Raw genomic sequence first — 115,343 nt, 5'->3', positions numbered from 1 at the left:
CCGCTTCGGGGCCATCTCCCCAGGCTCTGCCCGGGGCCACGGTCGTGATCGACGGTCACACGGTGTGGCAGTCCCACGGTCCGAAGGACACTACCGAGCGGCGAATACGGCGACGATCACGTACGCGTACAGGAGTGCGCCGCCGAGAGTCACTAGGTGGCCGACCGTCGTCAGAAGCGGTCTGTGACCGGCAAGGCCGATGAGCTGAACGACCAGGCCACCCGCGAGACTGGCGATCGAGACGAGTGCGGTACGGTCCGACGCCCCCGGCAGCGCTCCGACGGCCGGTGGATAGAACTGATACGCGAGCCCGACGATCGTGAGTCCGAGGAATCCGAGCCCGTTCAGTCGGAGGTGTGCCAGCACGAGTTCCGGTGACTGCTGCTCGAGCGCGAACCACAGTCCGAGTGCGACTCCACCGACACCGCTCGCTGCGCCGGCGAGGACGGCAGTGAAGCCCACACGTCGACGCTCCGACCGGACGAAGAGGAGGGCGACCCCGAGGGCGAACCCGGTGACTGCGATCGCTTCGACGAGCGCGCCGAGCCGGAACCGGGGCCCGATCCCGAGGTGGGCGGCGAGGACGGCCGGGCCGAGTGCCCCTGCAGGGAGGACCACCACGACGAGCGTCCACGGCAGGGACGCGACGAAAAACCGCGGGAGGAGTCGAAATCCAAGCGCGAAGATTAGGACGCCGGCCGTGCCCGCCGCCAGCAGGTGTGTCACTCGAGGGAGAGTGCCGTCGAAAAGCACCGGCAGTGCCGTGTAGACGGCGAGGGTTTCGTACGTTCCCACGGCGAGATAGCCAAGCGCCACCGGAACGAAGCCGTTCGCCACGCGGTCGATCGGCTGGCGCTCGGCGTTCGTCTCGCCCGTTGCGGTCTCGCGACCCGTTAGATTGCCCCGCACCGTCCAGAGGAGCGTCCCGAGAAACACGCCAACGCCGAGGCTCCACAGGCTGGCGCCGGCCGATCCGAGCCACGGTGGGCCGACCTCAAGCGACGTTCCGACGAGTCCAGCCGTGCCGGCGACAGTGAATGGGAACTGCACCGCTGGCGCGCGTGCGAACGCGAGTTGCCGATCGAAATACGTCGGCACGAGCGAGTACGCTTTCCCGAACACCATGTGCAGGACGAACCCGTAGACGCCGAGCACGACTTCGGCGTGTCTCGGGATCTCGGCGACAGTTCCCACCTGCCAGGCGATCAGAAACAGGACGCTGGCGAGGACGTAGCGTCGAGCCCATCGGGAGACTATTGCTGTGGTCATTCGGCCGAATCGCTTCGGTGTCTTCCGCCGTTTACGGCCACGTTCTTGTGTGTACCGATGGAGTCGTACTGTGGTGGGGCTGGCCGTCGGTCGTGGCTACTCTGCACCTGGATCGAACGTATTCTCGCGAATCCCCGTCCGAACGGGGTCGTGTTCCTCGTCCGTCGGTGGCGGCGCGGTCACGAGTAACGCTTCCATCCGCTCGTCGTCGGCTCGTATCCCGCGTTTAGTTCCGGCATCGATAACGACCACGTCACCCGGGTTCACGTCGTGTTCGTCGTCGCCGTCACGAACCACAGCGGACCCCGACTGAACCGCCATGGTGACGTCGCTCGCCGGTGCGTGGACCGGAATGAACTGTCCGGGCTCAAAGTAGCCAAGGACGACCTTCATTCGCGGACTTTCGAAGATCGTGCGAGCGGAGAACCGCTGCTCGTCGTACGCGCGTTCAGACTCGAAATCGGTGGCTACCATTATCGTCCCTCCTGGTCGTGACCGGCTGCGGAGCCGCCGTTTCGCTTCGGTCTCCGATCCTGACCGGGCGTGGACGAGTTCGTTTCCGTTCGATGCGTTCCGTGACGCGCGCCAGTCGGTTCGGGGGACGTGGCGAGACGTGTGTCACTCGAAAACGCTGGCAAGGACACTGCTGAACAGTCAGACATACGTCTGTGTTCTGGACAGCACGGTGTAGCTGTCGTCCCGAACACGTTCGTCTCGTCGTCGGGCGCTCCCGTGAGAGGGGGACGCTATCGAATTCCCAACACGCCGTCCGTGGCTGGACGGACCACGCCGTGTTCGTCACCAACTACTCGAGTGTCGACTACGAACTGATCGACATCGTCGAGGTCGGCGACCGCTCGAGCGACTTCCAGACAGCTACGACAGCAGAACGATCCCTGCACGTCGGTCGCCGTCACGGCAGCTGTCGGCGTCGGCAATCCATACAACGTACACTCGTCGGCCATATGCGAATCAGTGGCGTTACGGAGCGCCGATCGACGTGTGATACGTCGTCGGTGGTGCGAGCCGGAGCGGTGCGACGACAGCCGTGGCGAGGGACATCCGTCGTCTCACCCGGTTAGACTCGCGCGTGGCGGCGCACGGTCGAGAGCGACGCGATCGCTCCTCGAACACCCTCGATTCGACACCGAACTCGGGGATGGTCTCGAGACGATCCATGCCTGTGAATGGCAGGCCTAGCAGCAAAACGCTGGTGTGTATTGTACGTCCGCGGTTACGACGTCGGAGGTCGGGTCGACAAAAGTCGAATGAGCGGATCAGTCGTCGTCGCTGACCGGCTCGACGACCTCACGGTCGCCGAAGACCCGATCGGCGATGACGTGGCTGCTGGTCTCCTCGGCGGTCGCCTTGCGCTGGAAGAGCAGCTTCACCGCGACGTCCCAGGCGAAGACGACTGCACCCAGGATCAACAGCGTGTCGCCGGGCATGCGCAGCCAGAACAGCGTCTGGATCAGCCCGCCGCTGTAGAACTCGAGGCTCCGCGAGGCGGCGTAGCCCTGCGTGAAGCCGACCTCGAGCTGGAGGAAGCCGATCGGCAGCAGCGACAGGAAGATCATCAGCGCCAGCCCGACGTTACAGAGCCAGAACGACCAGCGCAGCCGACGGCTGGTCCAGCGCTCGGGGCGAGTCGTCACGCGAAGGATGTAGACGGCCATCCCCATCGCGAGCAGGCCGAACGCGCCGAACATCGCGCCATGGGCGTGTGCGACCGTGAGGTAGGTCCCGGTCTCGTAGTAGCTGATCAGCGGGAGATTGATGAAGAAGCCGGTCACGCCGGCCCCGAAGAAGTTCCAGACGCTCGAGGCGACGATGAAGTAGAAGGCCATCCGGTAGGGGAAGTCCGTCCCGGCGGTATCCATGGCGCGGTACTGGCCCAGCGCCTCGTAGAGGATAAAGAGCAGCGGAATGAACTCGATGGTCGAGAAGACACTCCCGATAGGGAGCCAGACCTCTGGGAGACCGGCCCACCAGTAGTGGTGGGAGACGCCGATGATGCCGCTGCCCATGACGAGCGCAGCCTGGAAGATGACCGCTTTCTCGGCGGACTTCTTCGAGAGCAAGTTCATCGACACCAGCGTCAGGGCGATGACGACGAGAATGAAGAACTCGAAGACGCCCTCGACCCACATGTGGACGACCCACCAGCGCCAGAACTCCGTCACGACGATGTTCGTCCGGGGGGTGTAGAGAAACCCGGCCATGAACAGCAGGCCGATCGAACCGCCAGCGTAGACGATCATGTGGGCCAGCCCGTAGCGTGGCTCGCGGTCGAGCAGCGGCTTGAACCCGCGGGCCACGAGCGCGGTCCAGCCGAGGAAGCCGACCAGTAGACCCAGCTGCCAGACGCGGCCGATCTCGAGGTACTCGAGGCCTTCGTTGCCGAGCAGCCACCAGAGCTGGCCGTCGAAGACGTTGTTGGTGCCGAGCCAGATGCCGGCCAGGCCGCCGACGGCGACGACGAGCAGGGCGCCGATCAGACCCTTGACGTACAGTGCCTGCTTGCGCGTCTCGTGGCCCGTCAGCAGCGGTGCGAGGAAGAGCCCGGCGCCGAGCCACATCGTGGCGATCCAGAGGATGCCGAGGTCGACGTGCCAGGTCCGGACGATCGACCAGGGCAGCCACTGGAGGATGTCGAACCCGATCGCCTCGCTGAGGCCGAAGAACCCGTCGCGCTCGACGTAGTAGTGGGCGAGCAGGCCGCCCAGCAGCGCCTGGGCGACGAACAGCAGTGCGCCGATGAGGACGAAGCGGGTGCTCAACAGCTGACTCGGAGTCAACTCGATCTCCCTGGGATGGGGGATCGAGACGCCGGTGGCGTCAGGCTCAGGGAGTTCGATGCTCTGGTAGAGCCAAATCGCCACCCCGGCACCGCCGACCAGCAAGACCATCGCGATGACGCTCCAGGTCATCACCGGACCGCCCGCACCGTTGCCTGCGGCGGGCGAGTACGGCCAGTCGTTGGTGAACGACGCCTCGGAGTTCGGGCGATCGGTGTGGGAGATCCACGCGGTCCACAGTGCGAAGTCTGCGAACGCCTCGGCCTCCTCGGCGCTCGGCACCTGACCCTCGGGGATGCCACGCTCGCGGTCACCCTCGTGGTAGCGCTCGACGTAGTCCGCACGGACCTGCTCATGGGCGTAGACCTCCGCCGCAGAGTACTCGACCTGCGAGCCGTACTCGCTCGACTGCAGTTCCTGTCGGACCTGCTCGTCGACCCCGGCCTGCACCGAGGCGTTCAGCGCCGAATAGTTCGCGTCGTGGCGCTCCTGCGCGTAGTACTCGCGCATGTACTCGGTTTTCAACTCGAGCGTGTTCGCGGTGTAGTCGGTGTCGTAGTAACTCCCGCGCCCGAGTATCGAGCCCTGATTCATCAGTCCGTTCTCCTGGAAGATCGCTTTCCCGTCCTGGACGTCCTCGTTCGTCGCGACCGTCTCGCCGTCAGGCCCGACGATCGTGTCGGGGATATCGGGCGAGTTCTCGTAGGAGAGCCACGCCCCACCGCCCATGACGATGAGGTTCACGACGAAAATCGTCGCGAGGAACGTCGCCAGTTGCTTTCTGGTTACCTGCATCACAATCGGCACTCGAGCCTAACCCCCCCTCAAATAGCCGGCAGTTCCTGCAGGCTGGAAGAGGGGGCGAACGTGTTCGCGATAACGAACAGGGGCGGAGGCGGCGTACCACCGTCTCAATCGGCAGCCGTGATGAACCCGGACTGGTCCTCGCGGCCGCTGCTACTGTCGGATAACACTTAGTGCAATGTCGGTCGTGACAGCTGCCGATAGACGAGTCCGAGCGATCGGTCGACACGTTGAATCGGTCCGACAGTACGAAGACCGCTCTCGAGCAGGATGACGTCCGTAATTCGATTCTGTCCGAGCTCTGCCGCGAACATGTCCGGGACCACGCATAGCGTCCCACGTCCTGTACCCTCACTCATGGCCGGATTCCCCTCGCCGTTCGGTGGTGACAGCGACGACGGTGGCCTCTTCGACGACGACGGAGCGTTCGTCCCCGAGCACATCCCCGAACCGGGACCGTTCCTGGAAGACCACCGCGTGCTCAAGGGCGACGATCACGTCGCCTTCCACGCGATCACGCGGGAACTCTTCGAGGAGCGAAAGGTGTACGATATGACGTTCAACTACAACCTCGCGCGGCTCAACCTCGATACGCGACACCCGGACGCAGGCTATCGCTACGCCGAGGAGGCCGACGATCCGTCGGTACTCCGGGCCGAGTTCACGCCGACGACGCCGTTCTGTCCACAGACCCACACGCTCACGATCGGTTCGTTTCGCGCGTGGAACGGACTTGCCGACCGTCACGAATACGACCTCGTCCGTGTCCGTGCCGCATCGTCACACCACCAAAGCGAAGAGATCAACGCACAACTCGAGGACCTCGAGGAGACGTATCTTGAGACGGGCTCGGTGAACCACGAATCGGTGGACGACGTCGGCTCGAGTCCGATGGCACGCGCCATACAACGCGAGGGAACGGACCGCGGCGATTCGGAAACGTCGTTCTGACGGCTATCGCGGCCCATCACAGCAACGACCGCTTGCAGGACGGTCGCTGAACTGGACGGCGCCCAGTAGGTGGGGATGACTGGTAGGCGCAGTCGCGAGCCCGGTCGTCACAGCTCGCGGAATATGTTCGGGAGTATGTGGACGGTGACGGCGACGAGAGTGAGTATATGGGCGCAATACCGGGCAACGTCGACGCTGATCAGAGTCCGCCGATGACGATCCCGCTTCGACACTTCCTCGTCGGACTCGGCTTTCTCCTCTTCGGGGCAGTCGTCGGGACGTTGAGCGCGCTTGGCACCCTCTCGGGCCAGCCGATCCTCACACACGTTCACCTGTTGCTCGCGGGCTGGGTCTGTGTGACCATCATGGGGGCGATGACCCAGTTCGTGCCGGTCTGGTCCGGCGTCTCGTTACACTCGAGGCGTCTCGCGAGCACACAGCTGTGGCTCGTCACGGGTGGGCTCGTCGTGTTCGCCGGGACCCTTCTGGCAGGTGCGTACCAGTGGCTCCCCGTTGGCGGCGGGTTGATGCTGATCGGCTTCTGGGCGTTCGTCTACAACATCGGCCGGACCCTCGATGCCGCCCGGCCGTGGGACATAACGGAGCGTCACTTCGCGCTTGCGCTCGCGTTCTTCGTGTCGCTAACCGTGCTGGGCGTGACGCTGGCGATCGCCTATACCCGTCCCCTGTTCATCGACTTGCCCGTCACGCATGGGTCCGTTCGGCTGGCCCACGCGACGCTCGCGATCTACGGGGCAGTTCTCACGACGGTCTTCGGGGCGCTGTACCAGCTGGCGACGATGTTCACGCAGTCGAAGCTCCACGGGATCGACGAGCCACTCCGACGGATCGAAGAGTACGGCTTCCCGATCGGTGTGCTCGCACTGGCGAGTGGACGGCTGTTCGTCCACGACCTGCTCGCGCGAATCGGCGGCGTCCTGATCGTTGTGAGTGTCCTCGCGATCAGCATCATCCTTGCCCGCCGGCTCCTCGAGGCACAGGTACCGTGGACTCCGATGTTGAGCCGGTACGCGGTCGTCGCCGCGACGATGGCCGCGTGGGCGCTCTGGACCGCCACGTTCTGGGTTCGCGCTCCCCTCGAGTCGACGATGCTGTTCGGTGCGCCGGGAGCGGTCCATCTGCTGACTCTTGGCGTGATCGGCTTCGTCGTTCTCGGGACCCTCTATCACGTCGTCCCGTTCATCGTCTGGGTCCACCGATACAGTGACCGCCTCGGATTGGAAGCCGTCCCGATGATCGACGACCTCTATGATGACCGACTGGCTACAGTCGACTTCGCGCTCCTGACTGTTGGCCTCTGTCTGCTCGTCGTCGCTGATCTGATCGAGTTTCCGACGGCGATGTCCGTTGCGGGCGGACTGGCAGTGACCGCCGGTTCGGCCGTCTTTCTCGCGAACATGGTGCTCGTCATCCGGAGACACAGCCCGCAGACGCTCCCTGGGATCCTGTTCGACCGATTCGCGAGCGAGCACGACGACGCTCGAGCACAGTCCACTGTCGAGCCATGAGACGAACTCCCGTCAGTCAGTGCCAGTCCGCAACCCCATTCGCGGTCGCGCCGACAACGCTGCGGGCTCTGCGGGCGTTCTGCTCACCACGACCGTAGTGCAAGTGTCAGTAGTGCCCTGAAAGGCACCGCGAAGCAGTGAACCGCCTCGGGGTCAAGCCCCGAGGCACTCGGCCTGCTCCGCCTGTAGATTTGGACTGTCCTGCCCTCAACAGCTCTTCCACCGTCCGGAAGGTGAAACGATATCTATCGGATGCTGTGACCACCCCGACCGTAACCTACCCTCTCGCTCGAGTGTGTCAAGTTTCTAATAGCCAGAGGTGGCTGACTGATCCACGGGAGCTTCGAGATCGGACGGAAGACTCCGTCTTCCGTACTGAGCGAATCGGCCATTCACGATATCGTCGGTGCAAAGCGCCGACTGCTCGAGGATCGGAGATCCCTCGCTGTCCGCGAAGCCGTCGGTTCCGCTTGATACTAAGTGATGGACTCTCGAATTACTGGTCCCGAAACGGGACACCTATTGCACCTATTGGGACTATTCTAGCTACTGTAGCTATTCACCCTTCGTACCCTGCGTACGTCATGAGGTCGGCGAAGACCTCGGTATCCATCGCGTCGCGGTAGACGATACCGTTGACCATTCCGCCGGGATATGACTCCCTGTTCATCGCGTGGTTGACCTTGTGGCAGTGCATGAGGTAGATACCGGGATCGGCATCGGCTTCGAACTCGACGGTGTGGCGTTCCGCGGGCGCGATGTTCGTAACGTCCTGTTCGTACTGCGCCGCGTCGGGGACCTGCCCGCCGTCTTTCTCGACGAGACGGAAGCGGTGGTTGTGCGTGTGCATCGGGTGAGACATGTACCCCGCGTTGACCATGTGGAGGCGGACGGTGTCGCCGTGATCGACGATGATCGGCGAACCTTCCTCGGGGTGGAGCGTCCGCGGGAGACTCTTGCCGTTGATCGTGAACACGTCAGGGTTGCGGTTCCGTGGGCTGTAGTCGACGTCTTCGCCGGCGAACTGGCGATTCAGTCGCGAGTCCCAGTCTTTCAGCGTGAAGAAGTACTCCTTGTCCGCGGGCTCGTATCCCTTCGGATCGACACGGAAGATTCCGTACATCCCCATATCGATGTGCCGATGAGTCTGGTAGTGACAGTGGTAGAGGTGCGTCCCCGGGACGTTCGCCGGGATCGTGTACGTATGTGTTTCACCGGGATTGACCGTGACACCGGTCGTCGTCGGCACGCCGTCGTTTTCCCACGTTTTCTTCGCGCCGTGGAAGTGCAACGTGTGCGGATGATCGTTACCTGTGTTGTCGAGCGTCACCTCGATGTCGTTCCCCTCCGTCGTCCGAAGGATCGGGCCCGGAACACTCGGCGTCCCGTCGTCGGCTTTGAACGCCCAGACCCGTGGCAGTTCGATCGGACCGCCCATCGAATCCATCGGATGGACGGCGTGTTTAGCCGTGACCGACTGCAGCGTGACGCTGCCGCCCTGCTCGTCGACCTGGACGACGTCCGGAGAGTTCGTCCACGGAAGCTTAGCGTTCGACGACGCCGGTTCTTCGGACGACTCCGCGGATGCGGGGTCCTGCTGGGCCCCCTGTCCCGTACAGCCAGCCAAACCAGTCACTGCTGCGATGCTGCCAGTTGCAGCAACGAATTCGCGTCGCGATATCCCCAAACCAGGTGCGCCGATACGATCACTCATGACAGCTGGATCTATGAAATGTCGACGTATAACGGGTCAAAACCGTTCTTGAGTGCCGAGAACGACTGGGAACATGTTCTCCCCGACTATTTAAAGGATCCATGCACCATTTCGAATGGTGGTCGCGATAGACACACCGCTCGAGAGAACGAACGACTCATCCGAGAAATCGATCGTACTATTTCACCAGATCAGTGTCAGAAGAGAGAGAGAACATCTACGGATTGAGGTGTTCGACGAACCATTCGATTGCAGCCGTGCTCGCCTCATCGAAGCCCTCAGTGTAGGCGTCGAAGTGGCCGCCGTCAAGGGTGACGATGCTTTTCGGTTCACGGGCCTGTTCGTACGTCTCGAACGCTGCGTCCTTCACTGCCAGATGATCTCCTTCAGCAATGACCATCCGAAGCGGAACGGGGCTGATCTCCTCGACGTGGTCTTTTGGCGCGTACTCACTCATCAGTTCGATCGTTCTGAGAGTGACTTCGTTCTCCCAGTTCGGTGCGCGCTCCGCTTCGGTCTCGGTAAACCACTCGTATGAATCCTGTGTGGGAAGCGCGGCGTCGCCAAGTAACTCCTCGGAGACGACCGGGAGATACATCGGATCCTCGCCCCGAAACCGAGCGCGACGGTCCTCGTTGATTTGCTCCCGCAACTCTCCGATTAGATCTGCGCGGACGAGCCGTCGAAGGTTGTACAGGCCATCTGTCAGCGGAACTTGCGAGACGACACAGTCGACGCGGTTATCCCACGCACCGACGGTCAATACGTGCCCGCCGCTGTAACTCGTTCCCCAGACGCCGATCCGCTCGGAATCGACTTCCTCGCGTGTTTCTGCGTACGTGATGGCGTGTCGATAATCCCGTACCTGCTGGTAGGGGTCGATCTCGTAGCGGGGTTCACCGTCGCTTTCGCCGAAGTTTCGATTGTCGAAGACGACCGATCCGAGGCCGGCCTCGGCGAACGCTTCAGCGAACTTGTCGAGGTACATCTCTTTGACTGCGGAGAAGCCGTGTGCCATCACGACTGTCGGAACCGGCTCGTCCGCGTCGTCGGGAGTATACAGCCAACCGCGTAACGTGTCTCCTTCTGCTTCGAATTCGATGTTCTCGCGCATTGCTGCTAGTCAATCGATAACATATGTCTTAGTTGTTGGGAGAGATTTCAACGATCAGAGACGGTACGCTACTGCGAAGTGTAAATGGTACGTATCGCGCATCGCTGTAACCGGACTCATTACGGTATTAGATACCACATTTAGTATATTCACACTATATTTTTATTTATGGGTAATGGGGATGTATGTGAGGCAGCGACGTGGACTCGAGTGAGACTCTGCTGGTAACGTCGAGTCACGAGACCCCGCTAGAGGAGGAGATTCGTAGGAAAGGGCCAACAGGCCTCTCGAGTTTCAACGTATGTCTCAAAACAAACCCATGCCAGAATACGATTTCACCAACAAGGTCGCATTCGTGACCGGTGCCGCACGCGGGCAAGGGCGATCACACGCGAAAATGTACGCCGAGCACGGTGCCGATGTTGTTCTCATCGACGTCTGTGATAGTATGGAGTCGATACCGTACAATCTCGGTACTCGCGACGAACTCGATGCGGTCGTCGACGAAGTCGAAGAGCACGGTCAAGACGCGCTTGCTATCGAATGCGACGTCTCCAACGAAGCGCATGTCGAGGATGCAGTTACGCAGGCGATCGAGGAGTTCGGAAAAATCGATTTCCTCGCGAACAACGCCGGCATCTTCACCCTCTCCGAAGCAGTGGAAATGAGCGAAGCGGAGTGGGACAGGGTTCTCGATACGAATCTCAAGGGAGTCTGGTTGTGCTCAAAACACGTCGCTAAACACATGATCGACCGCGGTGACGGTGGCAAAATAATCAGTACGTCCTCTGGATACGGTCTCGTCGGTGGTTTACTGGAGGGTCACTACACTGCGGCTAAACATGGCGTGAACGGATTGACGAAGACATTGGCGCTGGAGTTGGCTGAGTACGATATCAACGTCAACGCCGTCGCTCCGACAGGCGTCGATACGCCGATGATGGAAGAGTTCGTCGAGGTGTACGGCGACGAGATTCTTGACGAGGTCGTAGAACTCACTGGTCCCTGGAATATCTTCGGGGGCGGTATGATCGAGTCACATCACATCAGCGAGGCCTATATGTGGCTCTCGAGTGATGCCTCCCGGTACGTGACGGGAATCACATTGCCGGTCGATGCCGGTCTTAGTGCAAAGTGATCTTCTGCTCAGTCTCTACACTGTCTTCTTTTCTATCATTCGTTCGGAAGAGTATGTTTCGATGCCGCTCTCCGAGACTGTTCGCCGAGTCTTCACAAGGCTGCCGGTAGCCAAATTGCCATCGTTCGGAGTCCCCAAAGACGGATACGGATCGCTCGGTCGTCGACCTGTCTCCAGTTTCCGACGACGGCACCCCATCGGTGAAGATCGCAATGGAGAAATGGACACGGCGGTCGAAGCTGCCAGCACCACACCGATCGCGGACGACCTCCCGTAGGTAGGGTGGGATCGCGCTCGAGAAACGAGTCCAAAGAACCAGCCGGCAGAACGTCGTGTTCTCGTTGCTGGTGCTCGTGGCACTGATTTTTCCGCATCTCGCTTTCTATCAGATATCGTTTTGGTACCCCGTCTGCATTCCAATCGGAGAATGGGATTTAGGAGAACCTAAAATATATTTTGTTTTTGGAAAGACTTTATTGCCTCTGGCTCCAAGAGAGCGTATGAGTCTTGCAGAGAACCTCGCGCTCGTATTCATCGCTGGACTCGTCACTGCGCTCGCGACTGGAATCGGGGCGCTCCCGTTTTTCTTCGTCGACGAGTTTAGCGACCGCTGGAACGTGGGACTGTGGGGCACTGCGTCGGGGATCATGCTGACGGTGTCGGTGTTCGGTCTCGTCGATGAAGGACTCGCCTACGCTTCGGGTGAGATCCCGACGCTGATGGTCGGCGGACTATTCGCTGGCGTGTTGCTGGTAGAAGTCTCCGACAGAGTGTTAGACGTCGTCGATTTCGCCGGAGACCGCGACGGTGGTGAGAGGCCGGTCCAGACCGACGGTGCGGGCCACGACCACGACGAGGTCGCACTCGAGGCACGAGCGTTCGCGGAGGGCGACCTGAAGAAGCTCGTGCTCATCCTCGGTATCCTCACGGTCCACAGCTTCCCGGAGGGTGTGGCGGTCGGCGTCTCGTTCGCCGAACTGGGACTGGACGGTGGCCTCGCGATCCTGGGCTTTTCGGTCCCGCTACTGGCGGTGTTCATGACCGTCGCGATTTCGATCCACAACATCCCCGAGGGGACCGCCATCGCCATTCCGATGCGGGCGATGGGGCTGTCGAACTGGCGGATGGTCGGCGCAGCAGTCTTCTCGAGTCTTCCCCAGCCCATCGGCGCGGTCATCGCGTTCGTGTTCGTCTCCTGGGCAGAGTCGTTCCTCCCGTTCGGCTACGGGTTCGCCGCCGGTGCGATGGTTTACCTGGTCCTCACCGAGTTCATCCCCGAGGCGCTCGAAACCGGGACAGACCTGCCGAGTCACGGCTACCGCGAGCTAGCGGCCGGGCTCGCTATCGGCGTGACCGCGATGCTGCCGATACTTCTAGTGTAAAACAACGGTAAAACGGGGTTCGACGAACAGCCGATACTCTGGTGCTGAACGAGCGCGTTGCATCTCCCCACTGACAGCGAGGAAGCTCGAGATAGCCGGCATCGATAGTTGCCGACTCGGAAAGGATCGATCGTGGATCCACGCGAACGATTGTCTCGAACATGTGGACACCCCTCTCCTACCTGTTCACTCCTGTAGTCATTTGTTCGTTGCAGATAGTGGCTTCGCACACTGCTACGATTGAACTATAAGGTTTTCTGATACTGCACATGATGTGGACAATTATCATGGTTTCCAATAACAATTGCCCATGGGACAAGATAGTCCACAAACAGAGTCGAACGACTCGGCAGCAGATTCCACAGAACGCGTTACGACAACAAAGCGGACGTTCCTTCAGGGAACGGGCGTCACACTGGGTGCCAGCATGGTCCCGGTCGGGGCCAGTAGCGCGTTCGAGAAGTCGTCGATCGCGACTGACTCCACTGCCGTCGCAGAATCGAACGGCGGAATGATCTCGAGCGTCCACCCGCGGGCGACGGAAGCCGGCGTAGAAATCCTCGAGAGCGGAGGGAACGCGATCGACGCGGCAGTCGCCGTCCAGTTCGCGCTCAACGTCGTTCAGCCCCACTCGTTGGGGATCGGTGGTGGTGGGTTCATGCTCGTCTATAGCGCCGACGAGGACGAGATCATCGCGATCGACAACCGGGAGCGAGCGCCTCTCGGAGCGCGACCCGATATGTTTCTGGATAACCAGGGTGAGGAGGTCCCATTCCTGGCGCGCCACACGAACGGCAAGGCGGTCGGCGTCCCCGGGACGCTGAAGACTGCCGACGTAGCCGTCAAACGGTTCGGCCGGACGGAGCTCAGCGAACTCATCCAGCCGGCTATCGAGTTGGCCGCACCGGACGGACGAACGGTTACCGTCGACGAGTTCCTGGCGAGTTCCATCGCGGACAACGTCGAAGACGGAGCACTCACTCCAACTGCCCGAGAAGTGTTCGCCCCAAGTGGCGAACCCCTCGAGGAGGGAGACGAACTCGTCCAGCCGGACCTCGCCGACACCCTCCGTATCATTCGCGACGACGGCATCGGCCCGTTCTATAAGGGAGAGATCGCGAAAGATATCGCCGAGACAGTCCAGGGTGCAGCATGCTACCGAAAGACAGGCGGGAGCATGACCGTCGACGACCTCGGCCGATACAACGTCAATATCACCAGGCCCACCTACGAGACCTATGACGGAGTTATCGACTGGTCGACCGTGCGCGTGCGACACCGAATAACATAGAAATCGCAGCTAAAAGTAATAATTCTGCTAAGTGGAACTGGACAGTGCCCCATAGGCATATGTAACGAGCTGATGTAGTCTGACGAAGATCATGCCAGAGACATCTGACGGACTGTTTCACCGGTCGACCGACCTCGATGCGGAGTCACCGACGCTGGTCGAAGGGTTGCCGGGTCACGGTCTCGTTGCGTCGATCGCCGTCGACCAGATCACCGACCAGCTCGGACTCGAAGAGTACGGGTCGATCCGATCCGATGCCTTTCCGCCCGTTGCATCGTTCATGAGCGGGATGATTCAGGATACGGTACGCGTCTATGGCGGAACGGACCCGGATATCATGACGCTGCAGAGTGATGTCCCGATCCCGGAAGACGCGTTCACCGATCTGAGTCAGTGTGTGCTGGAGGAACTGGCAGACGACTTCAGCCGGGCGATTTTCCTTGCTGGTGCGCCAGCCCAGTCCGAGGATCAGCAGGGCGATGTCGTCGGCGTCGCGACGACCGAGGCAGTGAAGACGGACCTCGAGGACGCCGGGATCGAGCTAGCAGCAGACTCCGGTGCCGTAGGTGGCGTGACCGGTGCACTCGTCAATGCCTGTTATCAGGCAGATGTGCCGGCAGCATTGCTACTTGTCCGCGCGGACCCGCATCTCCCGGATCCGGCTGCGGCACGATCCGTGATCGAGACGGCGCTTGAACCGCTCGTCGAATTCGATATTGATACCACCGAGCTTCGTGAGCAGGCGGAAGAGATTCAGCGCCAGAAACAGCAGGTCGCACAGCAGTTACAGCAGAGACAGGACCAACAGGACGAGCCCGTCCGGGGGATGTTCCGCTAGGGGTCGCTTTTGAGGTCTGTCTGGCCTTCCATAGCAACCATCATGGGTATCGTTAGCGTCTGACAAAGAGTTTTATACGCTACTATCAAATTGTGTTCTCGTTCCCATGAACTCCTGTAAGTATTGCGGCGAGCCAGCGTCAATAGTTGACACGCCTGCTGCACATCCATGTATCGACTCGGACGAACTACCTGAGGTTATCTACGAATGTCGGGTAGGGCACATATGGACGCCGTCCCGGCATAAAGTAGGATAACGATCCCTGACATTGCGACAACGAGCAGCCGTCAGTGCTACAGTTCACTCGACGATAACGATCTGTGGCACACTCAGTTACCAATTCTAGAATAGCCAATTTTGAATTAGCCTATTCTGAATTTGCTTATTTGACAAGGTTATGATGGTATCTGAACAAAGAGTTCAAACGACTTTGTTTGGACGCCCCTCCCTGCCCTATACTCTGACAAGATGTTCATCGATGTCGGCTGATGGTGGTACAAGGAGCACGAAGTCGACGTTGTCGGGTTGATCAACTCCGGACCGATGGTGGTCGGCGAGTGTAAATTCACGACGTCACCCCTCGACTACAGCGCGCTCGCATCGCTCGAAGAACATGCCGACGAGATTCGGTGGTCGTCGAGCGGTGAGACCGTCACTCGAGAATACGCGCTCTTCTCCCGAAACGGGTTCACGCGATCGGTTCGCGAGGCTGCTGCCGACCGGGATGACCTTCAGTCGTTCTCCCTCGATCAGATCGTTTCCGGCGCCTGAACACAACTCGGCTGAAGTACACGGCGATGTTTGTTTACAGCCACGACGTCGTCACGGCCATGAATTGTTTGATATATGTGTAGAAGATAAGACTATATTTGTTAGTATATAATAACACCAAAATTGTCAAATAGTGTCTGCCTTATGTTATGTTAAATAGTCATCTATAGTTTCCCCAGGAGCTAGTCGACTATCCAAAACAGAGGTCACAGAACACATCTACAGACAAAACTATTACGTTGCAGTGGATATATACATCTCCGAATCGGTAAAACAATACTGGTTGTACGCTGTGCAACTTAATCTAAACGGGCACTGCCATATACTTCCGATATTATGGGAAATTGGGGGTATTTCGAAACATATAGTGGGTAATAGTGGCAGAAACGCCATAGTTTATAAATAGTACATCAGCATCTACTATCACCACCATCTCATATTCAGATACAAGTGACAGGGTAATCGGTATAGCTCTAAAATGGTATTTCAAAGTATATAATCGCGAACCCCACAGATCACGTACTATTTGAGCGGACGAAACGAGGATGCAGATCGAACTCAGATCCGTCGTTCTTCGATCGTCCCCGCGTCAGACGAAATTGAATTCTTCGCCGATGACGTCCTCGGTTCCGTTCCGGTACACGTGTTCCGCAATGGCGACATCGATCGATCCGAGTCCGATCGGCGTGAAGACGACGCGATCGTCTCCCTGTATCCGTCCATCGTATCCTCCATCGATCACGTCTCCGATCGTCGCATCGACATCGGATCGTGTCAACTCGTTCCGGTCGACCAGATCCGACAGCGCACCCCGCTGGAAACACTGCTCGACGTGGTCTACGATGACGTGATCGGCATCGAGGATCGTACGATCGGATAGTTCTTGATACGTTCCCAACGCGATGATCAGTTCCGAACCGTCGAGCGCGTCGTCACTCAACACGGGCGTTTTCGAGTTCGTGACGGTCAATATCGCATCACTCTGGGCCGTCGCCGCCGGTGTGTCACACACGACGATCTCGGCGTCGGTCCGTGGATCGAGGCTCGTAGCGAGCGACCGAGAAGCCGTGTCGTCGATATCGTACAAATAGAACGTGTCTACGTCCAGAAGTTCGTCGATCACCTGAAGCTGGAATCGGGCCTGATATCCCGCACCGAGAACGCCGATCTCTGCAGGCCGGGACGGTCGGAGATGTTGTAACCCGACAACCGACTGGATCGCCGTCCGAACTCCCGTTATGTACATTCCCTCCAATATGGATTTGAACCGCCCCTCTTCCAGATCGAAAAGGAGGATCAACGAACTGATCGGCGTCCCCGTTTCGAGATCCCAGTTCGCGACGGCCCACTTCACACCCGCGACGTCCAACCAGTCCACGTACGCAGGCATGTCGATCGCGAAGGCGTTCAGATCCGGCCACTCGCCATCGTCGCCCATGTGCATTCCCAGCTTCGGTGGGTTCACTACTCTGCCCTGGGCGAGTTCGCGATACGTTTGTTCCGCTAACTCGAGTGCGTGATCGAAGTCTAGACGTCGTTGGACGTCACCTTCTGAAAACAGCTTCGTAGACATTGGTCGTAGGTACCAAATGTCTGATGGGCTATTCAATAATGGTTTCGACTTGGCGGCCGATCGACGATCGCGTTAACCCGCGTTGTCCGCGTTACGGATCCGACCTGTAGATGACTTTCTCGTGTGTGTAAAACTCGTGGGCTCGTTGTCCCATTTCTTTGTGCGTTTCCGACGACGATGCTTTCATCCCGCCGAAGGGCATCTGGATCTGCGATCCAGTAGTGGTCCCGTTTACTTTGACGACACCGGCTTCGACCTGTCGGGTGAATGCACGTGACGACGTCATGTCGCTGGTGAAGATGCTGGCGGACAGCCCGTACGTGACGTCGTTGGCGACCTCGACGGCCTCGTCGAAATCGGCGACCTCGATGATGCCGAGCACCGGGCCGAAGACCTCCTCCTGTGCGATGCGCATGTCGGACTCGACGCCGGTGAAGACCGTCGGCTCGATGAAGTAGCCCGTCTCCATGTCCTCCGGCCGACCGCCGCCCGTGAGCAGCGTCGCACCCTCCTCTTTCGCGATTTCGATGTACTCGAGGTTGGTTTCGTTCTCCGCTGCCGAGACGGCTGGGCCCATATCCGGATCGTTCATCCCCGGGCCGATCGAGAGCGCGTTCGCGCGTTCGACGACGGCGTCGGTCAGTTCGGCGGCGACGTCCTCGTGGACGATGAGTCGACTGGTCGCAGTACAGGCCTGCCCAGTTCCACCACAGGAGCCGCCGATGGCGGCCTCGGCCGCGGCCTCAAGGTCTGCATCCGGGAGCACCACCAGGGGGTTCTTGCCGCCCATTTCGGTCTGAATCGGGATGCCACGATCCGCCACTGTCTTCTGGATGTGCCGTCCGGTACCAGTCGAACCAGTAAAGGAGACGCCGTCGACAGCTTCGTGAGTCGTGAGGTGATCGCCCACGGTCGACCCGGAGCCGACGACGAGGTTGACGACACCATCCGGAACGCCAGCATCCGCCAGGAGTTCGACCAGCCGCTTTGCGATCATCGGCGTTTCGGACGAGGGTTTGAGGACGACGGTATTGCCAGTCGCGAGCGCCGTCGCGAGTTTCCAACTCGGCGTCGCGATAGGGAAGTTCCACGGGGAGATGAGCGTCACGACGCCGAGGGGCTCCCGGATCGTGTACGTGAACGTGTCCGGATCGTTAGAGGGAACGGTGTCACCGGTCGCATTGCGAGCGTCGTTCGCGAAGAATCGGAAGATCTCCGCGGCCCGTGACACCTCCCCGCGACTCGAGGAGATCGGCTTTCCTTCCTCTCGAGTGAGCGTCTCGGCGAGCGAGTCGAGTTGTGCTTCGATCCGATCCGCAGCGTCGTACAGGATCGCCTCGCGGTCAGCAGGCGCCATCGCTGCCCATTGATCACTGGCTGCTTCAGCGGCGTCGACTGCAGCTCTCGCTTGCTCCTGGTCCGCGCCGGGGAACGAGACGATCGGCTCGTCCGGTTCAGCGGGGTTTCGGACCGTTATTTCGTCGTTGCTTTCGCCCTCGATCCAACTACCGTCGATGTACTGATACGTAGTGTCTCTCATGGATATCGCTAACCTGGCGCGTGTGACCGGATTCGACCGTGTGAGTGAGAACCGGGGTCTCCCGAAGTGAACTCACTCGCACTGTACGGCGACAGGTCCACGGTCTATGCCGGCATCATGAACGGATAACATCGATCGTCTCATAAAGCCGTCGGTCGGGATAGCGTGTCAACCATCGCGTGAAGGACACGAGCAAGTGAGGAGACGTCGAACGATGCTCGAATGCACACCTTCGCCTACTTGTCGAGCTCGTTCAGGCCGAATCCTGCGCCTTCCTCAGATCCCTCGAACGGAGGCGCGAGGATGCCGTTACTGAACTCGAAGACGTCACGCCACATCTCCCGCTCGACTTCGACGCCGTTCTGCAGCAACGTATCGATTCGATCCGTGATCGTGTTCGGATCGAACACCTGGGTGAACGCCGTCTCTCGGTCACGGACGAACCCCTCCACGACGTTCCCGACCTCGTCGGACTGGGCCGGATGTGACGGATCGATACAGACGACGAGGAGCCCTGGCTGATCGACCTGGCCGTCTCCTGTAGGTTCCGTCGCCTGCCGGACGAGTCGATCGAGCAACCGTGCGTCGGCGGTGGAGTGGCGCTCGTCCTCCGCGGGGTTCACGAACATCGCCTGCGTGAGCGGAGTCTGCCGACGTCCGTGGGCTCCGGCGTCGATCACCTCCAGGATACGGTCGTAGCTCACTGATGGAGACTCTATCTCCGTCTCAGCGATCAGCGGGAGTGGTTGCATGGGCGTGCCCAGCACCGTCCTCGCGTTCCCGCTACCGTCGGCGTACAGCACCGCGGAAACGTACCCCCGCTCCGCTGCGTGGTAGGCGGCATGACCGAGCGTGGGGAGGCTGTCATCGTCTTCTTCCGTCGTCACGTGCGTGACTCCAATGCCGTGTTCGCTGGCCTGCGCACAGCTCAGATCGAGCGCCGGGGTGCTCGAGACCACGACCGGCTGGCTCTCGCCGTCGAGAAGGGACGTCATGGAGTCGCGTTCCCGCAGGCTCATCGTCGTCGGGTCGATATCCTCGAGTTCGTCTAAGAGCGTATGGAGGGTCGTGAGACCCGATCCCTTATAGGATTCTGCCCACCAGATAGACTTCGCGTTCGCCTTGGCGTTCGCTTCGGAGCAGCCCGCAGCCCAGAAGCACCGCTGGGAGAGCCGGTGAACCTCCCTGACACTCAAAATCATTCGTCTCCCCTCCATTGGTCGGCTCGTTCGGGCCGTGATGGATACGTCCAGTACGGCGCCTCCTCGCCGTCTAGCTCCGAGACCAGCGGGGCTCCCTGGAAGAACGTGCCCCGTACCCAGCCCATGGACTTGGGATGGGTCTTCGAGATGCCCCAGAACGATTTGAGAAGGGAGATGAAATACAACGGGACGAAATCCCCGTCCAGCGGATTGCCCCGGACCTCCGCGTAGGGAAGGCCGTGCAAGCTCTGTATCCGCTCGACGATCGACCGGTGTTCAGGATAGGAAAACAGGAACTCCGCGACGGTGTCCGTCGGCGACCACTCCTGGAGGTCACGCTCGAGCCCCTGGACCTGACGGGCGATGTCGACGGGAAGTTCGTACTCCTCGGCGTCGTGTTCGCCCCGGATCCCGATCCGTGGCTCCTCGTTGTCCACCGATCGGTACCAGAAGCGCCGCTGAGCGCCTGGCTCGCCGAAGTCGATGTCGAGCGCCCACTGGTAGCTCGAGTCGATGTACGACTGGAGGGTGGCGATCCGCATCTCGGGGACGAGGTCCGTCTTCTCGGAGGTGATCAACGCCGACTCGAGGCCGCGAGATGCGTCCGGGTAGACGTCGAGCAGCAACGAGTGGAGCACTTCCTGCGTTTCCGCTTCCAACTCGCGTTCGGCCCAAGTACACAGCCGCTTCCACAGGGTCGTTCCGTCGCTCTCGAGCGTCTCGACCGTTCGTTCGATCCGATCCAGGCCCTCGGCGATCCTATCTTTCGACATGAAGTACTCGTTCGTCTCACTGTTGTCCTCGGAGAACCACTGCTTTGCCCTCGCGAGGACCTCGGTGAACCGCTCGAGGTCGGCGTCGGTGGCTTCGTTCCCCTTTGCCCGGGCCAGGGCGACCTCTCTGGCTCGAAGCCACGCGTTGATCTGCCGTGGGTGGTTCACCACGTACATGATACAGCCGACCCCGGAGGAGTTGCCCGTCCCGAGATAGCGTTTGATATCGTCGTCCAGAGAGACGGCCTCGGAACTCCGGGCGGCCGCCATCTCTTCGGCCAGGTCGTATCCGAAGACCCGCAGCATGTAGACGGCGAGCATCTGCGGCAAATACGGCGCTTTCAGCGGGTGGTCGTCGTCCATCGCCGAGAACATCTTGGTGGCGTTGTGACCGTTCCCGTAGTAGCCGGACGACCGCATCAGGTACCCTCCCTCGGACAGAAAGTCGATGTCGGGCTGGTGACCAGCGGCGAGCGAATCGACGACGTGATCGAAGAAGCGCGAACTGCGGTTCGCTCGCACCCAGATCAGGACCTCGGGACCGGCACGGCCCTCGATCACCTTCGGGAGTTCCTCGTACTGAGCCTCCATGAACGCCGGGCTCACCTCCCCTTCACAGAGGAACGCCCACATGTCCCACTCCTGGGCGATGATCCGATCAGTATTCTCGTCGTCGCTCGAGGTTCTCGAAAAAACGCCAAAGGAGAACCGGCGCGACGGCGTTTCGATAGCGTACACGAAGCGGCCGACGCCTTCCTCGTCGATGTCGACACGCTCCAGACGCACGTCCCACCCCTCGTCTACCATTCGATCGATCAATAAACGCGCAAAACTCAACCGCGTCTGTTTGAGCGCGCCCAGTCGCTCGGGACGCATCAAATTCGCCGGATCGCGCAGCGAATCCGGTGTACACGAGTGTTTCCCTTGCATGGAATCTATCACGAACTGTGTTGAGGGTTTTCGGGTTAATATCTTTCGTCTATCGGTGTTTCCTGGGAAATCGATTCCGTCCAGTTGGTGAGCGATCGGGGGACTGTCGCGAGCGGTGTCATCCAATGGGACGGACGTCAGTCGTCGTCGGTTACGTTCTTCGTGGTCACGATCTCATCCGTCTCCTGTCGTTCGGGATGGCGGAACCACGTGGCGCCGTCTTGGAATAGACTGCTCCCGTGTTCCTTACCGAGTTGCCGAGCGAAGAGGAGCATGGCGACGAGACAGACTACCGCGAACGGCGCGCCGGTGATGATGACCGACGATCGGAGCGCTTCGGCGCCGCCGAGGACGACGAGAATCGAAGCGATGATTCCCTGGAGCACACCCCAGAACAGCCGGTTGAGCCTGGATGGATCGGCCTTTCCGCCGGTCGTGAGCATCGCGACCGCGAGCGTCGACGAGTCGGCTGACGTTGCGAAAAACGTCACGACGAGGGTGAAAAAGACCACTGTCCAGAGTTCACCGAGCGGTAGCGAACCGAAGAGCACGTAGCCGGAGACGCCATCGCCGTACTGTTCGATCGCACCGAGGATGTCGACGACGCCGAGATGCTGGAGCCAGACCGACGCGCCACCGACCACGGAGAACCACACGACCGAGACGGTCGTCATGGCGATAAACGCCGTGAAGACGACCTCCCTGATCGTTCGTCCCTTGGAGATACGTGCCAGGAACAGTCCGACGAACGGTGCCCAGGCGATCCACCACGACCAGTAAAACACCGTCCAGAACGACGTCCAGGTGGCACCTCCCTCCGTTCCGGCTCCGGAGAACAGGCTCATCCGGAAGAAATTATCCGCGTACGTCCCGACGGACATCGCTCCGGTATTCAGGACTGCGAGGGTCGGGCCCAGGACCAGCGCGACACCGAGGAGCAGTCCCATCATGCCGAGGTTGAAATCGGACAGTCGCCGAATGCCTCGGTCAACCCCGAGCAGCAGCGAAGTGACGAAGATCACAGTAATCCCGGCGACCGCCAGCACCGTCTCAGCATCGCCGAAGCCGATCCCGGTCTGGAACTCGACCCCGGTCAACAGCTGCGTCGCGATAAACCCCAGTCCGGTCGCGATACCACCGAGGGTGGCGATCACGGCCAGCGTGTCGATTGTCTTCCCGACGACACCGTCGAGTCCGTCCTCCCCCAGGACCGGATACAGTATCGTCGATGTCCGGAACGGTGCACCCTCCCTGTAACAGTAGTACGCGATGGGAATCCCGATCGCGAGATAGCCCGCCCACGCGCTGATCCCGTAATGGAAGATCGAGTACGCGATCGCCGGGACGATGGCTTCCTGGGTCCCTCCCTCGATACCGCCGAAGAGCGCAGGTGGGTTCGAATAGTGGAGCAACGACTCGACTGGGCCGAAAAAGACGATTCCGGCCGAGAGTCCGGCTGACCAGAACATCGCGAAGTACGAGAAGTAGCTGTACTCGGGGTCGCCGTCGCCGAGTTTGATGCTCCCGTACTTGCTGAACATCAGCCAGAGCCCGATGAGGACGATAATGAACACCGAGTAGAGGTACAGCCAGGCGAGCCCCTCGCCGAAGATGACGAAGGCCGAGTTGATCTGTTCTTGGACCCATTCCGTCCGTACCGCCGCCATGACGATAAACACCAGCGTCACTCCTGCTCCGACGATGAATGGGATCGGGTCGATCTCTTCAACGAACCGTCTTACCGCTCCTTTGCCTTCCATTGACATACCGGATTATAGTTCATGGCTTATGGCCCACACATATATATTTTACCCATCCGTGTTCGGGTACGCCGAGAAACCGAGAGACATCTCTCCACTGATGAAGTTATCGGAATACACGTGAGAGTACGTATCCCGAGCTCTCCCCAGATCTTATTCGACGCCGGTTGATTCCCTTCTTTCCGGCAGAAGGCATCGGGCGAGCACGATGTCGTCCACCGCTATCGCACAATCGACAGGGATCAGAGGTAGCTGTCCTCAGACGAGATATCGTGCGTCAACGGCGATGCTATCGTTGCAAGCGGCATGATTACCGGGTCGAATCAGCGATTACGAAAAGTGACCGACGGCCGACTTAGGCCGCCGCGACGATGTCGATTTCGACCTTGATGTCGCCCGCCAGATTGTCAACCTCGACAGCACACCGCGCTGGGAACGGTTCGCCGACGTACTCCCCGTAGACCTCGTTGACGGCGCCTAAGTCGTCGATGTCGGTGACGTAGACGGTCGCTTTTACGATCTCTTCGCAGCTCGAATCCGCGGCCGAAAGGATCGCCTCGATGTTCTCGAAGATCTGTTCAGTCTGTTCGCCGGGGTCATGACTGACCACTTCCCCGGTTTCCGGGTCCCGCGGCGACTGTGCAAGGTAGATCGAGTTGCCATGTTTCGTAGCCTGTCCGATCGGAAGCCCGTCGAATGACGGCGCCGCATCTGTTTCTATATGCTCCATGGTGGCACAGATTCAGTTCTCCTAAAAAAGCATTACTATCCATTATGCGGCGGTGGCCAGAGAAGGGGCGGAAAGTTCGGCTCGGACAGAAGAAGCAGGTACTCGTTCCGGCGATTCCGCCACCGACGATAACGGGATCTACCTAGACAGGGAGTTCGGTTCGCATAACCGGTCGGTGGGATACTCGAACTAACCGTTCGGGCCTCGATCCGAGCAAACAGCAACAGACCGTTTCGATCGCGCGACAGTCGCACTACCAGCCGCGGCTGTTCAGGAATACGTCATCTCGAGCCCGATCGTATCCGACGCCTCGAGAAGGAGACTCGGATACACGTCGTACAGGACATCGTCCGTCATCCTGTTTCGCGGGCCCGCGATCCCGACGGCGCCGCACACACTGCCGCCGTGCATGATCGGACTGGCGACCGCTCGAAGGTTCTCGATCGTTTCGCCGTCGTTGACGGCGTACCCCTGGTCCCTGATAAGCGCGAGTTCTTCGTACAGGTCTTCGCGGTCGGTGATCGTGTTCTCCGTGCGCTCTGGCAACCCGTAACTGTCGATAATACTCTCAATTCGCTCCTCCGGGAGGTGCGCGAGAATCGCTTTGCCCGCGGCGATGTCGTGCATCGACGTGCGTTTCCCAACTCTCCCACGGCTTTGCACCGCGTTTTCCCCTTCACTGTTCAGCAGATAGACGGCCTGTCCGTGTTCCTCGACGATGATCCACGCAACCTCCCCAGTCTCCGCCGCAATCTCCTCGGCGACCGGTTTCGACGCCTGGGTGAGGGGCTCCCGGAGTTGTGCCTCTATCCCGAGCTCGAGGAACTTCAAACTCGGTTCGTAGGCGTCTCCCTTCTTGTCCACGTATCCGTGTTTTGCCATCGTCGAGAGATATGCGTGCACAGTGCTCCGTGCGAGATCCACCTCGTCGGTTATTTCGGACACCGTCCCTCCTTCGAGCCGTCGCATGACATCGATCAGTTCGAACACGTTGTCGGCCGTTTTCACGGACCGTTCCGGATCAGAGCGGATTCCCATAGGAAGTGTATACGACTACCACAGTAAAAGCACTTGGGTTACAGCCTCCTCTGAATATAGATCAATAAACTCTAGTTCGGTATTTGCATAACAATAGTATTTATTACACTTTACAGAGATACGGTATCAGCTGGCATAGTCCTGGCGATCCCGTGCAGACCTAGCAGATATACCTCCCTTCGGAATGACGTCGCTCAGTCGAGCATGTTCGTGGCCTTGCTTTACAAAACTATATCTGTAATCCAAGCCTGGAATATTATCACTCAATCTAATCTATTCCAGCCATCCTTTACAGATCTATGTATGTAACTTCGGTTTGGAACGGAACTGCTCTGTCGAACGTTCCGGACGAAGAGTATCGTTTTATTCGCTAATTTCGATTCGGTATTTGCATATCCCGGGTAGCGAAGTAGCAACCGCTCTTTCACGACGGTACGAATTCGGACCGTTACGGCAGTCGGTCTACCGGCGGTCCGTGACGCGTTCCCAGAAATCGATGAAGTTCTCGCCCAAGATGCCCTCGACTTCCGACGTCGTGAACCGTTCCTCGAGCGCGCGCCGAACGGCCGGCCAATCCTCGTAGGTCACGAAGTCGTCGATACCGGCTGCAATCGTCCGGCGTTCGACTTTTTCTCGATCGAACCCGAGTTCGATGATGTGTTGCTTGTAGTACTCCAGTAACACGTCCGGGAACAGGCTGTCCGCCGGGAAGAAATCGGTTCCGATGCCAACGTTCTCGACGCCGAGGATCGAGGCCGCGTGGACGACGTGATCGACGAAGACATCCAGATCGGGCCGCTCGCCGGCCGGAGCGATGAACCACGGCAGACCGACGATACCCATGTAACCATCTACCGCCGCCAGCGCTTCGATCTCTTCGTCGGATTTCCCCCGGTAGTGATCGAACACGGTCTGACAGCCGGCGTGTGTGACCGCGACCGGGTCTTCGGAGTACTCGATCGTGTCGAGCGTCGTCCGTTTCCCGCAGTGAGAGAGATCGACGATTCCACCCAGCCGATTGATCCGATCGACGACGTCCCTCCCGAACGTCGAGAGCCCTCCGTCGGACGGATCGTTACAGCCGGTCGCGAGTAGGTTCTGGCGGTTGTACGTTAGCTGGAAGATCCGGACACCCTCGTTGTACAACACGTCAACCTCGTCGACGGAGCCGTCGATAGCCGCGCCGACGTTTTGCGTGTTCAGGACGATTCCGACGTCGCCGTCTTCCGGCACGCGTCGTGCCTCGCGGGGAGACGTCACCTTCTGGAGCCAGTCTGCGGCCTCGAACCGTGCCTGCCAGCGAGAGAGGTCACGTCGTTGACCGACCCGTTCGGAAAGAGACGAATCGTGGACCCACGGCGTGACGCTAAGCAGATTCACGCCCGCGGTCTCGTAGATATCCTTTACGGTATCCCGAAACTCCGGATCGCGCTCGAACCGTCTCACCTCGCGATCCCAGATCGCTTCCCAGCACTCGTCTCTGCGCTTCCCGTCGGCGACCATTTCTTCAATCGCACGATTCAGCTCGTCGCTTCCTCCGTAGGCCCTGACGACTTGCGCCCACGGGGCAGAAGCTGCGTAATCGAAGACAGGTTGATCGTTGGACACACTTCGGGACAAGCAACGGCGAGTATTAATATTTTGCCTCGTCAGGGCGCTAGACAGGGTTCGATTTCGGCTCCTCGCTCACCCGACCGACAGGCAGAAACCGAGACACAGCAGTCGATCCTTCTGGATATTCCCACCGAGTACAAGATCGCAAGCGTTCGGATCAGCCACGCCGGTAGCCGATCCATACGAACGATTGACTGACTTCGACTTACGGAGTGTCTTCGGATACCCGTGAGACCGGCGTTTCCTCGTCGGGCACGGTAGCGAGATCGAGCCGGCGAAGGAGCGCAGCGGTCGGTCGACCCTGCTGGTCCCAGTCGCGGATGGCGTAGTAGCGATCGAGTAACACGTCGAACGCGTCGGGATCGATAGCGTTGCCGTCTTTCGGGCCGCCCTCGATCGGCTCGGTCAGCGTCGTCGGCAGTTCGTCGTCCTCACGCGTGAACCCCTCGCGGACGTTGAACAGCCGGACCAGCGTCCAGATCCGCTCGCCGGCCAGTGCCAGGTCATCGGCCTCGAGGTCGTAGCCGACAGCGGTGAGCCACTCCACGACAGTGTCCGGCCGCAGAACCTCCTCGAGGAAGTCGTCGGCGATGAGACTCCACAGGACTGCCCGACGGTTCTGCTCGGCGACGACGGAGCGCACTCGCTCGTGAACGCTCCGGTGGTCGCCCGAGACGGTCTCGAGTTCGACCGGACGAGCGCGGCGATGGCAGGCTCCCCGGTCGCTGGTGGCGTATGCCAGTGCCATGGTTTCGGCGCTACGCGGGTCGTACGACGACAGTTCCATGCCCTTCACAGTCGGAATCAGGTCGTCGCCGCCGAACCGCTGGGCCGCGCCCGCGACGCCCCCGGCGAGTGCGTCGCCGAGCGGGGTCGATCGGGTGGCGATCTCTTCGATAAGCGTCCGTACGGCTTCCTCGTCACCGAACTCGAGGTCACGATGGATCAGCCCCTCCTGACTCGCCCGGACCGCCCAGGCGACCGCGTTGCCCACCGTAATGACGTCCATCCCGAGTCGATCACAGATCGTTCCAAGCGTTGCGACGGCGTTCCAGTCGTCGATACCGAGTCCAGCCCCGAGGACGATCGGTGTTGCCCCGCGGGGGACGCTCTCGCCCTCGTCGCTGTCGACGCAAAATCCACCGGGAACGGGATCATCGGGACGTTCCCGACCGGTTGCCGCTTCACGGACTCGTTCGATACCGATCTCGTCAGCGCCTTCGAAGCGGCCCGCTTGCCAGCCGTGGGTCGGTAACGCTCCAACCTCGTTCGCAAAGTCGACGGTTTCTACCGTCTCACTGGCGGCGAGCCAGCGGCCGACGTCGCTGTCGGCAAAGGCTTCCTCGCTCCGTCGTCGGAGGTCGGCCAGCTTCCCGCGTTCGGGTTCCGGCTCCGATCCGTAGACAACGACGGCCTTGAGCTTCTTCGCGCCCATTACGGTTCCTGCCCCACCCCTGCCGGCGTGGTGATCGCCGCCGTCGGAGGCGATCGTCGCGTACTGGACGCCGGCTTCTCCGGCGGGACCCACACAGGCGACGGCGGCGTCGGGAAACTGCTCGCACGTTTCCCTGGCGTCGAGTCCCCAGAGATCAGGGGCGGGCTCGAGGGTCGCCTCGCCCCCGTCGATCGAGAGCACGACCGGCTGGTCGGCCTCGCCGGTCACCAGCACGCCCATCTGGTTATCCAGAGACCCGGCTAGCAGAGCGGGAAACGTACCGCCAGCGTAGGAGTCGAGAAACGTGCCCGTCAGCGGAGACTTCGTGATAGCTGCGTACCGCTGGTCACCGGGCGTGTACCCGGTGAGCGGACCCACCACGAACAGCAGGATGTTCGCCGGTGAGTGCGGATCCGTCCCCGACTCTAACTTCTCGTAGAGATAGCGAGCACCGATTCCCTTTCCCCCGACATATCGCTCGAGCCATTGTTCGGGTATCTCCTCGCTCGTCACGCGTTCTGCAGCGAGATCGACACGAAGTATTTCGTCCGCGATGGGCATCGTAGGAATATGGTTGTTATCTGGGTTAAAACTCCCGGTGGTAAAGCCGGCGGTGTTTCGTTGTGCGTGAAAGGAGAATCGATTGTTGTGGGGGCGAGAGCAGACACTACGCCAGCCGATGGAGTGTAATATTCGACCCCTCCTCTGCTGTATTGTCTCTTTCATATACTGTTTAAAAACTCGAGAAGTTCGGTACCAAACGCAGTCGAAAGGTCGCTCATAATTGGATCCACAAATTCGATCTCCAGCCGACAGTTGACGTAATTTCGGCTCCATTGCAGTCAGCAAAACCGTGATTCAACATGTTGATTACCGCTATTGGCTGTACGTCGCTGTTGGCTCACAAAGGAACAAAACTCCCCACATACGGCCGCATTCGACGACTACAACATTTTGGCAGAACGGATTCTCCAGACACTCACTGAGAAATAGGATCTCGATTCTGTGTGTTTCTCATTAATCGAATAACACAGTGTCAGACCGCACTCCGTCGGTACGGGCTCCGATCTCGAGGCGAGAACCACGGAAATTGGAATGCTGATGAACACATTTCTCGCGAACTCAGACAACGTATCCCTTCGTTCTCGAACTGTTGTCGCCATACAAAACCGTCGACAACTGAATCGTCACTTCACACCTCTATGATCTGTTACGATGTTAGAACTGAGTACAATCAGACATGATCACAGACAGTAGCCTGTCTCTCGAGCCGTGGCGTCTCACCAACGTAACTGAAATCGCATATTTCACTCTCGCTACTCGAGCCGGTCTCAGTTCCGTCCTCAAACTACGAACCGATCTTTCACTATCTGTGAGCAGCGAGCGAATCCGCCCACCGAAAGTCCGACGACTATGGTCAGCACAACGAATTTTTTATTGGAGGCTGTGATATTCCCCGAGCTATCAAATATACTAAAGTTGCCTGCCGGCGTAAGACGATATCGAGATATGTTCCGATTGACGTCACATCGATCACGGCAACTGATACAACTAGGGTTACTGGGTATCGCCGCTCTCCTCACAGGAATGCGCATCGTTGAATACGAGTCAAGTCCCTGGGGATTGGTTCTAGCATTCGCTGTCGTGACAGCTCTCATCTTCGGTCCAATCACGTGGAGTATCCGTGATCGAATTTCCAAAGAGCAGCGAAGACGCCTCAGTTACGTTGCAACCGGTGTCGTTCTGCTTTGTGTTCCTCTCGTCATCGGACTTGGGCTCATTATTGGAGGCCTTTTACTCTTCATTGACGCCGGTGTATTCGGCAGTATCATCGGCTTTGCAGTCACGTTGTTCGTCGAGCGGGCCGGTCTCCCTGAACGGTTTCGCGGTGCGACTCAATGAACACAAATGAGTTAGCCTTTCATCAACCGCGACGCGATCCGGTTGGTTCCCGCTGTCTGCTGTAGCTCGGCTTTTTGGATCCAATTCATGAGGCTCAGGAATACCGATCCAGTAACCGCCAAAGCATGGTTGCAGAGCTACGCATACTGCTGGAATTATCTGATGTGAAAATAGCTTATACTCCACGAGACGTTTTTGCGGCCTGCAAAGCGGTTCTTGGACGAGCGATCAGTACCGATTATCGACGATACTATCACCTGGCTTTAATTTCTCGACGAGTTCGACCGTATCAGGTGTGATTAGCAGTCGGTCGCCGAGTTCGCTTGTCAGGTCGTCCTCGTCAGCGGCACCTTCACAGACGATGGTCAGATGGTCGGTGGATCCATTCTGATCGACTTCGATGCGGTACTCGCCTGTCAGACCGTCGAACGCTGCGAGTACCGTCTCGATGCTCTCGGGGTAGACCTTCACCCCTTTGACCTTGAGTCGTTCGTCGGTGCGGCCGATGACGCCGTCGGGCATGACGACCGCATCACCGCGCTGTTCGAGTTCGGCGAGATCGCCCGTCCGATAGCGGATCAGTGGCAGTCCCTCTTTTTTGACATGGGTGACGACGACTTCACCGCGTTCTCCCTCGCCGAGAACCTCGCCCGTGTCTGGGTCGATTATCTCGACGATGGCATAGTCATCGACGACGTGGAGTCCGTCTTCGGCGTCCGTTTCGGCAGCGACAGGCATGATGTGACGGGTTCCGAAGTAATCGGTCGCCGTCGAGGCATCGAGTGCTTCTTTGACTGCTGCTCGCCGGCCGGGAACGGACGTGAAGGGTTCGCCAGCCCCCACAAACGTGTCGACCTGACCACCTGCGTCACCGATCTTCAGCGCGAAGCTCGGATTGCCGATGAGCGCGTCGACATCGTACTCCGTGATGACGTCTGCGGCCTGCTCGGAGTCGCCAGGACCGAGCGGGAATACCTCTGCGCCGAGGTCCTCTAACGCCCGGTGAATAACGTATCCGGTCCCGAACAACTGGTAGCCGAACGTATTGACCACGCGGTCGCCGGATTCGATCCCGACCCGTTCGAACACGTCGGCGTTGACAGACGCTTGATGTTCGAGGTCCTCACGGGTGTCGAACACGGGTGCCAGTCCCTCGCCCATCGGCGAAAACGTCACCATGGCCGACTCCTCGTACAGGGAGCCAGTCGGTGGTTCTTCCTCGAGGTCAGCTTCCAGCGCTGGTCCCGTCGTGAACGGGAGTTCCCTGAACGCCTCCCACGAGTCGATCGCTGTCGGATCGACATCGGCCTCCGCCAGCCGTGTCTCATAGAAATCGAAGCCTGTGGCGCGTGCTAACTGCTGTTGAACGGCGTGCAACGTGGCGGAATCATACATCACAAGAGATTACGGGAACTCGATATATAAATCCAATCGTTAGTTAAATATTGGTGACATAGTGTGGGAAGAACCATCACACTGACGCACTACTATCAGTCAGTTCCGGCGCACTCGCGACCCGTCCTGAGTGCGCCGGGAAATCGTTACAGCAGACCGTATCAGTAGGCGAAGGGCCAGTTCCGCAGGTAGTCTTTTATCTGGCCCAGTGCTGCGAGGATTCCTTTCGGCTCGACGGCCAGCACCACGATGATGATGACGCCGAAGAACACCGGCTCGAGCGACGTCGCGTTAGATGCGACCGACTGCAGGAACCCCTGGAGGAACTCCTGCAGTGTCGTCACGACACCAACGCCGAGCATCGCACCCCAGACGCGGCCGAGCCCGCCAAACAGTAACATCACGTAATGCTGAAGCGTCAGGTCCAGCGTGAAATAGCCTGGGCTAATGAAGCCGATGTAGTAGCCGAACAGTCCCCCGGCCACGCCGACCATGAAACCGCCGAGCGCGAACGCCAGTAGCTTGTTCCGAAAGACGTTGATTCCGAGGACACCGGCGGACAGGTCGTTGTCGTGGATTGCCCGGAATACCTTCCCAGTCCCACTCCGGCTGAGGTTGAGTGAAACCATCGCGAACAGTAACATGAGCACTAGCGACATGAAGTACAGTTCCATATCGGTACCCGTGATGGTGAGCCATTGCCCGACGAGTCCGACTTCGAACGGCATCGTCTGCTGGGTGCCACCGTGGAGCCACTCTAGTTGGCCGTTGTTGAAGAACCACTCGGAGATGAACTGCAGTGCGAGCGTGGAGATCGCGATGTAGAACCCCTTCACGCGGAACGACGGGATGCCAAACAGCACGGCTACAGAACCGGCGAGCAGACCACCGACGACCATCGCCGGCAGTAACCCGATCTGGATGCCGAACAGGCCATCGGCCAGAATCTGACTCGTCGTGTAGGCACCGATGGCCATGAACGCTCCTTGGGCGAGAACGATCTCACCTGCGTAACCCAGGATGACGTTCAGGCCGAGGACCGCGATAGTGAAGATGTATATCTGCGTGATCGTCGATATCAGCCCGCCGTGTAACGCGAACGGGAGGATAAACGGAATCGGGAGGCCGAGCACCAGGGCGATCCGCTGGGTCCGCCAGCGGAACAGTCCCATTCGGCTCTCGTAGCTAGTGAAGTACTCACCGCAGGGCATGGATGCCTCCCTTACCCCGTGATGTGTTGCAGTACTGTGCGTGTGTCGGGACGTAGTGTGTCGTTGTCATTGGTCTCGCCGTCATTGTTAGATCCGCTCGATACGTTCCGTTCCGAACAGTCCGTGTGGCTTGATCAGGATAACCACCAGCAGGAAGATCATCGGAAGGATCTCGCCAGCGCCGGGACCGATAATATCGGTCACGTAGAAGGCACCGTACTCCTGGAGGAGGCCAACAACGAGTGCACCCAGGAACGCACCAGGGATGCTGTCGAGTCCGCCGAAGACCACCGCAGCGAAGATGATGATGCCAACTGCCTCGATGGTAAAGCCTGCGCCACCGCTGGCCATCGCCAGCAGAATACCACCGATCGCAGTGATGACGATCGACAGCGCCCACGAGATGATGATGGTCCGCTCGATGGAGACGCCAAGCACCATCGCCGCTTGCTCGTCGGCTGCTGCGGCTCGCAGGATCGAACCGGTCACCGTGTACCGGAAGAACAGCATCAGCGAGATGACGACCGCCAGCGACAGGATGACGCCGAGCGTGAACGAAGCACCGATCGACGCTCCGAGCGGGAGCTGGACACTCCATCCCGGCTTGAGCGCGGCCGGGTACGACCGGAAGTTCGGGCCGACCAGGAACCGCAACAGGCCACTGAAGATCCCACCGAGCGCGAGCGTCACGATGATAACCGACAGCACGGGTTCGCCGATGAAGTGGCGGAAGATCACGCGTTCGAGCACGAGTCCGAGCACGAACCCGAGGATGATAGTAGCCAGTATCGCGACGGTGGCCGGTAAGTTCAGGCCCAGAATCGATGGTGTCGCGAAGATCACGACACCGTAGGCACCGATGAGTGCCAACTGCCCCTGTGCGAAGTTGAGCACGCCAGTGACCTTGTAGATGAGCGAAAAGCCCATCGCCACGAGCGAGTACAACGCGCCGAGGCCGATTCCAGCCACCGTGATGCTGAAGATGGTGCTGACGTCAACCATCGAGCTGCCCTCCGTCGACCGTGCCAGCAACCGGTTGGTCGACGTCGATGACACGCATCTCACCGTGCTCGCGCGATTCTTTCCCATTCTGGTAGGTGATTGTAAGGTCCATTTCAACGGTCTCTTGTTCCGCGAAGATTCCATCGAGGAGCTGATCGTAGCGTTCGGTGACCACTTCGCGACGGATCTTTCCAGTTCGAGTGAGTTCGCCGTCGTCGGCGTCGAACTCCTTGAAGAGGTTGACGAAACTCGTGATCTCGACGTCGTCGAGCCGTTCATTCGTCTCTTCGACGACGCCCCGAATGAGTTCCAGTACCTCAGGTTTTTGCGTCAGGTCGCGGTAACCAGTGTACTGAATATCACGCTGATCTGCCCACTCTGCGACGTTGTCGTAGCGGATGTTGATAATCGCCGACAGTGACTCTCGTCCGTCGCCGACGACCAGCACCTCCTTGATGTAAGGGTTGAACTTCAGCTTCGTCTCGACGCTGATAGGTGCGATTGGCGTGCCATCCGAGAGTTCCAGCACGTCGTCCATCCGATCGAACACCTTGACGTGACCGTCTTCGGTAAGCGCACCGAAGTCGTCGGTGTGGAGCCATCCGTCCTCAAGGGCGCTCTCGGTTTTTTCGGGCTGGTTGTAGTAGCCGCTCGTCGCGACAGGGCCGCGAACGACGAGTTCCCCGCTCGTCGTGATACCGACCTCGACGTTCGGGAACACTTCTCCCACCGTGTCGATGTCGATGTCGCCGTCACGGTGCATCGTCACGAACCCGCACACCTCGGACTGGCCCCAGATCTGTTTCAGCGGGACGCCCAGTGCATGGTAGTACTGGAAGTGGTCTTCGCCGAGTGGGCCACCACCGGTGTACACGTTCTTCGCACGCTTGAGACCGATCTTGTCGAGGATCGGTCTGTAGGCCGCCCAGTAGGACAGCCAGTGCAGCACCTTCAGCGACATCGGCGGTTCCTCGCCGCTTTTGTCACCGCTTATGTACTCGGCGTACCGGTCGCCAACACTCATCGCCTTGTCGTACACCCAGCGTTTCAGTCGGCTGGTGTTCTCGATTTTGGCCTTGATGTCGGCGACCCATCCTTCGTAGGAGTGCGGCGACGAGAAGATGATCTCGGGGCCGATCTCCCGGAGGTCCTCCGACTCTGTAGCCGGCTCTTCCGGGAAGTTAGCAGTCCAACCGCCGACGAACGCCGCGGCGATCAGGATCATCTGCTCACCGACCCACGCCATCGGGAGATACGAGAAGTAATCGCTTTCTTTCGGGAGCGGATCGATCTCGATAGCCGCCTTCGCGAGGTTGAGGAAGTTGAAGTGGCTGAGTTTGACGCGTTTCGGCATCCCGGTCGTCCCGCTGGTCGGCGACAGCATCGCCAGCAGCTGCGGGTCGATATTCGAGATCCGATCGGCCAGGTAGCTGTCGGTCACGTCTCCGGTGTCCAGCCGTTCTCGGCCGCGGGATTCGATCTCGTCATAAGAGACGATCTCGACGTCTTCCTCGTCACCGTAGCGGAACATCCCTCGCTCGTCGCGGTAGACGATCGTCTCGAGCGACTCGGCCATATCCGTCACCTTGAGCAGCTTGTCGACCATCTCCTGGTCTTCGGCGTAGGCGACCGTCGGCTCAATGAGGTCAAGCTGCTTGCCGATGTCCTCGGGAAGCATCTCCTCGTAGTTCGGCGCGGCAATGCCACCGAGCGACTGTGCAGCCATCCACGACCACAGCTGGTGTGGGCGGTTGTACCCGATGGTGAACAGGACGTCTTCCTCGCCAAACCCGATGTCATCCAGTCCGAGTGCAAACCACTTCACTCGGTCGTAGTACTCTTCCCAGGTGAACTCCTGCCAGACACCGTACTGTTTCCAGCGCAGGGCGATGTCGGTACCGTGTTTCTCGACGTGATCGAGCAGGATCTCCGGCAGTGCCTTGTCGTCGACGATCTCGACGTCGTCGCCGTTGGGTGCGGTGATGATCCGGTCGATCGAAAGTTCGCCTGCGTCCGAATCCACATCCGTGTCCGTGTCAAATTTCGTTTCCTTGGCCGTCATGATCAGTCAACCCCCGTGTAGACGCGACGGACCTCGGGATCTTCCACGACTGCAGCAGGCGGTCCACGCGCGAGGAGGCCGCCCTTCTGGAGAACAATCATCCGGTCGGAAACGTCCGTCACGACTTCCAGGTCGTGTTCGATCATCACAATGGTGAGTCCCTCCTCCTCATACAGGTCGGTGATGTAGCGGATCATGTCATACTTCTCGTCAAAAGTCAGTCCACTCATCGCTTCGTCGAGGAGGAGCACGTCCGGCTCGAGCGCGAGCGACCGTGCGAGATCGACGCGACGGCGGATCCCCAACGGGAGTCCGGAGATCTTGCTGTGACGGTGTTCCCAGAGTTCGAGGTAGTCGAGAATTTCCTCGACACGACGCATGTTCTGGGCTTCTATCTTTCGGCCGGAGCCGTAGAACGTGAGCGCCTGCAATATGTTCGGCTGTTGCTTGACGGCTCTGACCGTCATGACGTTCTCGAGGACGTCCTCGCTCTCGAACAGTTCTAGTCCCTGGAAGGTACGGCCCAGCCCACGGCGGGCACGCTTGTAGGATTTCAGTGCAGTGACGTCCTGCCCGTTGAGGTAGACCTTCCCACCTGGATCCGGGTCGTAGAACCCGTTGAGGATGTTCAGCAACGTCGTCTTCCCTGCACCGTTCGGGCCGACGATAGAGATCCACTCCCCTTCGTCGATCCCGATCGAAACGTCGTCGACGGCAGTCACGGCACCGAACGTTTTGGTCACGTCGTTGCAACCCAGGACAGCCTGTTCGGGTGGTACTTTCGGTCCACCTCGGAGGTCGAGGTTCGGTTCGGTTGTCGTTGTTGTTTCGCTACTCATAGTCTCGAATCAGGTCCACCGCTTGCGCATCTTGTAGTGTTTGATGTCCGTGTACCGGCCTTCGTCGCGGCTGGTTCCGAGGTAGAACTCCTTGATCTCCTCGCGGTTCATCAGTGTCTCGGCCGGATCCTGCAGTTCGACCTGTCCGTTTTCCAGAACATAGCCGTAATCTGCGATCTCGAGCGTGCGTTTGGCGTTCTGGTCGGCTACGATCATGGTGATATCCTCCTTTCTATTGATCTCGACCAGCGTCTCGAAGATGTCCTGGACCAGCTTCGGTGCCAGCCCGAGCGACGGCTCGTCAAGCAACAACAGCTTCGGACGGTGGATCAGCGCACGGGCGATAACGAGCATCTGCTGTTCGCCGCCACTGGTGTATCCCGCCTTGAGATCGAGGATGTCCTCCAGCTGGGGGAAGTACTCGAAGGCGAGTTCGTAGTCCTCCTCGCTGTAAGACAGGCGTCGCCCGCCCCGATACAGCCCACACCGGAGATTCTCCTCTACCGTGAGGTCCTCGAACGATCGCCGCCCCTCGAGGATGTGGGTCACCCCTTCGCTCACCATTCGGTTGGTGTCGGCGTTGGTCACGTCGTTGCCCTCGTAGCGGACGGTGCCGCGTGTAACCTCCCCGCGTTCGGTCAGCCCGATACCCGAAATCATCTTCAGGATGGTGCTCTTGCCTGCACCGTTGGGGCCGAGCAGTGCCACGATGTCGCCTTCGTTGGCCTCCATCGAAACGCCCTGGACAGCCAGGAAGTGACGGTCGTACACGATTTCGACGTTATCGAGTTCGACGACGGGAGGCGATGAGGTAGTATCGCCGGCAGTCATGTTAGAGTCCGACCCATTCGTCTTTGCGCGGGAGTTCGATCGTCGAATCGTACTCGAAGGACCCGTCGCTCACCTCGTAAATACGACCATTCATCGTCGGACGGCGGTCATCTTCGGCGTAGGTGAACGGTTCCGCCAGTCCGCGAGCGTTCCAGTCGCTCACCTGGAACAGTCCCTCCCGGACGTCTGCTCCGCTGCTCATGTCACCGATTTCTTGGGCGTTCTTGAGCCCCTTCAAGGCGAGGAGCGCGTGGATAACGCCACGGACGTAGTTGAGGTTCGCCACGGACGGATCGTCCATCGACCGCCCCTCGCGCTCGAATGACTCTTCGATGATCGTCTTCCCTGGCACGTCGCTGTCCATGATCTCGTTGAACACCTTGAATCCGGACGCGTAGCGGACACCCTCGAACAGTTCAGGCGACTCCTGTGCACGCAATTCGTCGACCGTGTAGGTGAGACCCATCACGTTGACTTCGGGATACACTTCCTGTCGGTCAGCCAGCAGCACCTGCATCGGTGCCGCCGTGTTCTGGTGGATGAGGTAGTCGACGTTGCGGTTTCTTGCCTTCCGCAGCTGGGTCTTCGCAGAGTTGGCCGTCAGCGAGAGGTTGATGTTTTCGCCGAGATCCAGATCCAGTGATTCCGCGTACTGGCGGCCGCCTTCGACGGGAGATTTTCCAAACGCCGTGTTCGAGAAGATGAACGCCACCTTCGCACCGGGGTCGTTCTGCTCGATCCACTTGAGATGGGCACGGGCCTGGCTGGTGTAGTCGAGGTTGCCGAAGAAGTTGAACGGCGTCTCCTCTTTGACCAGCTTTGCCGAGTAGGAGGCCGAAATGTACACGATCCGGTCACGAGCAACCGAAGGTGACAGCGCTTCCGTGTCAGCCGTTCCCCAGCCGATGATGATCGGTGGTTTCGTTCCGCTCGTGTACTCGTCGTACGCACTCTTTGCCGTGGGCACGTCGTACGCGTAGTCCTGCCACGGGTGATCGATCTCCGTGTCTAGCTCGTCGTTCTCGTTGATCCACTTGATCGCGTCACGGGATCCGATTCCGGACGGCTTCCCGACGTCAGACGTCGCCCCACTCATGTCGTAAATGCCGGGAACCGACACGTCACCGCTGCCGTCACCGCTACCGAGACAACCAGCGAGCGACATCGTCGCTACGCCTGCTGCAGCACCACCGACTCCTTTGAGCACTGTTCGCCGTTGACACGCATCCGTCTCAAATGATGGGTTCTGGCTTGTCATGACTTAACACAACAAAGCGAGATGTACACTAGTACTATATATGTTTCGGACATTCATATTGTTCTCATACCCCATATACGGAATAATACCACAGACGGGATGCGCAAAATTGATTTCTCCGGAAGTTATATAAAACCAAAATGTTAGTATAGGGCATAGATGGGGCACGCACTCCCAACTCTGTAGTTCTAGGCCAGGCATTCGTTCAGACGGCCATCGTCAGAGTCGCATAATCATCAACGTATTAACCAGTATCCGATACAATAATATAGCATAGCTATAATCTTTGCTGCATGTTCACGGTTGTAGTCGGGATTGACACAGATACTGATCGTGCAGTTTCACAGGCGAAGACAGTCGCGCAAATTCCCTGCGCAACGTCAGAGGTCACAGCGATACTTCTTCACGACTTCGGCGAGAACCCCCAAGGTGGGACAGTCGAGCAGGTCGGGGCAATCAGGCGGGCTCGAGAGGTCCTCGAGGACGCCGCCGTCGACGTCGAACTCGAGGGGACCAGCGGCGATCCAGCCACTGCGATCGTTCGCGCGGCCGACAGACACGATGCAGACCGTATCGTACTCGCGGGTCGAAAACGGACACCGACAGGAAAGGTCCTATTCGGGAGCGTCACGCAGGCGGTGATTCTGAACGCGACCCGTCCCGTTCTCGTTTGTAGCACCGACGACGCAGACTAACTTTCTTTTTCGGCACGACGATCCCGTCCAGGAAAGCTGTGCATCCAGCTGACGTGCTATCGACTGAGCTCGTATCCGCTCTTGCGGTCCCACGCGTCCACTGTTCCCTCGGCTTTCAGATCTTGCTTTCTGATCTTCCCCGATGGGCTCCGTGGGAACTCGTCGCGAATCTCGATGTATCGTGGGACTTTGAGATAGGGAAGCTGTCGTTCACATCGTCTACAGATATCTATCGGTGTGATGTCGGCATCCTCCTCGGGGACCACGAATGCCTTGATCTCTTCACTACCGCCCTCGTTGGTTACACCGACGACACTCGACTGTCGAACTCCGGGTTGTGCATCGATCACGCTCTCGATCTCGAGCGACGAGATACGGCCGTCGATCCGGCCACGGTAGATCGAGTTGTCTCTGTTCGCGACGAAGTGAAGGTACCCGTCCTCGTCTTTGTAGCCGATTCCACCGGTGTGGAGCCACTGATTCCGAAAGGCCTCCGTGGTGGCCTCAGGTTGCCCGTAGTAGCCTTGCATCATCGTGTGCGGTTCCGTCGGACGAACGACGATTTCCCCCGTCTCGCCCGGTGGAACGGGCCAGTCGTCCCCGTCGACGATCTCGAGTTCGACGTATGAGGCTTCTTTGCCGACGCTTCCGAGCCGTCGGTCGTCCGGACGGTTGTACGTGGCAATGGTCGCGGGTGTGACGCCATACCCCTCGAGGATAGTGATGTCGAACCGCTCCTCGAGTGTTCGAAACATCGCTTCGTCCGTCGTGAATCCAAAGCTGTGACCGATGGCCATCTCTGCTGGCGTCTCACTGTTGGTCGGTCGCTCATCCTGATTGTGAAGCACCGATAACATCCTGCTGAGATACAAAAATACGGTAGCGTCGTACGACTCGATCTGATCCCAGAACTGCGATGGATCGAACTGCCCGGCGAGGATGAACACTGCATCGGCCAGTAACGTCCCGATGATGCCGATCTGAAACGTGAAGATACTGTACAGCGGGAGGGTTGTGAATATACGGTCGTCCTCGGTGAAATCGAACAGGTTCTCGCACGCCTCCCACCCGGTGTTGATATACGAGTAGTGGGGAAGCACGACCCCCTTCGGCCGTTCGGTCGCGTTCCGCTGGACGTAGATCACCGCAACTGGATCCGACGGTTCGACGGTCGTCGATGGTGTGGACGTCGAGTCACCCTCGAGAAGCGTGCTGAACGCCCGATACGGGTGGTCGGTAGCAGTCTCGTCGACGAGATACTCCCTCGTGATGTTCGGAACCGAAGCAGTGACCGATTCGTACTCTGGGCGCGTTTTCGCGTCGATGAAAATCGTGGTTGCATCGGACTGGCTGAGAGCGTACGCCAGTGTTTCGTCCCTGAAACGCGTATCGATCGGGGCCGCGACGGCTCCGATCTTCGCGAGTGCAAAGAAGAGAGAGATGTATTCGGGGCAGTTGTACATGAATAGACAGACGACATCTCCCTTTTCGATCCCCTGTGCGCGGAGGTTGTTGGCGATCGCATTGGCGTTGCGATCGAGTTCTGCGTACGAAACGGCTCGGTTTTGACAGTGAAGGAGGATCTCGTCTTCGTTCCTGGCTGCCTTCATCTCGACTGCGCTCTTGACTGTCCGGAGCGTCTCCGGTGGTGCGGTCGCATCCATCGTTACTTGACCCCCCGCTCGAGCGACTTCGTGATATCGCTCACGGCGTGTTTCAACAGCGATGGAATGTCTTTCTCGAGGTTTTCGCCGCCGAAATCGTGTGTATATCCGAATACACCGATCGCGTTTGTTCCACCGTACGGATCCTCGAACGCCACGCCCGCTGATTGCACTCCCAGTGCTGTTTCTCCGTCACTCACTGCATATCCCTGATCGCGAATCGTGTCTAGCTCCTGCATGAGTGTTGCAGCGTCCGTGGTCGTCTTCGTTGTGTAAATCGGCAAGCCGTGATAGTCGATGACCGTCCGGACGTAGTCCCTAGGAAGTTTGGCGAGTATCGCTTTTCCTGGCGCGTGCGTGTGAAGGTACGATCGCTTTCCGATGCTCCCATAGGTATTAGAGTCCTCGTTGGGAATCGCTTTATCGACGAAAAATCCACGACCGAACTCCTCTACAATCCACCACGTCGACTGTCCAGTCTCCTTGGCAACCGTTGAAAGAGACTGTTGGACGATATCAGCGACGAATAGACTATTCCTGGCTGCCATTCCATGCGTGAGAAACCGGAGACCCAGTCGGTAGGTTCTGTCCCGTTTCACTACGTATCCCAGTGACTCGAGCGTTCCCAGGTAGTTGTGGACTGTACTCTTGGCGATATCGAGGTGGTCGGCCACTTCGTTCAACGTAATACCTCCGAACTCCTGGATCAGGTGAATGATCTCGAAGGCGGTCTGAACAGATTGAACCTGTCTCGGTGACGAGTTTGATATCATGCCTCATGCAACAAACGGGATCAAGTTATAGTTATCGACAATCGTGAACGCCGCTCCACTCTGTACACCGGCGACCAGAGACGTAGTTCACGTAACGTGGGCTCAGAAGGGGTCGGATCTCCGATCGATATTACGTTTCCACAACTACTGGACGACCAGAGACGGAAGACAAGAGCAGACCGTGATAATTCCTCCTTTCGTGAATAACAATCTGTGCTATTTCAGTGTGGAGAGCAACTATTGTATACATCACCGGCAACAGTCTACATAGTCAGGAGGATAATCAAGAACGTATTGTTCACGATACGTGGGCCACCACTATCACCGAACTGATTTTAACTTCAGTCTTCGCTAGAATTGCTGAATTCCGGAGGCGAACACGGGCCCCGTCAGAAGTTAATACAGGTAGTGATGACGATTTCGTTTGCATGAGTGCGATTCTCGAACATCGTTGTGTTCAGCTCGGATCTGCTCCCGGTCCGGTAACGCTTCGATTTCCTCAACTGTGGTTTTTCACTCCTGCTGAAGTTGTCCACGCTCGTACTGGGTTCACGGATTCGTTCGTACGCTTCCAGCAGATTATCCTGTAAACCTTCGGTTTGTGTGACTGCGAGTTCTTTGATTCTGTCTCGATAATCCTCTATAAGGTACCCGGGCTATATCGACCTCCGGCCAAATTTCTTTTCGATAGTTTCGGTCTGGTCGGCAAATCCCCCTACACCAACATTACAAATATAGGTATGTAATGGGAATGGGTTATGCGACGAATTTGTCGTGAGGAAGAGTTCCACGTGCGCCATGGTGAACACGTCATTCGAGAGTACGCGACCGGATCGCGTGCAAAACAAGAGCGGTTACAGGAAGGGATCAATCGCTGGTGGCCTCGTGGCATGATGTTCTTCGGGCTCTCGGATCAACAAAGCGAGAAAACCCGTCGAATGGTCGAGTTGGGGATTAAACCCAAAACGAACGACGAACTTCGACAGGAGTACCTTGCTGACTACGTTGCGAAGATTCGGGAACTCGGCTTGGAAATACCCGATGAGAAGATCGAATACGACGACGAAGCCGACCAGTAGCAGTACACGGAACCCGACTGGGAAGAGTTCAAGATGATTACCACAGAAGGAGGACCAGCAATTCCCGAGCGACTCGATCGTAGACAGGAAGCGTTCGACGACACCGCCTGGGTTCGCGATGCCTTAGCTGCACACCATGGGCAGGCGTCCTCGAGTAGGCTCACGAACGATCCTGGTCTGACAGCCGGTGACTGATAGGAGGGCAAGAAGATATGGATAAACACAACGATACGACCAAAACGGAAAACCGACTCGAGCCGTACGAAGTATTCGTTCAGTGGGAGCGAGGTAAGGCCCACGAACATGCAGAAGTGGTGTCTGCATCAGATCATGATATGGCATTGACTCTCGCAAAACGGAATATCGACATCCGGAGTGAACCGGTCAGTGTCTGGGTCGTTCCGCGTCGGGAGATCACTACCACTCAGGACGATACCGAATTGACGCCCAGTACTGATCGGGCGTATCGCAATGTGGGTTGGTATGCACAAAACACTGCTGGAGGGTCACACTAACAATGTCACTCGACGAACTCACCACTGCAAATCGCACAGCCGTACTCGAGTTCCTGCTTGCACTCGCCGACGATGACTTCGTTGCGGGACACCGCTACACGGACTGGACTGCAGTTGGACCGACGCTGGAGGAGGACAACGCTATCTCTAGTATGGCTCAAGACGAGCTCGGTCACGCCAGAATCTGGTACGACCTGATTTCACAGCACCATGAGGGCAACATAGACGACCTCGCTTTCAACAGACCTGCGGAGGAACGTCGAAATTCGGTGTTGCTCGAGGTAGAACACGAAGACTTCGCGTACGCGATCGCCCACAACTATCTGTACGGTACTGCCGAGAAACGCTTGCTTGAGACTCTGTTGGACGGCAAGGTCGATGCAGTAGCCGATCGCGCCGAGCAGATCCTCGACGAAGAGCCCTATCACCGGGAGCACGCCGAGTCGTGGCTCGATCGACTCGTCGCAACCGAAGAGGGTCGCGACCGGCTCGAATCCGCCTTTCGAGATGCGCTCCCGCGGGCAGCAGACTTGTTCACGTTCGATGATGAACGAGTCACACAGCTGATGAAAGCTGGAGTGTTCACCAAGGATCCGGTCATCCTGGATCAGGAGTGGAACGCGGAAGTTTGCGAGCGAATAGCGGACCTCCCACTTGGAATTACCGTCGACGAGGCCGATGAGTTGTTGTCTCAACCCCCTGAGCGAAATGGTCGTGCTGGTGAACATACGGATCACTTGACGTCGATGATCGACGAAATGCACGCCGACAACCTCGCAGGCGAACATCCCATCTCCCAAACTCTCCGAACATGATCTCAATGTCAGCACCAAAAGATCCTGCAACACAAATTGCGGCTGCTGATCCGGTCGAACAAGCAGTCTGGAAAGCATTGCGCACGGTCGAAGATCCCGAACTCCCAGTCAGTATTGTTGACCTGGGGCTGGTCTATGCTGTCTCCGTCGAAGACGGGGAAGCGGTGATCGACATTATATTGACGTACTCCGGTTGCCCAGCATGCGATCTCATCGTAATGGACGCTGAGAAAGCGGTTCAGGCGGTGTCAGAGGTCGAAACAGTGACCGTCGATATAGTCCATTCGCCACCGTGGTCGTTCGAACGCGTTACAGACCGTGGCCGCCATCGTCTCAACCAACATGGTCTGACAGTGCCTGATGGCGAGGCCCTGCGTGACCCAGAGTGCCACTGATTATCATGACAGACGTTTCGACATCACTGAACGAGAACAGGCTCTCCGACGGAGGCGCCAGCACATCACAGGAAGACATCGCCTGTCCGTTCTGTGGATCGACTAATACCCACGTTGAGCAAAAGAGAGGACCTGCACTGTGTCGGACTATTCATTACTGTGACGCTTGCCAACAACCCTTCGAGGAATTTAGCTAACTCTCTCAGCCGACGGAAAAGTCGATCTCATCGCCCAACTCGGCTCGCAAGTCTTGTTGTACGTGATATTGTTGCCCCCGGTGTAGGTCACCGCCGTCGTATGGTAGTCTCGGAGTTAGTCGACAGCCCGCTTCTTATACTTGATCCAGGGTTTGGCCGGCGGTGTTCAGATAAGGATTGAAAGGTGAGGCGGAGCGTTTTCCGAGTGCTCTATGCCCGAAAACGCCCGCCTCAACGGTTGTTTAGACGAGATCAACTTAGACTTTGTCGAACGAGAAGCGACACCGCGATTGCTGATGAAGCTGAGTATTCAGCTCCATCTTGCTGGGCTCTCACTTTCGAATACTGTCTCTATTCTTGAGATATTCGGTGTCGAACGTGCTCGATCAACTGTTCAGAACTGGATTCACAAGGCCAATCTACAGCCCGAGGAGGGCCAAAGTCCGGATCACGTCGCGGTTGACGAGACAGTGATCCGACTTAATGACGAGCAGTATTGGCTGTACGCTGCGGTCGACCCTGAGACGAACGAATTACTCCATACAAAGCTGGAACCAACGACAACGAAGGTTCTCGCCCATTCGTTTCTGACTGAAATATCCGAGAAACACGACGTCAATGACGTCCCGAGAACTGCTGGCAGTTCTCGTGGGCACGCAAGACGCAGAGGCGTCTTGCGAACGCCGTGTTTCTCGTCGATGGATCGTACTCATTGCAAGATGCGTGTCAGAGCCACGGCTTCGATTTCAGATACGAGAAACATGGAAATCGGAATACTGTCGAACGTGTCTTTCGAGAGATAAAGCGTAGAACTATCTGTTTCTCAAACTGTTTTAGCAACGCCGAAGCAGAAACCGCCGACGACTGGCTTAGATCGTTCAGCTTCGCATGGAATCAGCTTATCTGAACACTACCGCGCATCCTAACAACTGAAATGATTCACACTAATTACACAGTCCATGGTTCTCGCTCACGGTGCTCGCTCTGAACCTGACCGGAGACTACAAGAGAGCGCGGATGGTGATAGAAGAGAATTACCGTTGGAGAGGCAGATAGAAATGGTCTATGATACGTTGTAATTCCCATGTGAATGCTTCCGTCGCGAACCGTTCTATTCTACTTCAGGAGCGTGTCATACAATCAAGTCTTCCCGAGCGTCGCTTTGTGAACTGTGCTGAGTCACGGCGGTTGGAATGAATGCTATAGTAACCGTTAGAACTTTTTGCTCACCGATTGTAGTCGCTTCCAGTAGATCATCTCGACAAGACCTCTGTCGAGGAGTTGCAAGATACCCTTGACAATGTGGAGGGAAAGAAGCCGACACGACGACTCTTAGCGACAATAGCGTAAAAAACGGCGTTAGGCAGACGGGACTAGCTGAGTGGTACGACGTTCAGCGACGAAAGATCTATATCTGGCTCACGCGACTCGACACTGACGAGTCGCTTGAGCAGGCTGTTACTGATACTCACCAATCTGAGAGAAGACGAAAGACCTCAGAAATAGAGAAAAATTCAAAGAAACAGTCCTCAAATCTCCCAAAGAAGTTGGCTTTGATACGCCGGCGTGGACGCCGGCGCTTGTCCAGCAGTATCTTGACGAGACGTACGATGCCGAATACTCAATCCCGAGCTGTCGGCAGTTGCTCAAAGAAGCGGGATTGAGCTATCAAAAACCTCGCCGGACAGCCGCTGAATCTGATGCTAACAGGCAAGAAACGTTCTGTAAAAAGTTCAAAAAAGCGGCGGGGAATAGACATCACAGTAGTCTGTATTGATCAAATCAAGAAATCCATACAATTCGAGCTGCGTGCCGCGTGGTTTCCCCGCGGCACGCGGCCATCCATCGAGTTATCCGGACAACGTGACTGGACATCTCTACTAGGCGCGATCACCGTCCTCGGTGATCGCTTTTTTTCTCGATTTGAAGAGTATGTTACTGCCGATCACGCAAAACATTTCATTCTCGCATTATGTGAAGAGTTCGAAGGTGATCTAATTATTGCCCTCGATGAAGCACCGTATTTTCGGGCGTCGACCGTCACGGACCTATAGTAGCACTGAAAGTCAATATACACTTGATCGCACGAGGGCAGTGCGATCAGTATATAAATAGTTTCAGTTGTTACTATAGCAGCTCGTGACGACCTCGCCTTCGTGAGATTGCTAGCGTATTTACCTGAACTAAATCCGATCAAAAAGTGCTGGAGACAACTCCAATCAGCGCTTAGCAACCGGTTCTTTGACTCACTTTCTGAACTCACGACTGCAATCGATACCGATCTTGATCAACACACTATACCAAAAGTGAGTGATTACTTTTAATCTTCACTATAGCGAACGATTATCCATTCGTCACAATCCGCCTACTGCCTACCTCATCCGGTATTTTTCATTCCAGCTGCGATCCCTTTGACCGTCAATCGGAGCGTCCGTTCTTCGATATCCGTTCGGTGATTCTGATCGAGCAGGTGTACCTGCAGCATGTTCAGGGGATCGACGTACGGGTTCCGCCGCTCTAAGTTCTCGCCGAGCCAGTCACGGGTATGCAGGCGCTCGCGCTGGCCGATCTCGGTGATCAGGTCCGTCGCTCGCTCGTACTCGTCGGTCACGCGCGGGAAGAACCGTTCGCGCAGATCCGGCTCCGCGAGGTCGGCGTAGCGCTCGGCGATCTCGAGTTCGGTCCGCGACAGCGAGAGCGCGGCGTTGTCGAGCGTCGTCCGGAAGAACGGCCACTCCTCGTACATCGTCTGGAGGGTCTCTATCGACCCGCCGTCCTCGAGGTAGGCTTCGATGCCGGTAGCGATCGCGTACCAGCCCGGGAGGATACACCGTGATTGAGTCCACGAGAACACCCACGGGATCGCCCGCAGATCCTCAACAGTGCGCTCGCCCGACCGGGAGGCCGGCCGCGATCCCAGATCGAGGTTCTCGATGACGGGGATCGGCGTCGCCTGCTCGAAGTACTGGACGAACCCGTCGCTCTCGAGGAGGTCGCGGTACTCCTTGCGGGCGGCGTCGGCCATCGTCTCCATGGCCGCGAGCCACTCCTCGCGGACCTCCTCTTCGGGCTGGTCGAGTGCTTGCTTGCGCGCCCGGAGCTGGGCGTTGAGCATCTGTTCGATGTTGCGCTCGGCGATGCGCGGGTTAGCGTACTTCTCGGCGATGGCTTCACCCTGTTCGGTGAACTTGACCTGGCCCGTGACCGTCGAGTTCGGCAGCGCGAGCAGCGCCTCGTTCATCGGTCCGCCGCCCCGCGAGATCGAGCCGCCGCGGCCGTGGAACAGCCGCATCGTCACGTCGTGGTCGTCACAGATCTCCCCCAGCCGGCGCTGGTTTTTATACAGCGACCAGTTCGCCGCCAGAAACCCGTTCTCCTTGTTCGAGTCCGAGTACCCCAGCATGATCTCCTGGGTCCGCCCACGAGCCTCGAGCGCCTGGGCGTAGGCCTCGTTTTCGAACAGCGTGCCCATGATCCGCCGGGCTCCCGAGAGGGCGTACTCGGTCTCGAGTAGCGGAACGATGTCGATTCCCGAATGTTCGGGCAGGGAAATAACGCCGGCCTGGTCGGCCAAAAAGAGTACTTCGAGGACGTGGCTGGGTTCCTCGGTCATCGAGATGCAGTAGGTGTCGATGGCGTTGACCCCGTACTCGGTCTGCCAGTCGGCGAGACTGTCGAACAGCTCGAGGACGCGCGCCGAGTCGTCCGAGAGGTCGGCGGTCTCGCTCAGATCGATCACCGGTTCGTCTTGTAAGACGGCGTCGGTCAGGAACTCGACGCGCTCGTCCTCCGAGAGGGCGCGGTAGTCGATCCCCTCGTGCTCGAGAGTCTCGGCGATGGCGTCGGTGTGTTTCTGCTGGTGGTCGCGCAGGTCGAGACTCGCCAGTGAGAAGCCGAACGTGGCGACCTGCCGGCGGATCGGATCGACGTGAGCGTCGGCGACGCTGTCGGCGTCGTTGGTCCGCAGGCTTTCGGCGATGACTCTGAGATCGTCGCGGAGGTCGGCGGCGTTCTCGTAGCCGCCCGGCCGAACGTCGCCGACGCGGCGGAGCCGCTCGCGCATGAGTTTGAGTTTCTGCCGGTAGGGTTCGTCGGGGTAGCGTTCCTCGGCCGTGCGAGCGCTGCCGGGCAGGCGCTCACGGTCACGCTCGAGGGAGGCCTGAAATTCGGAGCCGGCGTCGATCCGGCTCCCGTCCTGACTCAACACGCCCGACAGGCGTTTGAGCTGGTCCTGGTAGCGATCGAGGATCACCGAGCGCTGGCGCTCGAGGGTGTTCGCGGTGACCTCGGGGGTGACGTAGGGGTTGCCGTCGCGGTCGCTCCCTGCCCACGAGCGGAACTCGAAGAGTTTCGGAATCTCGAGGTCGTTGGGAACTTCCGCGTCGATCGCCTCGTCGAGTTCGTCGTAAATCTCACCGACGACGTCGAACAGCGTGTTCTCGAGGTACCACTGGACGTTGCGGGCCTCGTCTTCGGGCTCGGGCTGGCGGTTGCGCACCTGGGGCGTCTGCCAGAGGCTCGTCACCTCGGCATCGATGTCCTGCCAGACCTGGCGCTTCTCTTTGTCCGTCAACAGTCGTTCATCTAAGGTTTCGAGCGACGTCGAGATCTCGCGGAGTTTGGACTTGACGGTCTTGCGCCGAGCCTCGGTCGGATGGGCAGTGAAAGTCGGCTCGATCAAGACGTCGTCGAGGATCTGTCGGACGGTCTCGACGTCGGCCTCGCCGAGTTCTTCGGCCGCGGTCTCGAGACTGTCTTCGAGCGTGCCCTCCTGGGATTCCGTTCGGATGGTCCGGATCCGCTCTTGTTCTTCTGCCAGATTGATCAGCTCGAAATACGTCGCAAACGCCCGAGCAACGATCTGCTGATTATGTGGCGATAGCCCTTCGAGTTCCGCCACGAGCGGCTCGCGGGAGTCGAGTTCGCCGGAGCGATACTCGATTGCAGCCCGTCGGCCCGACTCGACCGTCTCGAACGCACTGCTTGAGGTCTGCTCCTGGAGGATGTCCCCCAGTAGCGTCCCGAGTTCGCGGACGTCTTGACTGATGCCTCTATTATGAAGTCCCATATTCTCAGAATGTGAGTTTGACGTTAAAGGTCTTCTGCAGACGTATTGCGCTTCATCGGGAACCTCATTGTAAACGGGGGTGCTCTTTTATTCCCAAGTCAGTGACCGCGATCGGACACCTCTCGGCCAGACACATCGTAACAGTTTTGTTACTATTCAAAATCAGAACGTCGTCGAATTTGTCTTTCGAGAAATAACGCACCAAACTATTGATTTTCAAACTGTTTCAGTAACACCAAAGAAGCAACAGCCCGCGAGTGGCTCATATTGTTTAATTCCGTACGGAAATAGCTTCTCTGAACAGATGGTAGTTAGCAGGTCAATTTTTATGTCCAACATTGGACATGGTTTTAAATACCCGTAATATTACGGGTTAATAGCCATTATTGCTGAATGAGGACAGTGCTCGTATGAGTAGCAGCCTCAAGGAGCCAGCGTCCGACCAAACGACTCACCACCTCCATCATGAGTGGGACGGAGAAGTGTTGATAAGCGATCAGATCGTGGAAGAGATCGCCGAGTGCGAAAACGAAGATCCGGGAGCACTGCCGCCCCTGAGCAAAAGCATCAACCCTGCGGCACTCGATACGGCGTTTGAATCGCACGACGACGATGCAACTATGGCGGGATGCATAACGTTTTCTTACTATGGCTACACTGTGCTCGTTCAGAGTACCGGACAGGTACTGATCAAAAAGAGCTAATCAGTATACTGTGGCATAAATTGTGCCCAAATCGACAGGAAATGGACTCTGGAAGATTGGGTACTACGTGGGAACAACGAGAGTGGTGTCGGAGGAGGTGATTGAACGGTATATGGAGGAGACGGAACATTAGATCGAATGTCGGGCTTCACCCCCCCAGCCCCGGTGGGTCGAGAAACTCGTCCTCGCAGATTGTTTGGACCAGCAGAGTGTCAGTCTTTGCGCTGTGACTCCTCGTGGGAACCTGGCCTGGGCGATCTTTTCTCCTTCGCAGATCTTTCGAATATCGGCGCGAGTTTCCGAAATTCGACGCTTATGGCGACGATAGCGAGCATCGCGATCACGACGAACGGAAGTCCCGAAAGAATCGCTAACGATCGCAGTGCCGGGACCCCTCCTCCAACGATGAGTAGCGACGCAAGAATGCCCATCAGTGTTCCCCAGATGATGCGGTTAAGGCTAGACGGAGATTCTTTCCCACCGGTGGTTAACATCCCAAGTGCAAGTGTCGAGGAATCTGCAGACGTGAGAAAGAACGTGATGATAAGAATCGGGAACAGACCCACCAGTAGCGGTCCCAGGGGCAGTGCATTAAATAACGGAAACCCGGAGATGGCGACGCCGTGTGTTGAAATCTCTTCAAGCAGGTTGACGCGGCCAGAGCTTTGGAGCCAGATAGCTGTACCACCCATCGTGTAGAACCAGGGAAGCGTCCCCGCTGTTGCCCCGAAGATGGTTGCGGCAGCCACTTCGCGTACGGTTCGCCCGCGAGAGATACGCGCAACGAACAGGCCGCCGAACGGTGCCCACGAGAACACCCACGCCCAGTAGAACACAGTCCAGGAGCCGATCCATCCGTCGTTCTCTCCCATTCCGGTGTACAGACTCATCTGGAAGAAGTCATCAATATACCCTCCTGTCGCTTGTACTCCCAAATTTATTATAAAGTTGGTCGGGCCTACAAGAAACGTGAGCACCCCCAGAATTAAAAATAAGATGACATTAAACAGCGATAATCGTCGGATCCCCCGTTCGACGCCCAAGACTGCCGAGAGCGTAAAAACGATTGTTAACCCGGAGATGAGTAGGATCGTTTCTGTATTTCCAAATGTTATTCCGGTGGTGTATTGAACGCCGGTTAGGAGTTGGCTCCCGACGAATCCCAGTGTCGTCGTTATACCACCGATAGTGACGAGCACCGCGAGGATAGCAAGTAGTTTTCCCCAGACGTTGTCGAGTCCGTCAGTGCCGACGAACGGCACGAGAAGCGTCGAGATCCGCAACGGCGCCTCGTGCCTGTACGAGAAGAACGCGATCGGGATCCCAATTATAGTATAGGGTATTAAATAGTAAATTCCCCAATGAAAGAGCGTGTATTGGACCGCTCCTGTCGCCGCTGCAGACATCTGCGACTCCGCATCGATCATTGGCGGGACGGCGTCGTAGTGGAACAGTGCCTCCGCCGGCCCCCAGAACACGATGCCCGCCGCGATGCCCGCCGAGAACATCATCGCGAAGAACTCAAAGAGTGTGAACTCCGGGTCCTCTGCCGGCTTTCCCAGCGTAATGTCTCCCCATTTCCCGAACAGCAGGAAGAGGGCAAACAGTAGCATGAGAAACATGGTGACGACGTAGATCCACGTGTAGTTAGATCTAATATGATCTGTAATAGCAAGAACCGCTCCTACCGACGATTGAGGATACGTGAGAAAAATCACTATAGCTGTGAGTGATAGGACAAACCCCGAGACAAAAACTGTCGTGTCGACCTCATCAACGAATCTCGATACGCTCGATTTCCCGTGTCTGCTGCTATCTTCCGATCTCATATTCAACTCATTTATGAAAATTATCGTGTGTCTCGAGCTAGATGGTCCGAGTAGAGGGCTCTAGCGAGGTGCGGTTAGAGGCGGGTCTGCATTCCAGGCGTCGCGAACAACGTCAGTGATCTTTGAATTCGGGGTGTTCTCACGGATAGAGATCGTGGAACTCGTGTTGCTTTCACGAATAGAGATTTTTCCACGCTCGTCGACAGTTATTCGATGATCCGAGTGGACGAACTCCAGGGAAACAGGGGAGGGATCGTCTCGCTCGCTAGCATAGTCTCCAAGTATACTGAGGACTTTTGGATCAATACTCTCGTAGAGCGGAGCGATCTCTGTGGGTCGAGTGTTTTTGATTGCGGCGAGAGCCTTGGCGAGCATGACTGTGAGAGAGTGATCGGCCTCGAAGTCGTGATGACAGGTGAATTCTCCCGACGATTCTTCGAGTGCGCTACTCTCGCTGGACGGACGGATAAAAGAGGGGGTCGAGGAACTGGTCTCGTCTCGGCTCAGAACTATTTTTCCCGTACTGTCGACGTTTATCCGGTACCCCTCGTGGGAGAACGCGAGGGTCACCGGCGGTGATCCGTTGCTCACGTCTGCACACGTTGAGAACGAATTGAGCAGTTTCGGTTCGATACTATCGTACATCGGATCAATATCGATCGGGGAGCGGTTTTCGGCGCTCGCTATCGCATTGACGACCGATACCAACAGCTCTTCTTCGCTATCAAAATCGTGATAGAATGTGCTAAAACCATGATAGAATGCGTTTTTCAACTCTCTCAGGTTTATCATTACATGGTTCGGAAAACGTCTGAGGGTAAAATGATTTTGTATGTTTCCCAACAATTAGTATTTGTTAATTTATAATATAGCATGGAATAAATGCCAAGGTATGAAACTAAGTATTCCAAAATATGCGTTGTAACTCGGTGTTACGAGTCTTCTGGGGCGTTCGCATGTGAGAACATCGATGGAGAAGCTAGCGATAGTGTTGATAAGCGGTAATATTCCTATTGAGGATGGCCCATAGAAAATGGTTGGTTGTTTGACTAATCGAGTGACGCCGAGATTCACTATCTCGAGAGATCCAGTCCCGGCTACAACAGCGCCGATAGAGACCGAAAATAAGACTGCCTGACCTGGATAGTTCGTGGTGAAGTTACAGTTCGGACAACAAGCGACATCGCACGATATCGTAGTCAGACACTCGTGAGACAGCCAGCGATCGACCGGTGTGGTGCGTCTGCTGTGATAAGCGCATGGTACCAGTAAGCGAGAGCTCCGCGCCTGATATTTCGGCGGATCGTTCTGCGTGGTACAAATATCGCCGTTGCGCGCCGAGACATCCGCTATCACGCTCATTGCCTACGTTATCTGCTGTCATCCGTGGTCGGGTTCGCCTGTGACCTGTTTTCGTCGCGTGACATCCGGTGTCAATCACTGAGTTACGTGACGCAGGAATACATCACTGCAGGTGATTCCCGCCGGTGGACAGATCTGCCGATATAATAAACGCCCGATATATTCCACACATAAGTTCACACGCGACAATTGTGAGAGAGGGAGTCACGTATGAAAATACGGAATGCCGTAGAACGCTTTGCCGAGGAACTAGATGCGGGTGTGTTCAGCATTGGCTTCGGCGTATCGCTGATAGCGATCGTCGTGTTCTTCCTCAATCCTGAGACGTCCGCCGAAAAGATGGGCGCAGTCAACGAGTACCTCTGGTCGGAGTTCATGTGGGTATACGTGTTCTCGATGTTTCTCATGGTCGTGTTCTCCCTGTGGCTGATGTTCGGTCCGTGGGGCGAGATCAAGCTCGGTGGTCCGGACGAGTCGCCCGAGTTCAGCACCCCCGCGTTCTTCGCGATGATGTTCTCGGCAGGCATCGCGGCGGGCATCGTGTTCTGGGGGCCGGCGGAGGCGCTGTTCCACTACGACGCCGTCCCGCCAATGATCGGTGCGGAGTCACAGACTCAGTCGGCAGCGATCGGCGCTATTCAGTACACACTATTCCACTGGGGGATCTCGTACTGGGTTCCCTTCCTGATCGTCGCGATTCCGATCGCTTTTTTCGCGTACCGGCGAGATGCGCCGATGCGTATCTCGACGCTGCTAGCTCCCTTTCTCGGCGTCGATAACTTGGACCGTCCCATCGCCAAAGTCATCGATATTCTGGCGGTGTTCGCAACTATCGGCGGTATCGCGACGACGTTGGGGTTCGTCGGAAGCCAGTTCCTGACCGGTCTGCAGTACAATTACGGCGTCACTCTCGGCGATGGCGGTACCATCGTCGTCATTACGGGGATGACACTGGCGTTTACTGTCTCGGTCGTCTTGGGCGTCAAGCGTGGCATCCGGAAAGTTTCGATGTTCAATATGTACGGGTTCGTTCTGCTGTGTCTAGCCACGTTTGTGCTGGGACCGACGACCTACATCATGAACACCGGCCTGCAAGCCATCGGCGAGTACGCCAACAGCTTTCTCCAGATGAGCCTGTACACGAACGCTTCGGGATCCGGCGAATGGGTCGGCAACTGGACCGTGTTCTACTGGGCATGGGTGTTCTCGTGGGCGCCGTTCGGCGGCCTGTTCGTCGCGCGCATCTCTCGTGGACGAACTATCCGGCAGGTGACCGCGACGGCGCTAGTCGGTGCGACCGTCGCTACCATCCCGTGGTTCCTGACGATGGGTGGGACGGCAATCCACTTCGAGCGGACCGGTGCTGCGCCAATGCTCGCCGCCGTTTCGGAACACGGCGTCGCCGTCTCCGGGTTTCCGCTGTTCACTAACCTGCCGCTGGGGTCGCTGTTGTCGCTCGGCTTCATGCTGCTCGTGATTACGTTCTTCGTGACCTCCGCCGACTCTTCGACGCTAGCTCTGGGAATGCTCACGACTGGTGGCAAAGAACACCCCTCAACGATCAATCGCGTGCTCTGGGGCGGCTTGATGGGGGGTCTCGCATCGCTGCTCATCGTCGGCGGCGGCATCGACGCGCTCCGCTCCTCTGCTATCATCACCGGCGGACCGTTTGCCGTCATCGGCGTCCTGGCTATCGTCGGGATGTGTCTGGAGTTCCAGCGTACCTGCCCAGTCTTGCAAACGAACACCGGCGATCAGTCCCCTGCGACCGACGAACAGTCGCCGCCCGTGTTTGCGACGAACGCGGACGACGACGACTGACTCCCCCCTGCGCTGGCCGATCTTGATTCTTTCCTCCGCGGAGATCACCTCTCAGGCTCTGCTCGCGGCGCTCCCTCGAATCCTATCTGCGACCTCCGACCTCGTGAGCCAACCGGTGGCCTGTTGTGAGGGTCGGTTACCGACGAGCTCCGACGAGTCCAATCGCTCCAGCAGTTCTCGCGTCTCGCTACGCTCGAGGCGTAACCCCCGGACTTCGTACAGCGTCATCGCGGACTCGACGGTGTCAAGCAGGTATTCGACCGCCGTGCCCTCCGGACGCCCTCGTCCCTTACATTTACGCGCCGCGCTCGACACGTTCGTCCGCGCTGGTCGACGTCTGCTTGTCATCGACACAGTCTACCGATGGGTGTCCGGACAGTGAAACCGTGATCTACAATCCGTCGTCCCCTCGACTCGTCACTGCCGTCGGCGATACTGCTTCTGCTCCGACTGTCGCTATCGAACCGGCGGGACACCGCTGTCGATAGGAGCGTGTCGTTCTCCGCTCGAGTCCGCGTTGCCGGGACGCGTCAGTTTCACTCTTTCTGTACGTATTCTGACCCGTGGTGTTTGAACACCTGCGAGAATACATCCAACGAGTCACCTGTTCCGCTTCTCGTGGTGAGACTCCCGTCGAGACGACATACGGGCCGCTCGTGCACAGTGCACGCGTTCAACTGTCCGTATGGATAGGGGGACCGGCACACTGGTTCCAGGCAGTAGCACTAACATTTTAGCCCCCACACCCGCTCTATCCACACTGTACTTCGGGGACGGTGAGCTCCCCGGTGGAGGAAAGACGCAAGATGAGCCAACCAACAGTCGTTACCGATAGGGAGTCGTTTCTCGCGACTGCCGAGGCTGCACCGCCCGAAGCGAGAGTACCGATCGAGGTCCGCGTCACCGTTTCGGATCCATTCGCGGCGTATCGACGCGCTCGCGATGGCTCCAATGGGTTCTACTTGGAGACGACCGGCGGACAGTCGGGCTGGGGGTACTTCGGCGTCGCTCCGGTCGAGCGGATTCAGGTTCCTCACGACACCGTCTCGGAGGGTGAAGAAAGCCCGTCGATAGCCGCGATCGATACTGTGCTCGATCGTGAACAGCTAGTCCGCGGAGAGTGTTCGGTCCCGTATCCGTGCGGCGCGTTCGGGTGGCTGTCCTACGATGTCGCCCGCGAGCTGGAGTCCCTCCCGGACACCACCGCCAACGATCGAAAGCTACCGCGGCTGCAACTTGGCGTGTTCGACCGCGTGGCCGCCTGGAGAGACCCTCGCGACGACGGACCGGTCACAGTACACGTTACGGCGTGTCCTGTCGTCGGCGACGATCCGGCCTCCGCATACGAATCGGGCCTCGAGGACGCGATCGACCTCGCACGGGCGACGACAGAGGGGACAGAACGACAGTGCGCTCCGCCCACGACGGCGGGGCAGGCTACATTCGAAAGTGAGTGTGGCAGAGAGGCGTTCGCGGATCGCGTCCGCGCCATCAAACGGTACGTCCGCGATGGGGAGACGTTTCAGGCGAACGTCTCTCACAGGCTGGTCGCGCCCGCCGCCGTTCACCCGGTCGACGTGTTCAGCGCCGTCCGGCAGGTGAACCCGGCTCCGTATTCGGGGTTACTGGAGTTCCCCGGGATCGATCTGGTGAGCGCCAGCCCCGAACTCTTGCTTGACGTTCGTGGCGACGAGCTCGTGACGGAACCGATCGCGGGAACTCGCCCTCGAGGGGCGACGACCGAGGAGGATCGGACTCTCGAAGCGGACCTCCGGGACGACGCGAAGGAGCGAGCCGAACACGCGATGCTCGTCGATCTGGAGCGCAACGATCTAGGCAAGGTGTGCAAGTACGGATCGGTTGCGGTCGACGAGTATAGACGAGTGGACCGTTACTCGGAAGTTATGCATCTCGTCTCCGTCGTCCGTGGCCGGCGGCGAGACGACGCGACGCTCGCCGACGCGGTTTCGGCGGTGTTCCCGGGCGGGACGATAACCGGGGCACCCAAACCCCGGACGATGGAGATCATCGACGACGTCGAAGCAACCCGACGGGGGCCCTATACGGGCAGTATTGGCATTTTCGGGTTCGACGACCGAGCGACGCTCAACATTATCATTCGAACGCTTGTGCGCCACCACGACGAGTACTCGCTCCGCGTCGGCGCGGGGATCGTTCACGATTCCGATCCCGCTCACGAGTACGCTGAAACGTTGGACAAGGCCCGCGCGCTCGTTACCGCTGTCGACGACGCGCTCGGTGACCAGGCGTCGTTCGCTGTCGAAACAACACCCGACATGATGGGGGAACGCTGATGATCCTGATCATCGACAACTACGACTCTTTCGTCTACAATCTCGTCCAGTACGTCGGCGAGCTCACCCCCGTCGAAGTCCGCAGAAACGACGAAATCGATGTCGAGGGGATCCGATCGCTCGATCCGGACGGGATCGTCGTCTCGCCAGGGCCGGGAAAACCCGAGGATGCGGGCATTTCCGTTGACGTGTTCGCCGAAACTGACTACCCTGCGCTGGGAGTGTGCCTGGGACACCAGGCGCTGTGTGCCGCTCACGACGTTTCAGTTGGCCACGCCCCCGAAGTGATACACGGGAAGCCGTCCGAGGTGCGCCACGACGGCGCTGGACTGTACACTGGCATCCCCGACCCGTTCGAAGTGGGACGATACCACTCGCTTGCCGTCGAACAAGAGTCGTTGCCGTCTCACCTCGTCGAGACGGCCTGGACGGACGATGACCGCGAGATCCTGATGGGCGTCCGGCACGCGGACCGACCGCACGTCGGCGTCCAGTTTCATCCCGAGAGTATCCTCACCGACGCGGGCAAGCGGATCATCGAGAACTTCTGCTCGATGGCTGCCCGATAACCGGTCTTTTCCAGGGAATCTCGTTCGGCACGACGCTTACACTCGAGAACGAATCGCCGACTACCCCGAGATTTTCACAGTGATATCACTGTTATTCTATCACTCTTCTAGAACGGCCGCGGGTCCACTATCAACAGAAAGTGTACGCCCGATACAGGCTGGTCATCTGGACCTCCGATCAACGAGTTTCTTCCCGTGTTGACGGTTGTCGATCCGTCGCCGGATACTGGATCAGAGTGATCCGTGTTCCGAAACACGGTGTTACGGACAACCGGTGAGTTCGAGGATCGGTCGAACGGTAATATCCAGACTATTGCCAGCACGCACCTGGTTCACAGGCTGTTTCATCGCTACGGCTGAGGATGAGGGAGGGTCGAGTTACTGAGGCCCATGTTAGTCCGTGGCTGAGGACAGAGCTACGCGATCCGGGACAGTCCGAGGTCGGGGACGACCGTTGGAAGGATCCAGATCCCTCATCCTGTGTAGGGCACCCGGGTCAGGCGCCATGTCAATCGTTTCCGTATCACTTAAAATATCTTCACGTGTATAGTTACGGGAGTTTATACAATCTTGCCAGCAGCAGTGCGCACCCCGCCCCGCTTTTCCCACAAACGGAGGTGTAGAATCCGGTCGTCCCCGCCACCCGTAAATTAATTACTTCTACCGGATGACCCTGCAACCGCTGACGCTGCGAGTAAAGGCTCAGCGCCTACCGCCAGCCGTGGGAACGTTACGGTCACTTCAGAGTGACACTCAAAGGTAAACCAATGACAGAAATCATCGATGGAAACGAGATTGCGGATCGAATCAAGACAGAATTAGAAGTGTGCGTCGAAACACTCGCCGATCACGGCGTCACGCCCGGTCTCGCGACGGTGCTGATGAGCGACGACAGCGCGAGTGAGACGTACGTGAATATGAAACAGCGGGCGTGCGAGGAGATCGGGATCGAAGGCCGTCACCACGAACTCGATCCCGAGACGTCGTCGGACACGCTAGAAGGCCGGATAGAGGCGTTGAACGAAAACCCGGCCGTACACGGTATTCTCGTCCAGATGCCAGTCCCAGACCACGTTGACGAGCAAACCATCCTCGAGCGGATCGATCCGATGAAGGACGTCGACGGGTTTCATCCGGAGAACGTCGGCAAACTCGTCACGGGCGATCCCCGACTTAAGCCGTGTACTCCACACGGTATCCAACGGCTGCTCGCCGAAACAGGAGTGGGGACAACAGGAAAAGACGTCGTGGTCGTTGGCAGGTCCAACATCGTAGGGAAACCGATGATGAACCTTCTCGTCCAGAAGGACGATCTAGGTAACGCGACGGTGACTACCTGTCACTCCCGAACGGATAACCTCGCAGAAAAAACGAGAAACGCGGACATCGTTATCGCTGCCGCTGGTGTCCCAGAACTGATCGACGGATCAATGCTGTCGGAAGACACCGTTGTCATCGACGTGGGCGTCAACCGCGTCGACGCTGCCGACGGGGAGGGATACGAGCTCGTCGGTGATGTCGAGTTCGAAAGCGCTGTGGAGCAAGCCAATGCCATCACGCCGGTGCCTGGCGGCGTGGGCCCGCTGACGATCGCGATGTTGCTATACAACACCGTCAAGGCGGCCAGCCTGCAGGAGAACGTCGACGTAGATCTTCCCTGACCACCAGCGGCTCGCGCTTCCTGGAATCGTCATATAAACATCATTTTGTGGACATTATATAAAATATATGACCTATAGTGGAGTTCTCTGCCGATAAGCTGTAACTCAGTGGCTTCAGCCGATTTTGACTTAAATGACCGTTGCACTTATAAGAGAATCCACCGGATTGGGACGTGTCATATGAGCACAGACAGCGTTCCGTCACGAGCAGATACTGTCGTCATCGGTGCGGGTGCCGTCGGTTGTAGCGTCGCATATCACTTGACTGAACTCGGGGCGGAGAACGTCGTCGTTCTCGATCAGGGACCGCTTCCGGTGACCGGCGGCTCCTCGACACATGCTCCGGGGATCATGTTCCAGACGTCACCGTCGAAAATCCAGACGAAGACGGCTCACTACACGAGCCGACTCCTGAAAGACGCCGGCGTATACACGGAAGTCGGCGGGATCGAAGTCGCACGATCGGAAGCCCGTATGGACTTCCTCGAGCGCCGTGTCGAGTGGGCGACATCCTACGGGCTCCCCGATCCGCAACTCCTCGAGCCCGAGGAAGTCACGGAGCATCTGCCGCTCGTCGACGAGGACGAGATACTCGGCGGGTACTACTCGCCGACGGACGGCCAGGTGGCCAGTACTGACGCTCTCCAGTGGTACATCCAGGAGTCGGCGGCCGACTTCTACGGTAACACCGAGGTGACGGACATCGAGACGGCCGGCGGCGAAGTGACGGCAGTCGAGACGGACCGGGGGCGCATCGAGTGCGAGCGATGCGTCCTCGCGACGAACAACTGGGCGTATCAGACCGGGCAGATGGTCGATCTCGAGCTCCCGATCGCGCCCGTCGAACACCAGTATGTCGTCACCGAACCGCTGGCAGAACTCCAGGGGAACAACTCGTCGCTCGGTGACGCGACGGCAGGTCTCGAGGTTCCTGGGGACCGAAACATCACCGAGTTCATGGCCCAGCCACCGGACCGGCCGGTCGGCCGCGACCAGGATAATTCGCTGTACTTCCGCACTCACGGCGACGGGTACGGACTTGGGTCCTACAACCACGAACCCCTCGTTGTCGACCCTGACGAGATGGGGAAAAACACCGACGAGAGTCAGGCGTCGGTTCACAGTTTCACCGAGAAACACTGGACGAAGGCGACCCATCCGAACCGGGACAAGTCACCGCAGCAGGCATTCGACGAGCTCCTTCCCGCCACGCAGGACCAGGAGTTCCAGGTTACCGAGAACGGGATCTTCGTCTACACGCCTGACGGGATGCCCGTCATCGGTGAGACACCCGAGATCGACGGCCTGTGGACCGGGCTGGCGATCTGGTGGACGCACTCGGGTGGATACGGCCGGATTCTCGCGGAGTGGATGGAAAACGGCGTCCCTCGCCTGCCGTCCGGACCAGTCGACACCAGCGGTATCCACGTCGCGCGGTTCGCACCTCACGCGGGCAACAAGGACTACTTCATGGATCGCGGGGGGAAGCGGTACGAGCAGGTGTACAGCATCGTCGAACCTCGCTGGCAACCAGACGAGCATCGGGGGCTGCGCGAGAGTCCCTTCCACCCACAGCAGGCGGAACTCGGCGCCGAGTTCTTCCAGAGCGGCGGGTGGGAAACCGCGCAGTGGTACGAGTACAACGAGGACCTCGTCGAGGAGTACGAGGAGCAACTCCCGGAGCAAGACGGATGGCAGGGGATTAATCGATCGCCGATCGAGGGAGCCGAGCACCTCCACACCCGTGAGAACGTCTCGATGTACGATATGACGTCGTTCAGTTCGATCATGGTGGAGGGCGACGACGCCGGCGAGTTCCTCCAGGAAGTCTGTAGCAACGACATGGAGATCAGTGTCGGGCGGGTTCGCTACACCACGTTGCTAAACGAGGGCGGCAACGTGATCGCGGACCTAACTGTGGCCCGCCTCGATGACGACGAGTACATGGTGACCACCGGCGGCGGCAACTCGCCGGGGATCCACGGCTCCTGGCTCCAGAAGCACGCCCCGGAGACCGTCTCCGTCACCATCGAGGAGTCGGCGAAGTGCACCGTCGGACTGTGGGGGCCGAAGTCGCGGCTGCTGCTCCAGCGAGTCACCGATGCCGACGTCTCTAACGATAGCTTCCCGTACTTCGGCTGTCAGCGCATGTACGTCGGCGACGTGCCGGTCATCGCACTCCGGGTGTCGTACGTGGGCGAACTCGGCTGGGAACTGTGGGCTCCCTCGGAGTACGGTCGAAAGCTCTGGGACACTCTGTGGGAAGCCGGACAGGATCTCGACGTCAGGCCGATCGGCGACGGAGCGCTCGAGTCAATGCGGCTCGAGAAAGGCTTCCGCCTGTGGGGGACTGACATCGATACGGACGTCAACCCGCTCGAGGCCGGCCTGCCCTTCGCCGTCGACCTCGACACCGAGTTCATCGGGAAAGAGGCGCTCGCCGAGGCCAAAGCAGAGGGCCTCGACAGCCAGGTCGCCTGTCTAACGCTGGACGATTCGACCGACGTGATGCTCGGCGGTCGGCCGGTGCTCGCGGACGGTGAGGTTCTCGGATACGTGCAGGCAGGCGACTTCGGCTACTCGGTCCAGGAGTCGATCGCCTACACGTACCTGCCCAGCGAGTACGCCGAGGCCGGTACTTCGGTCCAGATCCAGTGCGAGGGCGAAACGTACGACGCGACGGTCCGCGACGAACCGCTGTTCGATCCCGGACGCGACAAGATCATCCGGTGACCGAACGACGCCGATAGAATCTACAATATGAGCGAGTCACGCGAACTAGAGGTACGATACGAGGACATTCGCCGGGCACACGACCGGTTGGACGACGACACGGTCGTCAAGCGCACGCCGGTCGAACGGAGCACGTCGCTCGGCGAGATGGTTGGCGGCGAGGTGTACCTGAAGATGGAGCACCTCCAGTGGACTGGGTCGTTCAAGACGAGAGGCGCCTACAACAAGATCTCTCAGTCCGTCGAGGAAGGCGTCGAGGAGTTCATCGCTGCCAGCGCCGGGAACCACGCGCAGGGTGTGGCGCTGGCGGCGACAGAGTGTGGCGCGGAGTCGACCATCGTCATGCCGAAGACTGCCCCACAAGCCAAGATAGACGCGACCCGCGGCTACGGTGGGACAGTCGAACTCGTCGGCCAGGACTTTCAGGATGCCATGTCGTACGCCCAGTCCGAGGCTGAAGACGGTGACGCGGAGTTCGTCCACGCGTACGACGATCCGCACATCGTCGCCGGGCAAGGGACACTCGGAATCGAGATGTACGAGGACTGCTCTGACCTGGACACCGTCGTCGTCCCGATCGGCGGTGGTGGACTCATCAGCGGGATCGCGACTGCCTTCGATCACCTTTCGCCCGACACGCGGATCGTCGGCGTACAGGCAGAGGGAGCGTCGACGGTCCACGAGAGCCTCGACAAGGGGATGCCGGTCACGCTCGACGAGGTCGACACGATCGCCGACGGAATCGCAACCGGCGGCATCTCGGACCTGACGCTCGATCTCATCGACTCACACGTCGACGAGATCGTGACCGTCTCCGACACGGAGATCGCAAAAGCGGTCTTGCTACTGCTCGAGCGCGCCAAGCAGGTCGTTGAAGGCGCTGCAGCGGCGTCTGTCGCGGCAGTTCTGAGCCCTGAGCTCGACGTTCGGGGCGAGACTGTTATGCCGCTGCTCGGCGGCGGGAACCTCGACATGACAATGCTCCAGACAGTCCTTATCCACGCGCTTACCGACCGAAAACAGATCCTCCGGTTGCGCGTGCGGATCAACGACGCCCCAGGCAAGATGGCAGAGCTCTCCGGAATTATCGCGAACCACGGCGCAAACATTCACGACGTCCGCCACGATCGGGCGGTGGAGGATCTCAGCGTTGGCGATTCCTACCTCGTCTTCCGGATCGAGACGAGCGGCGCCGAACACGCCGAGTCGATCATCCGAGCGATCGAATCCGAGGGATACACGGTCGAGGACGTCAATCAAAAGTAGAAACTAAAATTACATATAGTGGAAGTATCGCCGCGAAACGGTGACTCCATCTTCGTAATTTATTGGCAGAATATGTTCGGTATCAAGTACTCCCCGGGGGTTTATACGCCACTACGAAATCTTAGGGAATGGGTAACACCGATGCTATCACGAAACAAGGGTGCCGCGCAAGCGGAAAGACCACGAGTCAAGAACGCACGAGAGAACAGCGTCGCAAGGTCGGTCGGATTCGTACCGACACGTACAGCGCGTAACCGAGGCAAACGTTGGTGACTGTATATGGTCGATTCTGAGCCAAACGGTCGATTCGCTCGATTCACGGACGAACTCGACGTTCCCGTGTTTCTCGTCGGGTTCCTCACAGCGTTGGTAGCAGTCGTCGTGTTCGCGCTGATGCCAGACACAGCCGGCAACGCTATCAACAGTGTGAACTCGGTCCTGTGGCAAAACGTCGGCTGGATGTACATCCTCGCGATGTTCTTCGTCGTCGTGTTCGCGTTGTTTCTGGTGTTCGGCCCGTGGGGGAACATCAAACTTGGCAAGCCAGACGAGGAGCCACAGCACAGTTTCCTGTCGTACTTTGCGATGCTGTACTCAGCTGGGATCGCGGCAGGGATCGTCTTCTGGGGGCCGGCAGAGGCGATCTTCCACTACGATACAGTCCCGCCGCTCATCGGCGCCGAGTCACAGACGGCCGACGCAGCGGTCGGTGCTGTTCAGTACACGTTCCTCCACTGGGGTATTTCTGCGTGGGCTGCGTACGCTATCATGTCGCTTCCCATAGCGTTCTACGCGTACCGGCACGACGCGCCCATGCGGACCTCGACTGTACTCGCCCCGTTCCTCGGCGTCGACAATCTGGACAACGTCTGGGCGAAACTGGTCGACATCCTCGCGGTGTTCGCAACCCTTGGCGGTATCGCGACGACGCTGGGATTCGTCGGGAGCCAGTTCCTGACCGGCATCGAGTACACCACCGGGATATCAGTCGGTGACGCCGGGACGGTGCTGACGATCACCGGCCTGACAATCGCGTTTACGCTGTCTGTGACGTTGGGTATCAAGAAGGGGATCCGTCGAGTGTCCCAGTTCAACCTGGGACTGTTCATGATCGTCATGATTCTCACATTCGTGCTGGGGCCGTCGGTGTACATCATGACGGTCACGACGGAAGCGCTCGGGCAGTACGTCAACCAGTTCGTCGCGATGAGTTTCTTCATGAACGCGGGCAACGGCGCGAGCTGGGTTGGGAGTTGGACCATCTTCTACTGGGCCTGGTGGTTCTCCTGGACGCCGTTCGTCGGCCTGTTCATCGCCCGCGTTTCGCGCGGTCGTACGATCCGGCAGGTCGTCTCCACCGGCGTCCTGGCGTCGACGGCGATAACAATTCCGTGGTTCGGAATTATGGGAAGTACCGCGATCAAGTTCCAATCGACCAACGCGGCGGATATCCTGAGCGTCATCTCCGAGTACGGCGTCGCCGGCTCCGGATACCCACTATTCGAGGCACTTCCCCTCGGTGGCGTACTGAACCTCTTGTTCTTGCTGTTGATCACGACGTTCTTCGTCACGTCGGCGGACTCTTCGACGCTGGCGCTGGGGATGCTCACGACCGGCGGTGAACTCAACCCGTCGACGATCAACCGCGTGATCTGGGGGGCCTTGGTCGGGTCGCTAGCGTCCCTGCTAATGGTTGTCGGCGGTGTCGATGCGCTCCAAGCGTCGGCGATCATCACCGGAGGTCCGTTCGCCGTCATCGCTGTCCTCGCAGTGTTGGCGATCAGCTACCCCTGTCGGGAAATCTGTCCGTTGTTCTTCGACGGAGATCGATCGAATAGCGTGTCGAGCTCGTCCGCGACACTCGACGCTCCAGAGGAGATGTCAGTCGAAGGGACGGACGACGACTGATCGCTGTTCGACGGCCGTGCTCGGCTTCGAGCGGTCGAAGCAGGATCCACGGGGGAACTACCTGACGAGGAGAGCGGTCGCGTCGAGAGGCACGATCGGCTAGGATCGAGAATAGACCGTCCAATCGCAGTACAAGGAACGCGTCAATGCAGTCGACGTAGCCCTGGCTCTTCTGCGACTGCTCGCCGCACAGTGACCTATCCTCGCTGACGTTGCATCGGCTCACCGTACTTCTCTGGCGACATCTAGGGACACGCTATCCCTGGACTACACAGCGGCAGACAGCGTCTCGCAGTTCGGTGAGAGCGTCCATAGCTCGAAGCGGCGGCCCCGTTCGAGCCATCAAGTGCACGCTGTGCCCTCGAACGCAGTCTGCAGTCACAGAGCGTCGGTGGACCATGTCCGGTCCCTTACGAAAAATAGACCGCGACGGCGTTACCGCTCAAACCCGCCTGAAAAAGGGTCATGCATACTTGATCGTCTGCGGATCGATTCTCTACCTGCTACCCGTAGATCGGGAACTCTTGGCAAAGGTGTTCGACCGTCGAAGCGGCCCGGTCGTGAACCTCTTCATCCTCAGGATTGTCGAGTACATCCACGATGAGGTCGGCAACGGTTTCCATCTCCTTTTCACCGAATCCACGGGTCGTGAGCGCCGGCGTGCCGACGCGGATCCCACTGGTAACCATCGGCGACCGTGTTTCACCGGGCACGGTGTTCTTGTTGACGATGATGCCGACGTCGGACAGTAGCTCTTCGGCCTCCTTTCCCGTGATATCGGGGTGGGAGTCACGGAGGTCCACGAGCATCAGGTGCTTGTCCGTTCCACCACTCACCAGCGAGAGTCCGCGGTCGTCGAACGTGTCGGCGAGCGTATTCGCGTTAGCTACGGTCTGCACAGCGTAGGACTGGAACTCATCGGTGCTCGCTTCTGCGAACCCTGCGGCCTTGCCGGCCACGCTATGCATCAGCGGCCCTCCTTGCGCGCCGGGGAACACTGCGGAGTTGACGTCGTCCGCGAACTCCTCGTCACACATGATGATGCCGCCGCGGCCGGCGCGGATCGTCTTGTGCGTGCTCCCAGTGACGAACTCCGCATGTTCGACTGGCGACTCGTGGACGCCGGCAGCGACCAGCCCCGTCACGTGAGCGATGTCCGCGAGATGGTACGCGTCGACCGTGTCCGCGATATCGCCGATGCGTTCGTACTTGAATTCGCGGGGATACGCCGAGGAGCCACTAACGATGAGATCCGGGTCGAACTCGCGCGCATGGCTCTCGAGTTCGTCGTAATCGATGTACCCCGTCTCGGGGTCGACCTCGTACTGTTCGACGTCGTAGAGCTGTCCCGAGAAGTTGACGTTGTGGCCGTGCGAGAGGTGTCCGCCGTGCGACAGCGACAGCGACAGTATCTTGTCGCCCGGTTCGAGCACGGAGAAGTACACGCCCATGTTGGCCTGCGTGCCGCTGTGGGGTTGCACGTTGGCGTGGTCGACCCCGAACAGCTCCGTCGCACGTTCGATAGCGAGTTCCTCGACGGTGTCGACGTGTTGGCAGCCGCCGTAGTATCTCCCACCGGGGTATCCCTCGGCGTACTTGTTCGTGAGGACGCTCCCCTGTGCTTCGAGCACAGCTTTCGAGACGTGATTCTCGGAGGCGATCATCCCCAGTGTCGATTCCTGTCGCTCACGCTCGAGGTCGATGGCCTCGGCCGTATTCGGATCTATCTGCTCGAGTGATTGTTTGAACGCCATATCTAGACGTCGATTATGGACGGTAAGTATCTTGCGTGCAGCGGGTATTCAACCTCAAGAAATAATATATCTGATGTTATATGGTGGTGAACCCGCGCACTACCTGCCTTTAAGGTACAGGAGCGGATATCGATGTCTATGAAGCGCGCAATCAGTACCGACGATGCTCCGGCAGCCGTGGGCGCGTACAGTCAGGCAACTACGAACGGTGAACTGCTTTTCACCGCAGGTCAGCTCCCGCTTACAACCGACGGCGAACTCCTCGACAATGCGCCGGTCGATGAACAGACTCAGCAATGTCTCGAAAACGTCAGCGCGATTCTCCAGTCGGAAGGGGGATCGATGGACGACATCCTCAAGACGACCGTGTTCCTCGATGATATCGACGACTTCGACGCGTTCAACCAAGCGTACAGCGAGTTCTTCGACGAAGAGCCGCCTGCCAGAAGCGCCGTCGAAGTTGGCCGCGTTCCCAAAGGTGCCGCAGTCGAAATCGAGGCTCTCGCGGTAATCGAGTAGTCGCAGTCGGTCGTTGCCCGGTTTTACCGATACGCCTTTTCCATCCGGTGTAATATAGTCGACCATGTGTCAATACTGTAGCTATCGGTACCACGACGGCTGGACGCAGTTATTACAGTACGACGACGTGTACCAGAACACCATCAGTACAGAGTCGGAGGCGACGTACGGGTTCCACGAATCGTGGGACGAACTTCGAGAGGAAGTCGGCTACGGCGCGTCCTGATGGGGTCAACTCGGTTGAAGTTTTGGCAGGCGGGACTCGCACTCGCTCCGAGAGATTCTTCCCGATGTTCGCGGTGGTGGCGGTCGTCACGGATACGGACTACTGTAAGTCATTTCCGGCGCGACTGCGACCCGTCCTGCGGGTGCGCCGGTAAATCGGTACAGCAGACCGTATGACAACCAGACGCCGGACGATCTCGCGGGACTTGCGATCGGGTTCGTCGTAGCGGTTGCTCATACTGCCGGACAGAACGACGCGAAGATCGGTCGCTCTGCTGCGGTCGCCGCCGGTGGAGATGGCCGCGAATTCGCGACCGACTTCGTATCGACTTCTGGGCGCACGCGACAATCTACGTGGTCGGTTCGGTCGCCGGCGCTGTCGCTGGTGCCATCGCCTCCGAGAAACCCGTTCTAACTCCCTCCCAGACGCGGGACAAGACCGTACAGGGAAGCCCGTCGAACGAACCGGCAGACTGATTCTCAGTGGCACAGTCAGCGAGAGGGTCGCTGGCCAGCGTTCGGTTGTCCCCTCGAGCAGGCCCAGGTCGAGATGACCGCGCCGATCAGTCGTCGCTGGCCGCGGTTCTGCTGCCGCTCTCGACTCCGGCGTCGGGTGCCTGCAGCACGTCCGGATCGGCGTCCGATCCGAGCGGCTCGACGCGGACGCTGGACACTTTGTACTCGGGAATGCCAGTGTGTGGGTCGAAGTTCTCCTGAGTGAGCTTGTTGACCGCGCCGGCAGCGAAGTGCATCGGGATGAACAGCGTCCCCTCGACGACGCGGTCGGTCACGGTCGCCTTGACGACGATGTCTCCGCGGCGGGACTCGACCCGGACGTACTCGCCGTCGGCGACACCGAGTTCGTCGGCCGTCGACGGGTTGATCTCGACGAAGCTCTCGCCGACGTGGCTCATGAGCCCCTCGACACGCCGGGTGATCTGGCCGGTGTGCCAGTGGTAGAGAACGCGTCCGGAGGTAAGCGTGAGCGGATACGCTTCGTCGGGTAGCTCACCGGGATGCCCACCGTCCGCGGGTACGAAGCGCGCCATGCCGTCGTCGAAGTTGAACTCACCGTCCTCGTAATCGTAGAGGTACGGCGTGCCGGGATGGTCTTCGTCCCAGCAGGGCCACTGGAGGCCGTGCTCGTCGCCCGACTCGAGGCGATCGTAGCTGACGCCGCCGTAGATCGGGACTAGATCGCTGATCTCGTCCATGATCTCCCGGGGATGGTCGTAGTCCCAGGTATACCCGAGACGGTTGGCCAGTTCTTGCGTGATCTCCCAGTCCTGGCGCGCCGTCCCGGGCGGCGTCGCGGTTGGCCGCACCCGCTGGATGCGACGCTCGGTGTTGGTGAACGTGCCGTGTTTCTCCGGCGACGTCGCTGCGGGCAGGATCACGTCCGCGTGCGTCGCCGTCTCCGTCATGAAGATATCCTGGACGACGAGGAACTCCAGTTTCTCGAGCGCCGCTTCGGCGTGCTGGATGTCGGGTTCGGACAGCGCGGGGTTTTCCCCGACGACGTACATTCCCCGCAGGTTGCCCTCGTGGGCCTCCGAGAGCATCTCTGGCACCTTGAGACCCGGTTCCGCGGGCGGGCGCTCGCCCCACGCTTCTTCGAACGTTTCGGCGACCTCGGCGTCCGCCGGATCCTGATAGCCCGGAAGGCTTCCGGGAAGCGTCCCCATGTCGCCACCGCCGCCCTGCACGTTGTTCTGCCCCCGGAAGGGTGAGAGTCCGGCACCAGGCTTGCCGACCTGGCCGAGCGTGAGGGCGAGATCGGCCATCGCGAGGAGGTTCTGCGTGCCGTGGCTGGACTGAGTCATCCCCATCGCCCAGCCGAAGACGACGGTCTCGGCATCGGCGAGCGTCTCGGCGGCGGACTTCAGCTCTTCGGGCGGAACGCCAGCCAATTCTTCGACTTTCTCGGGCGTGAACGCCTGCACCTTCTCCTTGACTTTCTCGAATCCCTTCGTGTTGCGCTCGATGAACGCCTCGTCGTGGAGATCGTTCTCGACGATGTATCGAATGAGACCGTTGATCCAGGCGACATCGTACCCGGGTTCGGTCCGCGTGTATTGGTCAGCGTGCTCGGCGATGCCGACCTCACGAGGGTCAAAGACGACCAGGTCGGCCCCGTCTCGGACGTTTTGCTTGATGCGGGTCGCCAGAACCGGGTGCGATTCCGTCGTGTTCGACCCGGTGATGAGGTAGGCGTCGGCCTCGCCGATGTCCTCGTTGATGCGGTTGGTCATGGCGCCGTACCCGAGGGTCTGTTGCAGCGCCGCCACCGTCGACGAGTGACAGAGTCGCGCACAGTTGTCGATGTTTTTCGTCCCGAGAACCTGTCGGGCAAACTTCTGGACGAGATACGCTTCTTCGTTGCTCCCCTTCGACGATGCGAGACAGCCGACCGCGTCGACGCCGTGTTCGGCCTGGATCGCGCGCAGTTCGCTTGCGACGCGATCGAGTGCCTCGTCCCAGGACGCCGTCTCGAACTCGCCGTCGTCGTTACGCACGAGCGGTTCCGTGAGCCGCTCGTCGCTGTTGGCGAACTCGTGTCCGAACTTCCCTTTCACGCAGGTCGAGAAATTGTTAGCAGGCGCCTTCGTGGGGTCTTCAACGGGTTGGACACCGGTTGCGTCGCCGTTTTTCCCCCACATCTCGAACCGACAGCCAACAGCACAGAACCCGCACGTCGTCTCCTCCTTGTCGATCTTGCCGAGTCGGTAGTCGCTTACGGCCGACGCGACATCGAACAGTCGTCCCTCGGGGAGCACCGTCGCGGCGACGTTCTCGGCAGTGTGTTCGCCGGCCAGCATGGCTTTGCGACCGTACTCTGTGGCGAGGTCCAGCGCACGACGCCTGCTCTGGGCCATGAATCCGGCGACGCCGCTTCGATCGTCCGGACTCACGCTGGGGCTGGCTCCGATCCGACTCTCTCCACCTGGGTCGGGCGAGCGATTCGGCGCCATCGTGTCGTCGAGCGTTTCGGCCTCCTCGTGCTCAATAACCGTTCCGACGGAGTTCCGTTGGGTAAATCCCGGAAGAGGAAGCGTTGCGGCGCCGCCGATGTCCTTCTCTGTCAACGCGCCCGTCGGACAGACGGTCGCGCAGTGACCGCAGGAGACGCAGTCGGACTCGGCCATCGTCTCGGCGTCGGACTGAAAGCCGATGCGCGTGTCCTCGCCGTGGCCCTCGATACGGAGCACGCCCTCGACCTGGACATCGTTACATCCCTCGACGCACCGGTTGCAGAGGATGCACTTGTTCCGGTCGATCTGGATGAACGACGAACTGTCGTCGACGGGTTCGTACTCGTCACGGTCGTCGAAGACGCCATAGCGCGGATGGTCAACGCCCTCGCTGATGGCGGCGTCTTGCAGTTCGCAGCGCCCATTTCCGTTGCAGGTCGTACATCGGAGATTGTGGTTCGAGAGTACCAGATCGAGGTTGACGCTCCGAGTTTCCTCGGCGTTCGGCGTGTCCGTCCGTACGGAGAGTCCGTCCTCGGCCGGGAACGAACACGAGGGAACGAGGCCGTGCTCTTCGGTCTCGACCATGCAGGTCCGGCACTCACTTCGCGGCCCGATCTCACCGCTGCAGTCGCCGTCGCGGTCGTAATAGCAGAGCGCGGGAACGTCGGCGTCGTCATTAACGCCGTCCGCGCCGGGGTCGACGCTGACCGTCTCATCGCTGACGGCCTGCATCGCGTCGATAACGGTCGAATCCGGCGGAACGGTCACCGGTTCGCCGTTGATCGTCACCGTCGTCGGCTCGTCGATATCGGTTCCGACGTCGGGGTCGTTCGCGGTGCCGGTCTCGAACTCGGCCGTGACCGGCGTGTTCGATTGCGAGTCTTCGATGTCAGGAACGGCGGGGAATGTGTCGTCAGTACTCATAGTTTCTCCGTGCAAGCGCCGCTGGGACAGCGGCCGTCAGTGTGCGCTCTGAACTCCGGTTCGAACTCATCGAGCGCGGTCGTTACGGGGCGGGGCGCGTGAGCCCCGATCTGGCAGTTGCTCGACCGCGCCATCACTCGACCCAGTTCACGGATCTTGTCCGTCTCGAGCGATCCCTGGTAGACGTCTCGCAGGAGTTCGGTGAGCTGTTTCGTCCCTTCACGGCCTGGCACGCAGCGGCCGCTGTTCTCGGTGGATGCGAACCGGGCGCGCTCGCCGACGTCGGCGACTACGCACCGGTCGTCGTCCAGGAGTTCGACGACGCCGTCGGTCCCGAGACCGGCTGCAGCGAGCGACTGTGCGGTCGGAGCGACGTCGAGGCTTCGCGTAATGCCACCGAGGGCACCGCCAACGCAGGCCATCTTGAACGACCCTGTCAGGTCGACGGCCTCTCGTACCACCGAAAGGCTGCTGTCCGACGGGAGTTCGATGGTCGCCGGATCGGCGACGTCGCCAGCGACGGTGATCAGTCGGGTGCCTGGATCGGCGGCATCCACGTCGAACGCGTCCGGATCGCGGATCGCCCGCCGGATCTGTGCGAACGTCCGCGGCGTATGGATAACTGTCGGCCGTCCGTAAAGACCGTACTCGGCGGGTGACGGTGGCTGGAGACGCGGTTCGATTCGGTCGGCCCCTTCCATCGCCTCGAGGGCGGCCGTTGGGGCGCCGGCACGGTACTCGTTGGGACCGGCCACCAGCTGTGGAACGATCGGCAGTTCGCCGGCGACTGCATCGATCGCTTCGCGGAGGTGTCGATGCAGGTGGCTATCCTCCTCGTTCAGGTAGACGACGGCGTCGTCGGCGCCCACGTACTCGGCGACGGCCGCGATTCCGTCGAGGACGGCGATCGGCGCTCCGCCGAGCAGCACCTCGTCCGCTCGCTGCTCGTCGCGCGTCTCGTTCGCATTGGCAACCACGACCGGGTCTCCGTCCGCATCTCGGACGGTCTCCCACACGTCAGTGACGGGGTCATCGGCAGCGGCGTCGCCGCGACCCCGACCGAGGAGTCCGATATCCGTCACCGTCTCGGCGGTTCGTTCAGACGCGACAGTCGGCCACGCTTTCGGATCGAGCGGATCGGCCCATCCACACCGGCCGAGCACCGACCGCCGACCAACCGAGAGCGGTCCCGTGTTCGGGACCGGGAGCGACGTCGTCTCGCGCTCGTGTTCGACGACCGCATCAGCGTTATCTGCCGGGATGGTTCCGTCTTCCAGCGTGTCGACGACATCCCGGGCGGTCGACGGCTCCGGTTCGGCGAAGAACGCCGTCCGGCCCTCGTGCGTCGCCATGACGAGCGGTTCGCTCCCCGTCACACCGGTCGGTCCCATGCGGACCACCGATATCGAGTCGGCTTCGTCTCGCATCGCCGTCACGACCTGTTCGTTGCCGTTCACCGTTACATCGGTCGCGACGCGGACGAGAGGTGAGCGACCAGCGGTACCTGTCTCTCGTTTCATTGCCTATGATGTTGAATTGCAGGGATAAAAACTCTCATGACTGGACTACTGTGAGTACATTTATACAAACGAACGCAAACCCCACGACGGAGATTGTGGGAACGTGCCGTGAGCATAATTGTGTATGACTCTCGACTATCAGAATCGACGGTCATAACAGAGGAATCTCGAGAAGCCCACAACTTTAGTCGTGAGAGTGCCATAATCGGGCTGTCGAGGTTCGATATTCTCTGTGACAAAGCCTTCACCCCGTCTCGCCCACAGCCAATCTGGTTCCAGCGGATCGACGCGTGTCGGTTCCGCACCGATCATTCACTCAGCTTATCAAAGAGGTTAGGATCCCCTGGGCTAATAGCAGGTATGATGACGAACCCCCGATTCGAGGAAGTCAAAACGGAAGCGGCGGAAGCAGTCTCCGGCGACGACCTCCGTTCGGTGTACACCGGTATTGTCCACGAGAACGGTCGCCACGAATACTATTTTGGTAACGATACCGAGGAAGCGGCCGAACTTCGGGAAGCTGCAGCGGTTCAGGTCGGCATGCTGGTGCGCGTACTCGCCGATCGCTCCGACAGCCGTGTTGAGGAGATAGCCGAGCTCGCAGTTGAGCGCGCCGAGCAAATGGAGCTTCGGTGACCGCTCGACAGCCGGGCTTTCACGGCTGCGTCCTCTCGGTTAACGCGGCCACACGCTGTTCCGTGGTGCAGACTATAAAATACAATAAGAGGAACAGTATTTGCTTTTGTCATACTGTGTTTGGAATAGGTGAATTAGGGTTCCATTTTCAACAATGTATTTTTAGCGTAATGCAGAAGTAAGTAATCACAATGCCGGACGACATCCCCTGTCCGACTGCAGCTCCGGGGCCGGATCCTACCGGGATCGAATCAATAGCAGCGGATACCGCGCTCGAGATTCTGTCGAACAGGCGCCGCCGGTGCGTGCTTCAATGCCTGCTACCGTACGACAACCCGCTGGCGTTAGCGGACCTGGCAGATGAAGTCGCCGCTTTGGAGAACGGCACTGGGACGACCGATGTCTCGAAAGCGGACGCGAAAGACATCTACGTGTCGCTCTATCATGTAGATATTCCGAAACTAGCAGATGCGGATATCGTCGAGTACGACCAGGGCCAGAATACAGTCACGTTAACACAAAACGCTGTAGAGCTACGTCCGCTTCTGGAGGTTGACGACGACTGGTCACTGTATAGTAACAACTGAAACGATTTACACACCGATCGCACAGCAGTCGTGCGATCGGATGTGCAGTGACGTTCAGTGGCTATTATACTTACCAGACGACCGGCTTCGTTCGGACTGGTGCCAGATGAGTGCCGAAACAGTTCGGCCGCGACTGCTGGCCGAGACGGCCTGGCGTCCTGACAGAGCAGTGGCCGTCGCGACAATCACTTCCGTTCCATGGGTTGCTCGGCCAGCGGCGTCTCGTCGTCAACGACCGCGTCCAACCCGAGCCGATCGACCGGCTCGCGAGCCGGTCGACCGTCGGCTCCCCACCCGCGCGTCGCGTAGTAGGCATCGAGCATCGCTTCGAAACGATCCTCGTCCACTGCCTGTCCGTCGTTCGGACCCGATTCGAGGGGGTTTCGGAGCGCGGGCGGTAGTTCGTCGTCCGCTCGAGAGATGCCCTCGCGAACGTTGAACAACCGGGTGAGCGTCCAGATGCGCTCCCCGATCGTCCGCAGGTCTCCGTCGGTGTCCAACCCCACGGCATCCAGCCACTCGGCGCCGAGATCGTCGAAGACGTCGCCGACGAAGTCGTCGACGATCAGGCTCCAGCAAATCGATCGCTGGTCCTGTTCAGTCGCGACAGCGCGGGCGGCCCGCTCCGGGCTCCAGTTCTCGAAGACCTCCCGCTCAACCGGGATCGCTCGCCGGTGACAGGCGCCGCGGTCGCTCGTGGCATAGGCCAGCGCCATGCTCTCGGCACCCCGGGGATCGTACGCGGGTAGTTCCATCGCCTTGACCGTCGGCACGAGCTCATCGCCGCCGAACTGCTCGGCTGCTGCGTCGACTCCCTCCGCCAGTGCGTCGCCGAGCGTCGTCTCTCTGGTTGCGATGTCGTGAAGCAGTGATCGTGCGCTGTCGGGATTACCGAAGGTAAACGAGCGATCTAGCAGGCCCGCCTCGCTGGCACGGACGGCCCACGCGACGGTGTTCCCGGCGCTGATCAGATCGACACCGAGGCGGTCACACGTTGCCCCGAGTTCCGCCACAGCGTCGAAATCGTCGATTCCCAGGCCCGCGCCGAGCGTCATCGCTGTCGCACCACGGGGAACGCTCTCGCCGACGTCAGTCTCGACGCGGTAGCCGCCCGGATCTTCGCCGTCCGGGTACTCCCGCTCTCGCGCCAGTTCGCGGACGGCGGCGATGCCGATGTCGTCTGCGCCCTCGAACTGCCCGTCTTGCCATCCACGCGTCGGGAGGACGCCGGTCTCGTTGGCAAAGTCAACTGTTTCGACGGTGCCGCTCGCCTGCAGCCACTTCCCGGTGTCTGATTCGCGATACCGTTTTGCGTACCGCTCGCGCAGGTCCTCGAGGCCCGACGGAGGATCACCCCGGGCGACAACGGCCTTGAGCCGCTTGGCACCCATCACGGCGCCCGCGCCGCCCCGACCAGCGTGGTGGTCGCCGGCGTCGGACGAAATGGTCGCATAGGCGACCTGGTTCTCTCCTGCGGGACCGACACAGGCGACTGCGGCGTCGGAAAAATGTTCGTCAGTGGTGACGGTATCCGCTCCCCAGGTCTCGGCCGATTCGATATCCACATCTCCGTCCGCCACGACGAGTCGGACTGGCTCTGACGCTCGGCCGGTAACGAGGATGCCGCCGGCGTCGTGTAACGCGCCAGCGAGCACTGCCGGGAACGTCCCTCCGGCGTACGAGTCAAGGAAGCTCCCTGTCAGCGGAGATTTCGTGATAGCTGCGTAGCGGCCCTCTCCCGGAAGGAGTCCCGAGACCGGGCCAATCATGAACAGCAGGACGTTGTTGGGCCCGAGCGGATCGGCACCGGCGTCCAGCTCCTCGTAGAGGTACCGCGCTCCGAGACCCTTGCCGCCGACGTAGCGCCGTCGCCACTCGTCCGGGACGGAAACGCGTTCCACCGACTCCGTCGAGAGATCCACGCGGAGGAGTCGATCAGGTGCGCGAAGGTGCATCGGTTGGACGTATCCGCTTCCGGTGTAAAAGAGTACCCCGTCTCCGACGACGCAGTACCACGTGAGCGACGTGCATGCGCGCGGCTCTTATCCGAGACGAGAACGCCTGCGGAGACTGCACTCTCCGTCCGCGGCCCGCGAACCGTCCGCTGTCGTGGACGCAACGTGCAGTAGTGCAACGGGAAACCCCGTCCTCAGGGAGCGAGCGGTGTCAGGCGTGATCGAGGAGGGTGGGGTAGTTCACTCGAGTAGCGGTTCCTCGCGGACGGTCGCGTCGTACCGTTCGCCCTCGTACTGGATCTCGAGTTCTGTCCCGGGCTCTGCGTACTCCGGCGGGAGGTACGTGTAGACGACGCAGGCGCCGACCGTGTATCCGTACTCGGCGCTGTGCACGTAGCCGATCGCGTCGTCACCGTCGAAGACCGGGCGGTGAGGGAGGATCGTCGCCTCTTCGTCGTCGAGGGTCAGGCACGCGACCTTGTGGTCGATGTTGTTACCCTCGGCTGCTTCGACGACCGCTTCCTTCCCGATGAAGTCGGTCTCCAGGTCAGTGGCCCACCCGAGGCCCGCTTCGTAGGGGTTGTGCTCGGTGTGGAGGTCCTCTCCCCACAGTCGGAAGCCCTTCTCGATGCGCAGCGCGTTCAGTGCGCCGTTGCCGTACGGGCGAATGTCGTACTCTTCGCCGGCCTCCATGAGATGCTCCCAGAGCTGCTCGCCGTACTCGGAGGGCGTGTACAGCTCCCAGCCGAGTTCGCCGGCGTAAGAGACCCGGAGCGCGGTGACGGGCACGTTCTTGATGAAGAACTGCTGACTCGTGAAGAACGGGAACGCTTCGTCGGAGAGGTCCACGTCCGTCACCTTCGAGAGCACCTTCCGCGCGTTCGGACCGGTACAGACCATCGCCGCCAGGCTGGAGGTAACGTCGTTGACGACCACGTCCTCTGGGGACTGCTCGCGGACCCACGCGACGTGGTTGTTTCCGACCTCGCGACCAGTCGTCAGGAGGAGGTAGCGGTCGTCGTCGACACGCGTGACGGTGATGTCCGCGCGGACGCCGCCGTTCTCGTTACACATCAGGGTGTACCGGACGTCGCCGACATCGAGATCCATGTCGTTCGTACAGAGACGCTGGACGAACTCCCCGGCGTCGCTCCCGACGACTTCCATCTTGTTGAACGACGTCATATCGTGGAGGCCAACCTTGTTGCGGACGTGGAGCGCCTCCGCACCCTCGATGGGCGACCAGTACTTGTCTTCCCAGCCCTCACGGTCCGGGATCTGCTCGCCGTACTCGGCGAGCAGGTCGGCGTTGGACTCGAACCACTGTGGTTCCTCCCAGCCGGCTTCGGCCCACAGCTCGGCGTCAAGTTCCTTGTGGCTGTGGTACATCGGGGTGCGGCGGATGTCGCGCTGGTGATCCGTCCACACCCACTTCGGGTGCATGATGTTGTAGACGATGCGGTACTCCTCGCCACCGATGTCTCGAGCGAAGTCCCAGCTGCCTTCATGGGCGTCGAACCGATTGACGTTGCAGTGCCGGAGATCGATCGGTCCGTCGGGGAGGCGGGGGACGCCGTTTTCCATCCACTCGGCGAGCGCCTTGCCAGCGCCGCCGGCGTGAGTGACCCAGATGGCTGCCGCGGTCCAGAGCCCGTCGTACTTCTGGACCGGCCCCATCACCGGCAGACCGTTGGGGGACTCCGCAAACATGCCGTTGTACTTGTGTTCGAGTTCCTTCCCCTCAGTGGCCGGCAACAGTTCGTCGCTGGCCTGTCGCGGGGCCTTGTCCGGCCGATCCGGGTGCGTCGCGTTGTTCATGTGGTACTCGGTGAACTCGTGGACCGAGCCCTGTTCAGCGTCTTCTTCGTTGCCGCCGAGCTCCTGTGGGTCGGGCACGACGGGTTCGTGGTTGTACGACCCGATCCCGTAGGAGTCCCCGTGCGTCCGGAAGTACATCGCGTTGTCCTGATCGCGGAGGATCGGCCGGTCGGGACTCGCGAGCAGGCGGTCGACTTTGTCTCCGGAGACGTCCTTGTAGTTCTCGTACAAGGAGTGATCGCTGACGTCAACCCGATTGTCGGCGAGTTCCTCGAGCGGTTCGGTCATTGTGTACTGGTGTTCGACCGGCGTCACCGGGAGGTGAACGTCGAGTTTCTCACCCAACTGACGCGCCCAGATGTTCGTCGCGATGACGACTTCGTTACACTCGATCGTCCCGTTTTCGGTGACAACCGAGCTGACTGACCCGTTCTCGGTCTCGACGTCTTCGGTACGGGTATGGGGAACGAACTTCGCTCCCCGATCCATGGCTTCGCGGGCGAGGGCAGCACACGCAACGACGCCGGATATCTGGCCGTCTGTCGGCGAGTAGTACCCACCCTGAATCACGTCGGTGTCGACGAGCGGTAGCTTTTCTGCTACTTCCTCGGGCGAGAGGATCTCCGGGTTCGGGAGCCCCCAGGACTCGGCCCACTCGACGCGGCGCTGCAGGTAGTCCATCCGCTCGTCGCTCCGCGCGACCTCGATGCCGCCGACTTCTTTGTAGGCCTGAACCCCGTTGTCGTCCTCCAAGTCCGAGTACAGGTTACGGCTGTACTTGGCGAACTTCGAGAGGATCTTCGACTCGGAGGTCTGGAACATGATCCCCGGCGCGTGGCTGGAAGATCCACCAGTGGTTGGCATCGGCCCCTGATCGACGACGACGACGTCGTCTCGGCCGAGTTCAGTGAGCTGGTACGCCAGGTTGCACCCGACGATACCGGCACCGACGATAACAGTGTCTGCTTGGTCCGGCAAGCTGTCGTCTGCGTTCATAATTGTACACTCCGTGGTGCCAGTCGAGTACAAATATAATTATCGCTCACCCGGATCTTCAACAAAACCTGGTAGAAGAATTATAATTAGAGTTTCGAGGAGGCTGTGGATAACAGTGATATCACTGTTATTCTGGGCACCATTGTCAAGCGACGGTGCACGATTCCGTGCACGGACATGCTAACGGTCGTTCGGAGGAATCGGCGAGCCTGCGGAGAAGCATAAAATATCATTTTTATGGTGTTTTGACGATAGTAGCATCAAATCGCGGGGGTGACGGCTTCCCTTCACAGCCTCCCGGACCAATCAAGCGAATCCTGGAGATATCCGGGCACATAGCCTCCGATGAGACATAATTCTCCAATAGATTCACGAAATCATGTCGTATATCGAGGAAATAACGGCAACTTATTTGATGGCAACGTCTTACCTTCCTCTTGCATGGTAGATTCCATTCCGCTGGAGACAGCGAAAGAGCTGATAGACGCGGCAGAAGAGAAAGCAGACGAGATCGACAACCCGATGGTGATCACGGTCGCAAACAGCGAGGGGAACCTCATCGCCCAGCACCGCATGGACGGCGGCTGGCTAGCCTCCGTGAGCATCTCGCGTAACAAGGCATACACGTCGGCTGCCCTGGAGATGCCGACTCACGAACTGGCAGAGCCCTCCGAACCGGGCAACTCCCTGTACGGCCTCCAGACGACCGACGACGACCAGATCGTCATCTTCGGCGGCGGCTATCCGCTCGAGCAAGACGGTGAAGTCGTGGGCTCGATCGGTGTCTCCGGCGGCGCCGTGAGCCAGGACCGCGAGGTCGCTGAAGCTGGCGTCGAACGGTGGAACGAACTCATCAAAGAGGAAGCGATCACGGCAGACGACTGATCGGCGAGAGACTCGGAGACACTCATCCGGTGAGCGACTGAATTCCAGACGTCTCTCAGTTGCTCCTTTGTGTCCCCGCTGAACCGCAGTTCTCACACAGGTCACGCTGGAGACCGCTCGGATTCCGCCAGAAGTTCCTCCTATCGAATCAATCGATCCCACTCTGTGAGACATTGCTAGAAGCGGTATTCGGATGGGGCGCCCGTATACGGCCGTGTTACCGATGTGTAGGGCGTTTCGGATCGTGCTCAGCTACGGTTTCGAGCAACTCGATGAGCGCTTCGCTCGCGGCGTCGAGAAGTTCCTCGCCGAGGTCGGCGCTTGCCTCGCGCGGATCGCCGACGACGCCGTTCTCGGTGAACTCGGCCGAGTCGAACGCAAGATTGACCCGTCCCTGCCAGTCACCCCATCGATCGCTGGCTTCCGCTGCCGCGTCATCGAGTCGCCCCTCGCGCACGTGTTTCGGGTTCGCGTGCTGGAGCAATGCCGTCTCCAGCGGACCGCCGTGTCCCATGCGGGACGCATGGTCACCGACCTCTTCGAACCAGGTGAACGGGACCGCGTACGCATCGTCGTGGCGCGTGATCGTTCCAGCGACTTCCCGGAGCGCCGCTGCGTTTCCACCGTGACCGTTTACCAGCACGACACGATCGAAGCCATGTGATGCCAGGCTTCTGACGATGTCGCGGACGTACGACCTGAACGTCGATTCGGACGTCCAGAGCGTTCCGGAAAACTGTCTGTGTTCCTCGGCGATGCCGACCGGAACTGCCGGGGACACGACGACAGGGTCGTCAAGCCGTTCGGCGGCGGTCTCGGCGACCGTCTCGGCGTTGAGCGTGTCGGTACCCAGTGGGGCATGAGGACCGTGCTGTTCCGTGCTGCCGATCGGCACCATCGCCAGATCCGTCTCTGCATCGTGGACGTCGGTCCACGTTGCGCTCTCGAGGTGCATACACTGGCTGCTGTTCGTGGAAGCGCATAAAAACCTGTCCTCCCCGACACTTACAAGCCTCGACGCCCGGGAGATGCAGTATGAATCGCAAGCGCGTTACGCATACGGCTACCGAGCGCCGTCTCGCTCGGTTGCCATCCGGCTCCGATATCTCCGTTACCGTCCACCGGTACGAAGGCAGCCCCGGCCCGACGGTGTACGTTCAGGCCGCACAGCACGGAATCGAACTCAACGGAACCGCCGCACTGCGACGCCTCCACGATCACCTGACGTCCACCGAGATCGCAGGGACAGTTCTCGTAGTGCCCATCGCGAATCCACGCGCGTTCGACCATCGCTCATACGTCACCCCGCATGCTCTCGACGCGGTCAACTCGAACATGAACCGTGTCTGGCCCGGCGACGACGACGGAACGCTCCAGGAACGCTCGGCCAGACGACTGTGGTACCTGGTCGAAGGTGCTGACGCCGTAATCGATCTCCACACCGGGTCTGCAGACATGCTGGAGCACGTTCGCTTCCAAGACGACGACTCGGAAGCGCTCGCAGAGGCGTTCGGAAGCGAGTATCTTCTCGTTGACGCCGCCGAGGAGAACGCTCCCGATCGTGATTTCAGAGGAAAACTACGGACAGCCGCTGCACGAGCGGGTATTCCAGCGATCACGCCGGAACTTTCAAACAGCAGGCGGGTGGACCACAGCGCAGTACAACGAGGAGCGACGGGGATCCGGAACGTACTCCGCAAAATGAACGTTTTGGATGGCGTGCCGGACACTCCCGTGACTCGGACCGTGTTTCGGAGCGACGGAGATTGCATCAGGGCCGAAGATTCCGGTCTCTTCGAACCTCGCCCCGACATCGAAGTCGGAGACCGAGTGTCACCGGAGACGACTCTGGGATCGATCTATAGCCCTGCGACCTTCGAGGAACTGCAGACGGTGACAGCGCGTGAAAGCGGAATCGTCTACTCACTCACGAGAGAATCCGTCGTCGCCGCCGGTGAGAAACTCGCCGACGTCGCGGAAATCGTCTGAGCGTCCATGCGAGATGCGAGGTGAATCACCTCGAAGTCAAACCCCGAGATGTTCGCCTCGTCCGCGAATAAACGGACTCTATTATCAACCATACGCGATTTGTGCATAACGTGTACCGGTTCTCGTATGAGATGTGTCCACTGTGGACGGGACACCACCGAGAGACACCACCTTCGATTTACCAGTGAGCAGATGCAGGAAATCACGAAAGAGCTAGACTTGAACTGTGCCAGGGCTGCCTTTCTGAGTTCCCTCGCCAATTCTGGAGTAGAGAAGACCAGCTCATAGAATTCCTACCCCTGCAAGACCTGCAGCTACCGCCACCGTCGCCGTCCGACCACACTTGCCGGGGAAAGCGCGCGCAACGCGAAGTAAAAAATCATCTTAACTTTATTTTGCCTCTCTCCCTGCAAACTGTTTCACATAAATGGGTTCTCTATTCCTCATTCACACTTATATACCCAAGAAATAGAGTGAGGTGTAATACCATGGGTGTAAGTGGCTCATTCAAAGAACTCTCCCGAGTGATCGGGCGATACGAGTCGGATGGCGGGAGGATCCAACGTATCGAAGCGGAGACGCCCGACCGGGACTCCGAGACCGGGCTAACGGTCACACTCGACGTTCCCCTCTCCCTGTGTTCGGGAGAGGAATCGGGAACTGAAGCATCACCGGAGGCGGCGACGATCACAGACGATGGAGGGGTACAAATAGAGTTCTCCCCGTCGATACTACCGGGGTTAGACGAGTACGTTCCCGAGGATGCATCGACTATCAGGAAAGACGCTTGCGTGACCGACGACGGCACCGTGGTGGCGACGCTCACACTCACTTTCGAGGCAGAGACAGAACACGGGCGTTCCGAATCGTCAACCACCAATAACGTTAACTCTCAATCCCGTTCAGCGCCAGTCACTGCCGAGAGCGACGAAGCGATTGGTGACGATCCAGAATCGGCCGACGCGAGTACTGCGACGGTAGCTCGCGGAGAAGCAGTTGACGACGCAGACGGTATCGGTGAGCACGAGGACACCCAGGCAGCGACCGAGGAGTCGACGAGCGACCGGGACAAGATAGAGGAGAAACTCGACGCCGCACGATCAGAGGACCTCCCACCGTACGAAGACGACGAATATCTACAGTGCCTGTACGATTCCTTCGACACATTCGCAGAGATGGCCGAGCACATCGAGATGGATGTTGCCTCGGAGACCGTTCGTCGATACATGACCGAGGCCGACATCCACCAACCGATGTCGTACGAGACGGCCGACGAGGCCGAAGCGGACGACTGCACGGCAGACAGCAATGTAGCGGCGGCGGACGCCGGTGACACAGTCGACGAGACAGACGAGCAGACAGCCGCTAAAGAGTGTTCCGAGGACGCGCAGTCGTCATCCGAATCGGAGTCAGAACAGGATCTAGCAGCGGAAGAAAACGACCCGATCGAGAGCGTCTCCAACACACAGCTCGCCGCCGACGGGCTCGGTCTCCCGGACGGCCTCACGATCGAAGAGTTGGCAGACGCGATAGAAACGTCGATGACGCTGTATGACGTACAGCGACAACTGGATCTCGACCGGGAACGTACGCAGGAGTTGCTAGAACAGCTGAACCTGATCGATCTCATCATGCAGAGAATCTCGCACAATCCAGATCAGGGAATCACCCGTGAAGAGATCGCCAACCGGATTCACAGCAGTGCTATCAGCGGTTGATATCGTGATTCACCGTACTCGTCCACCGCCGCGGTGTGTACATCAGCGAGACGGGGTTTCAGCCGAGGAGAACGACGAGCACAGTCTCGTAGCTGAGCCTCCAGAACCCCGTCCCCTTTGCCGTTCCGAACACGTTAACCGTAGAACGGTGTGAGAGATAGGACCATGCTCGACGAGACAGATCTGTTCTGAGGTGCCTCACTGGATCACTGTCGCTGTAACCCTGCAATAGGAATCATAACGGATCTCCCGGAACGCGTCGACTGATCACGAACCGGACTCAAAAATACGCTTTGCCCTCCTCTGTGGATCATGTTCCGTCCGTTCGTCCCCGCCCTGAATTCTCACTAGTTTATATTGAGGTTCAGTATCACAGGTGAACTGTTTTTTATAGGTATGTCATTTGCTGTCCTGTATGACACAGTGGGACGAATCACAAACGCAAGCAGTAAGTTCAGATATCACGGAGAAGTCGAACGCGTTACCGGCGAAGTATTTCACCGACCCGGAAATCTTCGAAATAGAGAAAGAGAAGGTATTCGGCCAGTACTGGGTGTACGCCGGGCACGCCAACTGCATCCAGGAAGCAGGCCAGTACTTCACCCGGACGATTGGCGGTCGACAACTGATCATCGTCCGCGGTCACGACGGCGATATCAAGGCGTTCGACAACGTCTGCGCCCACCGCGGCTCGAAGATGGTCGAGGATACGCCGATGACCGACCCCGGTGATGCAAAACGAATCAAGTGTCCGTACCACCTCTGGACGTACGACCTCGAGGGAGAGCTCAAAAGCACGCCCAAGAGCTTCGATGAAGCCAGTCTGAACCCCGACCTCGAGGACGAAGAAGTGCAAGAGTTCGACGCCGAAGAGAACGCCCTGAACGATGTACACGTGGACTCGATCGGGCCGCTGCTCTTCGTGAACCTGAGTGAGGATCCGATGCCGCTGGCCGAGCAGGCCGGCGTAATGAAAGATCGCCTCGAGGCGCTCCCGCTGGGGGAGTACGAACACGCCACCCGGATTGTCTCGGAGGTTGAGTGCAACTGGAAGGTGTTCGCGAGCAACTACTCGGAGTGCGATCACTGCCAGGCCAACCACCAGGACTGGATCAAAGGCATCTCGCTCAACGAGTCCGAACTCGAGGTTAACGATTACCACTGGGTGCTCCACTACACCCACGCCGAGGACGTCGACGACGAGATGCGGATCCACGACGAGCACGAGGCCCAGTTCCACTACCTCTGGCCGAACTTCACGGTCAACATGTACGGCACTGCCGACGGCTACGGTACCTACATCATCGATCCCATCGACACCGATCGCTTCCAGTTGATCGCGGACTACTACTTCCGCGATAGCGACCTCTCCGAGGAAGAGCGGGAGTTCGTCCGGACGAGTCGCCAGCTTCAGGAAGAAGACTTCGAACTGGTCGAACGTCAGTGGGAGGGGCTCAAAACCGGCGCGCTCGCACAGGCCCAACTCGGCCCCAACGAACATACCGTCCACAAGTTCCACCAGCTCGCACAGGACGCCTACGACTCGTAATGGTATCGCCTTTGCATAACCGATCGACACTGAAACACGACAATCAGAACCAAAACCCATGAGTACCCAAGATCAGGCACCGTACGTCGCGTCCTGTCCGGAGTGCGACGTCGATCTACAAACCGACGTTCCGAACGAGATCATCGACTTCCACCGCCGTCACTATCGCGTGACGGGTCACGAGGTGGAGTTCAAACACGCGCAGTTGGATTTAGACGAGGACGTCACGAGTGACGGTCTCAAGGATGTCATCTGGCAGCTACAAGATCAGTACGAGAACGGCGTCCCAATCGGGATCATTGCGGCAGTTATGTCCGAACGCGGGCTATCGATCGGCGAGACGTTAGACGAGATCCACGAGGTTCGGATGACCGGCGGGCTGTACGAACCACAGGACGATCATCTGGGCGCGTTCTGACGTTAGTCCCACGCTTCGAGTCGCATGCTTCGAAGTCGCCACTGACGGCTCAGCTCGGGTTCTTCCTTTGGGCCGGCTCGGGCACCGTGTGTCCTGAAGAAGGCGCCGTCGCGACCGAGTCGCTTCCGCCGTACGTATGCTGGTCGAAGACGGCGTCGTACTTCCCGCCGGGGAGGGGATGATCGTAACGAGGCTCCTGATTCTCTTCCCGGGGACGCCCTCGAGGACGCCACCGACGGCTTTCTCGAGTCCGGTGATGTCGGCCGCGTCAGAGAGATGCTTCAACAGCATGTGAGGCATCAATAACATGCGAGTGCCAAGATCATCATCAACGGCGGCTCAATATCGTGCTGAATTACTCGATTCCGTCCGTTCGAGAGTTCCTGCTTGATCGTCTTTCTTTACCGGACGATCGGTATCATGTACGCGTGGTTGTGCGCCTGAAGCAACGTGAGACACGTGCTATCGTAGAATTCGCGGTCAAAATAAATGGTCATGACGCCGAAGCGAAGATCATTCCTGATCTTCGATAAGTGTTGAGGAAAGTAGATTTCTCATCCCTCGGCGAAGACGGCCGCTCATCGCTGTAGAGGAGACACCGACTTCGTTGGCAACGTCCTCGAGTGACATCTCACGTGGTTCGCTGAAGTATCCCTTTTCGTACGCGATCTCGAGAGCCTTCTGTTGTTCTTCTGTTAAACCGAACGAACTACTGGAACCTCCTTTCCTTTTTTCGTAGAGTTCAAGCAAACTGAAACTGATGTCGTTCTCCCTCGCACGCTCCCACACCGAGTGAAGTGCGTCTCGGCTCGGTAGTTGTGCCTGAATCAGCCATCCTTTATCTTTTGTCTCTGCTTGCAAGAGGAATCCATTAGCCTGAGTCACAGCCGGACTGATAAGTTTGGCTTCATCTGTATGTCGTATATGGTATATATTGGTGCCATTATTACTATCTATCCGTTCGTAATCGCTCACAGTATGGTCTGAGTCGAGTGTATCTTCTAGCTCTTCGACATCATCGTACTCGATCACGAACGGGAAAGTACCGGAACTCGGATCAGTCGTAGCCTGGTGGATCACCCTGATATTTATGCCGTCGAGTTCGTGCAACGTCGGAACGAGCGCTAGATCTTCGTGTTCGATGTATGATTTCGCTGTTATTGACATTTTATTACTCCTCTTCTATTTAAATATACGAGCTGAGTAACCGGTCGAGTGTTGTGGCGAACTGACTTTTTATTGTTGCTCTCATTGTGGATGGGTACGCTCGCAGTCTAGCTGCTTTATGTCGTTACCAACGCTCTGACGATATAAATTACTATGATACAACAGCCTGCTTCCGAAAGCGTAGCAGAGGGTTTCAACATACCGTTATCATTATTTAGGTTTGAACCCAAGATGAGATATGCGACGATTCGTTTTCTGTACCGTGAGTAAATCGACAATGGACCCGGTGCTCCAGCGCAAGTTCTACAGGTAGCTAATGTCAGTTGACGACAGTCGAGAGTGCAAGATAGATCGAGTGTGCGAGAAGTGGGAACTCGACGGCATTGACGCGGAGCTACGAGAACGGCGACAGAATTCCGATGCGAGCCTTCGAGATCTCGAGAGCTACTTCAACCAGCGGGTTCTTGAGGCCGCGATGCGGGATGCCCGAGCCGAAATAATCGAGGGGGAAGTCGAAAATACGTATCACCTTCTCACTGACGACGACGTGAGCTCGGGTTCGAAAGTCGAAGTAAACGACCGGCTCAGACGATCAGGGATAGATCCGGAAGCAGTCACGTCAGATTTTGTTAGCTACCAGACTATTCGAACACACCTCCAAGAATGTCTCGATATGGATACTTCTAATGAGGCGAATGTGAATATGTCCGATGCAAAAAATACAGTATTCAAACTATTATCCCGGACTGAGGTCATCACCGAACGTACGATCGACCGACTTCGCTCTGCCGGTCATGTGATGATCAGCGACGTGGACGTGACGTTGAGCCTCCGAATCGCCTGCACGAAGTGTGGGGAGGAGTATACGTTCTCTCGGCTTCTGGAACGGGGCCGTTGCAACTGCGCCGATGATCCAGAGAAATGAATGTTGGCATAAGATTGAAGATTATGGGCGTTTAGTATTCAGATACTCAAGTGTCGGATACTATCAAATAGTGAACAACCATGTCATATAATAATACAACAGCGAGTGATAATACTGCCGGAGAACTTGGTGATCTTCGTATACGTGTTCGTAACATCGGGGGAATATCGGAAGGAGAAGTGACGCTCTCACCAGGAGTCACGCTACTTTCGGGAGAAAACGCGTCAAACAAGTCCTCCTTTTTGCGTGCACTTTCTGCTGTCCTCGGGGGGAACGATCCGAAATTGAAAAGCGACGCTGACGAGGGGTACGTCAAGCTTGAAACGGACGACGACTACTACTACGTCGATCTAACCGCGAAAAACGGCAGTTCGGTTGTCTCCGACGCCGACCGTGTTTCCGACCTAAACCAGCTCTGTGAACTGTTTGTCGCGCTCGGTGAAACGAACCCGGTTCGACGAGCTATTGTCAGCGACGACGATATTTACGACTTGCTGATGAGACCGATCGATACCGAGGAGATCGAATCGGAGATCGATCGGCTGAAGGCCAGAAAAGACGATATTGATAGCCGACTCGAAAAGATAGATCGGATGGAAGATCGCCTTCCGACGCTCCAGACGAAGGCCGATAGCTTGCAAGAAGAGATACGGGACGTCGAGGAATCCTTAGAGGCAAAACGCGAGGTTATCGAGGAAAGAGAAGCGAGCGGAGGGACAGACGAAGGTGAGCAGATACTCAAGGAACTAAAACAGAAACGCACAGAGCGGGAGACGATCCGAGACAGAATCCGAACACAAAAAGAGGCGGTATCATCGCTTCATGATGATCTCGATGAAATTTCAGATAAGTTGACTGAGATTCAAGGTCCCGACGAAACACAGGATCTCGACGAGATTGAAACCGAGATCGAGCAACTCCACCATCAAAAACAGCAGCTGACAACGACGATCAACGCACTCAGCCCGATCGTAGAGATGAACGGGCAACTGCTGGACGACGAGACCGATATCCCCGACCAAATGAAGTCCGACGACATCGTCAGCGAACTCGATCCGACATCTCGGACGATCACGTGCTGGACGTGCGGGAACACCGTCGAGCGGTCGGAGATAGCGGAGCAGGTCCGGGTCGTCAAGGAGATCCTCGAGGAAAAACGCGACCAACAGAGAGTGATCGCTGATCGGATTGAGTCTCTCGAAAGCCGGAAGCGACAGCTCGAAACGCAACGCGAAAAGCACGAACGGCTTACAGACAGAAAACAGTCGATCGAAGACGAAATCGAGCGCCGAGAGCAGCAACTCGAGGGGCTTGAGGACGACCGATCGTCGCTCCAGAGTGAGATCGAAGAGCTTCAAACGAAAGCCGAAGAGATCGACGGGGAAGACGACGAACTCATCGAGCTACACGGCGATGTGAGCGATCTCGAGTACAGACGCGGCCAACTCGAGAACGAACACAACGACATCGAGACAGAGATCGAACGGATCGAGTCCGAACGTGCCGAACGTGACGATCTCGAGGCCGAGCGCGAGTCCATATCCGAGCAGCTTCAGGAACAGCGCGACCGGATCGAAACGATAGAGCGCGATCTCGTTTCCGCGTTCAACGAGTCGATGCAGCAGGTGATAGACAAGTTAGAGTACGAAAACATCGAGCGCGTGTGGATTGAACGTCTCACCGATACGACGAAGCGAACGACATCTCGGACCGATTTCGAACTACACGTCGTGCGGTCAACTGCCGACGGGGCTGCCTACGAGGATACGATCGACACTCTGAGTAAAAGCGAACGGGAAGTTGTCGGTCTCGTCGTTGCGCTCGCGGGGTATATCGCACACGACGTTAGCTCGGAACTCCCGATCGTCGTTATCGATGCTGTAGAGATGCTCGACGCTGATCGTATTTATGGACTTCTGACATATTTCGAAGGGCACGCGGACTACGTCGTTGCAGCAGTTCTCCCCGAGGAAGCCGACGAGCTCGACGCCAACTTTTCTTCTATTCTTACCACCTCGTCGTTCGGTGTGGCGCCCTGAGTACGGGCGGCGTATCGATTAGTCTGCCGCCTCGGAACTCGTATCGTCTCCTATCTGTTCGTACTGTTCGTTTCTCGAACCGTCCGGATCGCAGTAGCGTTCTCTGCGACGTCATGGACGCGGACGATATCCGCACCTCGCTCGGCCGCCATGGTCGTCGTTGCTACCGTCGGCGGTAGTCGCTCGTCAACACTGCAGTCAACGCGCTCGAACATGGACTTGCGGGAATGGCCGACCATGATCGGGCAACCGAGAGCACGTAGTTCCCCTAGCCTGTTGACCAACTCGAAGCACTCTGCGGCGGACTTTCCGAACCCGAGTCCGGGATCGACGATGATCTGATCGCGATCGAGTCCCGCCTGTTCGGCGAGCAACACTCGTTGGCCGAGTTCACGGATGACGTCCTCAACGACATCGTCGTACGCCGTCGATCGGTCCGGATCGACCGGGGCATTTACGCTGTGCATGACGACGACCGGCGCGTCGTGGTCGGCAGCGACGAACCGCATGTCCGGGTCCGCCAGTCCGGAGACGTCGTTGATTATGTCTGCGCCCGCCTCCAGGGCGGCGTCTGCGACAGCAGCCCTCCTCGTATCGACAGAGATCGGCACGTCTGTCCCGGAGATGCGTTCGATAACCGGGACCACGCGCTCGATCTCCTCCTCAACCGTGATCGGATCGGCTCCCGGACGCGTACTCTCGCCGCCGACATCGACGATGTCTGCGCCCGCGGAAACCATTTCACGAACTCGTCGGACGGCGTCCTCCACCTGAGCGTACCGGCCGCCGTCGTAGAAACTGTCCGGAGTGACGTTCAGGATACCCATGACTGCCGTGTCGGCATCCCATGGATGCTGGTCTCTTTCCTCGCCCTCGCTGATGATCTCCCTGAACCGTTCCGAAACGTACGAAAGACCCAGATCACTGTTCTGGATCGTGTCGGCCAGACGTTCATACTGGGCGGCAGTTCCAGACAGGACGACGGATACATGTCTCCCGGGAGAATCGATTTCCGAGGCGGCACACGTCCCGCCGATGGATTGCATCGTCTGCTGTAGATACTCTGCCTGCTTCTCGCGCAACCGAGTTTTGAACGTATAGGTGACGGTGTCTTTAGCGACCTGGTTGGTGAACCCGTCCTGAACGCACGCTTCGGAGAGAACAGACCGCGCATCGTCGAGTGTATCCGCTTGTTTGGGGATCTGGCGCTGTGTCCATCGATCGCGGGCTTCGGCGACGACGTACAGCGAACCGGTGATCAGCACGCAGTCGTCGCCGTCTGCCGAGTTGAGCGCCCGTTCGACCGCCGTCTGTACCGTCTCGCCCCGCTCAATCTGAGTTGCAGACGTCTCGAACGCGTCCGTCAACGTGTCGAAGGACGCGGCCCGACTCACGTCTGGCTGACAGAGGTGAAGAACGTCCGATTCGGGGAGCTCCGCTGCCATTCTCGAGTGGTCTTTCTCTTTCATCGCGCCGAAGACGAGGTGTAATCCATCGAACTCGTACCGGTCGACGAGATCGGTGAGCGTCTCACACGCGGCCGGGTTGTGAGCACCGTCCAGGATCACCAGCGGATCGGTCGACATCACTTCGAACCGGCCAGGCCAGTGGGCGCGGCGGAGTCCGCGCTCGATCACCGCGGTCTCGACGTTCGCTACTTGTCGGGCGAGAGTCGCCGCAACTCCGGCGTTTGTCGCCTGGTGCTGGCCGAGCAACGGAAGGTTCGTCGAGACATCCCACTCCCGACCAAGTATCAATACGGTTGTTTCGACCTGCGAGCACATTTCACCCTCTCGGGCGATGATGTCGGTCTCTGCTTCCCCCACAGTAACGACCTCTGTTTCGGCTTGGATCGCCTCGAGCGCTTCGCCATCCGCACTCGTTACGAGCCGTTTCCCGTCCGGTGCGACTTGCGCTTTGTCTCGGGCGATCTCGTCGACCGTCTCACCGAGGACGTCGGTGTGCTCAAGGCTCACGTTCGTGACGGCACTGGCCACCGGATCTACGACGCTCGTCGCGTCGTGCCGACCGCCGATACCGACTTCGAGGATCGCCACGTCGACGTCTTCGCTGGCAAAATGCTGCAGTGCGAGTACGGTAAGCACCTCGAAGTACGTGGGGCAGTCACCGTCGCCGCGCAGTCGAGAGATACACGGTTTGATCTTCTCGGCGAACGATCGGACGCGTTCCTTCGAGACTTTCCGCCCGTTGATCCGGATCCGCTCGCGGAAGTCGTTCAGATCCGGCGAAGTATACAGACCGACGTCGAGGTCGGCCTCCCGCAGAACCCGTTCGAGCATCACCGCTGTGCTTCCTTTCCCGTTCGATCCCGCTATCTGGACGCAGTCGACTCTCTCGTGTGGGTTTCCGAGATCAGATAGCATCCTAGCGGTCGTCTCCGTCCCGAGTTTTGGGCGGGAGCGGTCTAGATTCTCTAGATAGTTAACTGCCTCGTGGTACTCCATGTCAAATAGGGGTACCGGTATCGGTATTAATGTGTTGCCGCATCGCTATCTCGGCCGGTTAGCGTCCACCATCAGGCGCCTCTACCGAGAAAATAGTCCTCGGTTCATCGTCGGCGCTGCTCATGCCTCCACAACTTGTAATGTGGGATAGATATCGAGGTTGGAGGTTATCGTTGTCCCGCCACCGATCTGAAGTCGTGTTTCGCACCGTCTCTGCTGGCCGACCGGCTGCATCTTCCGATACGGTCTGCTGTCCCGAGTTCCCGGTGCAACTGCAGGGCGGTCGCGGTTGCACCGGAGTTGACTGACAGTAGTCCGTATGATAGAGTGCAACTCTCTGTCGGCGAACGGCGTCTCACGCTTTACGGGCACCGTGGTGTTTATCAGAGTGTGTAGCGAGACCCCCACTATGGCCACCGACTCGACGAACAATCTAGCGGCCCAGGAGCCGTACGTGACGAAGTTCGAGGCGACCGTTCGTTCCGTTGATGGTCGTGCGGTCCGCTTGGATCAGACGTATTTTTACCCGGAAGGGGGCGGACAACCGGCCGACAGCGGGACTCTGGACGGTCTCGACGTCACCGACGTGCAAAAACGCGACGGGGAAACCATCCACACTCTCGCGACTGAGCCTGACTTCGAAGCGGGAGAGGCCGTCACGGGTCGCATTGACGAAGAGTTCCGGACCTACTGCATGCGAGCGCACACGGCGAGTCACTTGGTGTACGGTGCAGGACGGAAACTGTTCGAGGACCCTGAATACGGCGGGTTCGATATCGGATCGGAGAAAGTTCGCCTGGACTTCGAAACTGACCGCGATCCTGACGACGTGAACGCTATCACGTTCGAGCGAATGGTGAACGAAGTCGTCTGGGACTCTCGAGACATCACATGGGAAGAAATGGACAGTGAGCGCGCCCGTCGACGCGACGACGTGGTGTTCAACCTGACCGACAACAGCGAACAGTCCGATACGGTTCGCGTGGTCGAGATCGACGAGTGGGACATCGCGGCCTGCGGTGGTACGCACGTGAAGAATACCAACGAGATTGGACCGATAACGGTGTTGAACGTCTCGAATCCGGGATCTGACCTCATCCGCGTCGAGTACGCTGTCGGACCCACAGCCATCCAGACGCGGATCGACGAGAGAAAAAACACCAAGCGTGCGGCGGACGTGATGGAGACGAGTATCGAGGATCTTCCGGAACGCGCTACCAGTCTCGTGCAGGAGAACGCTTCGCTTAAGGAAGAGATCGACCAGTTACACGAGCGTCTACTGGAAGAACACCTAGAGACCCTGGCTGACGAAGCCGTATCGAAGAACGGTGACGATTGGATAGTCGGCGAAGTCGAGGGGATAGGTCCGAACGACGTTTCCGAGCGAGTCAGAAAACTCGCTGGAGACGCGGGAGACGTAATCGCACTTACCGGCGTCAACGGTGGTTCGTTCCTGGTCGTCGCGACGACGGGCGAGCCAGACGCCAGCGAGGTCGTCGACGATGTCACAGCGGAGTTCGGCGGTGGCGGCGGCGGCGGTTCGACCTTTGCGCAGGGCGGTGGGTTAGACGAAGAACCGGCGACCGTTGTCGAATATCTTCGAGAGCAGGCGTAGTCGCTTTGCCACACCCCTACCTGGAGCGACTGCGTTTTCGCCGTCGCTCGGTGTCCGGGACACCGTACGCCTTCTCGTGCTGTCAGAATTTTTTGGTATATTGCGACTCCGAAAACACATCGTATCCCTGGCGTTTCAGGAGGAACAAAGTTAATTACCGGAGGCCGGGAAGTAATGCCCGGAATGCCTCTCAAAGACCGTGAGACGTCCGTTTCGGCGGACTACAGATCACTGCTACGTGAATGCGAAGCTTCTCTCGAATCGCGCCGATGGAAGACGAGTAGAACGACCGACGGCAGTAGCCGGAGGGAGCTGGTATGACTCGCGAGTGGACAGAGATAACGGTCGTCGGCGAAGACGATACGGGCCTCATTGCCGAGGTGACTTCCTTCCTCTTCGAGCGCAACGCCAACATCGTGGACCTCGACCAGGCAGTTCGGGACGGTACGTTCCGGATGACTATGAAAGTCGACACGTCGGAGATGGTCACTACTCAACTGAAGTTCCAGGAAGACCTTGAGGATCTCTGCGACGGGTTCGGCGTCGACGTTCAGGTACGGTTCCCGTCCGATTGCGAGAATCAGTCCATCGCCGTCCTCGTCACCAAAGAGAGCCACTGCCTCGAAGCGTTGCTCGAGGCCTGGAACAGCGGCGAGCTGGACGCGGACATCGAGGTGGTCATCGGGAACCACGACGACCTTCAGCCGCTCGCGGCGCAGTACGACGTTCCCTTCCACGATATCGGCGACGAGAAGGGGACACCCAACGAAGAAGAACTCCTCGACTTGCTAACAGACTATGACATCGACCTGATCGCGTTGGCTCGCTACATCCGTATCCTCTCGCCCGAAGTCGTCTTCCGCTACGAGAGTCGGATCATCAACGTCCATCCGAGTCTGCTCCCGGCGTTCCCCGGTGCTGCCGCGTACAGACAGGCTCTCGAGGAGGGAGCCCGCATCGCCGGTGTCACCGCCCATTACGTGACCACCGATCTCGACCAGGGACCGATCATTACCCAGCGGTCGTTCAACGTCCCTGCGGATGCCACAGAGGAAGACCTCAAAAGGCTTGGCCAACCTCTTGAAGCCGAGGCCCTCCTCGAAGCCATAAAGCTCCATCTCGCCGACGAGCTCTCCGTGCAGTTCGGACGCACCGAACTCGAAAACCCCGACGAGACCGACGCACAGCTGGGTGCTCCCCAGGAACTCAACCAGCTGATCCCCGACCAGCCGGTCGACGGCTTCGACGCGGTGGCTGCCGGCGAAACGGACGAGACGGCGACGGCGGATGACTGACTCGCGGCGCCTTTCAAGCTTGACCACGAGGTCCATCGCAGAGGCGACGAGAGAGTGATTTCTTTCCCGTATTGCGCTAGACGAACCGGCTCGTTTTTCCGTTCTCCGCAACACATGAGTCAGATGATCTGTTGAGGACAGTGCGAGCGAGTCTGTGGAGGACGTGCCACCGTTCCGATCGCTGCCTGGCCACGAACACAGAACTACGATAACGGTCCCTGTGTCTCCGATATCTGGGGGGATGGCGAACCAGCACTCACGCTGTCGACGGGAGATTCATTATACGTCGACACGAGATGCCATACGGAATGGTCACGTCTCCATCCGAGATTCCGATCACCGTCATCAGCGGACCGCTAGGCGCGGGCAAAACGACGCTGGTCAATCGACTGCTGAACAACCCCGGCGATAGGCGAATCGCCATCATCGTCAACGACATGGGTGAGGTCAACGTCGACGCGGAGTTGATCGCCGACGAGACGGAGGAGGGTGTCGTCGACCTCTCAAACGGGTGTATCTGCTGTCGACTCCAGGACGACCTCGTCGCTCAGGCGACGCGGTTGGCCGAAGAGCGTTCGTTCGACTACCTCGTCGTCGAGGCGTCGGGCATCAGCGAACCGGTTCCCATCGCTCGTGCGCTCACTGAGGGGACAAAAGAAGACAGCCTTCCAGACCGGTTCTGTCTCGATACGACAGTTTCTGTCGTCGACGCCTACGGGTTCTGGAAAGCGTTCGATTCCGAAGAATCCCTCCCGGATGCCGCCCCGGACCCGGAGCGCCCGCTGACCGAGGTGTTAGTCGACCAGATCGAGTTTTGCGACGTATTGCTGCTAAATAAGTGCGATATGGTACCCGACGATGCGCTGGAGTCTATCGAGGCCGCCGTCCGCGAGCTCCAGCCGCGCGCGACGCTTCATCGAACGACGTACAGCGATGTCGACCCGAGTGCCGTCCTCGACACCGGATTGTTCGACTTCGAAGCGGCGCGGCGGCAACAAGGCTGGAAGCGGGCCCTATCCGGAGAAGCAGCAAACGAGGATCCGGGTCACGACCACGGTGGCGATGCCATCTCGGCGGCCGAGGCACACGGCGTCGAGTCGTTCGTCTATCGGCGAGAGCGTCCCTTCCACCCTGAGCGGTTCGACGCGTGGCTCGACGACTGGGACGGCGAGATCATCCGCGCGAAAGGGTTCGCGTGGGTAGCGAGTCGCCCGGAAACGGTTCTCGGGGTAAGTCAGGCCGGTCCGTCCGTCCAGGCTGGCCCGATCGGTGAATGGGGCCACGACGATCCGGCGACGCGGCTGGTGTTCATCGGTAGCGACCTCGATGAGGCAGCTATGATCGACGAACTCGACGGTTGTCTGGCAGCGTCCGACGAACAGACCGAAGAGTACGCTACCGATCCCTTCCCCCGCGGATCCGCTTGATCTCCGCACGGATCCGATCCCTTCGCTGGTCGTTCCAGCGCTCGCAGAATCCCCGCAGCCGACGTTGACCCATCGCCGGTGATTGTCCGGTTCGCGTCGGACTCGGGTACTCGTCCGCGTCTCGTACTCGGTTCCTCGTGTTCAGCCGTCTCAGTACGAAGAATTCCATGCGAGAGGTCTGTTACCTCACAACATGGGTGCGTAGTCACGCTAAAAACGGAGGCGTCTATCGCGCGAGAGTTACGGTTCCAGCAGGACCTTCGTGACGCCTTCCTCGCGGTTGTCGAACTTCTCGTACATCTCCGGCGCGTCCTCCAGGTCAACGCGGTGCGAGACGACCCAGCTGGGATCGGCGCGCCCTTCAATGATCATGTCGCGAAGTTCGCGGTTGTACTCCTTGACGTTACACTGGCCGGTACCGAGCGCCTGTCCCTTCTCGAAGAGAAGACCAAAGTCGATGCCGAGACGCCCCTGTGCGGCCATATCGTCCGGTGCGCCGGGATCATCAGGGACGTACAGCCCTGGAATCCCGAGTTCACCAGTCGGACGGACCGTCCGGATGAGATTGTTGATGACGACAGCCGGGTTCTCGCGAGCGGGGTCGTACGCGTCGTCGCCTTCCTTATCCGGATCGATAGCCTGGTACCCGACAGCGTCGACGCCCTTGTCGACGCCACCGCCGTGGATGTCTTTGATCTGTTCGACCGGGTCGCCCTCCTCGAAGTTGATCGGCGTCGCATCGCAGTGTTCCTCAGCCAGTTCGAGGCGGCTGGGAACGCGGTCGACGACGTAAATCTCCGCAGCACCCTTGAGTTTGGCGCTGTAGGCCGCCATCAGTCCCACCGGACCGGCGCCGTAGATAGCGACGGAGTCACCGGACTGGAGGTTGGCGAGTTCCGTGCCGTGCCAGCCGGTCGGGAAGATGTCCGCGAGCAGTGCAAACGAGTCTTCGTGTTCGTCTCCGTCGGGCAGTTTGAGCGCGTTGAAGTCCGCGTACGGGATACGGAGCTTCTCGGCCTGACCGCCCTGGTACGGCCCCATCGCGACGTACCCGTACGCGCCGCCGGCGAACCCGGGGTTGACGTTCGTACAGAAGCCCGTGTAGCCGTTCTCACAGTTCTCACAGAAGCCGCAGGCGACGTTGAACGGCGCGACGACGCGGTCGCCCACCTCGAGGGAACTCACCGCATCGCCGACCTCGGTCACGATCCCCATGTTCTCGTGCCCGAATACGATCCCTGGCTCCGCGGCCGTCCGCCCCTCGTACATGTGGAGGTCGGACCCGCAGATACACGTTGTCGTGATGTCGATCACGACATCGTTCGGGTGCTCGATCTGGGGTTGTTCGACTTCTTCGACCGCTACCTCGCGTTCGCCCTTATAAACGACGGCATTCATGGACATTGATCGATATCTCCACTATCACCTGTGAGCGGGTCGTATTTATATTCAATGTTTATATTGTTGGTGAAAACTCAAGCTGTAAAACGGTCAACCTTTGGTGGCAGAGATTCGTTCTATATATCTGTCTATCACTATCTGCTCTCATCGGAAGGCTGCAACGAGGAGTCAAAATGGACGGTTCTAATTGGACGAATGATAGCTTGAGCGCAGAGGGTTCAGCACTGGCAGTAGAGATGTGCTCGCAGCCTCTCATTTCGTGCGGTGGCAGCAGACAGCGCATCCCGACGATCAGGCGAGATCAGTTCACAATTTCGTGAGTTCTCCGTCGAACTCGCTATAGTAACAACTGAACGATTTCCACATCGATCGCACAGGTGTCGTGTGATCGGATGTGCAGTGGCTTTCGATGGCTACTATGGACTACAAAAGTATCTAGATTCCACTGGTGTGTCAAAACACGTAGCATATGGCTTATTTAAAAACCCATACTTCAACAGTGGCATTTAAACATCAGTTATGATGAAGGGATAATTTCTTTAAACCCCGACACGAAGCCTTTACCAATGGGATTCACAGAAATGGATTCAACTGTCTTGTTCGGCTTTATTACAATGGTGACATGGGGCATTTGGATCGTCTTGGGTAACGCTGCGTCGGAGTCCATTGATCCGAGGACTGCCGCTGCTATTTCGTATCTCGTAGCGGGACTTCTTGCACTCGGATTCATTATCGTTTCAGATGCATCGCTCGCCGTTACTATGAGAGGTGGGCTGCTTGCTGGCATGGCCGGGTTGTTCACCGGAACCGGCCTCATTTCGATGTACGTCGGGTTCACCCACGGGTCAACGACAGTGGTCTCGACTCTCGGTGCCATGTACTTCGTCGTCGCGGCTATCATCGGTATGGTCGTTCTCGGAGACGATGTTACAATAACGAAATTTACTGGAATCATGTTCGCAGTTATTAGTGTCGTCTTAGTCAGCCGATAGATCGGTCCCATACAATCGTCGTGTGTGAATCGGTACCACTGGATAGAAGCAAATTAAAGCATGCTTTCAACACGGAAAAGTAGGACGCTGCTCGCTGCGTTATTCGTTGTAGGAATGATATAGATGTGACCTCAATCAGTTACACCGCCCAGCTGTAGTGACCGACCCAACTCGATCGACCTGGAGTTCTCCCCGTGCTACATACACGCCTGTAGTGAGCGGTGTTTCCACGAGAGTTTGTATCTACAGACGAGGATTTCAACAGAGCTAATTAGATATCAGTCTACTCCATGTGGCAAGACACTCCGAGCGCTGGGAAATATAGATATGGCTGTCTGACTGAGGTGTGCTCGACCAGTACTGCGATGCGTGCGGGGAACACGCTGTGCTGGTGGATGTCTCCTCGCGACGGATATCAGTATGGACGTGGAATCAAGGAAGGAGTTTACGTTCGTTTCGGTCTACTGCGCACCGACGCCCGATCGCTACCCGCTCTCTGTCACGTTTCGCCCTGCTCTCACTCGACACCCCGAAGACAGGGTTGTCGGTTATTACGAGTTATAGGCGTCCTGTGCGAGCTGGTGGAACTTGTGGACGGTATGTTCGTTGGGGCCGAGTTGGGCCTGTGCGAGCGCGCCGGTTTTGAGCCCCTCCCACTGACGTTCGACCAGTTCGAAGTCTTCTTCCTGGAGCTGGCGACTCGTCCGGACGAACTCCCGCTCTTCCTCGGAGAGGTCGCTATCGCGGAAGTAGTAGTCCGCGATCAGACGGAATCGACCGGTGTCGATGGGATCGATGATGTAGGTACCGTAGCCGTCGGCAGTGCCGTACATGTTGACCGTGAAGTTCGGCCAGAGGTAGTGGAACTGTGCCTCGTGCTCGTCGTGGATCCGCATCTCGTCGTCGACGTCCTCGGCGTGGGTATAGTGGAGCACCCAGTGGTAATCGTTGACCTCGAGTTCGGACTCGTTGAGCGAGATGCCTTTGATCCAGTCCTGGTGGTTGGCCTGGCAGTGATCGCACTCCGAGTAGTTGCTCGCGAACACCTTCCAGTTGCACTCGACCTCCGAGACAATCCGGGTGGCGTGTTCGTACTCCCCCAGCGGGAGCGCCTCGAGGCGATCTTTCATTACGCCGGCCTGCTCGGCCAGCGGCATCGGATCCTCGCTCAGGTTCACGAAGAGCAGCGGGCCGATGCTGTCGATGTGAATATTATCTGATTCCTCGAGTTCACTCGGGTCGATACGTTCGGGATCGGTCATCGACGTATCAGCCACGATCGCCGAACCGTCGTGGGCCGAAAAGTTCTCGAAGACACGTACCTCGCCATTCTCGTCTCGAATGATGATCAGGTTCCGGCCACCGATATCACGGGTGAAAAACTGCCCTGGCTCTCTGACACTATTCGCGTGGCCCGCGTAAACCCAGTACTGACCGAATATCTTCTCCTTCTCGAGTTCAAATATATCGTCTTCGGTGAAGTACTTCGCCGGTAACGCGTTCGATTTCTCTGTGATGTCTGAACTGACTGGCTTCGCCTGGGTATCGTTCCACTGCGTCATGCAGTAGCACAATAGAGAAAATTCACAAAAAGAGTTGACCAGTTATATAGAATCCCATTATATACTCGGTCACGGAATCGGGAGACGGACAGTCCGATAATACGTATACAGCCACTGAAAGTCGCTGCACACTCGATCGCACGACAGCTGTGTGATCGGTGTGTAAATCGTTTCAGTTGTTTTATAGTGCCCGGATGAACTCGTACAAGGCAGACGCTCGTGATTTGGACACCGGAACCGATTGCTTAGCGGTTGTGACGGCTCAATCGATGCTGTGGAGAGAGCGCAGACATTCCATTCCTGATGATGGTGCTGGATCTCTTCTGCAGAACTATCTGTTTTAAATATAACTAAGCGATTATCCACTTAGAGTCGAAATATAGTCTCAGTGTAATCCACGGATACGCGCTAAGCATGGTTGACAACCAAACTAATAATATATATTATATGTTGTGTTTGATCAGCCGATGACGTGAGTTGCGATAGACGGTGAACGGTTCGAGCCAATCTACAGCTATCGCATTCGTGATATGACTAAAATATTTGAAAATGAAGAGGTGCATCGTTCTACCTCTCAAAAGACACGTTCAATGCCATTCCGATTTCCGTGGCGATATATCTGAAATCGGTAACCGTCTTCAGCAAGAACCGGACCAAGGTATCGGCGTCATCGGCGAGAAACATCACGCCATCGAGCTGATAACGGTGGTAGAGCTCAGCCAGAAACCACCGCGTCGCCTATTTCCTCACCGTCAAAAAGTATGATGTAAAGAGTTTCGTTCGTATATGGGCCGACAGTGACGTATAGCCAATACTCTTGACCGTGCAGCCGGATCATCTTCTCATCGACCGCAAGTTGATCCGCAATGACTGTCGAAGTCGGCTGTATATCGGCCTTGTACACCCAATCATGAACCGCGACGTGATTCCATTCGACCCCCAACCCATCGAGAAAATAACCGGAATTCTGCAGTTACATATATAACAAATAACATTAGGTGCCAACTTCAACTGCCTGCTCGGAAGTCGGCTGTCGCTTCACAAACGACAAGTCGATCCAGTCGATAGAATCACTGAGGTGTTCGATTTTGGGATAGACACTCGAACGCCTCATCCTTAACTTAAGCCGGTCCAATACATTCCCCGAAACTTATCAGTAACCACCGTACAAATACAAGTGGTATGACTTCGACCCGAAAGCGGTTCATAGAGAGTGGTGTCGTAGCTGTGTTGCGGGACATCGATCCCGAAGTGATGGTCGACACGGTCGCCGCGTTGCAGGCCGGTGGCGTCGAGGCCATCGAAATCACCGTCGATGTCCGGAATGCTTCAGACCTCGTTTCCCGCGTCGTCGGCGAGTTCACCGAGGACGACCTGCTCGTTGGGGCTGGCTCAGTTCTGGACGCTCCCACGGCCCGGTCAGTAACCGAAGCAGGGGCTGAATTTGTCGTGGGGCCGACACTGGATCCTGACATGATCGAAACGGCCAAAAGGCACGGCGCACTCGTCGCACCAGGCGTCATGACGCCGACGGAAGCGCTCCGAGCGGCCGAGGCCGGTGCCGATCTGTTGAAAATATTCCCCGCTTCGACCGTCGGGCCAGGGCATCTCAGCGCGATCCAGGGGCCGTTGGGTGATCTACCGCTGATGCCGACGGGAGGTATCGACACAGACAACGTTGAGGCATTCTTCGACGCCGGCGCGACGGTCGTCGGGGCCGGGAGCGCGCTCATCAATTACGATGCGATAGATCGGCGTGACTTCGACGCCGTGGAGGCGCAAGCAGAGAGGTTCGTCGTAGCGGCCCAGGACGCGATGGACTGACCGACACGGACGTCAACGGGCGTCGAGTGTGTCGTCCTCGAAGGCTTTCGCCGCCCCGGGGTGGCAGATATCTGCATGAAAGGACAACCGACAGTATCAGAGTAGACCCATCTCTGTCAGGTCGGTCCGGAGTCGCTTCGTGTCTACGTCGTCCATCTTTCGGATGGGACTCCGCAGTGGGCCCGGGTCGAAATCGACATCGCGGAGGTCTAGTGCCGTCTTGACACCAGCCATGTACGCCCCTGGTCGAATGCTTCGGCGACGTCGGACACCCATCGCTGGATCTCCTTCGTACACACTCTGTCCCTCTCGTCGTACGCCCGGTAGAGGTCGACGACCAGTTCTAGAGACGCGTTCGAATCAGAGCTAACGACGCCAACATGTTGGCCCTGGCCAGGAACGTCAGGTCGGCGTTGTCCTTGATGGCTCTCCCGAGCCAGGAAATGTCTCTGCTGGTCTCTTTCAGTCCGCCGGTGGCGTGTACTCGTAAGTGGTCACCAGCTACTATCTTTACACCAGTGGGAATACCGTCGAGACGACGAGCACCGTTATCAGTCCCGTCACGGAAATGAGCGTCGTCAGTACAGTCCACGTTTGCAGTGTCTCTCTCGTCGTGAGACCCCCGATCTCGCTGACGAGCCAGAACCCTGAGTCGTTGAACCATGAGAAGATGTTCCCGCCGGCACCAATGGCCATAACCAGATATGCTGGGTGCACCGAAAGCTGGCCCGTCAGCGGAGCCATGATCCCAGCGGCGGTCAGCATCGCGGCCGTTGCCGACCCCTGAGCGATCCGGACGATGGCAGCTATCAGCCATGCCGTGATAATCAGCCCGATGCCCACTTCCTGGAGCGCATCGGCGAGATAGTTACCGATTCCCGACGCCGCCAGTAGCGCGCCGAACGACCCGCCAGCCGCAGTAATCGCGGCGATATTACCACCGCTTTTTAGTGCCTCGGTGAGTTCGTCGCTCCACTCGTCACGAGTCATCTCGCTGAATCGGTAGAACGTGTATGCCGCCGCGAGCGCAGCGATTGTCAGCGCGACGTTCTTGTCACCGATAAAATTGGTATATGGTTGTACACTCTCCAGTGCAGGGATGACTTCTTGAAATGCATTCACAGCGGTCGAGGCTCCGATGAGGACGACGGCGAGCAGTATCGGAGCGAACGACTCAAATATGCCTGGGAGCGAACTTGTCGGTCGATCCGCAACCTCCTGTAACTCTTCTGTCGACGTCGCCATCGTATCCCGCAGCGGGATGTCGAGGCGTTTGTTGATCCAGCGACCGTAGACCAGTCCGGTAATCCCTGCTGCCGGAATCGCAGTAATCACTCCGATAATGATCGTCATCCCGAGGTCACTACCGATCTGGTCGGCGACCGCCAGCGGCCCCGGTGTCGGCGGAATGAACACGTGCGCTGCCGCGGCACCGGTCCCAACGACGACGATAAACAGCGTGTAGTCCCGACCGAGCCGTGCACGCATCGAGCGCGCCAGCGGCGCCATCAGGTAGAACACGCTGTCGAAGAACACGGGGACCGCGAGAAACGAACTACTCCCCAGCAGAGCGACATCGGAGTTGCTTTTTCCGAGCACATTCTGGAATCCGCGGACGATCCGCTGGGCTGCGCCGCTTTCGAGCATTCCCTTCCCGATGATTGCCGCCATCAGGATGGGGATACCGATGCCGGCCATTCCGTCCCCGAACGCTGTCGCGACCTGTCCAGCCGCATCGGCAGAGCTGAAATCGGCGACGAAAATCGAGTTTACAATGCCGACGAAGAACGCTGACATGATTAACCCGATGAAAGGTGGAAGATCCAGCCAAACCAGTAGTGCGATGACTGCGATCAGCCCCAATACGAATGTGATTAGTGGACTATGCGGAAACTGTACTGCCTGTAAGGGGACAGCTACCATACAAACTCACTCTGATAGTAGTGAGTACTTAAATATTATCTTTTCTTATGAACCATTTAGTATAGTGATAGGCTCTTTCGGGCGCTTGCATATACCCGTTCTCCGAGGCAGTCCTAATCGGAACGATAGTGATTCGACGGACGGACTGTCAGCACGAAGAGATCTCGACTTCAGCCGTCATATGGGTGCGGAGGCGTCGGCTAACCGATAATCCCATGCGGGTCAAACGTCGTGAATCAAAGATTTGCTGGCTCGACGAACCTCACGCTTCGTCGAACGTCGTGAATCGAAGGTTCACGGGGTCGATCCGGCTACGCCGGGTCAAACAACGTCTCCCCATCAACCATATGCTCCGCGACCGTATCGAGGTCCAGTGTGGTGCCCAGCCCTGGTTGTTCGGGAATCGTGATCGATCCGTCTTCGATGATCGTTTCCTCAACGAGATCGTTCCACCACGATAGTTCGTAGGAGTGGTATTCGACTGCCAGCATGTTCGGGATCGCAGCCCCGACTTGCGCCGAGGCCATTGTCCCGACGGGGGAAGAGACGTTGTGCATCGCGACCGGGATGTAATAGAGGTCAGCGAGGTCCGCAATCTTCCGTGTCTCGCGCATCCCACCGACCTTTGGCATGTCAGGTGCGACGATGTCGACCGCTTGTTCGTCGATGAGCGTGCGCATACCGTGCTTACGATAGACGTTCTCCCCGGCAGTAATCGGTGTCGTCGTGGTACGGGTTACTTGCCGCTGGATGTCGTGATTTTCCGGCGGGACAGGGTCCTCGAGCCACCAGACATCGTACTCCTCAAGGGCCTCGGCCAGGCGTTTGGCGCTGTCGCCGGTGTACGTCCAGTGACAGTCAAAGGCTACGTCCGCTCGGTCGCCGACCCGTCCCGTGACGGCCTCGACGATCTCAACCTTATGATCGATTTCGAGTTTTCGAAGGTGTCGATTGGACCGATCCTTCTCGTGACCACTGGGTACGTCCAGATCAAACTTGATAGCGTCGTAGCCCAGGTTCTCGACGGCGTATTCGGCCTCATCGGCGCAGGCCTGCGGATCGGCCTCTTCTTCGGTGTGAAGGTCACAGTAGACTCGAACGTCGTCGCGGTACTTGCCACCCAACAGCTGGTAGGCCGGTACTTCAAGGATCTTGCCCGCGAGATCGTGGAGCGCCACTTCGATTCCGGCGATGGCGGTGACGGTCACACCTTCAATACTCCCCTCACCGGACATTTTCTGGATCAAGTGTTCGTATAGCCGATCGATATCCAGCGGGTTCTCGCCGACGACGAACGGTTTCATCCGCTCGATAAGTTCGGGCACGCCTGCCCCCCAGTAGGCCTCGCCGGTCCCGACGATCCCAGCGTCTGTATAGACCCGCACGAGCGTCCAGGGGAAGTTCCCATCGACCATTGTCGTCTGAACGTCGGTGATCTCGATGTCCCGGCCGCCGCCGCGCGAGCTGGTGACGCCCATCGTCTCTGCAGAGAGGTCCCGCATCGTGTACTCTGCGTTCGGATCGTGAAGCTGCGAGTAGTCGAGTGTCACGCCAGGAAAGTATCCTTTATAAGTATTATATTTTTCCTTAACGGTCGGCGTTGTACCACTGTTCATCGATCGATCTTTGGGGGGTCCTCAGCGAGCACCCGTTCGACCTGCGATGGTCGAACGAGTGCCAGATCTCCCGTTATCGTCCGTTTTAGTGCCGCAGTTGCGACCCCCCACTTCAGAGACGTCTCGAGAGTACCATTCGTGAGCCACGCCGCGAGGAATCCTCCGACGAACGCGTCCCCGGTGCCGATCGCGTCGACAGTCTCGGTCGGGATCGTCGATTGCTCGACGACAGCTTCTCCATCGTAGGCGAGCGCGCCTGCCTCACCCTGTGTCACGACGGCCAGTTCAAGATCGTACTCGTCGGTGACCCGCCTCGCAACCGCCTCGGGCCCTTGGTCGTACCCGAGCACCTGACGAGCGTCCCGTAGCGCGACGAACAGGACGTCTACCTGAGGGAGCAGTCCACCTAGCGTCTCAGCTGCCGTTTTGGTGTCCCAAAGGTTCGACCGGTAGTTCACGTCGAATACCGTGGTCGTTCCGTTGTCACGGGCGTAAGAGAGCAGCCGTTCGGTCGTCGAGGCAAGCGTATCCGAAAGAGCCGGCGTGATCCCGGTGACGTGCAAGGCGTCCGCGTTGACAATCGGATCGATCGGTAACTCGTCCGGTGTCGCAGTCCTGATCGACGCGCCCCCGCGGTCGTAGACAACGTTCGATCCTCTAGGTTCGCTTCCCGGCTCGAGGTAGTAGGTCCCGAGCCGCCCGCCTTCGTCCCATTGCACGGCAGTCGAGACCCCATGGGAGCGATAGGTCGACGTGACGCGTTTCCCGAGCGGTGTCGAGGGAAGTTTCGAGACCCAGGTCGTCTCGATACCGAGGCGCTGGGCGGCGACGGCGACATTTCCCTCTGCACCACCGACGTGGACGTCAAGTGTGTCTGTCGTCTCGAGCGGCGTTTCCGGAGGAGTTGCCAGTCGAAGCAGCGATTCACCGAAGGAGGTGAGTTCGGGCATACGTCCGCGATTGGACCAAGAGAACGTATAAATCCTCCGAGGCCGAACCTGTGTCCCTCTTCGGTAGATCGACCCGGATGCAATTCGGTTCCGAGTACGTGACTGTTCAACCTGGTTGGGCAGCAAACCGTCGACTGCGGTCTATTTTTCAATGATACGGTGCTGTCTAGATCGTTCGAACGCCGAAATCGCATTATTGTCCCAGACATACTGCGGTTTAACAGGAAACTCAACCCCAAAATAGGAATGCGTTTTCGATGTTCGACTGTGATGGACACACTCGTCTCTCTACTGTGAAGAACGTCGTCAATCTCCGGAGTGTAGCACGAAGAGCGGGCCGAACATCTCGTTACTTGATCATATAGCGTTTACTGTGGGGCTGATATGCTCGGAGAGCCGGATTTGGGTTACATTCAGGACATTACAATGAAAATTGACTGACGCACGGCAACTTGACACACCGCAACTCGAGGTTCTCGCAAGCGCTCATGTGAGCATCTCTACCGGCGTATTTATCGTACTATCGATACGAATTCGTAGCCGAATGCTTCGTATCTGTTCAATCGAGTTGTACACTTGAAATGCAAGGGGGAGCCTCTCTCGTTGTGGTCAGCAAGCAGAAAGCGAACGTCCAATTTGGCGACATATACCTATTAGCTTGTGTATTATTTCCCATAATTGCGATCGACGGTATGACTAACGGCGATTTGTTGTTTTAGTAGGGAGTTGTACCACGCGTCGTCGGGCCGTCCAAGCGCGGTCTACAGGTCGTGCCGATGTCAGCCATTCGCTTCCGAAGAGCGTTTCTAATAGCGTCTCCACATTCCTGAACATGAATAACGATCATAACAATCTAGCTGGGGAATACATCGAGGCCGTTCACAAGTCATTTACAATCGTCGAAGCACTGGCTGAGCGCCACACAGCAGGGGTTTCCGAAGTAGCCAGGGCCGTCGATTTACCGAAAAGTACGGTCGATATCCACCTCCAGACCCTCGAAAAACTGGGGTACGTCGTAAAAAACGAGGACGATTCGTATCAATTGAGTCTGCGGTTCCTGGAACATGGCGGCAGAATTCGAAAGCAAACCGATCTCTATCAAGTCGCACGTGCGCAGGTAGACAAACTGTCGAACAAGGTAGGCGAGGTTGCCACGATCGGTTACGAGGAACGCTACCAGCGTGTACTACTCTATCGAACGGAGCCTATCGACGGTCTCTCCGACAACGCGCCTGTCGGTCAGATCAACCGGATGCACTGGACTGCACTGGGGAAGGCACTGCTCTCTCAACTATCGGTTGAGGAGATAGACGAAGTGGTCGAAACGTTCGGGCTGCCCAGCGCGACTGATCAGACGATCACTGACCGCGACTCACTGATAGATGAGATCGAGCACATCCGAGAGCAGGGATACTCGGTCGAAGACGAGGAACATATCAATGGGATCCGGTCGGTTGCCGTTCCACTGGACATCGAGGGCGAAAACGCGGCGATCTCAACCGTTGGCCCGAAACACCGGTTGACGACCGACCGCATCGAAAACGAACTCGTCGAGGCCCTCAGAGAGACGACAAACATCATCGCGCTCAAGTACGAACACTATTGACGTTGGTGGTACGTCCTTTTAGCCCGTCTTTCGACCAGCGTTCCCGTTATAATCTCCTCTCCACGGACTGATCGACACAGTTGCACAGGGCTTTACAAAAGCATGACTGTAAACTGACTCATTACGGCTGCACTTCTGTAATGGCATATACACAACCAATGCGTACGGCGAACTCATCGAACTCGTCAGGGTGGCCGCAGACCATTATGTTGTTTCGCTACAAATATTAGTTTAAATACTATCGAAAGAAGTCGCGCCTGGCCGACCAATTCAAATTACCTCACAAAGCCGGTTAGAACGTCTGCTTGCTAAAGATATGCACCCCAACCAACGAGTGGACGTTTCAGTCCACGAGGACCAACTCCTTACCTTCCTTGTCAACCGGCTTGACGAGGAAGTTTCTCTCAACTTTCTCATAGCGCTGAAATCGGTGCTGAAGATATCTACGCAGTCCTCGTCGGCGTGTACGCCGACAGGACCTCGTTCTCACACTCTGTAGCTCCAGCGAGAACTCACCAGTTGCGAACACGGTTCGCTACCATTTGCGGACGAAGTTTGAGCTGTCCTGGCTCGAACGAGTCGCTAACACACTCCTTCGTTGAGATATCTTCGAACTGTCCCCGAGCAGGCGGAGGTCTGCACAGACCTCCACCTGCGGCCCTATTACGGCGATGAAAACAACACAGACGCCCTCACCTACTCAGAAGACAAGCGAAGAACCATCGCGTTCCACGCCTACCGCTCTACGCACGCGTGAGAAATGAATTATGAATGCGTCCAGTCCATACATTACATACATAGTTATGTAAACTTTGGCTCTCTTGACCACTGTCAAGTTTAGTACATTGATTAAATATATCCACCGAGTAATTAGACAATTATTATGTGTTATAGTGACGCAAAAGTCATTCAGTTTACTCTCTAACGCTCGCTCGGCTGCCTCACAGGTTATGTAAGCTGTCCAATGGCTGTGACATCGAGAGTCGGCTTTGACTTGCTCCTTCTGGCTCGGTCTAGTTAGTGCGGTTTGAGAAGCGAGCAGGTCGTGGAGTTTTGTTGGAACAATACTCGCAGACCTGCTCAGCGAGTGCTACGCGGCGGAATTTGATGAAACTTGGGAGCGTGAGCGGACGGCGACGCCCATCAGGGTGTTCGCCGTCCGCCTTCACGCGACCGGATGTTCGCTTCGAGAGACACAAGCAATTCTTCGCTTGATCGTCGTAGAGCGTCCTCATCAAGCAATCTGGCAGTGGTTTCATCAGGTAGCTGGTAGTATTTCAGACCCGCCGACGGCAAAGCCGTCGCGGGTCGCTATTGATGAAACCGCTATCAAGATTAACGGAGACTGGTCTGGGGTGTATGCTGCAATAGACCTATACTCACGGCTTATTCTCGATGTCGCAGTGTTCGGACGACGAGGCACCGATCCAGCCGTCGCATTCCTGCACCGATTAACCGAGAAACACGATCTCTCCGACACCGTGTTTCTCGTCGATGGTTATGGCTATCTGACTGCCCTCTCTCGATTAGGGTTGAGCGGTCAGCTCGACTACGGTGATCGAAACCTGATCGAAAAGTGGTTTCACACCTTCAAGATGTGAGTTGACCGCTTTCATACCTCGTGGGTGGGCAGCCGGGCGAGCGTCAGAGAATGACTTGAACAGTTCGTACACTATTATAACACACAACGACCGCACCAATTACTCAACGGACAAACGCCAGCGGAGGTGCCAAACTACAGTAACAACTAAAACAATTCACACACCGACCGCATAGCCCTCATGTGATCGGGAGTGTAGTGATTTCCAGTGGCTACTATCGATAGCGCCCCATGTCCTATTACACTACTACGTATGTAATGGACAAACTGGGTAAGTTCACAAAAGAGACAATCGAAACAGATTTCGGAGACGATTTCCTTTCACCAAGGCGGTTTACTTGCTAAGCAGATCGTGGTCAAAGCATTTCGATGATGGAGAACAAAAAGCTATATCGGCTATATTCTCTCTGGATTCGCTTGAGGTCTTATTCGCTACTCGATCATATCGAGAAAATACATCGCCTTTGACTCGAGAGTGCTGTTCCAGCCAACATTCAGGCTTGAGGACGAAATAGCCATTCTGAGAAAATCCTCATCATTGTATTTCGGCAATGGCGAAATGAGGTAGGTGCGGAACAGAGTTCTGTTCGGCGTATCCCTAGATGATAGAAGCGGTCAGTAACCACTGAAAATAACAGTGTACGTACGAGCCTCGCCAACCGAGTAACGAGGTCACTGACGATCTGCGCCGACAGTAGCTTGTCGCTGTTTACATCCGTATGTATGTAAAGGATTCAATCGCATCAGTGTGGGCCCTATTTCGGTATTGTCGAAAGCTCGTAGTACGAGGAATCACAAGGAATGCCGTAGTAATACTGTTAGCAGTAACCAAGCCTATGATCCGTTGAGACTGGTCCAATAACTTATCACAGGAGAAAGTATGGGTCCACTGATTTTCTGCCATCGGGCTCACGTAGAGACTGGTAAAGTAGCCTCGGTGATTACATTGGTAGATAGCTGTCTGAGCGTACGTAGTCGTGCAATAGCTGCTGTCGCAAAGGCTATGGATATTATACTGAGACCACACTGAAACAGTATTCTTCTATGCTTCAAAATATCGTTGACGGTACCAACCGAACGAACATGAGAAATGATAATGTTTATCAGGGCCTGTGCAAAAGGGGTAACTGATGAGTTCGCAATCAACAGAGCCAGCTACTGTTCGGTCACTAGATGATTTAGAAGTCATCGTTGACACTGACTTTCACCTTACGGAGCGACAGGAAGACATATTTCCGTATCTTGAGGACCCGTTCTACAGCCTGCTGAACAGCGAAGGTGACGGTGACGACTATGGCTACCTCGGCCGAGTGTACCCTGCACACGGGATGCTCTACTCGGTGACGGTCGGAAAAGCCGACTCACCGACGGTGCGAACGTCCGAAGACATCCAGAAGGGAAAAGACCTGATCGAATGGGACAAGGCGATCGCCACTCCAACGCAGAACCTCTATCTCGGTGCGGTCCACCACGACGACCTCGCGGCCGCACTCGCGAAGGCGTACAACCGGTGGCTGCTCGACAACATCATCGACACGGATGAGGGTGTCTACGGTGCAGCCATCGTTGCACCACAGAAACCAGTCAAGGCTGCCGAAGAAGTCGACGACCTCGCCGACGAGTCGGGTATCGCCGCCGTCATGATTCCGAGTGGCTCGGTCGATCCGACCCTCGGCAACGAGGTCTACTACCCGCTCTACGAGGCATGTGAGCGTGCTGGGCTGCCCATCATGATGCACAACGCAGCTGGGACGATGATGACCCGATTCCCAACGCAGTGGCAATCGCTGAATCGGGCACTCCCCGTTCACGCCACCTCGCACAACATGATGCACCAAGTGAACCTGGCAGACATGCTGACCCAGGGCGTTCCCGTTCGCTTCCCCGATCTCGACTTCGTCATTCAGGAGTCCGGTCTCGGCTGGTATCCGTACTTCATGCGTCGGTTCGATCACGATTACATGGGAGCGAAGTTCGACGCCCCAATGCTGGAGAAGATGCCGAGTGAGTATCTTCGTGATCAGTTCTACGTGACTAGCCAGCCTGTCGAAGGTGCGGACGATCCCGAGTATCTCAACCAGGTCATCCGCCTCTTCGGCGGCGAGGACAGTCTGATGTTCTCGTCGGACTATCCACACTTCGACTTCGACTACACCGACGCGCTGATGAAGATCATGCGCTCGGAGTTCAACGGAGACGAGATCAAGAACATCTACGGCGAGACTGCAGAGCAACTCTACCGATTCTAAGACCATGGCAACAAACACCGAACCACAGAGCGCTGACGCTGACAACCTGCACCACGTTACATCGGCTGACGACATCGAAGACGGAGAACGGGTCGTCGTCGATATCGAGGGCCGAGAGATCGCCGTCTTCTACTCGAACGACGAGTATCACGCACTCTCGAACTACTGTACACACCAGGGCGGACCTGCCTGTGAGGGACTCCTGTCCGGAACGATCGACGTCGACGAGGACGACGAGTTGATCTGGGCGTGTGATGACGAAATCGTGTCCTGTCCATGGCACGGCTGGGAGTTCGATATCACGTCCGGAGAACACCTCGCGAGCGACGACTACCGTCTTCCGTCCTACGACGTCCACGTTATCGACGGCGACCTCTACGTCGAGTTCTGATGGCCATCGCACCCGGTGGTGGCGATCGCGGCCAGCGATGGGTGTGGCCAGTTACCGACGTTTTCATACGGGATACGTACCAAGGCGCCTATAACGGTTTTTGTCAGTACAACACACACACAACCCATGACAAATACAAAAGACGAACACGCTCCCGACGCTGCAGAACAACTCCGGGAACTGGAGGGAAACCCCTCGGACGAGGACATCGACACCGAACAGCTGCCAGTCTGGTGGTCTGACGCTATCGAAGAGTTCCAGGAACACGACCTGCCAGCCTATCGACCGCCGCGGTTCGCCGATGACGTTCTCACCCCACCGGTTGTCGACCGGTTACAATCAGAGTACGGCGCCGAGATCCGGTTCATGGGAGTTGGTGTCGAGTACCGCGATTCCTGGGGAGTCTACGTTGGTGACGAGCAGATATTCACCGTCGACCGTGAACGCGAACCCGCAGGATACACCCGTTATCAGGTAACGAGCGATGCGTTCGAACAGAAAGTTCGAAACCACTTCACAGAGACAGGAGATGAACCCACGTGATCACGCTACATCCGAATCGCAACCGCCCAGAGAACAGTATCGCGCTCTCGAGTCGTCCGACCCGCACGAACAACGGGATGGGATACAGCCCAGTCATGTTCGCCCTCGAATCGGCGGTCAGAGAGCAGACGAGTGCCCACCAGTACCGGAACTTTGCTGATCATGAGTACTGATATCCCACAGACCACGTCTCCGTCGCTCAGCGAAACGCTTGACGGCGAGATTGATTTCGGAGAGACCACACGCACCCTCTACTCGACGGACGCGAGTATCTATCAGCAACGACCTGCGGGCGTGGCCTTCCCACGGAATCGCGATGACGTCCGGCGAGTTGTCGACTTCGCCCGCCAACAGGGGACGAGCGTCATCGCACGTGGTGCAGGCTCGAGTCTGACCGGCAACGCCATCGGCGAGGGGATCGTGCTGGACTGTTCACGACACATGGACGAGATTGTCGACGTCGATCCCGACGCGAAGACTGTGACCGTCCAGCCGGGTGTCGTTCTCGACGAACTGAACGACTCCCTCGAGGAGGACGGGCTCTACGTCGCCCCCGATCCGTCGACGTCGAGTACGTGTACCATCGGCGGCATGATCGCCAACAACGCCGCAGGTCCGCATTCGGTCAAACACGGCACGACCCGAGAGTACATCCAACGACTCGAATGTGTCCTTGCGGACGGGTCTCACGTCGAGTTCCACCGGCGGGAAGGCGAGGACCTCGAGGCGGTCTGTGAACACGACGACCGGGCCGGGGAGGTCCATCGCGTGGTCCGCCGACTCGCACGCGAACACGCCGACGAAATCGAGACACAGTATCCGGACATCGATCGAAACTCCAGCGGGTACGATCTCGAAACGAGCGTCGCGCCGGACGGCTCGTGGGTCGATCTCTCGCGACTCATCTCCGGGAGCGAGGGGACGCTTGCGATCATCACTGAAGCGACGCTACAGCTAACCGATCGTCCTGAGACGCGTGCCGTCTCGCTCGTCTTCTACGACGATCTTATCGCCGCTGCGGACGCTGTGACGGCCGTTCTCGAGACAGACCCGAGTGCGGTCGAGCTCATCGACGACGCCGTCCTCGGCTACGCTCGAGACGCCTGGGAGTTCGATCTCGTGCCCGAGGACGCCGAAGCTGCACTCCTGCTGGAAATCGAGACCACTCGTGCCGAGCAGCACGACGACCTCGAGACGGTCGTGTCGGCTGCTCGGACGACTG

The 115,343-nt window shown here is 58.4% G+C and carries 82 protein-coding genes and 10 pseudogenes; 48 read left to right on the top strand and 44 right to left on the bottom strand.

Features of this window, described 5'->3' with window-relative positions; translation table 11 throughout:
* Window positions 1-90: 90 nt before the first annotated feature.
* The 4 genes from ACFR99_RS03535 to ACFR99_RS03520 all read right to left on the bottom strand — a co-directional run bounded on the left by ACFR99_RS03535 (window position 91) and on the right by ACFR99_RS03520 (window position 4,862).
* Window positions 91-1,269: a hypothetical protein gene (locus ACFR99_RS03535; protein WP_390284438.1), complete on the bottom strand. Its 1,179-nt coding sequence runs from the start codon at window positions 1,267-1,269 to the stop codon at window positions 91-93.
* A gap of 96 nt (window positions 1,270-1,365) precedes the next feature.
* Window positions 1,366-1,743: a cupin domain-containing protein gene (locus ACFR99_RS03530; protein ID WP_390284436.1), complete on the bottom strand. Its 378-nt coding sequence runs from the start codon at window positions 1,741-1,743 to the stop codon at window positions 1,366-1,368.
* Between the two features lie 272 nt (window positions 1,744-2,015).
* On the bottom strand, window positions 2,016-2,234 hold the full coding sequence (locus tag ACFR99_RS03525; protein WP_390284434.1) for a hypothetical protein: 219 nt from the start codon (window positions 2,232-2,234) through the stop codon (window positions 2,016-2,018).
* 312 nt (window positions 2,235-2,546) lie between these two features.
* Window positions 2,547-4,862 carry a nitric-oxide reductase large subunit gene (locus ACFR99_RS03520; protein ID WP_390284432.1) on the bottom strand — a complete coding sequence of 772 codons (2,316 nt, stop codon included), beginning with the start codon at window positions 4,860-4,862 and terminating at the stop codon, window positions 2,547-2,549.
* A gap of 366 nt (window positions 4,863-5,228) precedes the next feature.
* Here ACFR99_RS03520 and ACFR99_RS03515 point away from each other — a divergent pair, with 366 nt between their 5' ends.
* A complete protein-coding gene (locus tag ACFR99_RS03515; RefSeq protein ID WP_390284430.1) occupies window positions 5,229-5,822 on the top strand; it encodes a hypothetical protein in 594 nt (197 codons plus the stop codon).
* 167 nt (window positions 5,823-5,989) lie between these two features.
* Window positions 5,990-7,351: a hypothetical protein gene (locus tag ACFR99_RS03510; RefSeq protein WP_390284428.1), complete on the top strand. Its 1,362-nt coding sequence runs from the start codon at window positions 5,990-5,992 to the stop codon at window positions 7,349-7,351.
* 559 nt (window positions 7,352-7,910) lie between these two features.
* Here the strand turns inward: ACFR99_RS03510 and ACFR99_RS03505 are convergent.
* On the bottom strand, window positions 7,911-9,065 hold the full coding sequence (locus ACFR99_RS03505) for a multicopper oxidase domain-containing protein (RefSeq protein WP_390284426.1): 1,155 nt from the start codon (window positions 9,063-9,065) through the stop codon (window positions 7,911-7,913).
* 217 nt (window positions 9,066-9,282) lie between these two features.
* Window positions 9,283-10,179 carry an alpha/beta hydrolase gene (locus ACFR99_RS03500; protein WP_390284424.1) on the bottom strand — a complete coding sequence of 299 codons (897 nt, stop codon included), beginning with the start codon at window positions 10,177-10,179 and terminating at the stop codon, window positions 9,283-9,285.
* A gap of 301 nt (window positions 10,180-10,480) precedes the next feature.
* Between ACFR99_RS03500 and ACFR99_RS03495 the strand changes: the two genes are divergently transcribed.
* The 5 genes and pseudogenes from ACFR99_RS03495 to ACFR99_RS03475 all read left to right on the top strand — a co-directional run.
* Window positions 10,481-11,317: a mycofactocin-coupled SDR family oxidoreductase gene (locus ACFR99_RS03495; protein WP_390284422.1), complete on the top strand. Its 837-nt coding sequence runs from the start codon at window positions 10,481-10,483 to the stop codon at window positions 11,315-11,317.
* Between the two features lie 500 nt (window positions 11,318-11,817).
* Window positions 11,818-12,699, top strand: a complete 882-nt coding sequence (locus ACFR99_RS03490) for a ZIP family metal transporter (RefSeq protein ID WP_390284420.1) — start codon at window positions 11,818-11,820, stop codon at window positions 12,697-12,699.
* A gap of 310 nt (window positions 12,700-13,009) precedes the next feature.
* Window positions 13,010-13,990, top strand: coding sequence for a gamma-glutamyltransferase (locus ACFR99_RS03485; protein WP_390284418.1), 981 nt, complete (start codon window positions 13,010-13,012; stop codon window positions 13,988-13,990).
* 91 nt (window positions 13,991-14,081) lie between these two features.
* Window positions 14,082-14,828 (top strand): proteasome assembly chaperone family protein, encoded by a 747-nt coding sequence (locus ACFR99_RS03480; protein WP_390284416.1) that lies wholly within the window; start codon window positions 14,082-14,084, stop codon window positions 14,826-14,828.
* Between the two features lie 404 nt (window positions 14,829-15,232).
* A pseudogene (locus ACFR99_RS03475) lies at window positions 15,233-15,599 on the top strand (DUF234 domain-containing protein); the annotation flags it as partial.
* Window positions 15,600-16,188: 589 nt separating this feature from the next.
* Here ACFR99_RS03475 and ACFR99_RS03470 read toward each other — a convergent pair.
* The 9 genes from ACFR99_RS03470 to ACFR99_RS03430 all read right to left on the bottom strand — a co-directional run bounded on the left by ACFR99_RS03470 (window position 16,189) and on the right by ACFR99_RS03430 (window position 28,755).
* Entirely contained in the window at window positions 16,189-17,172 is a 984-nt protein-coding gene (locus ACFR99_RS03470) for an ornithine cyclodeaminase family protein (protein ID WP_390284414.1), read from the bottom strand.
* Window positions 17,173-17,263: 91 nt separating this feature from the next.
* Complete coding sequence (locus ACFR99_RS03465) at window positions 17,264-18,712, bottom strand: aldehyde dehydrogenase family protein (protein ID WP_390284412.1); 1,449 nt, start codon at window positions 18,710-18,712, stop codon at window positions 17,264-17,266.
* 236 nt (window positions 18,713-18,948) lie between these two features.
* Complete coding sequence (locus tag ACFR99_RS03460) at window positions 18,949-19,914, bottom strand: hypothetical protein (RefSeq protein WP_390284410.1); 966 nt, start codon at window positions 19,912-19,914, stop codon at window positions 18,949-18,951.
* A complete protein-coding gene (locus ACFR99_RS03455; RefSeq protein WP_390284408.1) occupies window positions 19,911-21,494 on the bottom strand; it encodes a hypothetical protein in 1,584 nt (527 codons plus the stop codon). Before ACFR99_RS03455 ends, ACFR99_RS03460 begins: the two co-directional genes overlap by 4 nt.
* A 260-nt stretch (window positions 21,495-21,754) precedes the next feature.
* Window positions 21,755-23,377 carry a BCCT family transporter gene (locus ACFR99_RS03450; protein WP_390284406.1) on the bottom strand — a complete coding sequence of 541 codons (1,623 nt, stop codon included), beginning with the start codon at window positions 23,375-23,377 and terminating at the stop codon, window positions 21,755-21,757.
* Between the two features lie 355 nt (window positions 23,378-23,732).
* On the bottom strand, window positions 23,733-24,107 hold the full coding sequence (locus ACFR99_RS03445) for a RidA family protein (protein ID WP_390284404.1): 375 nt from the start codon (window positions 24,105-24,107) through the stop codon (window positions 23,733-23,735).
* A gap of 270 nt (window positions 24,108-24,377) precedes the next feature.
* Entirely contained in the window at window positions 24,378-25,145 is a 768-nt protein-coding gene (locus ACFR99_RS03440; RefSeq protein ID WP_390284402.1) for an IclR family transcriptional regulator, read from the bottom strand.
* Between the two features lie 462 nt (window positions 25,146-25,607).
* Window positions 25,608-26,753: a dipeptidase gene (locus ACFR99_RS03435; RefSeq protein ID WP_390284400.1), complete on the bottom strand. Its 1,146-nt coding sequence runs from the start codon at window positions 26,751-26,753 to the stop codon at window positions 25,608-25,610.
* Between the two features lie 211 nt (window positions 26,754-26,964).
* Entirely contained in the window at window positions 26,965-28,755 is a 1,791-nt protein-coding gene (locus ACFR99_RS03430) for an aldehyde ferredoxin oxidoreductase family protein (protein WP_390284398.1), read from the bottom strand.
* A gap of 82 nt (window positions 28,756-28,837) precedes the next feature.
* Between ACFR99_RS03430 and ACFR99_RS03425 the strand changes: the two are divergent.
* Window positions 28,838-29,438: pseudogene (locus ACFR99_RS03425) on the top strand (IS6 family transposase).
* 886 nt (window positions 29,439-30,324) lie between these two features.
* Here the strand turns inward: ACFR99_RS03425 and ACFR99_RS03420 are convergent.
* From ACFR99_RS03420 to ACFR99_RS03390, 7 genes are all read right to left on the bottom strand, one after another.
* Entirely contained in the window at window positions 30,325-31,491 is a 1,167-nt protein-coding gene (locus ACFR99_RS03420; protein ID WP_390284396.1) for a phenylacetate--CoA ligase family protein, read from the bottom strand.
* Window positions 31,492-31,652: 161 nt separating this feature from the next.
* The gene (locus tag ACFR99_RS03415; protein WP_390284394.1) at window positions 31,653-32,702 is read right to left on the bottom strand and encodes a branched-chain amino acid ABC transporter permease; all 1,050 of its coding nucleotides are present in this window, start codon (window positions 32,700-32,702) and stop codon (window positions 31,653-31,655) included.
* A gap of 87 nt (window positions 32,703-32,789) precedes the next feature.
* Window positions 32,790-33,704, bottom strand: coding sequence for a branched-chain amino acid ABC transporter permease (locus ACFR99_RS03410; protein ID WP_390284392.1), 915 nt, complete (start codon window positions 33,702-33,704; stop codon window positions 32,790-32,792).
* Entirely contained in the window at window positions 33,697-35,766 is a 2,070-nt protein-coding gene (locus ACFR99_RS03405; protein ID WP_390284390.1) for an AMP-binding protein, read from the bottom strand. The genes ACFR99_RS03410 and ACFR99_RS03405 overlap by 8 nt, the downstream gene beginning before the upstream one ends.
* A 2-nt stretch (window positions 35,767-35,768) precedes the next feature.
* Complete coding sequence (locus tag ACFR99_RS03400; protein ID WP_390284388.1) at window positions 35,769-36,605, bottom strand: ABC transporter ATP-binding protein; 837 nt, start codon at window positions 36,603-36,605, stop codon at window positions 35,769-35,771.
* A gap of 9 nt (window positions 36,606-36,614) precedes the next feature.
* A complete protein-coding gene (locus tag ACFR99_RS03395) occupies window positions 36,615-37,436 on the bottom strand; it encodes an ABC transporter ATP-binding protein (protein ID WP_390284386.1) in 822 nt (273 codons plus the stop codon).
* A gap of 1 nt (window position 37,437) precedes the next feature.
* Entirely contained in the window at window positions 37,438-38,643 is a 1,206-nt protein-coding gene (locus ACFR99_RS03390; protein WP_390284384.1) for an ABC transporter substrate-binding protein, read from the bottom strand.
* Between the two features lie 344 nt (window positions 38,644-38,987).
* Between ACFR99_RS03390 and ACFR99_RS03385 the strand changes: the two genes are divergently transcribed.
* Entirely contained in the window at window positions 38,988-39,389 is a 402-nt protein-coding gene (locus tag ACFR99_RS03385) for a universal stress protein (protein WP_390284382.1), read from the top strand.
* A 56-nt stretch (window positions 39,390-39,445) separates the two neighbouring features.
* On the opposite strand, the gene ACFR99_RS03380 is transcribed toward ACFR99_RS03385, so the two are convergent.
* Both ACFR99_RS03380 and ACFR99_RS03375 read right to left on the bottom strand, forming a co-directional pair.
* Complete coding sequence (locus tag ACFR99_RS03380; protein WP_390284380.1) at window positions 39,446-41,053, bottom strand: AMP-binding protein; 1,608 nt, start codon at window positions 41,051-41,053, stop codon at window positions 39,446-39,448.
* A 2-nt stretch (window positions 41,054-41,055) separates the two neighbouring features.
* Window positions 41,056-41,826: an IclR family transcriptional regulator gene (locus tag ACFR99_RS03375; protein WP_390284378.1), complete on the bottom strand. Its 771-nt coding sequence runs from the start codon at window positions 41,824-41,826 to the stop codon at window positions 41,056-41,058.
* Between the two features lie 758 nt (window positions 41,827-42,584).
* Between ACFR99_RS03375 and ACFR99_RS03370 the strand changes: the two genes are divergently transcribed.
* The 5 genes from ACFR99_RS03370 to ACFR99_RS20320 all read left to right on the top strand — a co-directional run bounded on the left by ACFR99_RS03370 (window position 42,585) and on the right by ACFR99_RS20320 (window position 44,827).
* The gene (locus tag ACFR99_RS03370) at window positions 42,585-42,905 is read left to right on the top strand and encodes a Phenylacetic acid catabolic protein (protein WP_390284376.1); all 321 of its coding nucleotides are present in this window, start codon (window positions 42,585-42,587) and stop codon (window positions 42,903-42,905) included.
* 212 nt (window positions 42,906-43,117) lie between these two features.
* On the top strand, window positions 43,118-43,420 hold the full coding sequence (locus ACFR99_RS03365; RefSeq protein ID WP_390284374.1) for a hypothetical protein: 303 nt from the start codon (window positions 43,118-43,120) through the stop codon (window positions 43,418-43,420).
* Window positions 43,421-43,422: 2 nt separating this feature from the next.
* Window positions 43,423-44,235: a 1,2-phenylacetyl-CoA epoxidase subunit PaaC gene (paaC, locus tag ACFR99_RS03360; RefSeq protein WP_390284372.1), complete on the top strand. Its 813-nt coding sequence runs from the start codon at window positions 43,423-43,425 to the stop codon at window positions 44,233-44,235.
* 5 nt (window positions 44,236-44,240) lie between these two features.
* Complete coding sequence (locus ACFR99_RS03355; protein ID WP_390284370.1) at window positions 44,241-44,630, top strand: metal-sulfur cluster assembly factor; 390 nt, start codon at window positions 44,241-44,243, stop codon at window positions 44,628-44,630.
* Between the two features lie 5 nt (window positions 44,631-44,635).
* A complete protein-coding gene (locus ACFR99_RS20320; RefSeq protein ID WP_465260886.1) occupies window positions 44,636-44,827 on the top strand; it encodes a PaaD-like zinc ribbon domain-containing protein in 192 nt (63 codons plus the stop codon).
* A 37-nt stretch (window positions 44,828-44,864) separates the two neighbouring features.
* Here the strand turns inward: ACFR99_RS20320 and ACFR99_RS03350 are convergent.
* Window positions 44,865-44,969, bottom strand: a pseudogene (locus ACFR99_RS03350) (restriction endonuclease); the annotation flags it as partial.
* Window positions 44,970-45,039: 70 nt separating this feature from the next.
* Here ACFR99_RS03350 and ACFR99_RS03345 point away from each other — a divergent pair.
* Together ACFR99_RS03345 and ACFR99_RS03340 are read left to right on the top strand one after the other, a co-directional pair.
* A pseudogene (locus ACFR99_RS03345) lies at window positions 45,040-45,734 on the top strand (IS6 family transposase).
* Between the two features lie 374 nt (window positions 45,735-46,108).
* Window positions 46,109-47,151, top strand: a pseudogene (locus ACFR99_RS03340) (IS630 family transposase).
* Window positions 47,152-47,204: 53 nt separating this feature from the next.
* Here the strand turns inward: ACFR99_RS03340 and ppc are convergent.
* Entirely contained in the window at window positions 47,205-49,895 is a 2,691-nt protein-coding gene (ppc, locus tag ACFR99_RS03335; protein ID WP_390284368.1) for a phosphoenolpyruvate carboxylase, read from the bottom strand.
* 410 nt (window positions 49,896-50,305) lie between these two features.
* Here ppc and ACFR99_RS03330 point away from each other — a divergent pair, with 410 nt between their 5' ends.
* Window positions 50,306-50,599 carry a HalOD1 output domain-containing protein gene (locus ACFR99_RS03330; protein ID WP_390284366.1) on the top strand — a complete coding sequence of 98 codons (294 nt, stop codon included), beginning with the start codon at window positions 50,306-50,308 and terminating at the stop codon, window positions 50,597-50,599.
* A gap of 37 nt (window positions 50,600-50,636) precedes the next feature.
* Window positions 50,637-50,732 (top strand): annotated as a pseudogene (locus ACFR99_RS03325) (IS200/IS605 family transposase); the annotation flags it as partial.
* 79 nt (window positions 50,733-50,811) lie between these two features.
* On the opposite strand, the gene ACFR99_RS03320 reads toward ACFR99_RS03325, so the two are convergent.
* Together ACFR99_RS03320 and ACFR99_RS03315 are read right to left on the bottom strand one after the other, a co-directional pair.
* Entirely contained in the window at window positions 50,812-52,428 is a 1,617-nt protein-coding gene (locus tag ACFR99_RS03320; protein WP_390284364.1) for a BCCT family transporter, read from the bottom strand.
* A 60-nt stretch (window positions 52,429-52,488) separates the two neighbouring features.
* Complete coding sequence (locus tag ACFR99_RS03315; protein WP_390284362.1) at window positions 52,489-53,220, bottom strand: HalOD1 output domain-containing protein; 732 nt, start codon at window positions 53,218-53,220, stop codon at window positions 52,489-52,491.
* Between the two features lie 780 nt (window positions 53,221-54,000).
* Here ACFR99_RS03315 and ACFR99_RS03310 point away from each other — a divergent pair.
* Window positions 54,001-55,611, top strand: a complete 1,611-nt coding sequence (locus tag ACFR99_RS03310) for a BCCT family transporter (RefSeq protein WP_390284360.1) — start codon at window positions 54,001-54,003, stop codon at window positions 55,609-55,611.
* A 51-nt stretch (window positions 55,612-55,662) separates the two neighbouring features.
* Here the strand turns inward: ACFR99_RS03310 and ACFR99_RS20315 are convergent, their stop codons facing one another.
* Complete coding sequence (locus tag ACFR99_RS20315; RefSeq protein ID WP_465260887.1) at window positions 55,663-55,959, bottom strand: DUF8073 domain-containing protein; 297 nt, start codon at window positions 55,957-55,959, stop codon at window positions 55,663-55,665.
* 458 nt (window positions 55,960-56,417) lie between these two features.
* On the opposite strand from ACFR99_RS20315, the gene pabB reads away from it, so the two are divergent.
* The 6 genes from pabB to ACFR99_RS03280 all read left to right on the top strand — a co-directional run bounded on the left by pabB (window position 56,418) and on the right by ACFR99_RS03280 (window position 66,063).
* Window positions 56,418-57,926: an aminodeoxychorismate synthase, component I gene (pabB, locus tag ACFR99_RS03305; protein ID WP_390284358.1), complete on the top strand. Its 1,509-nt coding sequence runs from the start codon at window positions 56,418-56,420 to the stop codon at window positions 57,924-57,926.
* A complete protein-coding gene (locus tag ACFR99_RS03300; protein WP_390284356.1) occupies window positions 57,926-58,495 on the top strand; it encodes an anthranilate synthase component II in 570 nt (189 codons plus the stop codon). Before pabB ends, ACFR99_RS03300 begins: the two co-directional genes overlap by 1 nt.
* A 767-nt stretch (window positions 58,496-59,262) precedes the next feature.
* The gene (locus ACFR99_RS03295) at window positions 59,263-60,156 is read left to right on the top strand and encodes a tetrahydrofolate dehydrogenase/cyclohydrolase catalytic domain-containing protein (RefSeq protein WP_390284354.1); all 894 of its coding nucleotides are present in this window, start codon (window positions 59,263-59,265) and stop codon (window positions 60,154-60,156) included.
* A gap of 180 nt (window positions 60,157-60,336) precedes the next feature.
* Window positions 60,337-62,889 carry a GcvT family protein gene (locus ACFR99_RS03290; RefSeq protein WP_390284352.1) on the top strand — a complete coding sequence of 851 codons (2,553 nt, stop codon included), beginning with the start codon at window positions 60,337-60,339 and terminating at the stop codon, window positions 62,887-62,889.
* A 27-nt stretch (window positions 62,890-62,916) separates the two neighbouring features.
* Window positions 62,917-64,155 carry a threonine ammonia-lyase gene (ilvA, locus tag ACFR99_RS03285; RefSeq protein WP_390284350.1) on the top strand — a complete coding sequence of 413 codons (1,239 nt, stop codon included), beginning with the start codon at window positions 62,917-62,919 and terminating at the stop codon, window positions 64,153-64,155.
* Window positions 64,156-64,434: 279 nt separating this feature from the next.
* Window positions 64,435-66,063: a BCCT family transporter gene (locus ACFR99_RS03280; protein ID WP_390284348.1), complete on the top strand. Its 1,629-nt coding sequence runs from the start codon at window positions 64,435-64,437 to the stop codon at window positions 66,061-66,063.
* A gap of 503 nt (window positions 66,064-66,566) precedes the next feature.
* Here the strand turns inward: ACFR99_RS03280 and ACFR99_RS03275 are convergent.
* Window positions 66,567-67,817: a serine hydroxymethyltransferase gene (locus ACFR99_RS03275; protein ID WP_390284346.1), complete on the bottom strand. Its 1,251-nt coding sequence runs from the start codon at window positions 67,815-67,817 to the stop codon at window positions 66,567-66,569.
* 138 nt (window positions 67,818-67,955) lie between these two features.
* On the opposite strand from ACFR99_RS03275, the gene ACFR99_RS03270 reads away from it, so the two are divergent.
* Together ACFR99_RS03270 and ACFR99_RS03265 are read left to right on the top strand one after the other, a co-directional pair.
* Entirely contained in the window at window positions 67,956-68,336 is a 381-nt protein-coding gene (locus tag ACFR99_RS03270) for a Rid family detoxifying hydrolase (RefSeq protein ID WP_390284344.1), read from the top strand.
* 64 nt (window positions 68,337-68,400) lie between these two features.
* Window positions 68,401-68,562, top strand: a complete 162-nt coding sequence (locus ACFR99_RS03265; RefSeq protein WP_164722107.1) for a hypothetical protein — start codon at window positions 68,401-68,403, stop codon at window positions 68,560-68,562.
* Window positions 68,563-69,124: 562 nt separating this feature from the next.
* Here ACFR99_RS03265 and fdhF read toward each other — a convergent pair.
* Both fdhF and ACFR99_RS03255 read right to left on the bottom strand, forming a co-directional pair.
* A complete protein-coding gene (fdhF, locus tag ACFR99_RS03260) occupies window positions 69,125-72,460 on the bottom strand; it encodes a formate dehydrogenase subunit alpha (protein WP_390284342.1) in 3,336 nt (1,111 codons plus the stop codon).
* On the bottom strand, window positions 72,457-73,980 hold the full coding sequence (locus ACFR99_RS03255; RefSeq protein ID WP_390284340.1) for an NADH-ubiquinone oxidoreductase-F iron-sulfur binding region domain-containing protein: 1,524 nt from the start codon (window positions 73,978-73,980) through the stop codon (window positions 72,457-72,459). Before ACFR99_RS03255 ends, fdhF begins: the two co-directional genes overlap by 4 nt.
* 360 nt (window positions 73,981-74,340) lie before the next feature.
* Here ACFR99_RS03255 and ACFR99_RS03250 point away from each other — a divergent pair, with 360 nt between their 5' ends.
* Window positions 74,341-74,616, top strand: a complete 276-nt coding sequence (locus tag ACFR99_RS03250) for a hypothetical protein (RefSeq protein ID WP_390284339.1) — start codon at window positions 74,341-74,343, stop codon at window positions 74,614-74,616.
* Window positions 74,617-74,807: 191 nt separating this feature from the next.
* Window positions 74,808-75,203 (top strand): DUF7344 domain-containing protein, encoded by a 396-nt coding sequence (locus ACFR99_RS03245; protein ID WP_390284337.1) that lies wholly within the window; start codon window positions 74,808-74,810, stop codon window positions 75,201-75,203.
* Between the two features lie 185 nt (window positions 75,204-75,388).
* On the opposite strand, the gene ACFR99_RS03240 is transcribed toward ACFR99_RS03245, so the two are convergent.
* Together ACFR99_RS03240 and ACFR99_RS03235 are read right to left on the bottom strand one after the other, a co-directional pair.
* Window positions 75,389-77,158 carry an aldehyde ferredoxin oxidoreductase family protein gene (locus ACFR99_RS03240; RefSeq protein WP_390284335.1) on the bottom strand — a complete coding sequence of 590 codons (1,770 nt, stop codon included), beginning with the start codon at window positions 77,156-77,158 and terminating at the stop codon, window positions 75,389-75,391.
* A gap of 240 nt (window positions 77,159-77,398) precedes the next feature.
* Window positions 77,399-79,972, bottom strand: a complete 2,574-nt coding sequence (locus tag ACFR99_RS03235; protein ID WP_390284333.1) for a GcvT family protein — start codon at window positions 79,970-79,972, stop codon at window positions 77,399-77,401.
* A gap of 441 nt (window positions 79,973-80,413) precedes the next feature.
* Here ACFR99_RS03235 and ACFR99_RS03230 point away from each other — a divergent pair, with 441 nt between their 5' ends.
* The gene (locus tag ACFR99_RS03230; protein WP_390284331.1) at window positions 80,414-80,857 is read left to right on the top strand and encodes a GlcG/HbpS family heme-binding protein; all 444 of its coding nucleotides are present in this window, start codon (window positions 80,414-80,416) and stop codon (window positions 80,855-80,857) included.
* Between the two features lie 217 nt (window positions 80,858-81,074).
* On the opposite strand, the gene ACFR99_RS03225 is transcribed toward ACFR99_RS03230, so the two are convergent.
* Entirely contained in the window at window positions 81,075-81,812 is a 738-nt protein-coding gene (locus ACFR99_RS03225; protein WP_390284329.1) for a creatininase family protein, read from the bottom strand.
* 80 nt (window positions 81,813-81,892) lie between these two features.
* Here ACFR99_RS03225 and ACFR99_RS03220 point away from each other — a divergent pair, with 80 nt between their 5' ends.
* The 4 genes from ACFR99_RS03220 to ACFR99_RS03205 all read left to right on the top strand — a co-directional run bounded on the left by ACFR99_RS03220 (window position 81,893) and on the right by ACFR99_RS03205 (window position 86,531).
* On the top strand, window positions 81,893-82,846 hold the full coding sequence (locus ACFR99_RS03220) for a succinylglutamate desuccinylase/aspartoacylase family protein (protein WP_390284327.1): 954 nt from the start codon (window positions 81,893-81,895) through the stop codon (window positions 82,844-82,846).
* A 488-nt stretch (window positions 82,847-83,334) separates the two neighbouring features.
* Window positions 83,335-84,564, top strand: a complete 1,230-nt coding sequence (locus tag ACFR99_RS03215) for a DUF8073 domain-containing protein (RefSeq protein WP_390284325.1) — start codon at window positions 83,335-83,337, stop codon at window positions 84,562-84,564.
* A gap of 415 nt (window positions 84,565-84,979) precedes the next feature.
* A complete protein-coding gene (locus tag ACFR99_RS03210; RefSeq protein ID WP_390284323.1) occupies window positions 84,980-86,113 on the top strand; it encodes an aromatic ring-hydroxylating oxygenase subunit alpha in 1,134 nt (377 codons plus the stop codon).
* A gap of 58 nt (window positions 86,114-86,171) precedes the next feature.
* The gene (locus tag ACFR99_RS03205; protein WP_390284321.1) at window positions 86,172-86,531 is read left to right on the top strand and encodes a hypothetical protein; all 360 of its coding nucleotides are present in this window, start codon (window positions 86,172-86,174) and stop codon (window positions 86,529-86,531) included.
* 5 nt (window positions 86,532-86,536) lie between these two features.
* Here the strand turns inward: ACFR99_RS03205 and ACFR99_RS03200 are convergent.
* The 3 genes and pseudogenes from ACFR99_RS03200 to ACFR99_RS03190 form a co-directional block, all read right to left on the bottom strand.
* A pseudogene (locus ACFR99_RS03200) lies at window positions 86,537-86,754 on the bottom strand (hypothetical protein); the annotation flags it as partial.
* Between the two features lie 106 nt (window positions 86,755-86,860).
* A pseudogene (locus ACFR99_RS03195) lies at window positions 86,861-87,022 on the bottom strand (ISH3 family transposase); the annotation flags it as partial.
* 22 nt (window positions 87,023-87,044) lie between these two features.
* Window positions 87,045-87,698: a helix-turn-helix domain-containing protein gene (locus ACFR99_RS03190; RefSeq protein ID WP_390284319.1), complete on the bottom strand. Its 654-nt coding sequence runs from the start codon at window positions 87,696-87,698 to the stop codon at window positions 87,045-87,047.
* Between the two features lie 316 nt (window positions 87,699-88,014).
* Between ACFR99_RS03190 and rdfA the strand changes: the two genes are divergently transcribed.
* A complete protein-coding gene (gene rdfA, locus ACFR99_RS03185; protein WP_390284317.1) occupies window positions 88,015-88,623 on the top strand; it encodes a rod-determining factor RdfA in 609 nt (202 codons plus the stop codon).
* A gap of 80 nt (window positions 88,624-88,703) precedes the next feature.
* The gene (locus tag ACFR99_RS03180) at window positions 88,704-90,662 is read left to right on the top strand and encodes an archaea-specific SMC-related protein (RefSeq protein WP_390284315.1); all 1,959 of its coding nucleotides are present in this window, start codon (window positions 88,704-88,706) and stop codon (window positions 90,660-90,662) included.
* Between the two features lie 50 nt (window positions 90,663-90,712).
* Here ACFR99_RS03180 and folP read toward each other — a convergent pair whose 3' ends face one another.
* A complete protein-coding gene (gene folP, locus ACFR99_RS03175) occupies window positions 90,713-93,127 on the bottom strand; it encodes a dihydropteroate synthase (protein WP_390284313.1) in 2,415 nt (804 codons plus the stop codon).
* A gap of 409 nt (window positions 93,128-93,536) precedes the next feature.
* Here folP and ACFR99_RS03170 point away from each other — a divergent pair, with 409 nt between their 5' ends.
* The 3 genes from ACFR99_RS03170 to ACFR99_RS03160 all read left to right on the top strand — a co-directional run bounded on the left by ACFR99_RS03170 (window position 93,537) and on the right by ACFR99_RS03160 (window position 97,464).
* Window positions 93,537-94,742: an alanine--tRNA ligase-related protein gene (locus tag ACFR99_RS03170; protein WP_390284311.1), complete on the top strand. Its 1,206-nt coding sequence runs from the start codon at window positions 93,537-93,539 to the stop codon at window positions 94,740-94,742.
* Between the two features lie 317 nt (window positions 94,743-95,059).
* The gene (locus ACFR99_RS03165) at window positions 95,060-96,037 is read left to right on the top strand and encodes a formyltetrahydrofolate deformylase (RefSeq protein ID WP_390284309.1); all 978 of its coding nucleotides are present in this window, start codon (window positions 95,060-95,062) and stop codon (window positions 96,035-96,037) included.
* Between the two features lie 296 nt (window positions 96,038-96,333).
* A complete protein-coding gene (locus tag ACFR99_RS03160; RefSeq protein ID WP_390284307.1) occupies window positions 96,334-97,464 on the top strand; it encodes a CobW family GTP-binding protein in 1,131 nt (376 codons plus the stop codon).
* A 240-nt stretch (window positions 97,465-97,704) separates the two neighbouring features.
* Here ACFR99_RS03160 and ACFR99_RS03155 read toward each other — a convergent pair whose 3' ends face one another.
* Entirely contained in the window at window positions 97,705-98,862 is a 1,158-nt protein-coding gene (locus ACFR99_RS03155; RefSeq protein ID WP_390284567.1) for a glutathione-independent formaldehyde dehydrogenase, read from the bottom strand.
* A 569-nt stretch (window positions 98,863-99,431) separates the two neighbouring features.
* Between ACFR99_RS03155 and ACFR99_RS03150 the strand changes: the two genes are divergently transcribed.
* A complete protein-coding gene (locus ACFR99_RS03150; protein WP_390284305.1) occupies window positions 99,432-99,857 on the top strand; it encodes an EamA family transporter in 426 nt (141 codons plus the stop codon).
* Window positions 99,858-100,408: 551 nt separating this feature from the next.
* On the opposite strand, the gene ACFR99_RS03145 is transcribed toward ACFR99_RS03150, so the two are convergent.
* The gene (locus ACFR99_RS03145) at window positions 100,409-101,419 is read right to left on the bottom strand and encodes an aromatic ring-hydroxylating oxygenase subunit alpha (RefSeq protein ID WP_390284303.1); all 1,011 of its coding nucleotides are present in this window, start codon (window positions 101,417-101,419) and stop codon (window positions 100,409-100,411) included.
* A 1,182-nt stretch (window positions 101,420-102,601) separates the two neighbouring features.
* Between ACFR99_RS03145 and ACFR99_RS03140 the strand changes: the two genes are divergently transcribed.
* Window positions 102,602-103,243 (top strand): bifunctional 4-hydroxy-2-oxoglutarate aldolase/2-dehydro-3-deoxy-phosphogluconate aldolase, encoded by a 642-nt coding sequence (locus tag ACFR99_RS03140; RefSeq protein ID WP_390284301.1) that lies wholly within the window; start codon window positions 102,602-102,604, stop codon window positions 103,241-103,243.
* 510 nt (window positions 103,244-103,753) lie between these two features.
* Here ACFR99_RS03140 and ACFR99_RS03135 read toward each other — a convergent pair.
* The 3 genes from ACFR99_RS03135 to ACFR99_RS03125 all read right to left on the bottom strand — a co-directional run bounded on the left by ACFR99_RS03135 (window position 103,754) and on the right by ACFR99_RS03125 (window position 107,732).
* Complete coding sequence (locus tag ACFR99_RS03135; protein WP_390284299.1) at window positions 103,754-105,166, bottom strand: GntP family permease; 1,413 nt, start codon at window positions 105,164-105,166, stop codon at window positions 103,754-103,756.
* A 311-nt stretch (window positions 105,167-105,477) separates the two neighbouring features.
* The gene (locus ACFR99_RS03130; protein WP_390284297.1) at window positions 105,478-106,716 is read right to left on the bottom strand and encodes a mandelate racemase/muconate lactonizing enzyme family protein; all 1,239 of its coding nucleotides are present in this window, start codon (window positions 106,714-106,716) and stop codon (window positions 105,478-105,480) included.
* A gap of 62 nt (window positions 106,717-106,778) precedes the next feature.
* On the bottom strand, window positions 106,779-107,732 hold the full coding sequence (locus ACFR99_RS03125) for a PfkB family carbohydrate kinase (RefSeq protein WP_390284295.1): 954 nt from the start codon (window positions 107,730-107,732) through the stop codon (window positions 106,779-106,781).
* A gap of 832 nt (window positions 107,733-108,564) precedes the next feature.
* Between ACFR99_RS03125 and ACFR99_RS03120 the strand changes: the two genes are divergently transcribed.
* From ACFR99_RS03120 to ACFR99_RS03090, 7 genes and pseudogenes are all read left to right on the top strand, one after another.
* A complete protein-coding gene (locus tag ACFR99_RS03120) occupies window positions 108,565-109,338 on the top strand; it encodes an IclR family transcriptional regulator (protein WP_390284293.1) in 774 nt (257 codons plus the stop codon).
* Between the two features lie 316 nt (window positions 109,339-109,654).
* Window positions 109,655-110,092, top strand: a pseudogene (locus tag ACFR99_RS03115) (ISH3 family transposase); the annotation flags it as partial.
* Window positions 110,093-110,402: 310 nt separating this feature from the next.
* Window positions 110,403-111,089 (top strand): annotated as a pseudogene (locus ACFR99_RS03110) (IS6 family transposase).
* A gap of 979 nt (window positions 111,090-112,068) precedes the next feature.
* Window positions 112,069-113,187, top strand: a complete 1,119-nt coding sequence (locus ACFR99_RS03105) for an amidohydrolase family protein (protein ID WP_390284291.1) — start codon at window positions 112,069-112,071, stop codon at window positions 113,185-113,187.
* A 4-nt stretch (window positions 113,188-113,191) separates the two neighbouring features.
* Window positions 113,192-113,578 (top strand): Rieske (2Fe-2S) protein, encoded by a 387-nt coding sequence (locus ACFR99_RS03100; protein WP_390284289.1) that lies wholly within the window; start codon window positions 113,192-113,194, stop codon window positions 113,576-113,578.
* Between the two features lie 126 nt (window positions 113,579-113,704).
* Entirely contained in the window at window positions 113,705-114,121 is a 417-nt protein-coding gene (locus ACFR99_RS03095; protein WP_390284287.1) for a hypothetical protein, read from the top strand.
* 162 nt (window positions 114,122-114,283) lie between these two features.
* A partial coding sequence (locus tag ACFR99_RS03090) for an FAD-binding oxidoreductase (protein ID WP_390284285.1) occupies window positions 114,284-115,343 on the top strand: 1,060 nt, incomplete at its 3' end.

Origin of the sequence: Haloarchaeobius amylolyticus, assembly GCF_042678045.1 — an archaeon.
GTDB classification, from domain to species: domain Archaea; phylum Halobacteriota; class Halobacteria; order Halobacteriales; family Natrialbaceae; genus Natrinema; species Natrinema amylolyticus_A.
This window is presented reverse-complemented; position numbering and strand designations above follow the sequence as displayed.

Excerpts from the sequence above, each read along its gene's own strand:
- ACFR99_RS03535 (WP_390284438.1), bottom strand. The coding sequence starts at position 1,269 with ATGACCACAGCAATAGTCTCCCGATGGGCTCGACGCTACGTCCTCGCC.
- ACFR99_RS03530 (WP_390284436.1), bottom strand. The coding sequence starts at position 1,743 with ATGGTAGCCACCGATTTCGAGTCTGAACGCGCGTACGACGAGCAGCGG.
- ACFR99_RS03525 (WP_390284434.1), bottom strand. The coding sequence starts at position 2,234 with ATGGCCGACGAGTGTACGTTGTATGGATTGCCGACGCCGACAGCTGCC.
- ACFR99_RS03520 (WP_390284432.1), bottom strand. The coding sequence starts at position 4,862 with ATGCAGGTAACCAGAAAGCAACTGGCGACGTTCCTCGCGACGATTTTC.
- ACFR99_RS03515 (WP_390284430.1), top strand. The coding sequence starts at position 5,229 with ATGGCCGGATTCCCCTCGCCGTTCGGTGGTGACAGCGACGACGGTGGC.
- ACFR99_RS03510 (WP_390284428.1), top strand. The coding sequence starts at position 5,990 with ATGGGCGCAATACCGGGCAACGTCGACGCTGATCAGAGTCCGCCGATG.
- ACFR99_RS03505 (WP_390284426.1), bottom strand. The coding sequence starts at position 9,065 with ATGAGTGATCGTATCGGCGCACCTGGTTTGGGGATATCGCGACGCGAA.
- ACFR99_RS03500 (WP_390284424.1), bottom strand. The coding sequence starts at position 10,179 with ATGCGCGAGAACATCGAATTCGAAGCAGAAGGAGACACGTTACGCGGT.
- ACFR99_RS03495 (WP_390284422.1), top strand. The coding sequence starts at position 10,481 with ATGTCTCAAAACAAACCCATGCCAGAATACGATTTCACCAACAAGGTC.
- ACFR99_RS03490 (WP_390284420.1), top strand. The coding sequence starts at position 11,818 with ATGAGTCTTGCAGAGAACCTCGCGCTCGTATTCATCGCTGGACTCGTC.
- ACFR99_RS03485 (WP_390284418.1), top strand. The coding sequence starts at position 13,010 with ATGGGACAAGATAGTCCACAAACAGAGTCGAACGACTCGGCAGCAGAT.
- ACFR99_RS03480 (WP_390284416.1), top strand. The coding sequence starts at position 14,082 with ATGCCAGAGACATCTGACGGACTGTTTCACCGGTCGACCGACCTCGAT.
- ACFR99_RS03470 (WP_390284414.1), bottom strand. The coding sequence starts at position 17,172 with ATGTCTACGAAGCTGTTTTCAGAAGGTGACGTCCAACGACGTCTAGAC.
- ACFR99_RS03465 (WP_390284412.1), bottom strand. The coding sequence starts at position 18,712 with ATGAGAGACACTACGTATCAGTACATCGACGGTAGTTGGATCGAGGGC.
- ACFR99_RS03460 (WP_390284410.1), bottom strand. The coding sequence starts at position 19,914 with ATGATTTTGAGTGTCAGGGAGGTTCACCGGCTCTCCCAGCGGTGCTTC.
- ACFR99_RS03455 (WP_390284408.1), bottom strand. The coding sequence starts at position 21,494 with ATGGTAGACGAGGGGTGGGACGTGCGTCTGGAGCGTGTCGACATCGAC.
- ACFR99_RS03450 (WP_390284406.1), bottom strand. The coding sequence starts at position 23,377 with ATGGAAGGCAAAGGAGCGGTAAGACGGTTCGTTGAAGAGATCGACCCG.
- ACFR99_RS03445 (WP_390284404.1), bottom strand. The coding sequence starts at position 24,107 with ATGGAGCATATAGAAACAGATGCGGCGCCGTCATTCGACGGGCTTCCG.
- ACFR99_RS03440 (WP_390284402.1), bottom strand. The coding sequence starts at position 25,145 with ATGGGAATCCGCTCTGATCCGGAACGGTCCGTGAAAACGGCCGACAAC.
- ACFR99_RS03430 (WP_390284398.1), bottom strand. The coding sequence starts at position 28,755 with ATGCCCATCGCGGACGAAATACTTCGTGTCGATCTCGCTGCAGAACGC.
- ACFR99_RS03420 (WP_390284396.1), bottom strand. The coding sequence starts at position 31,491 with ATGTATGATTCCGCCACGTTGCACGCCGTTCAACAGCAGTTAGCACGC.
- ACFR99_RS03415 (WP_390284394.1), bottom strand. The coding sequence starts at position 32,702 with ATGCCCTGCGGTGAGTACTTCACTAGCTACGAGAGCCGAATGGGACTG.
- ACFR99_RS03410 (WP_390284392.1), bottom strand. The coding sequence starts at position 33,704 with ATGGTTGACGTCAGCACCATCTTCAGCATCACGGTGGCTGGAATCGGC.
- ACFR99_RS03405 (WP_390284390.1), bottom strand. The coding sequence starts at position 35,766 with ATGACGGCCAAGGAAACGAAATTTGACACGGACACGGATGTGGATTCG.
- ACFR99_RS03400 (WP_390284388.1), bottom strand. The coding sequence starts at position 36,605 with ATGAGTAGCGAAACAACAACGACAACCGAACCGAACCTCGACCTCCGA.
- ACFR99_RS03395 (WP_390284386.1), bottom strand. The coding sequence starts at position 37,436 with ATGACTGCCGGCGATACTACCTCATCGCCTCCCGTCGTCGAACTCGAT.
- ACFR99_RS03385 (WP_390284382.1), top strand. The coding sequence starts at position 38,988 with ATGTTCACGGTTGTAGTCGGGATTGACACAGATACTGATCGTGCAGTT.
- ACFR99_RS03380 (WP_390284380.1), bottom strand. The coding sequence starts at position 41,053 with ATGGATGCGACCGCACCACCGGAGACGCTCCGGACAGTCAAGAGCGCA.
- ACFR99_RS03375 (WP_390284378.1), bottom strand. The coding sequence starts at position 41,826 with ATGATATCAAACTCGTCACCGAGACAGGTTCAATCTGTTCAGACCGCC.
- ACFR99_RS03370 (WP_390284376.1), top strand. The coding sequence starts at position 42,585 with ATGCGACGAATTTGTCGTGAGGAAGAGTTCCACGTGCGCCATGGTGAA.
- ACFR99_RS03365 (WP_390284374.1), top strand. The coding sequence starts at position 43,118 with ATGGATAAACACAACGATACGACCAAAACGGAAAACCGACTCGAGCCG.
- paaC (WP_390284372.1), top strand. The coding sequence starts at position 43,423 with ATGTCACTCGACGAACTCACCACTGCAAATCGCACAGCCGTACTCGAG.
- ACFR99_RS03355 (WP_390284370.1), top strand. The coding sequence starts at position 44,241 with ATGTCAGCACCAAAAGATCCTGCAACACAAATTGCGGCTGCTGATCCG.
- ACFR99_RS20320 (WP_465260886.1), top strand. The coding sequence starts at position 44,636 with ATGACAGACGTTTCGACATCACTGAACGAGAACAGGCTCTCCGACGGA.
- ppc (WP_390284368.1), bottom strand. The coding sequence starts at position 49,895 with ATGGGACTTCATAATAGAGGCATCAGTCAAGACGTCCGCGAACTCGGG.
- ACFR99_RS03330 (WP_390284366.1), top strand. The coding sequence starts at position 50,306 with ATGAGTAGCAGCCTCAAGGAGCCAGCGTCCGACCAAACGACTCACCAC.
- ACFR99_RS03320 (WP_390284364.1), bottom strand. The coding sequence starts at position 52,428 with ATGAGATCGGAAGATAGCAGCAGACACGGGAAATCGAGCGTATCGAGA.
- ACFR99_RS03315 (WP_390284362.1), bottom strand. The coding sequence starts at position 53,220 with ATGATAAACCTGAGAGAGTTGAAAAACGCATTCTATCATGGTTTTAGC.
- ACFR99_RS03310 (WP_390284360.1), top strand. The coding sequence starts at position 54,001 with ATGAAAATACGGAATGCCGTAGAACGCTTTGCCGAGGAACTAGATGCG.
- ACFR99_RS20315 (WP_465260887.1), bottom strand. The coding sequence starts at position 55,959 with ATGACAAGCAGACGTCGACCAGCGCGGACGAACGTGTCGAGCGCGGCG.
- pabB (WP_390284358.1), top strand. The coding sequence starts at position 56,418 with ATGAGCCAACCAACAGTCGTTACCGATAGGGAGTCGTTTCTCGCGACT.
- ACFR99_RS03300 (WP_390284356.1), top strand. The coding sequence starts at position 57,926 with ATGATCCTGATCATCGACAACTACGACTCTTTCGTCTACAATCTCGTC.
- ACFR99_RS03295 (WP_390284354.1), top strand. The coding sequence starts at position 59,263 with ATGACAGAAATCATCGATGGAAACGAGATTGCGGATCGAATCAAGACA.
- ACFR99_RS03290 (WP_390284352.1), top strand. The coding sequence starts at position 60,337 with ATGAGCACAGACAGCGTTCCGTCACGAGCAGATACTGTCGTCATCGGT.
- ilvA (WP_390284350.1), top strand. The coding sequence starts at position 62,917 with ATGAGCGAGTCACGCGAACTAGAGGTACGATACGAGGACATTCGCCGG.
- ACFR99_RS03280 (WP_390284348.1), top strand. The coding sequence starts at position 64,435 with ATGGTCGATTCTGAGCCAAACGGTCGATTCGCTCGATTCACGGACGAA.
- ACFR99_RS03275 (WP_390284346.1), bottom strand. The coding sequence starts at position 67,817 with ATGGCGTTCAAACAATCACTCGAGCAGATAGATCCGAATACGGCCGAG.
- ACFR99_RS03270 (WP_390284344.1), top strand. The coding sequence starts at position 67,956 with ATGAAGCGCGCAATCAGTACCGACGATGCTCCGGCAGCCGTGGGCGCG.
- ACFR99_RS03265 (WP_164722107.1), top strand. The coding sequence starts at position 68,401 with ATGTGTCAATACTGTAGCTATCGGTACCACGACGGCTGGACGCAGTTA.
- fdhF (WP_390284342.1), bottom strand. The coding sequence starts at position 72,460 with ATGAGTACTGACGACACATTCCCCGCCGTTCCTGACATCGAAGACTCG.
- ACFR99_RS03255 (WP_390284340.1), bottom strand. The coding sequence starts at position 73,980 with ATGAAACGAGAGACAGGTACCGCTGGTCGCTCACCTCTCGTCCGCGTC.
- ACFR99_RS03250 (WP_390284339.1), top strand. The coding sequence starts at position 74,341 with ATGATGACGAACCCCCGATTCGAGGAAGTCAAAACGGAAGCGGCGGAA.
- ACFR99_RS03245 (WP_390284337.1), top strand. The coding sequence starts at position 74,808 with ATGCCGGACGACATCCCCTGTCCGACTGCAGCTCCGGGGCCGGATCCT.
- ACFR99_RS03240 (WP_390284335.1), bottom strand. The coding sequence starts at position 77,158 with ATGCACCTTCGCGCACCTGATCGACTCCTCCGCGTGGATCTCTCGACG.
- ACFR99_RS03235 (WP_390284333.1), bottom strand. The coding sequence starts at position 79,972 with ATGAACGCAGACGACAGCTTGCCGGACCAAGCAGACACTGTTATCGTC.
- ACFR99_RS03230 (WP_390284331.1), top strand. The coding sequence starts at position 80,414 with ATGGTAGATTCCATTCCGCTGGAGACAGCGAAAGAGCTGATAGACGCG.
- ACFR99_RS03225 (WP_390284329.1), bottom strand. The coding sequence starts at position 81,812 with ATGCACCTCGAGAGCGCAACGTGGACCGACGTCCACGATGCAGAGACG.
- ACFR99_RS03220 (WP_390284327.1), top strand. The coding sequence starts at position 81,893 with ATGAATCGCAAGCGCGTTACGCATACGGCTACCGAGCGCCGTCTCGCT.
- ACFR99_RS03215 (WP_390284325.1), top strand. The coding sequence starts at position 83,335 with ATGGGTGTAAGTGGCTCATTCAAAGAACTCTCCCGAGTGATCGGGCGA.
- ACFR99_RS03210 (WP_390284323.1), top strand. The coding sequence starts at position 84,980 with ATGACACAGTGGGACGAATCACAAACGCAAGCAGTAAGTTCAGATATC.
- ACFR99_RS03205 (WP_390284321.1), top strand. The coding sequence starts at position 86,172 with ATGAGTACCCAAGATCAGGCACCGTACGTCGCGTCCTGTCCGGAGTGC.
- ACFR99_RS03190 (WP_390284319.1), bottom strand. The coding sequence starts at position 87,698 with ATGTCAATAACAGCGAAATCATACATCGAACACGAAGATCTAGCGCTC.
- rdfA (WP_390284317.1), top strand. The coding sequence starts at position 88,015 with ATGTCAGTTGACGACAGTCGAGAGTGCAAGATAGATCGAGTGTGCGAG.
- ACFR99_RS03180 (WP_390284315.1), top strand. The coding sequence starts at position 88,704 with ATGTCATATAATAATACAACAGCGAGTGATAATACTGCCGGAGAACTT.
- folP (WP_390284313.1), bottom strand. The coding sequence starts at position 93,127 with ATGGAGTACCACGAGGCAGTTAACTATCTAGAGAATCTAGACCGCTCC.
- ACFR99_RS03170 (WP_390284311.1), top strand. The coding sequence starts at position 93,537 with ATGGCCACCGACTCGACGAACAATCTAGCGGCCCAGGAGCCGTACGTG.
- ACFR99_RS03165 (WP_390284309.1), top strand. The coding sequence starts at position 95,060 with ATGACTCGCGAGTGGACAGAGATAACGGTCGTCGGCGAAGACGATACG.
- ACFR99_RS03160 (WP_390284307.1), top strand. The coding sequence starts at position 96,334 with ATGCCATACGGAATGGTCACGTCTCCATCCGAGATTCCGATCACCGTC.
- ACFR99_RS03155 (WP_390284567.1), bottom strand. The coding sequence starts at position 98,862 with ATGAATGCCGTCGTTTATAAGGGCGAACGCGAGGTAGCGGTCGAAGAA.
- ACFR99_RS03150 (WP_390284305.1), top strand. The coding sequence starts at position 99,432 with ATGGGATTCACAGAAATGGATTCAACTGTCTTGTTCGGCTTTATTACA.
- ACFR99_RS03145 (WP_390284303.1), bottom strand. The coding sequence starts at position 101,419 with ATGACGCAGTGGAACGATACCCAGGCGAAGCCAGTCAGTTCAGACATC.
- ACFR99_RS03140 (WP_390284301.1), top strand. The coding sequence starts at position 102,602 with ATGACTTCGACCCGAAAGCGGTTCATAGAGAGTGGTGTCGTAGCTGTG.
- ACFR99_RS03135 (WP_390284299.1), bottom strand. The coding sequence starts at position 105,166 with ATGGTAGCTGTCCCCTTACAGGCAGTACAGTTTCCGCATAGTCCACTA.
- ACFR99_RS03125 (WP_390284295.1), bottom strand. The coding sequence starts at position 107,732 with ATGCCCGAACTCACCTCCTTCGGTGAATCGCTGCTTCGACTGGCAACT.
- ACFR99_RS03120 (WP_390284293.1), top strand. The coding sequence starts at position 108,565 with ATGAATAACGATCATAACAATCTAGCTGGGGAATACATCGAGGCCGTT.
- ACFR99_RS03105 (WP_390284291.1), top strand. The coding sequence starts at position 112,069 with ATGAGTTCGCAATCAACAGAGCCAGCTACTGTTCGGTCACTAGATGAT.
- ACFR99_RS03100 (WP_390284289.1), top strand. The coding sequence starts at position 113,192 with ATGGCAACAAACACCGAACCACAGAGCGCTGACGCTGACAACCTGCAC.
- ACFR99_RS03095 (WP_390284287.1), top strand. The coding sequence starts at position 113,705 with ATGACAAATACAAAAGACGAACACGCTCCCGACGCTGCAGAACAACTC.